We start from the raw sequence: 115,343 nt of genomic DNA, 5'->3' as shown, positions 1-115,343 counted from the left end.
TTCGAACGCGACGCGCTCCCGCTGCTCGACCAGCTCTACGGCGCGGCCCTGCGCATGACCCGCAATCCGGCCGATGCCGAGGATCTGGTGCAGGAGACCTTCGCCAAGGCGTACCAGGGTTTCCGCTCCTTCCGGGAGGGCACCAACCTGCGCGCCTGGCTGTACCGCATCCTCACCAACACCTACATCAACTCGTATCGGAAGAAGCAGCGCCAGCCCGCGCAGTATCCGACCGACGAGATCACCGACTGGCAGCTGGCCGCCACCGCCGAGCACACCTCGACGGGCCTGCGCTCGGCCGAGATGGAGGCGCTCGAGGCGCTGCCGGACGACGAGATCAAGCGGGCTTTACAGGAGCTTCCGGAGGAATTCCGGATGGCGGTCTACTACGCGGACGTAGAGGGCTTCCCCTACAAGGAAATCGCCGAGATCATGGGTACCCCGATCGGCACCGTGATGTCTCGCCTGCACCGCGGCCGCAAGCAGCTCAAGGGTCTGCTCGCCGACGTGGCGCGGGAACGGGGATTCAACCGATCGGGTAGCGCGCGTCAGGAGGTAACCCAGTGAGCGACGATATGGACCTGGACTGCTCGGCGGTACTCGCCGATGTGTGGCTGATCCTGGACGGTGAATGCGATCAGGCCACCCGCGACCGTCTCCAGCACCATATGGATCACTGCTCCCCGTGCATCGAACAGTACGGCCTGGAGGAGAAGCTCAAGCGCCTGCTCAACCGCAAGTGCGGCGGCGACAAGGCCCCCGACACCCTGCGCCAGCGCCTCACCATGGAGATCCGGACCACGTACACCCAGGTGGAGACGCGGCGGGTCGACTCGGGGGAGTGACTTCCTCCTCGAAAAGCTCGAGCGGCACGTTTTCCTATCGGAAAACTGTGCCGCTCAGTGCTTTTCGACGCTAGCCGACCACTTCAGGCGTTCGGCCGCTTGCCGTGGTTGGCGCCGTTCTTACGCCGGCTGCGCTTCTTACGTCCACGCTTACCCATCGGTAGTCTCCCTTCTGATTGAAGGCCATTCTTTCACGTGTGGTTGGCTGTACCTTCAGCGGTACTGCGGTATCGCGGGCCGACCGGAGACAAGGGGTGTCATGGCTGAGGAAGTCCTCGCGGAGATGGTGTCGACCGTCCAGGAGATCCTGGTCTCGGTCGGCGACAAGGTGAAGGTCAACGACCCGGTCATCATGCTCGAGTCCATGAAGATGGAGATCCCCGTGGTGGTGGAGTCCGACGGCACCGTCGCCTCCATCGATGTGACGGTCGGCCAGGTGCTGCAGAAAGGCGACCTCATCGCCACCATCTCCTGAGCGAACCCCTTCCCGGACAAACCCTTCCCGGGGCACGCGTGGGAACATACACCCGACGCGGGTGAAGGAGCGTGGGTGAATTGTCGACACTGAGCGAGCTGCTGGCCGAGCATACGGATCTGCCGGGTGCGGCCGTCGATCATCTCCAGCGGGTGGTGGGTGACTGGCAATTGCTGGCCGATCTGTCGTTCGCGGACCTGACGCTCTGGGTCGGCGCCGGGCCGGTCTCCGACGGCGCGGACGTGGTGTGCGTCGCCCAGTGCCGTCCGACCACCGCCCCCACCGTGCACCCGGAGGATCTGGTCGGCGGCCTGGCCGCCAAGGACGACCACCACCAGGTTTTCGACGCCCTGGCCAGCGGCGAGATCGTGCGCGTCGATGCCGACAGCGAGGCCACCGGCGTCTACCATCCGCATCCGGTGCACGCCGTCCGCGAGGCCATTCCGGTGCGGGTCGGCGACGATGTGATCGCCGTGCTCGGCCGCGACACCGACGTGCAGCGCCGCAAGATGCGCTCCAACCTCGAGGTGGCGTACATGTCGTGCGCCGACGACCTGTGCCAGATGGTCAACGACGGCACCTTCCCCACGCTCGAGGATCGCACCGGCTCGCACTCCAGCCCCCGTGCGGGCGACGGCTTCATCCGGCTCGACACCGAGGGCGCGGTCGTCTACGCCAGCCCGAACGCGCTCTCGGCCTATCACCGCATGGGTTTGCAGAACGATCTGGTCGGCCAGGATCTTGCGCTCACCACCCGCTCACTCATCACCGATCCGTTCGACGCGCAGGAGGTGGTGGGCGACATCCAGGCGGCACTGGCCGGAAAGGCCGGGCGCAGAATGGAAGTCGAGGCGCGCGGCGCGACCGTGCTGCTGCGCACCCTGGTGCTGCGCCCGCACGGGGAGCTCGCCGGGGCGGCGGTGCTGGTGCGCGATGTCACCGAGGTGAAGCGGCGCGATCGGGCGCTGCTGTCCAAGGACGCCACCATTCGCGAGATCCACCACCGGGTGAAGAACAATCTGCAGACGGTGGCGGCGCTGCTGCGACTACAGGCGCGCCGCACCGAGAACGAGGAGGCGCGGCTGGCGCTCACCGAATCGGTGCGGCGGGTCACCTCCATCGCGTCGGTGCACGAGATGCTGTCCATGTCGGTGGACGAAGAGGTCGATCTCGACGAGGTGGTGGACCGGCTGCTGCCGATCATGGCCGATGTGGCCACCGTGCACACCGCGCGGATCAAGGTGCGCCGCGCCGGATCGCTCGGCGTATTCTCCGCCGAACGGGCGACACCGCTGGTCATGGTGCTGACCGAGCTGGTGCAGAACGCCATCGAACATGCCTTCGACGCCGGGGAGGACGGTGTCGTCACGATTCGCTCCGAGCGTTCCGCCCGCTGGCTGGACGTGATCATCAGCGATGACGGCCGCGGTCTGCCGGACGGATTCAGCCTCGAGGGCTCCGACCGGTTGGGCCTGCAAATCGTCCGCACACTGGTCACCGCGGAACTCGGCGGCTCCATCGGCCTGCATCCGGGGAAGGATGTCGGCACCGACGCGGTACTGCGGGTCCCCCTCGGCCGCCGCTCCGCCCGGTGAAGTGGAGCGGCGGTGCCGGCACCCATAACAGTGCGTTCTGTATAAGCGAATTCGCATAATGGCTGACAGCCGAATTGCGATGGATACCGTGACAACCGATTTTGCCGCGATGCGGGTAACTCATCGGGAACGTCCGAAATAGATTCGGTAGGCGACCGCCTGTACGCGTGTGGGATGGTCGACGGCAATCAGTCGTGCGCCGAAGCCGCGGAACGGCGGACGAGCAGTCGCCGAGAGGCGAGAAAGCCCGGCACCTCGTAGGGGGTGCCGGGCCGAAATGCGTCCATGCCGTCGTGGGGGCTGCGGCGGTGACGCCGGTCGTCCGAAGTCAGACGACGGTGCGGGTGCGCGTACGCGCGTTGCGACGCTTCAGAGCGCGACGCTCGTCTTCGCTCATACCGCCCCAGACACCGGCATCCTGCCCGGACTTCAGAGCCCAGGAGAGGCAGTCGGCGGTAACGGGGCAGCGCGCGCAGACCAGCTTCGCATCGGCGATCTGCGCGAGCGCAGGACCACTGTTACCCACCGGGAAAAACAGCTCGGGGTCCTCGTCGCGACAGATGGCCTTGTGGCGCCAGTCCATTCCTCTGCTCCTTTGCTAGGGCATGCGCAGACGCTGCCCTTCGGGTTTGTGGTCCGTTCACTTGTGCGACTCGAATGTTTCCGCACGGTTGCTTGTGAATGCTTTCACGAACACCGTAGATGTCAAGAGATGTGTGGTGCACCGTGGGGAAGCTCACGCTGTAAGACCCCTACATCGAGGGTCTGCCTGATCATTTGTACTCGCTCGTTCGGGTTTTCGCAGCCCAACGGCGATGTTTCTCAGGTGTGTCGGGTCGACTACGGCTGCGGCGCGACGACTTCCAGTACATCGGGCACCGCTGTGAAATTCACCATGTTGCGTCGGCCGATGAAGTCACCATCGATTTGCAAACCGATCGGCTCGCTCGCCTCGACCCGCACCGAGGGGCTGTCGTCCACGCGAAACAATTTGTCCCCCTTGGGGTTTCCATTGGGGGCCAGCAACTGCCGAGCGATGCCGAGGGTCGGCAGCAGGCGCATGGTGCGCATGGCAAACACCCCGAGGCCGGTTTCGAAGGAGGTGCCCGGGTTGGTTCGCACCGGTGTGTTGTTCAGGTAGGTCCACGGGCTCGCATTGGTCACGAATGCGTAATGCACTTCCGTGACCGGTTCGTGACCTGGAATCTCCACGCGCACCATGGGATCGCGTCGCTTGGCCTTGAAGAACTGTTTGACCGTGGTTCGCAGATAGCGGCCCGGCGTAGCGGCATGTCCGTTGGCGCGCTTGGCGTCAATGGCCTCGCAGACATCGGCGTCGAGTCCGACACCGGCGCTGAAAATGAACCAGCGGTCGTCGGCGACGCCCAGACCGATACGCCGGTCCTTGTGCACGCTGAGCAGATCGATCAGCTGGTTGGTGGCACGCACCGGATCCGGATCGATCCCCAGGGCACGGGCGAAGACATTCGCGGAACCGCCCGGAATGATCCCCAGCCGCGGCAGCCGCTCGCGCTGGTTCGCGGCTCCCGGCAGCGGCAGGAACCCGTTGATCGTCTCGTTGACCGTGCCGTCGCCGCCGTGCACCACGATGAGATCCATCTCGATATCGGCGGCCCACTGCGCCAGCTCCGCCGCATGCCCCCGGCGTTCGGTGTGCACCACGGTCAGCTGGGTGCGGCTCTCCAGTGCGTGGGCGAGCAGATCGCGGGTCTCGGGGGTCGTGGAGGTGGCATTGGGGTTCACGATCAACAGCGTCCGCACGCTGAGGAGCCTACTGAGCGAACCGATGTGCGAACCGCCCGCATGCCTCGTACCGGGATGATCCCGGTCGTTAGGCTGGGCGGGTGGCTGAGCAGAACTCCGGTGCGGAGAACGCGGGCGCGACCGATGTCGTGCCGATGACGGTGCGGGTGGCGGGCGCGCTGGTGACCCTGGAGGGCGCATTGGGCCTGGTGGCCATGGTCGCGCTGGTGGTGGCGGGCATCGACGGCTCGGCGCAGAACTCCGGCAACAGCTACCTGACCGCGGCGTACGCCGCGATCGTCGGCGGCGCGGTGTTCGCGGCCGGTGTCGGCCTGCTGCGCGGCAAACGCTGGGGCCGCGCCATCGCCGTCCTCACCCAATTGCTGCTGCTCGGCGTCGCCTACTACATGTTCACCTCCGACCGCCCCGAACTCGGCGTCCCCTTGGCCCTGGTCACCGTCGCCGCCTTGGCGGCCCTGTTCGCCCCGGCCTCCACCCGCTGGATGGCGGCGGGCTACGACCTCTCGGAGTAGCGGCCGCTCCCGGACGGGCCGAAATGGCCTCTGATCGCCACGCAGACGGCTTTTGGTCGCTTGTCCAGTAGTTTGGGCTACTCCGAATAACCACGTGCTCGACGGACGTCGTTCTGCGATGCTCGCCCGATGTCCGACGCACGACGTGAACTGCTGCGCTGGCAGTTCGACCTGACCTGGGCGCTGTTCGACCACCACCGCGAGCTGCTGCGGCCCGACGACCATCGCTGGGAGCCCGCACCGCTGTGCTGGACGGTGCGGCGCGACGGCGCCGGACAGTGGATCCCGGACTGGGCCGACACCGAACCCGATCCGATCCCGGTGCCCACCATCGCCTGGCTCACCTGGCATATCGGCTGGTGGTGGTCGACAGCGCTGGATCATGCGCACGGGCGCACACCGCGCGAGCGGACCGAGATCACCTAGCCGGGGCCGGAAGCGGCGGTGGAGTGGCTGCGCGGATTGCGCACCGACTGGGCGGAACTGCTGGACCGCGCCGATGCGGCCGACCTGGACGCACCGGCGCGCTTCCCCTGGGGCGACGATCCGGAGAAGACGCTGGCGCACACCATCGCCTGGGTGAACGCCGAACTCATGAAGAACGCGGCGGAGATCGGACAGCTGCGGCTGCTGCGCGCGGCAGCCGGGGCTTAGCGCGGCCGCCGGGATCAGCGCCGCCGGGCCAGGCGCGGCCGCGGCTTGACGCGGCGTTCGGGCTCGGAGCAGCTGCCGGGCTCGGCACGGCCCGGGGTTTAACGCGGCCGCCGGGGATCAGCGCCGTCGGGGCCAGGCGCGGCCGGGGCTTGACGCGGCCGTCGGGCTCGGAGCAGCTGCCGTGGCTCAGCGCAGCCGCGCCAGCTTGGCCGCGAGATACCGTCGCTGCGGGGTGTTGTCGGTGAGCAGGATGGCCTCCTCGTAGGCCAGGCGGGCCGCGTCGGTGCGGCCGAGTTCGGCCAGGAAGTGGGCGCGGGCCGCGGGGAGGTACGGGTAGGCGGCCAATTGCGGTTCGGCGGTGAGGGGTTCGAGGGCCGTCAGTCCCGCCTGGGGGCCGTCGGCCATGCCCACCGCGACGGCGCGGTTGAGCGCCACGACGGGCGAGGGCCACCGTTGGATCAGAATGTCGTAGAGGCCGAGGATGTCGCGCCAGTCGGTGGCCGCGTAGCTGGGGGATTCGGCGTGCACGGCGGCGATGGCGGCCTCGAGTGCGTAGCGGCCGGGCGGTGTCGGATGCGGCTCGGCCCGGTGTTCCGCGTGGTCGGGTGAGGTGTCGCCGTCGGGCGAGCTCGACAGTGCCGCGCGAACCAGGGCCAGACCCTCGGCGATGCGGGTGCGGTCCCAGCGGGTGCGGTCCTGGTCGGCCAGCGGCACCATGGCGCCGGACTCGTCCACCCGGGTCTCCCGGCGGGCGTCGGTGAGCAGGATGAGCGCGAGCAGGCCCGCCACCTCGGCATTGCCGGGCAGCAGCAGGCGGAGCATGCGTGCCACGTCGGTCGCGCGTTCGGCGAGGTCGCGGCGGATCAGGGCGTCTCCGGACGGTGCGGTGTGGCCGGTGGTGAACAGCAGGTGCACGACGGCCAGCACGGCGTCGATGCGTTCGGGCAGTTCGGCGGGGGCGGGGACCCGGTACGGGATGCGCGCCGTCGCGATCTTCTTCTTGGCCCGGGTGATCCGGGCCGCCATGGTCGGCTCGCTGACCAGGAAGGCCCGCGCCACCTCCGCGGTGGTGAGCCCGCACACCAGCCGCAGCGTCAACGCAACCTGCGCCTCGATCGACAGCGCCGGATGGCAGCAGGTGCAGATGAGGCGCAGGCGGTCGTCGGGGATCTCCGCCGCGGCGAGGGCCGCCTCGGCCGGATCCTCGCCGGTCTCGTCGGACACCAGCAGCGGCAGCCGCCGCAGCAGCGTGGACCGGCGGCGCAGCAGGTCGAACGCCCGGTTCCGGGCGGCGGTGGTCAGCCAACCGCCCGGTCTCGCGGGTATCCCGTCGTCCGCCCACCGCGTGAGCGCCTGCGCGTAGGCGTCCTGCACACACTCCTCGGCCAGATCCAGATCCCGGGTGACCCGCACCGTCGCCGCCAGCACGAACGCCCACTCGCGCCGATGCGCCTCCGCCACCGCCGCCGCCACGTCCGTTTCGACACCCACCGGGCGACGCCCCCGCCCGGATTGCGCACCGCCACCGAGATTCGCGGTGCCGGGACGGTCACCCGTGTTCACTGTGCCGGGAAAGCCCTCCGCACCGGCGATGTCGTGGAAGTCGGCCGCGCCGGTGGTGTCGCGGGAGTTTCCGGTGCCGGTGGTGTCGCGGGAGTCTCCGGCACCGGTGGTGTCGCGGGCGTTACCGGCACCGGCGGTATCGCGGGAGTCACCCGCGCTCGCGGTGCCGGGGCGGTCACCCGTGTCCGCGCTCCCGCGACACTCCGCCGCGCGGCCGTCGGCACCGGGCGAACCGGGCGGGTGCCGGTCGCCCTCCGAGCCCGTGTCCGGTTGCCCGGTGTCGGCGGGGTCCACGGTCAGTAGTCGAGGACCGGGCGGACTTCCACACCGCAGTCGGGCTGTATGGGGATCTGCTTGGCGATCTCGATGGCGGCGTCCAGGTCGGCGGCTTCGAGCAGGTAGAAGCCGCCCAGGTTCTCCTTCGTTTCCACGAAGGGGCCGTCGGTGACCAGGAAGCCGCCGCTGCCGTCGGGCCGGATACTGGTGGCGGTGGTGTGCCAGGCCAGCGCCTCACCGCCCAACACGGCCTCGCTGTTGCGCTTCTCGAACTCATGGTGCTGTTGCAGCACCGGCTCCAGCATGCTGGGTTCGGGATTCTCCCAACGCGCGTCGTCGAAGATGAGTGCCATGTACTTCGGCATGGTGCCCCTCCTGTGTTGTGCGGTCCGCTGTTCGGACCATCCACCTCTTCGACGCGCGAGGGCAACCGAAATCGACGAGCCGGTGCGAATTTCTCAGGATTCGGCGGCCAAACCGGCCAGCGCGTCACCCTCGAGCCGGTAGCCGATCCACTCCTTCTGCCCGACCGCGCCGAGCGACTCGTAGAACTCGATGGACGGCGTATTCCAGGTCAGGACCGACCAGTCCACCCGCCCGTACCCCTGTTCCGCGGCCTCCCGCGCGAGCGCCACCAGCAGCGCCCGGCCGAGACCGCGCCCACGTGCCTGCGGCTTGACGTACAGATCCTCCAGGTAGATCCCGTGCACGCCCCGCCAGGTGGAGAAGTTCAGGAACCAGATGGCGCAGCCGACCACGCCCTCCGGGCCCTCGGCCACATGGGCGAACAGCGCGGCGGCGGGCCCGAACAGCGCGGTCCGCAACTGTTCCTCGGTGAGGTGGCACTCCTCGCGCGCCTGCTCGTATTCGGCCAGGTCGTACACCAGCTCCACCAGAGCGGGGATATCGGCGGGAGTGGCGCGGCGGATCATCGATGCCCTTTCACAGGTCGTCCAGGTGTGCGATCAGATTGTGCGCCCGCAGCGTACGCGCATCGTGATCGTGCCCCAGCACGCTCACCCCGGCGGTGGACATGAAGAACCGGCGGCCCTCCCGCACCTCGAGGTCCAGCCAGCGGGCGATGAGGGCGCGCGAGAAATGGCCGTGGCCGACCAGCACCACATCGTGGTCGCGCAGTTCCGGCCGTACCCGGTCCAGGACGCGGTCGGCGCGCGCGCTCACCCGTTCGGCCGTCTCGCCGCCGGGAACGGCACCGGTCCAGATGGTCCAGTCGGGGTCGTGTTCCCGGATCTCCGGCGTGGTGATGCCCTCGTAGTCGCCGTAATCCCATTCGGCCAGGTCGTCGTCGACGCGGTCGGCGGGGAATCCGGCCAGTTCGGCGGTGCGCACGGCCCGCTGCCGGGGGCTGCTGATCACCAGGGGATCGCGCAGCGCCAGCCCCTCCAGGGTCTTGGCGGCCGTCCGAGCCTGTGCCTCCCCGGCGGCGGTGAGCGGCAGGTCGGTGCGGCCGGTGTGCTTGCGGGCCCGTGACCATTCGGTCTCACCGTGCCGCAGCAGGACCAGGCGGTGTTCGTTGTCGGCCATGAAATCGATCATGCCTGACGACCGTTGGGCGCGGGGGACGGTGGCGCGTTACGGAGCGTCCCCGCCGAGGGCGTACAGCTGTCCGCCGCGACGCTCCAGAACGGTCGGACCGACCACCGCGACCGAGATCGGTTCGCCGTGGTAGTCGCTGCGCCGCACGGAAGTCAGCGAACTCGTCGCGCCGGTGTCGGGTGCGACGGCGGCGAGGCCGTCGGTGACCGGGACCAGCAGTCGGCCCGACATGAGTGCCGGTGTGCCGAGCACACTTTCCAGAATCCAGGTGGGCGTCAGGGTGGTGGAATTCAAGGCGATCAGGCTGTTGCCGGTGAACGCGTAGACGGTCGAGCCGATCCGGGTCGTGCGTGCCCCTTCGGTGAAATCCGCCGGGAGCGGGTAGTTGGCGACCGGGTTGCCGGAGATGTCGAACAGCGCCAATCGTGGTTCGCTGGAACCGCTTCGGGGCAAATAGAGCGCGACCCGGGTGTCGGAGACCGCCAGCACGCGAGCGTTCTCGTCCGCGCCGCCGGGCGCGGTGAGCACGTGCGAGCTGTGCACATCCGGCACCGTGGCGTCCTTGGGGGCTGGATTCAGTACGGTGAGCCGGTCGGCGTCCTCGCCCGGACAGCGTTCCAGCACCGCCAGATTCTTGGAACTCGAAGCGGCGGAAAGGAATCGGCATCCGCTACGAGGTTGGGTATTCGGGTTCACCGGGGCATCGACGTACCCGTACTCGAGGGTGCGCACCAGATCCGAGCGCCACATCTCCAACCGGCGCGGGCCGAGCGCCAGCACATAGGTGCCGTCCACCGTCAGCTCGACGCGATCGTCCATGTAGCTGGAGCGGGCGGTCTGCCGCGCACCGGTCTCCCCATAGAGCTGGGTGGTCTGGCTGCACCCGCGATCGTCGCGATAGGTGGCGACGACCATGCCGAACTGCGTCTCCACCCCGCACAGGGGCAGATCCCGGCGGTACATCCACACCTGTTCGCCGGTGCGGGGATCGCGGCCGGTCACGGTGCCGCCGTCTGCGGTCACCGCGACCCCGCCCACCGTCAGCGCGCGCTGCGCCGCCCCATCCGGGGCGTGCCAGAGTTCGCGGAGGCCGGAGGGAGGACGATCCGGGGTGGGCGGTGAGGTGAGAGTGCGGTCCGCGGTGACCGATTCGGTACTCCGCGCCTCGCTGGTCCACCACACCACGACCGCCGCGATCGCCACCAGAGCGGCGATCGCGGCGGCGATGACGATATCGGCGCGCGTCCGCCGCTCTGGTGCGAGCACGTCTGCGAGACTATCCGATCCGCCCGACTAGGCCGTCGCGGCGACGGCGGTGTCGGCCTCGGCCATTACGACCTCGCCCTCCTCCGCCTTCCGCCGACGCCGCCGCGGAGCGGGTGCGGCGCCATCCGCGATGGAAGCGCCGGACCCGGCCGCATCGGTCGCCGCCGACCCGTTGGACGCTGTCTCGGCCGTGGCGGCACCCGCATCGGCCGCGGTGGCATCCGCCTTGGCACGGCGGGTGCGGGTGCGCTTCGGTGCCGCGTCGGCTGTCGCGTCCGAGGTATCCGTGGCGGAGGCACCCGCGGCATCATCGGCGCTGCGGCCCGTTTCGGTTGCGGCGGAATCGGCCTCGGCCGCGGCCTTGGTTCGACGCGTGCGGGTGCGCTTCGGCGCAGCCGCGTCCGCGGCACCGGTCGCAGCGGTGCTCGCAGGATCCGATCCGCCCGCCGCATCAGAGCCGCCCTCGGCACCTCGGCTCGTTTCGGTTGCGGCGGAATCAGCCTCGGCCGCAGCCTTGGTCCGGCGAGCCCGCGTGCGCTTCGGTGCCGCCGTGCCGGTGGCGTCTTCTGCCGCCGTGCCCGCGTCGGCTGTCGCGGAGCCCGCGGGGGCGGCGGCCGCCACGCTCGCGTCGGCCGCGCCCGTGTCCGCGCCCGTGGTGGCGGAGCCGTCCTGAGCCGCCGCCGCGCTCGCGTCGGCCGCGGTCTTGCGGCGGGTGCGCTTGCGCGCCTCGGGCTCCGGCTCACCCTCCGCGCCGGTGCCGCTCGAGCTCGGTTCGGTTGCGGCCGTGCCGGTTTCGGTTGCCGCCTTGGTCCGCCGCGTGCGGGTCCGCTGCGGTGCCGCGGTATCGGCGTCACTCGCCGCCACGGCCCCGTCGGTCCCCGCGTCAGCGGGTTCCGTCGCCGCGCCCGCCTCGGTGGGTGCGCTCGTGCCCGTGGTGGTGGCGGCGTTCCGGGTCGGCGCGCCCGCCTCGGCCGTAGCCTTGCGCCGGGCGCGCTTCGGAGCCGGGTCATCGGCTGCCACGGGGGAGACCGCTGCCGTGCCCGCGTCGCCCGATGCGTCCGCGTCCGTTCCCGTGGCGGCCGCAGCCGCCGGGGTCGTGGCCGCGCCCGCTTCGGCCGTGGCCTTGCGGCGGGTGCGAGTGCGCTTCGGAGCGGCCGTCGCGGTGTCGTCCGCCGTCGAAACCGCTGTCGATTCCGTTGCGGCGGAACCGGCTTGGCGGTCGGAAGCCTCGGCGGTGCCAGCCGTCTCCGAGGTGGCACCGGTTTCGGTCGCCGCCGCCGGAGTGGCTGCCGCCGGAGTGGCTGCCGCCGTCGGCGCGTCCGCGCCGGCCGCCGCGGTCTCCGCCTTGGCACGGCGGGTGCGCTTGGGTGCCGTCGCCGTTGCGTCAGCACTCGGCGTGGCCGTGGCGCTCTCGGTCACGGAATCCGCTGCGGCCGAGCCATTCTCGGCGCCACGGGTGGTGGCGTCCGGGGCCGTGTCCGCGGCGTCGGCGACTGCTGCGCCGTTGGCCGCGCTCGATTCGGCCGCCGTGCTCTTGGCGCGGCGGGTGCGGGAGCGCTTGGGAGCGGCACCTGCCTCGGCGGCGGGTGTGGAGACATCCGTCGCGTCGGTGACCGCAGCGTTCGTCGCCGACGTGTCCCCGTTCGGGGCCGCGGTCTCGTCCACGGCGGAGTCGGCGTTCCCGGAGCCCGGTGCCGCCACGTCTCCGGCGTCGGGGCGGTGATCCGCAGTCCCTTCGGCGGTCACCGAAGCGGCGGCGTCGCCGCTGTCCGTGCCGGTGGCCCGGTCGGCACCGCCGCGACGACGGCGGCGACGGCGGCCGGGACGGTCCGCTCGCGTCTCGTCGGAACCGGTCGCGGACGGCCCGTTGTCGCTCGAAACCGCTTCGGCGGCATCGGTATTCGCCGCTTCGTCGGTGGTCCGCGCGGTACCCGCGGCCTCGTCGGAACCGCCGCGTCCCCGGCGTCGGCGACGGCGGCGGCCGGGCTTGTCGCCCTCGGCATCGCCGGTGCCGTCGGCGCTGGAGCCGGTGGTCGAGTCGGGGCCGGTGGTCGTGGTCGCCGCGTCGTCCACCGGCTGCCCGCCCCGGGTGCGGCGGCGGTTGCGCTTGCGCGGGGCGCGTGCCTCGCGCTCCACCACCACGGCGTCGTCGTCGCGTTCGGGCTTGCGCGTGCGGATCACACCGGTCACGCCCTCGGGAATGCCGAGTTCGGCGTACAGGTGCGGGGAGCGCGAATAGGTTTCCACCGGTTCGGGGATGCCCAGGCGCAGCGCGGAATCGATGCCGCTCCACCGGTTCAGCTCATCCCAGTCCACCAGCGTGACGGCGACGCCGTGGCGGCCCGCACGGCCGGTGCGGCCGATGCGGTGCACGTAGGTCTTCTCGTCCTCCGGGCACTGGTAGTTCACCACGTGGGTGACGTCGTCGATATCGATACCGCGCGCCGCCACATCGGTGGCGACCAGCACGTCGATCTTGCCCTCGCGGAACTTCTTCAGCGCCTTCTCACGCTGCACCTGGTTCAGGTCGCCGTGCACCGCGCCGACCGCGAAGCCGCGCTCGGCCAGATCGTCGGCCACCTTCTGCGCGGTGCGCTTGGTGCGGGCGAAGACCATGGTCGCGCCGCGGGTCTCGGCCTGCAGGATGCGCGAGACCAGTTCGCTCTTGTCCAGCGCGTGCGCGCGGTAGACGAACTGCGAGATGCGTTCGGTGATGGTGGTGGCATTGGCTTCCTCGGCCCGGATATGGGTGGGCCGATTCAGGAAGGTGCGGGCCAGGGTGATGATCGGTCCCGGCATGGTGGCCGAGAACAGCATGGTCTGCCGCTGCTGCGGCACCATGTTCAGAATCCGCTCGATGTCGGGCAGGAATCCCAGGTCGAGCATTTCGTCGGCTTCGTCCAGCACCAGCACGCCCACCTTGCCGAGCACCAGATGCTGCTGTTCGGCCAGGTCCTGGAGGCGGCCCGGGGTGCCGACGACCACGTCGACGCCCGCGCGCAGCGCCGCGATCTGCGATTCGTAGGGGCGGCCGCCGTAGATCGAAGTGACCTTCAGCGGGCCTTTCTGATTGCGCAGATATTTGCTGGCGTTCTCCAGATCCTGGGTGACCTGGATGCACAGTTCGCGCGTCGGGACGATGATCAGCGCGCGGGGCGTGCCGTCCAGGGGGGTGGTGCCGGAATCGGTGGTGGCGATGCGGTGCAGCAGCGGCACCCCGAATCCGAAGGTCTTGCCCATGCCGGTGCGGGCTTGGCCGATGAGATCCTCACCGGCCAATGCCAACGGCAGGGTGAGTTCCTGAATGGCGAATGTCCGCTGGATGCCCATCTCGTCGAGGGCGCGGACGATTTCGGAGCGTACGCCCAATTCCGCGAAAGTCGGAGCGGTGTGGGTGTCGTCCAGTTCTGCTGTCAGCAGGGTGTCGGCCACGCCGGGTTCCTGCTCTACGGTGATCTTGCTCAGGTTCGTGCCTTCCTCGTATATCGCGTCTCGCGCGCACGAGGGTGTGGGGCGGGCCCGGGCGGCCCGCGACGACCACTGATCCGTTCGCTGTCATCGGCCGCTGCGGGATACCCCAAGGCCGGTCGTTGGTGACCGATTGCTGGCATCTACCTGGCGCGGCGCTCGGGATGACGTGGATCCGGTGCGCGCACATTTTCCAGGACTCCGGCGACCCCTGCCCGTTGCGGGTTCACGCGTGTGGGCAAACCAGGTCGGGCGAAAATTTCCGTTGTCCGGGGAGATTGTAGCGTGATACGGTCGTCCACTCTTTTTCCGCCACCGCAATTGTGCGGTTCTATTGCCGTATCCGCATGGTTGCTGTCCGCTTCAACCGGTGCGCCCGTTCCGCGTATTCCCGGCGGCAGGTGCTGCGGCGCAGCATAATTCGATCTTCCAGCGTGGTGATTCCGGCCGTTCGGCAGTTGAGTTCATCACATAGGTGATACACGCTGTACCGGCATGTGCGAAGTTGTGCGGGTGAGTTTGGCAGACACCGTGACCCTCGCCGCGCGCAATGCGTGGGCCCTGACCTTCGGCGCGGGCATCGAAGCCCCCGAGCCCACCCCGTCGACGGTGCTCGACGATCGGCCGCACCGTCTGCTGCACCGCTACGACGGCGCCGCCCCCGACGCCCCTGCCGTCCTGCTGGTGCCGCCGCTGGCCGCGCCCGCCTTCTGCTTCGATCTGCGGCCGGATCAGAGCCTGGTGCGCTTCCTGCTCGATTCCGGCCGCGCGCCCTATCTGGTCGACTACGGCGAGATCGGATACGCCGACCGCGGCATGGGCTTCGAGACCTGGATCGACGACATCCTGCCCGAGGCGATCCGCCGGGTGTCGGCCGATCGGGACGGGCGGCCGGTGGATCTGGTGGGCTGGTCCATCGGCGGGGTGCTGGAACTGCTGACGGCCGCCGCGGATCCGACGCTGCCGATCCGGTCCGTCACCGCCGTCGGCGCGCCGCTGAGCTACGACCACATGATCGGCATGCCGCAGCTGCGCCGGCTCGTCGAGGTGACCGGCGACCGGGCCGCCGTGGCCGCGGTCCGGCTGGCCGGCGGCGTGCCCGCCCCGCTGACCCGCATCGCCTACCGCGTCACCGCCTGGGAGCGCGAGGTGAAGCGTCCGTGGTTCATCGTCCGCAATCTCACCGACACCGCCACCCTGGCGCGCATGGAGACCATCGACCGCTTCCAGAACGCCCTGCCCGGCTATCCGGCGCGCTTCTACAACCAGCTGTGGCGGCGCTTCATGATGGCCGATGACATCGGCAAGGGGGTGGTGCGGCTGGGTGAGCGCCGGATCGCGCTGGCCGATATCACCGTCCCGGTCCTGTTGGTCGGCGGACCAGACGACGCCATCACCGCGGCCGCCGCCGTGCGCCACGGCACCCAGACCCTGACCGGTTCGCCGGAGGTTCGCTACGAGACGGCCCGCGGCAGCCACCTCGGCATCCTGCTCGCCCGCGACACCACGTGGACCTACCTCGACAAGTTCCTCCGCGACCTGCCCTGACGCGCCGGAAGCTAGGGTGTAGAGCATGGGAGCTGACACGTCTGCCGCGCTGGGTGTTTCGGAGGTTTCGGGAAAGGTCGCCGCGGACGATCCGGGGGTGATCGACCTGTTCGCGGTGCTCGCCTACGGCGAGATCTCCGCGTTCTACCGTTTGGCCGAGGAGGCCAAGCTGTCGCCGACCCTGCGGGGCAAGGTGGCCGTCGCCAAGATGGCGGGCGCGGAGATGGACCACTTCAAAACCCTGGAGAAGGCGCTGGCCGAGCGCGGGGTGGACGTCTTCGACGCCATGGCCCCGTTCGTGCGCGCCCTGGACGCCTACCACGCCTCCACCGACCCCTCCACCTGGCTGGAGTCGATGGTCAAGTTCTACGTCGGTGACGGCATCGCCGCCGACTTCTACACCGAGATCGCCGATGCGCTCGCTCCCGGGGTCGCCGAGGTGGTCCGCGACGTCCTCGCGGAGACCAGCCATTCCGAGTTCGTGGTGGAGGAGGTCCGCACCGCGGTGGCCCGGAACCGGTCCGAGCGCGACCGGCTCACCCTCTGGGGCCGCCGCCTGCTCGGCGAGGCCATCACGCAGGCCCAATACGTGATGGCTCAGCGCGACGAGCTCACCGATCTCGTGCTCACCGCCACCGGCGACCTGAACGGCATCGCCACCCTCTTCGAGCGCATGCAGAACAGCCACACCGAGCGCATGACCGTACTCGGATTGGGCTGAGCGCGAACGGCGGTCAGCGCGGGCCGACCGGGGAGATCCGCTCCGCCCCCGGCCGCAGGCTGAACCGCCGCCGCCGGAAGTCCCACCAGCGGTAGATCGGCCATTGCGCGGTGTGCCCCAGCCATGCCGTGATGATCATGATCCGGTGCAGCGGGCGCACGATGAACCCGTGCTCCTCGATGGTGCGCAGGCCGAGTTGCTGATATCGCCACCAGCGCAGGGGACCGGTGCGTCGTCGGCGCGCGGAGGTCCGCGCCCGCAGCCGGGTCGGCTGGTCGATGCGTAGTCCCCGTTTCGACAGGCACAGCGCCAGATCCAGGTCGTCGACCACGTCCACGCGTACGCGGGTGTCGTCGCGGACCTCGAGCCAGGCGTCGCGTCGGATGGCCATATTCGGCCCGTACAGGTTTCCCACCTGTCCGCCGAGCACGCCGAGCCGCAGCAGCAGCCGCTGCCCCGACCACAGCAGGAATCCGATCGGCGAATCGTGATAGGTGCACAGTCCGGTGACGGCGGCGGTCTCGGGATGCTCGGCGAGGAAGTCGAGGATCGTGCGGGCCCAGTCCGGGGCCACGAGCGTATCCGCGTCGGTGCGTGCGATCACGTCGCCGCGGGCCTTGTCGAAGCCGCAGTTGCGCGCCGCCGCGATACCTCGGGTCGGCTCGTGCACGAGTGCGAGTTTCGGGTGGTGTTCGGCGATCCGGTGCACGATGTCGGTGGTGGCGTCGTCGCTGCCGTTGTCGACGACGATGATCTCGTCGATCTCCGCCTGGGGGAGCAGGCGTTCGAGCGTCCGGCCGATCGACGCGGCCTCGTTGAGGGCTGGAATGACCACCGACAGGGTCTGCCGGGGGGTGGGATGTGGCATCAGGGTGTCCGTTTCGCTATCCCAGGTGTCGACTCAGCGCTCGATCCTCGCAGGGTTCGAGCCGTCGCGCATCCCCAGGAATGGGAAATCCCACCCGTCGCGCACTCGGCGAATATCATTGCGTCGCATCGCCGTTGAGTGGTGCGCACCTGTGACCGAAGCGCTGAGAGCGGATTTCATGAACAACGCACCACCACCGACCGCGCGCACACCCGAGCTGGTGTCGATCATCATCCCGGTCCACAACGGGCTGCCCGATCTCGACGAACAGTTGAGCGGGCTGGCGGAGCAGGATTACCCCGGCCGGTTCGAGGTGCTGGTCAGCGACAACGGGTCCACCGACGGCCTGCGTGCGCACATCGCGAATCATCCGGTGCGCGAACGGCTGACGCTGCGCTATATCGACAGCTCCGCGAGACCGGGCGCGCCGTTCGCCCGCAACAACGCGGCGGCGGTCGCCGAGGGCGACTTCCTGGTGTTCATCGACCAGGACGACCGCGTCTACCCCCATTGGCTCGGCGCGCTGGTCCGGGCCGCCGCCGACTACGACGCGGTGGGCGGGTCGATCGAGGCGGACACGCTCAACGACCGCGGGTCCGCCACCTGGCGGCCCGTGCCCGCGCCCGCCGAGGGCTTCGCCACCCACTGGCTGCCGTTCGCGAACGGGAACAATACGGCCTACTGGCGCACGGCCTTCGAGAAGATCGGCGGTTACGACGAGAAACTGACCACCGGCGGCGACGACGTCGACATCTCGTGGCGGGTGCAGCAGGCCGGGCTTTCGTTCGGGCACGCTCCGGACGCGCTGATCGCCTACCGCCTGCGCGGGGAGGTGCGGGCCGCGTGGCGACAGTGCGTCGGCTACGGATACGGCTACGCCGAGGTGTGCGTCAAACACCGCCCCCTCGGCTGTCCGCGGATTCCGGTGCGCGCCGCCCTCACCTCGCTCGCGGTGGCGGTGCTGTGCAATCCGCTGAACCCGTTCACCCGCCGCCTGGTCCCGCCCGGGCTGTGGATCATGCACACCGCCGGTCTGGTCGGTCGGCTGCGCGCGAACCTGCGCTACCGGACCTATACCGGCTGAGCGGGACCGGCCGTGGTGGGCGCACACTGTTCGCTGACAGCGCAGGGCGGTCCCTGACGGACCCGTCGCGGCCTGCATTAGCCTGGTTCGGACAGCACAGGACACTACGTTCGGAGGTTGGCCGTGGAGGTCAAGATCGGTATTTCGGATAGCCCGCGTGAACTGGTGATCGCCAGCTCGCAGACCCCCGAAGAGGTCGAGGCGCTGGTGACCGGTGCGCTGCAGGGCGACGGCGGCGTGGTCGCGCTGGTCGACGAGAAGGGCCGCAAGTACCTGATCCAGGCCGCGAAGGTCGCCTACGTCGAGATCGGCACCTCCACCAGCGGCCGCGTCGGCTTCGCCGCGGTCTAGCAGCAATCATGACGATGCCCCGTCGAGAATCTCGACGGGGCAACTGATTTCGCGAGGGTCCGGGTGTACACCGGGAGTCGCGGTCGCCGTCGACCGTGGGCACGCGTGCACGACGGTCGACGGCTGTCCGGCTATCCGCCGAAGTCGCGCAGCGGCGGGGAAGCGTGCAGGGGGACGTGCTTCAGGCCGCCCCAGCACAGGGCGACGGTGGTGTCGACCGCTTCTTCCTTGGGAATGGGCCGGTCCGCCTCCAGCCAGTAGCGGGCGCTGAACTGGCTCGCGCCGACCAGGCCGACCGCCAGCACCCGGGCGCGGTAGGGGTCCAGCCCGGAATCGTGGGCGACCAGGTCGAAGACCGCGTCCACGCACGCCTCGGTGGCCTGTTCGACCCGTCGCTGCACCTGCGGTTCGCTGGTGAGGTCGGATTCGAAGACCAGCCGGAAACCCTGGGTCTCGTGGTCGACGAAGTCGAAGTACGCGTGCACGGCGGCCTTGACGCGCTGCTTGTTGTCGGTGGTGGAGCGCAGTGCCTGCCGCACGCTCGACACCAGGGCGTCCACATAGTTCTGCAGCACCGCCAGATACAGTTCCAGCTTGGATGAGAAGTGCTGGTACAGCACCGGTTTGCTGACGCCGGCGCACTGCGAGATCTCATCCATGCCCGCGGCGTGATAGCCGCGCATCACGAAGACCTCACTGGCGGCGGCGAGTAGCTGAGCGCGGCGGGCGTCACGGGGCAGGCGGGTTCCGCGCTTACTCGGCGCCATGGCCTCGGACGAACTGCGGCGCGCAGTCATCCGGTCCACGAGGTCTGTCATTATCCGATCTCCCAGTTGATTCCCGGACGTGGAGGATGTGCGCCGGGTATCCATCGAACGATACTCGCACGGGACACCGCGGGCGATCCTGGTTCCGATTTTTGGTGTGCTGGATGTTGTCGCGCGTCACAGTATGTAAGAACGACTACCGCTTTGTGAGATCTGCCGCAATCTTCGGGTGAGATATATCGCAGCGTCACAGTGGGCCGTGCGGCCCGTCCAGCCGGGTTGTGCCGCTGTGAGACGCTGGAGTGCGTGACCGACCATGGGGGCAGATATTCCGGCGGGCGCGATTCACGCCGCCCCGTGGGAGCTGCCACGCCGCGCGCTCTCGGCGGCTCGAAACGCAAAGGCAAACCGACCGGGCCGGTTTATGACCCGCTGGGGCTCTATTCCGGCGATGGCGGCGTCACCGCGCGCAGCGCCGACGACGAGGGGCCGCCGCTCCCGCATCCCTATCAGCCGCTGCGGGCCCGCTGGGATCCGACCGCACCGCCGGAGGACGCCCGCCATCGCTCCAGACCGCAGCGTGCGACCAAGAAACAGAGCGCGCTGGGCCGTTTCGTCTCCACCTACGGCTGGCGCGCCTACGCATTGCCGGTGTTGTTGTTGATCACGATTCTGGTGGTCTGGGACGCGGTGCGCGGCGGCGGGCAGAGTGCCGGGTCGGCGCCCGGTTTCGGGCGATTGAGCGAGCGGTCCGAGGAAACGGGTATTTACGGCGCACCACCCAAAGGCGACGGGAAATTCGCCGCCGACCTCCCCACCGGCGCATTGCCCGACGGCGGCCCCTACGCGGTGCGCGGCGCGGGCACCTGGCACGTGGTGCCGGGCACCACGCAACAGGTAGGCACCGGCACCGAACGGGTATTCGTCTACACCGTCGAAATCGAGGACGGAATGGACACCGCCGGAATCGGCGGCGACGAATCGGTGGCCGCCATGGTGGAGGCCACGCTCGCCAATCCCAAGAGCTGGACCCATGATCCGCGCTTCGGCTTCCGCCGTGTCGATTCCGGCGAACCGGATTTCCGCATATCCCTCACCTCCCGCGAAACCACTCGCACCGCGTGCGGATTCGAGATCCCCATCGATTCCTCCTGCTACAACTCCGATCTGGGCCGCGTGGTGCTGTCGGAGGTGCGCTGGGTGCGCGGGGCGCTGTCCTACGAGGGCGATATCGGCTCGTATCGGCAATACCTGGTCAATCACGAGGTCGGCCACGCCATCGGCTACCACGAGCATCAGCCGTGCGAGACCGACGGCGGCCTGGCCCCGGTGATGATGCAGCAGACCTTCGGCATCGAGAACAACGAGATCGCCGCACTAGATCCGCACGGGGTGGTGCCCATGGACGGCAAGAAGTGCCGCTTCAACCCCTGGCCGTATCCGCGCGGCTAGTGCCGCCTAGGCTGGGGAAGAACGCCCCGGTCCGCCGTGTTGCACTACGGTGTGCTGCCGTGTCGCGGCAGGCGTGATCGGTGAATTCGATTCGAGGAGTCCAGGACGTGTCATCCACCAAGTCCCTGCCGCCGCTCGTCGAGCCGGCCGCGGAGCTGACCCGGGACGAGGTCGCCCGCTACAGCCGCCACTTGATCATCCCGGATCTGGGCGTGGACGGGCAGAAACGCCTGAAGAACGCCAAGGTGCTGGTGATCGGTGCGGGTGGGCTCGGCTCCCCGGCCCTGCTGTATCTGGCCGCCGCGGGTGTGGGCACCCTCGGCATCGTGGAGTTCGACGAGGTCGACGCCTCGAACCTGCAACGGCAGATCATCCACGGCGAGTCCGATATCGGCCGGTCCAAGGCCGATTCGGCGCGCGAGTCCATTCTGGAGATCAACTCGGGCATCACGGTGAATCTGCACAAGATCCGCCTGGAACCCGAGAACGCGGTGGACCTGTTCGGCGAATACGACCTGATCGTGGACGGCACCGACAACTTCGCCACCCGCTACCTGGTCAACGATGCCGCCGTACTGGCCGGGAAGCCGTACGTGTGGGGTTCGATCTACCGCTTCGAGGGCCAGGTCTCGGTCTTCTGGGAGGACGCCCCGGACGGGCGCGGCATCAACTACCGCGATCTGTACCCCGAGGCCCCGCCGCCGGGCATGGTGCCCTCCTGCGCCGAGGGCGGCGTGCTCGGCGTGCTGTGCGCCTCCATCGGGTCGATCATGGTCACCGAGGCCATCAAGCTGCTGACCGGCATGGGTGACCCGCTGCTGGGCCGGCTCATGGTCTACGACGCACTGGACATGACCTACCGCACCATCAAGCTGCGCCGCGACCCGGACCGCCAGCCGATCACCGAGCTCATCGACTACGACGCCTTCTGCGGCGTGGTGTCGGAGGAGGGCCAGGCGGCGGCCATCGGTTCCACCGTCACCGCGCGCGAGCTCAAGGACATGCTGGACGCGGGCAAGCCCGTCGCCGTCGTCGACGTGCGCGAGCCGGTGGAATGGGACATCGTCCACATCGAGGGCGCGACCCTCATCCCCAAGGACCGCATCCTCTCCGGCGAGGCCCTCGCCGAACTCCCGCAGAACACCCCCATCACCCTGTACTGCAAGACCGGCATCCGCTCCGCCGAGGCCCTCGCCGCCCTGAAGAACGCGGGCTTCTCCGACGCCACCCACCTCCAGGGCGGCATCGTCGCCTGGGCCAACCAGGTCGACACCTCCCTGCCGGTGTACTGACCCCGCCCGCCCGGCCCGCCGATCCCGCACGCCCTGCGGCCGATCACCCGGGCCGGGCGCGCACGATCGCTCGGTGAGCGGGAGAGCCCTGAGGTCGATGGCGGATCTTCACACCGCTCGGGTGCGTAGAACGCCATCCCGCCGCCCCACACCCGCGACTCAGCGCTGAAGCAGACGCACCCGGGCAGCGTCATCGGCACGGTGCGCACCGGCGGCCGCCGGTTCCGGAAACCGGAGTACACCCGGGTGGTGCCGTCCGGCGTCCCGCCCTCGCGGTAGTAGCGAAACCGCGCGGTCAGCAGATTCGACCCGTACGCGGCGTACCAGACCAGGGTGTCACCGTCCGGGCCGAGGTCGTGGCCGTTCGTGGGCACCCTCCATCGTGCGGTCTGGAGCGGTTCGGCGCTATCGGGGCCGGTATCGGGCGCTGACCGCGCGCTGCCGGACATTGCGGTCACAGTGCGATTGCGTGCAGGTTCCGACCGGGCGGTGTGTCCGGTGTGGCTCCGTTTTTCGGTTCCGTTGCGCGGGTACGGTACGCGCGTGACCATGACTGCTGTGGAACCTCCCGAGCATGTTCGCGCCACCTTCGGGCTGCGCGAGGTGGTGCCGGTTCCGCTGGGGACCTGGGACGGCGGCTGGCGCTGCGCGGATGTGGTGCTCAGCCCGGTGACCGATCACGCCCGGGCGGCCTGGAGCGCGAAGGTGCGGGAGGGGCTGCGGGTGGACGGGTTGCGCCTGGCACGGCCGGTGCGCGCCACCGACGGCCGCTATGTCGTCTCCGGATGGCGCGCGGACACCTTCCTGGACGGGGTGCCCGAACCGCGCCACGACGAGGTGGTGTCGGTCTCGCTGCGACTACACCAGGCGACCGCGCAGTTGGAGCGTCCGCGTTTCCTGGCGCAGCCGCCGATCGCGCCCTGGGTGGACGTGGACGTCTTCGTGGCCGCCGACCGCGCCGCCTGGGAGGCGGTGCCGCTGCGCAGCCTGAAGATCGGCGGCATGCTGCCCGCCACCTCCCCGGACGGGGAGCGCAGCCTGGAGCTGATCGGCCAGCTGGCCACCCTCCGCAAGCCGGTGACCGCGGCCCCGCAGCTGGTGCACGGCGACCTGTTCGGCACCGTGCTGTTCTCCGGTTCGTTCGCTCCGGGGCTGACCGACATCACCCCCTACTGGCGGCCGCCGTCCTGGGCCGCCGCCGTGATCGTGGTGGACGCGCTGTCCTGGGGCGGTGCGGACGACGGTCTGCTGGAGCGGTGGTCGAGCCTGCCCGAATGGCCGCAGATGCTGGTCCGCGCGGTCATGTTCCGCCTCGCGGTGCACGCCCTGCACCCGCGCTCCACCCCGGAAGCCTTCCCGGGCCTGAACCACACCGCCGACATGATCCGACTGCTGCTCTGACCACAGGGCGTGCGCCTGGTCCCAGCATTCACCGATTATCTTGCGCCACCACGTGTTCGGCGTGAGCGCCCCGGCCCGTGTGGTGGTGGCGATACCGACGATCAGCGCCGCCGCGCAGCACACGGTGAGGGTCGGACCGCTGATGGTGGCGGGCCGCTCGAACGCCTCCGCCGAGCTGAGCGCCGAGGTCACGCCGCAACGCCCGCCCCGTCGAGGGTTCGACGGGACGGGCATTGCCGAATCACGGGGCGGGGCGGCCAACGAGGGGGAGGCGACGGCCGCCGCCGCGCCCGGATATGTGATACGGACGCACTTCGTATCACACGTCGGGGCTGGCGATCACACGCTCGCGTAGGCCAGGGAGGGAGCCTGCTGGACCGCGAACGAGGTGCGCAGGTAGTACCACCAGGTGACACCGGCCATCACCAGGAAGGCCGCCGCGTAACCCCAGAAGGCGGGCGCCATGCTGCCGAAGTTGGTATTCGCCAGGCGCAGCGCCTGCTGGAGCAGGAAGCCGCCGAACGCGCCCACCGCGCCGATCACGCCGATCGCGGCTCCGGCCTGTCGTTTGGCCGAAGCGGTCATCTCCTCGACGCTCATGCCGAGTTCCTCGGCGCGTTTCTTGGTCTCGGCGCTGAAGATCATCGGGATCATCCGGTAGGTGGAGCCGTTGCCGATGCCGGTCAGCACGAACAGCGCCAGGAAGGACAGCAGGTACAGCGGGAAGCTGTGCAGTTCCAGCGACGCCATGATGCAGGCGATGCCCACCGCCATGCTGACGAACACCCACAGGGTGATCTTGGCGCCGCCACCGATGCGGTCGGAGAGCCAGCCGCCGAACGGCCGCGTGAACGAGCCGACCAGTGCGCCCAGGAAGGCGAGGTTGCCCAGCGCGACCAGGAGGCCGACATCCTTCAGTTCGGGGAAGTTGGCCTTGATCAGGGTGGGGAAGGCGAACGAGAAGCCGATGAAGGAACCGAAGGTGCCGATGTAGAGGAACGCCATCACCCAGGTCTGCTTGTTGGTCATGGCCAGCTTGTAGGACTGCCCGTCCGGCTTGGCGGCGGTGATGCTGTCCATGTAGCGCAGCGCGGAGAACACGGCCAAGGCGATGAACGGCACCCAGAACAGTGCGGCCAGGGTGAGTCCGAGGCGGTATCCGGCCGGGTCCTTGGCCAGGATGGTGGTGCCGAGGGCGATGAGCAGCGGCAGCGCGAGCTGTGTCACGGCGACGCCGAGGTTGCCGCCCGCGGCGTTGATGCCGAGCGCGGTGCCCTTCTTGCCTTCGGGGAAGAAGAAGGAGATGTTCGCCATCGACGAGGAGAAGTTGCCGCCACCGAAACCGGCCAGCGCGGCCAGGATCAGGAAGACCGCCATGGGGGTGTCGGGCCGGTTGATGAAGAAGGCCAGGCCCAGGGTGGGGATCAGCAGCATGCCCGCGCTGAACGCGGTGAAGGCCCGCCCGCCGAACTTGGGAATCGCGAAGGTGTAGGGCACGCGCAGCGCCGCGCCGATCAGCACGGGCGCGGAGGTGAGCAGCAGGGCGTTGGATACGGCCTGCGGGTTCTTGTCACCGAGGCCCTGCATGAATGCGAAGCCCGCGTTACCCATATTGGTGACGACGATTGTCCAGATCACCCAGACGTTGAATCCGAGATGTTCGGACAACACCGAGAAGGTCAAATTCTTCCAGGCGGTCCGTTTTCCGCCGTTCTCCCAGAATTCCTCGTTGTCCGGCTCCCAGTGATCGAGCCAACGGCCTCGCTTCTGATACTGGAAAGTGTTCGTTTCCGGCGTTTCGGGCGCGGCTGTGGATGTCATGGACGCATTCCTCTCGAGATGTGACCAGCCCTCATCGGGAACTCCGGGTGCCGGTGAGAAAATCGGCCCGGAACGGTTCCTCGCGGTCGCATCCACCGTACGAATCACCCGTTACAACGACGTCGCTTTCGGTGACAACCGGAGTAATTCCGGCTCACTTCTCGCACATCGCGGTGGTGACCTGTCGGTTACCTGACGTCCGGATACTCCGCGAGCAGGGTCGACAGGAAGCAGTCCGCGGCGGCGGCGGCGCGTTCGGGATCGCCCGCGATCACGGCCTCCACCAGTTCGACGTGTTCGGCCTCGAAGGAGCCGCCGGATTTCGCTGTCCGGGAGCGGATTCCGGCTTCGATGACCGGGAGCAGGGAATCGTAGAACTCCAGGTATACGGCATTGTGGCTGGCCGCGACGATGGCGCGGTGCAGCTGTAGGTCGGCCTCGATGGCGACGGGATTGTCGTCGTCCCAGGAGAGTCGCCGTTCTTCCAGCAGCCGCCGCAGGTCGGCGATATCGGCCTCGTCGCGGCGTTTGGCGGCCAGGGCGGCCGCGGTGGTGTCCAGGGCGCGGCGCAGCTCGAGGATGTCGCGTTCCTGGGCGTCGGCGAAGTACTGGTTCAGCGTCGCGCCGAGGTTCGAGGTGGAGATGACATAGGTCCCGGAGCCTTGGCGGCGCTCCAGCATGCCCGCGTGCACGAGCGCCTGGACGGCCTCGCGCACGGTATTGCGGCCGGTTCCGGTGAGCTCGGTGAGCTCCGGTTCTGTGGGGATGCGGGAGCCGACGGGCCAACGGCCGGAACGGATTTCGGCACGAAGCTGCTCGGTCACCTGGGCGATGAGGCTCGTGCGCCGGACTGGTTGCACGCATGACAGCGTACCGTGCCTCACATTCGTTGCATCACATCATCGGGTCATCCTATGATTTCTCGGTGACTGCGACCCTGGATGAGACGACCCTCGTGGTCGGAGACCGACCGACAATCGACCGCATCGCCAAGCGCCACCTCACCGAGGGGCGCTTGCTCGTGCTGGCGGCGATCGTCATGTCGGCGCTCACGCTGCGCGTCGCCGTCACCGCCTTCACGCCGCTGGCCACCCAGATCGGGGAGGACATCGGCTACTCGACGGCGATCATCGGCGTGTTCGGCATGATCCCGACCGCCATGTTCGCCGTCGCCGGGCTGCTGACCCCCGTCCTGGTGCGCCGCTTCGGCCTGGAGAGCACCGCGCTCATCGCCATGCTCATGACCGGCGTCGGTTCGGCGATCCGCGCGCTGGTGCCGCAGACCTGGGAGCTGCTGGCCTTCTCCGCGCTGGCGCTGACCGGTATGGGCATCGGCAATGTGGTGATTCCGCCGCTGGTCAAGCGCTACTTCCCGGATCGGCTGGCGCTGCTGTCCTCGGTCTACATCGTCATGGTGCAGCTGGGCACGGTGATTCCGGCGCTGGTCGCGGTCCCGGTGGCCGAGGCGCACGGCTGGCGGATCTCGCTGGGCCTGTGGGCGCTGCTCGGATTCGCCGCCGCGCTGCCCTGGCTGGGAGTGCTGCGTGACCGGCGCGGTCACGCCAAGGCCGATGTCACCGCCCTGCCGACCACGGCGCAACCCGATGGCAAGGTGTGGCGCTCGCCGGTGGCCTGGGGGATGGCCTTCATGTTCGGCATGACCTCGCTGATCACCTATTCGGTGTTCACCTGGCTGCCGACGATCCTGCACGACGCCGGGGCGAGCCTGGCCTACGGCGGCAGCATGGTGGGCGTCTTCGCGCTCATCGGCCTGGTGGCGGCGCTGGGCGCGCCGCTGGTGGTGGGCCGGGTGGCGAATCCCTTCCCGGTCGCCGTCGTCTGCGCGCTGTGCTACTTCGTCGGTTTCGCCGGTCTGCTGATCGCGCCCATGACCGCGACGCTGGTGTGGGTGCTGCTGCTCGGCCTGGGGCCGTCGACCTTCCCGATGGCGCTGACCCTGATCAATATGCGCACCCGCACGTCCGCCGGTTCGGCCTCGCTGTCGGGGTTCACCCAGGGTGTCGGCTACACCGTGGCATGTGTCGGCCCGGTGGTCTTCGGCCTGCTGCATTCGGCGACCGGGGGCTGGAAGATTCCGTTCGCCATGCTGTCGGTCGCGGTGTTCGCCATGCTGGCCGGTGCGTGGCACGCCTGCAAGCCGCGCATGCTCGAAGACAGCTGGAATTGATTCACCGCTCGAGTTGCCGACTCGTGAGGTATCGGAGATGCTGGTGACGGCCATCTCACCTCACGGTCGGCCATTCGGGATTTCCGTGTTCTGTGACACGCGGAAACCGTTGTGTCACATGGGCGAAACATAGCGGTAGTTCTCACGGCCGAATCCGGAGAATCGTGAGCAACCGTTGATTCTCCGGTCATTTGGCGCAGCATTCGCGCAATACCGGTTTCCTACCTTGGGGCCTATCCAGATTTCAGGAGGCCCCTTGTTCCGCACGTTGACGCGCAATCACGACATCGAGCACTGGGATGCCGAGGACGTCGCCGCTTGGGAGGCGGGCGGCAAGGACATCGCCAAGCGCAATCTGATCTGGTCGGTCTTCGCCGAGCACATCGGGTTCTCGGTGTGGTCGATCTGGTCGGTCATGGTGCTGTTCATGCCGACCGAGCAGTTCGGCATCGACACCGCCGGCAAGTTCTTCCTCGGTGCGGTCCCCACGCTGGTGGGCGGCATCATGCGCATTCCGTACACCGTCGCCACCGCGAAGTTCGGCGGTCGCAACTGGACCATCTTCAGCGCGCTGGCGCTGCTGGTGCCGCTGCTGCTGACCCTGTACTTCGTCAACCAGCCCGGCACCTCGTACACCACGTTCCTGATCGTGGCGGCGTTCGCGGGCCTGGGCGGCGGCAACTTCTCGTCGTCGATGTCGAATATCAACGTCTTCTACCCGCAGCGGCTCAAGGGCTGGGCGCTGGGCATGAACGCGGGCGGCGGCAATATCGGCGTGCCGGTGATCCAGCTGATCGGCCTGGCGGTCATCGCGACCCTGGGCAACGCCTACGGCAGTGCCTCGGTGGTCTGCGTGGTGTACCTGATCGCGGTCGTGGTGGCGGCGCTGGGTGCGGCGCTCTACATGGACAACGTGAAGAACCAGAAGGCCGATATGTCCTTCATGATCACGGCGCTGCGGGTGCCGCAGTCGTGGGCCATCGCCTTCCTCTACATCGGCACCTTCGGCTCGTTCATCGGCTACAGCTTCGCCTTCGCGCAGGTATTGCAAATCAACTTCAAGGCGGGCGGGGCCACCCCGGCGCAGGCCGCGCTGCACGCGGCGTCCATCGCCTTCATCGGTCCGCTGCTGGGTTCGCTGGCCCGCCCCTACGGCGGCAAGTGGGCCGACCGCATCGGCGGCAGCCTGGTGACCCTGTACATGTTCGGCGCGATGACCGCGGCCACCGTGGTGGTGGCGAGCTCGAGCGCCCTCGGCGACGGCGCGGGCGGCCTGACCGGCGGCGTGCTCGGGGCCATGATCTTCGGCTTCGTGGCGCTGTTCATCATCTCGGGCCTGGCCAACGGCGCGGTCACCAAGATCATCCCGTCGGTGTTCGAGGCGAAGTCGCGCAGCCTGCCCGGTGACGCGAAGTCCCGCACGCAGTGGGCGCAGAACACCTCGGGCGCGCTCATCGGCTTCGTCGGCGCCATCGGCACGCTCGGCGGCGTCGGCATCAACCTGGCGCTGCGCTCCTCGTACGCCGCCACCGACTCCGCCACCACCGCGTTCTGGGCGTTCATGGTCTTCTACGTGGTGTGCGCGGCGGTCTGCTGGGCCGTATTCCTGCGCCGCCCGACCCCCGGCCGCGATGTGGTCGCCGAGGCCGAGGCGCTGGTATTGGCGGCCGAATCCGACTCCGCCACCACTTCGTCCACGTCCACGTCGGCGCGAGCCTGACCGGAACCCACCCACCGAAAGGACAGACTGTCATGACGCACACAGTCGAACGCAAGACCGCGGTGGTCGTCGGCCACGGCATGGTCGGACACCGCTTCGTGGAGGCGCTGCGCTCCCGCGACGAGGCCGGGACCTGGCAGGTCGTCGTGCTCAGCGAGGAAGCGCTGCCCGCCTACGACCGCGTCGGTCTGTCCTCCTACGTGGGCAGCTGGCAGGCGGGCGATCTCGCCCTGCCCGGCAATACCTACGACGGTGACGTGCTGGTCGATCTGCGCCTGGGGGTGCGCGCCGACAGCATCGACCGCGAGGCCCGCAAGGTGGTCACCTCCACCGGCGACGTGATCGCCTACGACGCACTGGTGCTCGCGACCGGCTCCTACGCCTTCGTGCCGCCGGTGCCGGGCCACGATCGCCCGGAGTGCTTCGTCTACCGCACCATCGAGGATCTGGACGGCATCCGCGCCGCGGCCGAGGCCGCCGGTCCGGGCGGGGTCGGCGTGGTGGTCGGCGGCGGTCTGCTCGGCCTGGAGGCGGCGAACGCGTTGCGGCTCATGGGCATGACCCCGCACGTGGTCGAGTTCGCCCCCCGGCTGATGCCGGTACAGGTGGACGAGGGCGGCGGCGCGATCCTGGAGCGCCTGGTCACCGACCTCGGCCTGCACGTGCACACCGGTGTCGGCACCGCGGGCATCGCGGCGGCGGAAGACGGTGCGGGCCTGCGGGTCACGCTGTCGGACGACTCCGTCATCGACGCCTCGCTGGTGGTGTTCTCCGCCGGTATCCGGCCGCGCGACCAGATCGCCCGCGACGCCGGGCTGGAGGTCGGCCCGCGCGGCGGTGTGATCACCGACCTGGGGCTGCGCACCTCCGACCCGCACATCTACGCCGTCGGCGAGGTCGCCGCCGTGGAGGGCGTCTGCTACGGCCTGGTCGCTCCCGGCTACACCACCGCCGAGATCGTGGCCGACCGCCTGCTCGGCGGCGCGGGCGAGTTCCCGGGCGCGGATCTGTCCACCAAGCTGAAGCTGCTCGGCGTGGACGTGGCCAGCTTCGGTGACGCCTTCGGCACCACCGAGGGCGCGCTGTCGGTGGTGCTGCACGACGCCGCCAAGGGCACCTACGCCAAACTCGTCGTCTCCGACGACGCCAAGACCCTGCTCGGCGGCATCCTGGTCGGTGACGCGTCGGCGTACGCGGCGCTGCGCCCGCTGGTCGGCAGCCCGCTGCCCGCCGATCCGGCATCGCTGATCTCCCCGGCCGGTGCTGAACTGGGCGCGGACGCGCTGCCCGACGACGCCCAGATCTGTTCCTGCAACAACGTCTCCAAGGGTTCGATCTGCGGCGCGATCGCCGAGGGCGCGTGCGACGTGCCCGCCATCAAGAGCTGCACCAATGCCGGAACCTCCTGCGGCGGTTGCGTTCCCATGCTCAAGAAGCTGCTGGAGCAGTCGGGCGTGGAAGTGTCGAAGTCGCTGTGCGAGCACTTCGCGCAGTCGCGCGCGGAACTGTTCCACATCGTGCAGTCCACGGGTATCCGCACGTTCTCGGAACTGATCGCCAAGCACGGCACCGGCACCGGCTGCGATATCTGCAAGCCGACCGTCGCCTCCATCCTGGCGTCCACCTCGAGCGATCACATCCTCGACGGCGAGCAGGCCGCGCTACAGGACACCAACGACCACTTCCTGGCCAACCTCCAGAAGAACGGCACCTACTCGGTGGTGCCGCGCATGCCCGGCGGTGAGGTGACCGCCGAGCAGCTCATCACCATCGGCGAGGTGGCCAAGGAGTTCGGCCTGTACGTCAAGGTCACCGGCGGTCAGCGCATCGACCTGTTCGGCGCGCGGGTGGAGCAGCTGCCGCTGATCTGGAAGCGCCTGGTCGACGCGGGCATGGAATCCGGTCACGCCTACGGCAAGTCGCTGCGCACCGTGAAGTCCTGTGTGGGCTCCACCTGGTGCCGCTACGGCCAGCAGGATTCGGTGGGCATGGCGGTGCTGCTGGAGAAGCGCTACCGCGGCCTGCGTTCCCCGCACAAGCTGAAGCTGGCCGTCTCCGGCTGTGCCCGCGAGTGCGCGGAGGCGCGCGGCAAGGATGTCGGCGTCATCGCCACCGAGAACGGCTGGAACCTCTACGTGGGCGGCAACGGCGGCCTCACGCCCAAGCACGCGGTGCTGCTGGCGGGCGACCTCGACGACGAGACCCTGATCAAGTACATCGACCGCTACCTCATGTTCTACATCCGCACCGCGGACCGGTTGCAGCGCACCGCGCCCTGGCAGGAGGCCCTGGAGGGCGGGATCGACTATCTCCAGCAGGTCATCTGCGAGGACAGTCTGGGCATCGCCGACGACCTGGAGGCCGCCATGGCCTCCCACGTCGCCGGATACCGCGACGAGTGGGCCGCGGTGCTCGACGACGAGGAGAAGCTGTCGCGCTTCGTATCCTTCGTCAACGCCCCGGACGAGGCCGATCCGACCATCTCCTTCGACGACAGCGGGGAGCGGAAGGTGCCCGTCCTGCTGGGTATGCCGGAGATCTCGTCGGAATCTCCATCCGCCACGTCGGGGAAATGACTGCTTAACCGCATGGAAACAGGACGCCGGTACCAATGGGTAAGGCGTTCGGAGGAGAGTTACCGATGACCGTTATCGACACACCCAGCTCAGCAGTCACCACCACCATTGCCGGTTGGACGCAGGCGTGCCGACTGGACTACCTCATCCCCGGCCGCGGTGTGGCGGTTCTGTTGAAGGGTGGCCGACAGGCGGCCCTGTTCCTACTGCCCGACGGCTCGCTGTACGCGGTGGGCAATATCGACCCCTTCGGCCGCGCGGCGGTCATGTCCCGCGGCATCGTCGGTGACCGCGGTGGTGTGCCGGTGGTGGCGTCGCCGCTGCTCAAGCAGGCATTCTCGCTCATCGACGGGCGCTGCCTGGACGATGGTTCGGTGGCGCTGCCGGTGTACGCGGTGCGGGTGGCCGACGGTGTGGTCGCGGTATCGAACGAGCCGCTGGACATTCCCGGTGGTACCGCATGACCGAGCTCGATTCAGCTGCCCCGCTCGCCGGGTTCACCATCGGCATCACCGCCGCGCGGCGGGCCGACGAACTCGCCACCCTGTTGCAGCGGCGGGGTGCGAATATCGTTACCGCACCGGCGATTCGGATCATCCCGCTGTCGGACGACACCGAACTGGAGCGGGTGACGCGCCAGCTGGTGGCGGAGCCGCCGCAGATCGCGGTGGCCACCACCGGTATCGGCTTCCGCGGCTGGATGGAGGCCGCCGAGGGCTGGGGCCTGGCCGAGGAACTGCGCGAGACGCTGTCCTCGACCCGGATGCTGGCGCGCGGACCCAAGGCCAAGGGCGCGATCCGCGCCGCGGAACTGCGGGAGGAGTGGTCGCCCGCATCGGAGTCCTCGGCCGAGGTGCTGGATCACCTGCTCGCACAGGGCGTCGAAGGCGTGCGCATCGCGGTGCAGCTGCACGGTGCGACCACCGAATGGGAGCCGGTGCCGGACTTCTGCGAGGTGCTGCGCATGGCCGGGGCCGATGTGGTGCCGGTGCCCGTCTACCGGTGGATCCCACCGGAGGACCGCACCCCCATGGACCGGCTCATCGAGGCCGTCGTCACCTCCGGCCTGGACTGCGTGACCTTCACCAGCGCGCCCGCCGTGGCGTCACTGCTCATGCGTGCCAAGGAGACCGGACTGCTCGAGGCGGTGCTGCACGCCCTGCGCGGGCGGGTGCTGGCCGCCTGCGTCGGACCGATCACCGCCGCGCCGCTGGAGGAGCTTGGCGTGCCCACCTCCATGCCCGGCCGCGCCCGTCTGGGCGCGCTGGCCCGGCACGTGGCCGAGGAACTTCCACGGCGCGCCAATCGAATTCAGGCCGGTGGGCACAATCTGAGCGTGCGCGGCGGCTGCGTGGTGGTGGACGGCCAGGTGCGCCAGCTCGCCCCCGCCCCCATGGCGCTCATGCGCGCGCTGGCCCGTCAGCCCGGACGCGTCGTCTCCCGCGAGGACCTGCTCGCCGCCCTGCCCGGCGGCGGTGAGGACACGCACGCCGTGGAGACCGCCATCGCCCGCCTGCGCGCGGGCCTGGGTACCCCGAAAGCCATTCAGACCGTGGTGAAACGCGGCTACCGCCTGGCCCTGGACCCCACCGAGAGCTACGACGATCCGCGCCCGGCCGCCCCCGCTCCCCGCCAGCCCTATCCGGGCCGAGGTGCGAATCCCGGTGCGCGCCCGGTCTTCCCGACTCGCCGCGGCCCGGGCACGGACCAGTCTCCCGCATCGGCCGGCTTCCGCCAGGCCCATTCCGTCGCCGCCCGCACGGAAATCGCTGCCGCCCCGGCCCGCCCGGCCAGCGCCCCGGACGCTGTCGGCGCACCGGCTTCGCCGCGCTCGGCCCGTTCCGCGGATACTCCGGCTCGTCCGGTGGACGCCCCGGCGGCCTCCGGTGCGACGCGTTCCGCGGATCGTCCGGCGGCACCCGGTGCCCGCCCGGCGGACATCTCGTCCGCGTCGGCGCGACCCGGCGTCCCCGACAGCTCGGCGGGTGCCGCACCGGCCCACAAGAATCCGCCGGTCACAGGTGCCGCCGTCCGGCCCGCCGACATCTCGGCCGCGACCGGATCGCCGCGACCGTCGCACCGTGCTCGTTCCGCGAGCATCGCACCCGGCCAAGGACTTCCGCCGGTGACGGGGTCGGGCTCGCCGGTTCGCCCCACGCGTCCCGCACCCAGCCTGGGGGCGTGGTGACCACCCCGGCCCTGGTGCTGGTGGCCCACGGCACCCGCAGCACCAAGGGCGTCCAGATGATCGCCTCCCTGGCGGAGGCCGTGGCGCGCGAACTCGGCGCGCCCCCCGAGACCGGTGCCGGTGCCGTTTTCGGGGCGGCACCGGCACCGCTGGCCGAAACAGCCGCCACCACAATGCGTTCCACCCGCACGACGCGGGTCACGGGGCCGGATCGGTCCGCTGCCGACGCGCCGCGGGTGCGCACGGCGTTCGTGGATGTGCTCGGGCCGTCCCCGGCCGAGGTGTTGCGGAATCTGGATTCGGTTCCCGCGGTGGTGGTTCCGGCGTTCCTGGCGTCGGGTTACCACGTGTACCAGGATGTGCCGCGAGAGGTGGCCGCGAGTGCGCACGACGCGGTCGCGGTCACCCACGCGATGGGGCCGGATCCGGCGCTGGCGGCGATCATGCGGATGCGGTTGCGCGCCGCGGGGTGGCGGCCGGGTGACGCGGTGGTCTTCGCGGCCGCCGGGTCGTCGGACGCCCGGGCCCGTCAGGATGTGCGCCGGGCCGCGGGATTGCTCGCGGAGCAGATCGGCAGCCCGGTGCGGCTGGCCTACATCGCCACGGGCGCGCCCCGGGTGCCGGAAGTGGTCGCGCAGGTCCGCGAGTCCGGCGCGCGCCGCGTCTTCATCGCCTCCTACCTGCTGGCCCACGGCCTGTTCCACCAGCGCCTGCACGAGTGCGGCGCGGACGGCGTGGCCGACCCGATCGGCGTCCACCCGGCCGTGGTCCGCCTCATCGCCGCCCGCTACCGCACCGCGGCCCGCACCCTCACCGCGGTGCGCGCGGCCTGACCCGATCCCGAACGCCGCGATTCCCGGTGGGAGCCACCGGGAATCGCGGGCGGGAGCGCCGACTAGTGCGCACCGTGCGGGCCGGGCGCGGCGCTGCCGCTGTACTCACCCAGGTCCGCGACCAGTTGGGTCAGCTGCGGATCGCTGTCGTAGCGGCGCTGGTGCAGGGCGGCGATCTTGGCTCCCATATCCGGGTCCGGGTCGTCGGTGATGTCGAAGCTGGCGAACCTGTCGACCAGTGGCAGGCCGACCTGGTCGGTAGTGCGGTGCGCAGGGTGGATCAGGTACTCCCAGTAGCCGTCCAGATCGTCGATGGCGAAGACCGCGCCCCATTCGTACTCGCCGCCGAAGTCGCGGCCGACGACGAAGGATCGCACCGAGGGGATGACGCGCCCCTGGTTGCGCAGGCTTTCCAAGGCTTCCTCGACGGCCTCGGGAGCGGCGTCGGCGCGAAGCGTGAAGCGGTTGCCGTGATAGATCATTTTCTCTTCCTTCTCTGTGCTGAAACCGCGGGTGCGGATTCGGATTACCTGGTACGGATCAGGGCCGGGGCGGCCAGCGCCGCGCCCGCGACCATGGCGAGCCCGGTCCAGCGGAACGCGCCGTCGATGCCGGTGACCGTGATGAGCGGCGCGACGACCAGCGGTGAGAGGAACTGGCCGAGGAATATCCCGGAGACCAGACCGCTCAGTACGCGACCGCGCCGGGCGGCGGGAGCCAGTTCGCTCAGCCGCAGATTCAGATTGGGCACGGCCACGCCGACGCCGAAACCGCCGATCAGCAGGCCGGCCACCACCGGGTGCACCGTCGCCGCGGTGCCGACCAGCAGCCAGCCGAGGCCGAGCAGCGCCACACTGGCCGCGGTGAGCACGCCCGTGGTCCAGCGTCGCCGCAGCGCGGGAAAGGCGAGCGCCCCGAGGACGCTGCTGAGCGTGGTCACGGCGATCACCGTGCCCACGACCGCCGGACCGGTGCCGAAGTCGGCCAGCAGGAACGGCAGCTGGGTCGGGGACATGTAGAACGCCAGCGTCACCCCGAAGGCGAGCAGATACAGTCCGGCGACCGGCCCGAGGATGCGCTGCCGGGTGCCGCCCGCTGTACCGGCGTCCGCACGGGATCCGCTGTGCCGCGGCGTCTTCCGCAATGCCACCAGTGCGAAGGGCACGATGACGGTGGATGCCGCGTAGATCCAGAACGGGGATTTCCAGTTCGAGGCCGCCAACAGGCCCGCGAGCGGCAGGAACACCACGCCGCCGATACTCGCGAAGGCCTGCTGCAGCCCGAGGAACGACGCCCGCCGCGGACCGTCGAACCAGTCGGTGATCGTGGCGCTGACCGCCGTCATGATGCTGCCGACGGCCACCCCCAGCAGGGCCCTGGTCGCCAGCAGCACGGCGAGGTCGTCGGTGAGGAATCCGCCGACGCCCGCGACCGCGTACAGCGTCAGGCCGCCGATCAGCAGTGGTTCGCGCCCGACCCGGTCGGCGACCGCCCCCGCCAGTGGCGCGCTGATGGCGATGGCCAGTGAGGTGATGGTGAGGGCGAGCCGCACCAGCACATCCGCCCCGGGCGTGTCCGCGAAGACCGCCCGCATGGCCGGCAGGCTCGGGGCGATGACGGCCGGCGCCATGATGGTCAGCATGGCGGCGGCCAGCAGGGTCGTGCGGGCGATCCGCGTCGGTGCGTCCGCGCCGCGCGCCGGGATCGTCTTCGGTGCCGCGGTCATGATGTGCCTCCCGGATCTGCCGTGTTCGGCGTGTCGATATCGAGAGTTCCAGTGGGGCGGCGGCGCTCGCGTCGGCGAAAATCGCCTATGTCCCTACAATCCGGTCATGGCGCTGGATATCGGACTGGTGGGGCGGCAGGAGTCGATCCGCTGTCTGGATGGCGTGATCGCGTCCGCTCGCGCGGGTTCGGGGGCCGCGCTGCTGCTGCGCGGCGACCCCGGTGTCGGCAAGAGCGCGCTGTTGGCCGCGGCCGAGCGCCGCGCGGGCGGCTTCCGAGTGCTGCGGTCGGCGGGGTCGGAGTTCGAGGCGGAACTGCCCTTCGCCGGGCTGCACCAGTTGTGTGCGCCGGAGCTCGATCGGCTGGCAGCGCTGCCCCCGGTGCCGCGCCGTGCCCTGGAGGCCGCGTTCGGTCTCGCCGACGTCATCCCCGACCTGTTCGCCATCGGCGTCGGTGTGCTGGAACTGCTCGGTGCGGCGGGCCGGGAGCGGCCGCTGCTGTGCGTTGTCGACGACGCGCATTGGCTCGACGATGCGTCGGCGCGGGTGCTGTCCTTCGTGGCGCGGCGCATCGGCTCCGAGTCGATTGCCGTCCTGCTGGCAGCCCGGATGTCCGGCCGGACAGCGGCTTTGGACACGTTGCCCGTTGTCGAGGTGCACGGGCTCGACGATGCCGACGCCCGCGCCCTACTGGCCGCCGGTGCGCCGGGGTCGTTGGACGACCGAGTGCGCGAGCGCATTCTGGCGGAGGCGCGCGGCAATCCGCTCGCCCTGCTGGAACTACCCCGAAATGGGGTTATGGCAGGTGGTTTCGCCGTCCCGGACGAGTATCCGGTCACCGCCGCCATCGAGCGTGGATTCCGCGCCCGGCTGCTGGCGCTGCCGGCTGCCCATCGGCTGCTGCTGACGATCGCCAGTGCCGATCCGACCGGTGATACCGGGTTGCTGTGGTCGGCCGTCGACAGCGCCGGTCTGGATCCGTCGGTCGCCGCGGACACCGGCGGACTCGCGGATTTCGATGTGCGCGTGCGCTTCTGCCATCCGCTGGCCCGGTCGGTGGTCTACCGGGCAGCCGATCCCGAGCAGCGGCGGGCCGCGCACGGGTGGTTGGCGGACGCCACGGACGAGATCACCGATCCGGATCGGCGGGCGTGGCACCGCGCCCTGGCGTGCGCCGGTCCCGATGACGAGGTCGCCGCCGAACTCGAGGTCGTGGCCGGGCGCGCCGAGACGCGCGGCGGGGTCGCGGCCGCCGCGGCCTTTCTGGCGCGGGCGGCGGCCCTGACCCGTGACCCGGATCGGCGGGTGGACCGCATTCTCACCGCGGTGCGGGCCCGGCTGGCGGCCGGTGCGGTGGCGGCGGCCGCCGATCTGCTGGCGACCGTGGACGAGGGGCGGCTCGATGTGGCGCGGCGGGCTCGCGTGGATCAGCTGCACGGCCGGCTCGCCTTCGCGCGCGATGCCGACGGTGCGGGACCGGCGTTCATGCTGCGTGCCGCGCACCGGCTGGCCGCCGCGGATCCGCGGCGCTCGCGCGCGTACTTCCTGGACGCGCTGGAAATGGCGCTCGAAGTCGGCCGGGCCACCGGTGTGATGGACATGGTGCTGGAGGCGGCCCGTGCCGCGCCGCCCGCGCCCCCGCCGTCGGGCGCATCGGACGCACTGCTCGACGCCATGCTGTCGTTGTCGGCCGGGGACCATCGCACCGCCACCGCACTGCTGCGGCCGATGCTGTCCGAGGGTGCTGCCGAGATGTGGACGGAGCGGCCCGCACTGGGCGTCATGCTGGCCGCCGAGCTGTGGGATATCGACGCGCATGCCCGGCTCACCGCCCAGCTGCTGCGGGTGGGCCGGGAATCCGGGTCGCTCCCGCTGCTGCGGCTCGGGCTCACCCAGGTGGCCACGGCCGCGGTGCACCGCGGCGATCTCGACGCGGCGGCCGCGGCGATCGCCGAGGAGGAGGCGGTCGCCGACGCCTTCGGTGCGGCGCCGCACCTCTATCCGCGACTGCATCTGGCCGCGTTGCGCGGCCGTCGCGCGGAGTTGGCGGCCCTCGCCGACGCGGTGCGGGCGGCGGCTCGGCAGCGCGGTGAGGAGCATCTGCTCGCCAATGTCCATTGGGCCACGGCGATATCGTGCAATGCCGTGGGGGAGTACGCGGCGGCGCTGGACGCCGCCCGGCGGGCGACCGCGCACCGGGCGCTCTTCGTCGCCGGTATCTCGCTGGCGGAGTTGGTGGAGGCCGCCGTGCGCTCGGGGGAACCTGCCGCCGCGCGGATCGCCAGCGCCGAGCTGACCGAGCGGGCCGCGGCGGCCGGTACCGCGTGGAGCCTGGGTGTGGCCGCTGCGGCGCGCGCCCTGGTCTCGGACGCGGAGGACGACTATCGCGAATCCCTCGTCCATCTGGACGCCGCGCCACTGCTGCCGAGTCGCGCGCGGGCGCGGCTGCGCTACGGCGAGTGGCTGCGCAGACAGGGCCGCCGCAAGGAAGCGCGCGAGCAGCTGCGTGCCGCCCACGAATCGCTGTCGGATATCGGGATGGCGGCCTTCGCCCGGCGGGCCGCGGCTGAACTGCGGGCCACCGGCGAATCGGTGCGCAGCCGCACCAAACCCACCTACGACCAGCTCACCATGCAGGAACTCCACATCGCGCGCCTGGTCGCGACCGGCGCGACCTCGAAAGAGGTGGCCGCACAGCTGTTCTTGAGCCCGCGTACCGTGGACGCCCATCTGCGCAACATCTTCCGCAAGCTCGGCGTGACCTCCCGCAGACAGCTGCGCACGCTTCCTGACCTGGTTCCGAACTCCGACACGTAGTCCGCCCGGACTCGGCTCGGCAATCCGGCGAACTCCCGGCGAATCCCTCGCATACCTGGCATCCTGGAGTGCGAACACCATGATCCGCACCGGGAGGGGACAGCCATGAAAAGGTTCACCGCCACCGCAGTGCTCCTCCTGGCCACCGCCGCCGTCTCGCTGACACCGGCCACCGCCGCCCAGCGGCCCAGCCCCTGGGTGCGGGATCAGATCGACTGGGCCAACTGTATGCAGTCAGGCCACACCGCCGCCGAATGCCGCGAGATCCTCGACGGCCCGGCCACCCGGCCCGCCCCGCGCTGAGTTCCGCCACCACAACCCGCGACCCGGCCTGCCCATCCCCGAGGCCGCTTGCGCCCCGACGAGTCGGTGGGAGTGCGTCCCGCGATGTGTCGGCAGGAGTGCGTCCCGCGATGGGGCGGCGAGAGCGCGTGTCCTGCGCGACGGGGTGCCGGAGCGGGTGTGGCCCCGAATTCCCGGAGCAGGCGTGCGGGCGTCGCCGATGTGCCGCCGTCCGGCGCACTCGCACCGCGGCCGCCGCGGATATCGCATCGGTCGCGCGCTGTCGAGGGCGACCGCCGCTGAGCGGACGTGTCCGTCCGCGCAGCGGGCTCGCACCGTGCCGGTGGCTGCGGTCGCGGCGAGGATGGCGTCATGGCCGAACATCCCGCCCGCCGTGCCGGTCTCGCCTCCCAGTCCGCCGTGCGCGGGCAGCGCCGGGACGAATGGCTCGCGCTGTTCGCACCCGATGCCCGGGTGGAGGATCCGATCGGGGTGTCGCCTTACGACCCGACGGGGGAGGGGCATCGCGGCCCCGACGCCATCGCGGCGTTCTGGGACAAGGCCATCGCGCGCAGCGCGATCGAGTTCCGCCACGCGGACTCCTTCGCGTGCGGGGACGAGGCGGCGTTCGTGACCACCATCCGCAGCACCCGCGACGACATGACCGTGGAAGTGGACGCGGTGGTCACCTACCGGGTCGACGCCAACGGCAAAATCCTTGCCCTGCGGGCATTCTGGGAGCTGGAGCGGGCGCGCACCGGCGCGCCGTAGCTCACAATCCCGGCGTGCGCAGCGCCGGGAACCAGATGTCGGTCAGCACCTCGGCCGCCTGCTCGGCGGTCACGTCGATGGTGCCCTGCATGGCCCAGCGGGTGAAGAACCGCTCCAACTGCGCCACCAGCAACTCGATGCGCAGCCGCGCCTCGTCCTGTTGTGCCTCGGGCCAGCGGGACAGATACGACGTCATCACGTTCGGCAGCGCCAGGATGCCCTCGCGGGCGATCTCCCGGAATTCCGGCTCCAGCGCGGTCGCCTCGTCCCAGGCGGGCAGCAGGTCCTTGTATTCCTGGAACCATTCGATCGCCCGCCGCATCCAGGCCGCGAACTCGGTGCGCGAGCCGCTGTCGAGCACATGGTCCAGATCCTCGTAGAAGTGCTGGACGCTGGGCAGCGTGCCCTGTTCGGCGATGGCGCGCAGCACATCGGGTTTGCCGGTGAAGTGCAGGTAGAAGGTGGCGCGGCTACAGCCTACGGTGGCGGCGATGTCGTCCACCCGGACCTGGGCGTAGCCCTGGGTGACGAACAGCTGGGTAGCCGCTTCGATCAGTCGGTTGCGGGTCAGTCGTTTCTGTTCGTCGCGCAGCGAGGTGCGCCGCGCGGGTGCGGGGGTCTGCTCGTCGGTCCGGGTCACGCCCCCATGATAGACGTTCGGTTACTCACTAGACGCACTGTCCAGTGAGTGTTAGCGTGTGTGGCACATCACGTCCGGCCCGACGGTGCGACCGCGCGGCCGAACAGGGAGAGTGAATTGGATACACGCGTATTGCCCCGGGTCTGCGTGATCGGCGCGGGCCCGTCCGGAATCACCGCCGCCAAACGGCTCGCCGAGTACGGCATCCCCTTCGACTGCTACGAAGCATCCGACGAGGTGGGCGGCAACTGGTACTTCAAGAACCCCAACGGCATGTCGGCGTGCTATCAGAGCCTGCACATCGACACCTCGAAGTTCCGGCTGGCATTCGAGGATTTCCCGGCCCCCGAGCACTGGCCGGACTTCCCGCACCATTCGCAGCTGCACCGGTATTTCAAGGACTATGTCGACCATTTCGGGCTGCGCGATCGAATCATCTTCAACACCAAAGTGATCGGCGCTCAGCGCGATGCGGACGGCCTGTGGACCGTCACCACCGACACCGGCCGCACCGAGGTCTACGACGCGGTGGTGGTCTGCAACGGTCACCACTGGGACCCCCGCATGCCCGACTACCCGGGCGAATTCGACGGCGTCCTCATGCATTCGCACGCCTACAACGACCCGTTCGACCCCGTCGACATGCGCGGCAAGCGCATCGTGGTGGTGGGCATGGGCAATTCCGGCCTGGACATCGCCACCGAACTCTCGCAGCGCTTCATCGCCTCGGAGTTCTACCTCTCCGCCCGCCGCGGCGTGTGGGTGCTGCCGAAATACGTGAACGGCAAGGTCGGCGACAAGGCGTCCATGCCCGCGTGGATGCCGCCCAAGCTCGTCCTCAAGCTCAAGCAGCGCTTCGTCGTCAAGAACCGCGGCCACATGGAGGATTACGGGCTGCCCAAACCGGACCACCTGCCGTTCGAGGCGCACCCCTCGGCCAGTGAGGAATTCCTGCACCGGGCGGGCTGCGGTGACATCACCTTCAAACCGGCCATCACCCGCCTGGACGGGCCGCGCGTGCATTTCGCCGACGGCAGTGTGGCCGAGGTGGATGTGATCGTCTGCGCCACCGGCTATCACATCTCCTTCCCGTTCTTCGACGATCCGGCGCTGAAACCCGACGCGCGCAACGTCTTCCCGCTGTTCCGGCAGATGATCGAGCCCAGCGTGGACAATCTCTTCTATCTGGGTCTCGCACAGCCGCTGCCGACCCTGGTGAATTTCGCCGAGCAGCAGTCCAAGCTGGTGGCCGCCTATCTCACCGGCAACTACCACCTGCCCTCGCAGGCCGAGATGCGTGCCGATATCGAGGCGGCCGAGGCGCGGCGCACCGGTCGCTACTACGACTCGCCACGCCACACGATTCAGATCGAATTCGAGCCGTACGTGCGCGATCTCATGAAGGAACTGGAGCGGGGGGCCAAGCGCGCCGCCGCCTCGGGCTACTCGCTGCCGGTTCCGGCGCGCGCCGCGAGCAGGGTCTAGGAGGCGGACATGGGCACTGTCGCCGGTTTCTGTACGGACGAATTCGAAGGTGTGCGAGCGGCTTTCACCGATCAGGTGGAATCCGGCGCGGAGTTGGGCGCGTCGCTGTGCGTCACGGCGGACGGTGAGCCGGTGGTGGACCTGTGGGGCGGCTGGGCCGATCCCGGGCGGTCCCGGCGCTGGGGTGCCGACACCCTGGTCAACACCTTCTCCATCACCAAGACCATGACCGCGCTGTGCGCCCTGCTGCTGGTCGATCGCGGTGAGCTGGACGTGGACCGGAAGGTGGCGCACTACTGGCCCGAGTTCGCGGCCGCGGGCAAGGCGGATATCGAAGTGCGCCATCTGCTCTCGCACACCTCCGGGGTGTCGGGCTGGGAAGCGCCCATCGAGCTCACCGACATCTACGACGTGGCGGCGGCACAGCAGCGGCTGGCCGCGCAGCCGCCGTGGTGGGAGCCGGGCACCGCCTCCGGCTATCACGCCCTCAACTACGGGCACCTGGTGGACGCGCTCATCCGCCGCATCGACGGCCGCACCCTGGGTCGCTTCTTCGCCGAGGAATTCGCCGGACCGCTGGGGGCCGACTTCCATATCGGCACCGCCCCGGAGCATTTCGACCGGATCGCCACCCTGGTGCCGCCGGACTGGATGCAGTTCGACCAGTCGCAGCTGCCCCACGACAGCGTGCTGTACAAGACGCTGTTCCAACCCCTGCTGGATTTCGACGCGGTCGCCACCCCGGGCTGGCGGCAGGCCGAGATCGGCGGTGTGGGCGGGCACGGCAATGCCCGCTCCATCGCCCGCGTGCAGTCCATCGTGAGCAATGGCGGTGTGCTCGGCGGCCGGAAGTTCTTGTCGCCCAGCACTATCGACCTCATCTTCCGGCAGCAGTCCGACGGCGTGGATCAGGCGATTCTGCTGCCGCTGCGCTTCGGCATCGGCTACGGTCTGCCGCAGCCGCAGACCGCGCCGTACGTTCCGGAGGGCCGGGTGTGTTGGTGGGGAGGTCTGGGCGGGGCCATGGTCGTCAACGACCTCGACCGCCGCATCACCGTCGCCTACGCCATGAACCGCATGGCTACCGGCCTGATCGGGTCGGAGCGCTGCGACGCCTATCTGAGTGCCGTGTACGCGGCCGTGAACGACAGTCGAGGACGTGACTCATGACGCATGCCGTCGATCTCCAGGCACTGGCCGCCCAGGTGGCCGCCAAGCTGACCGGTCCGGGCGGACCGTTCGAAATGACCGTCGAAGAGGTCCTGGGCGCGCCCGTCCCGCTGGTCGTGAACCGGGCCCGGTCGATGCTGGAACTGCTGGAAGCCTCCCGCGCACACGGTGATCGCGAGTACCTGGTCACCGCCGAACGCACCGTGACCTTCGCCGAGCACGCCGAGGCGGCCGGTGCCCTGGCCGCCGCCCTGGCACAGCGCTACGGCATCGGCAAGGGCGACCGCATCGGCATTCTCGCCGCCAACGACCCGGACTGGGTGCTCACCTTCTGGGCCGCCCAGTGCCTGGGCGCGATTCCGGTGGGCTACAACGCGTGGTGGGCACCGCGCGAGATCGCCTACGGGCTCGAGCACACCGAGCCGGTGGTGGTGATCGCCGACGCGCGGCGCGCCGAACTCCTGGCCGAGAGCGGAACCCGCATCCCGGTGCTCACCATGGAGGGTGATCTGCCCGCGCTGGTGGACGAATACCGCGGTGAGTTCCCGAGAACCGCCGCGGCCGAGGACGATCCCGCGGTCATCCTCTACACCAGCGGCACCACCGGCCGCCCCAAGGGCGTGGTGCACACGCACCGGAACCTGGTGGCCATCAGCAACTACCACCGATTCACCGACGGCATGCTGGACGGCTTCATGGGCCGCGACTACGACCCCGCGCCGCGGGGCCGTCGCTACCTCATGACCTCGCCGCTGTTCCACATCGCCTGTCTGCACAATCTGGCGGTGCCGCGCATCGTCACCGGTGACACCGTGGTCGTCTACCAGGGCGCGTACGACGTCGACCGGCTGTGCCGCCTGATCGAAGCCCAGCGCGTCACCCACTGGGCGGCGGTGCCCACCATGGCCAGCCGCATGCTGCGGCACGATCTCTCGCGCTACGACCTGTCCTCACTCACGGCCTTCTCACTCAACACGGCCCCCTCCTCACCGGCCCTCCAGGCGCGCCTGCGGGAGCGGCTGCCGGTGGCTCAGGTCGCGCTGACCACCAGCTACGGCTGCACCGAGAGCGGCACCGCCGCCACGGTCGCCAATCCCGTGGAGCTGGCCGCGCATCCGGAGACGGTGGGCCGCCCCATCGTGGGCGTCACGGTGGAGATCCGCGATCCCGACGGCAAGGTACTGCCCGATGGGGAGCCGGGCGAGGTCTGCGTGCGCAGCCCGTATGTCATGCTCGGCTACTGGAACGACGAGGCCGCCACCACCGCCGCCATCGACGGACAGCGCTGGCTGCGCACCGGCGATTTCGGCTTCCTCAGCGAGGGCAGGCTCCAGATGGCCGGTCGGCGTTCGGATCTCATTCTGCGCGGCGGGGAGAACGTCTATCCGACCGAGATCGAGAATGTCATCGACGAACATCCGGCGGTGCTGGAATCGGTGGTGCTCGGGCTGCCGAACGACGATCTGGGCGAGCAGGTCGCCGCCGTGGTGGTGGTCGCCGATCCGGTCGCCGTCACCGAGGACGAACTGCGCGAATTCGTGGCGCGGCGCCTCGCCTACTTCAAAGTTCCGGCGGTCTGGCGGATCACCTCGGATCCGCTGCCGCGCAATGTGACCGGCAAGGTGCTGCGTCGCGACGTGACTATGGGGTGAGTACCGTGTTCGACACCGTCATCAAGGGCGGACGCTGGTTCGACGGCACCGGCGCGCCCTCGGCCATCCGGCATCTGGGCATCCGGGACGGCCGGGTCGCGGCCGTCAGCGCCGAGCCGCTGGACGAATCCGGCTGCGACACCGTCATCGACGCCACCGGCAAATGGGTCATGCCCGGCATGATCGATATCCACACCCACTACGACGTGGAAGTGCTGCTCGATCCGTCCCTGTCGGAATCGGTGCGGCACGGGGTGACCACGATCCTGCTCGGCTCCTGTTCACTGTCCACCGTTCACGTGAACGGGTCGCAGGCCGGTGACCTGTTCGGCCGGGTGGAGGCCATTCCGCGGCGGCATGTGGTCGCCGCCGTCGACAGCGCCAAGACCTGGAACAGCGCGCACGGCTACCTGGCGGCGCTGGAATCGCTGCCGCTGGGGCCGAATCTGGCGGCCTTCATCGGTCATTCGGATATCCGGGTCGCGCTCATGGGACTGGATCGGGCCACCCGCCCGGACGTGCGGCCCACCGAGGTGGAGCTGCGCGCCATGGAACACCGGCTCACCGAGGCCCTGGACGCTGGTTTCGTCGGAATGTCCTCGCAGCAGCTGCTGTTCGACAAACTCGACGGCGAGGTCTGCCGTTCCCGCACCCTGCCCTCCACCTACGCGACCACCCGGGAACGGCGGCGGCTCAATGCGATTCTGCGTCGCCGCGGCCGGGCGCTACAGGGCGGCCCGGATGTGGCGCGGCCCCGGAGCCTGGTGGCCATGGCGGTGAGCAGCCTCGGCATCATCCGGCCCCGCCTCAAGGTCAGCCTGCTCTCGGCGGCCGATATCAAGGCCATTCCCGGTGTGGTGCACATCTTCCCGTGGATCGCCCGGGTGCTCAACGCGCTCGGCGGCGACTTCCGCTGGCAGCATCTGCCGGTGCCGTTCGAGGTGTACTCCGACGGCATCGATCTGCCGGTCTTCGAGGAGTTCGGTTCCGGTGCGGCGGCGCTGCACCTGGCCGATCAACTGGAGCGCCGGCAGGAGCTGTTCGGCCAGGAGGAGTACCGGCGCTGGTTCCGCGCGGACTACGAGAAGAAGTGGGGGCCGCGGGTGTGGCACCGCGACTTCTTCGACGCCGAGATCACCGAATGCCCGGACGACAGCGTGATCGGCAAGACCTTCGGGCAGGTGGGCGTCGAGCGCGGTGAGGTGCACCCGGTGGACGCCTTCCTGGATCTGCTGGTGGAGTACGGCTCCAAGGTGCGCTGGCGCACCACCATCTCCAACCACCGGCCCGAGGTGCTGAACCGGCTGGCCGCCGATCCCGGCGTGCAGCTCGGCTTCTCGGACGCGGGCGCACACCTGCGGAATATGGCCTTCTACAACTTCGGGCTGCGGCTGTTGCGGCGGGTGCGCGACCACGAGCGGGCCGGGCGGCCGTTCACGAGCGTCGAATACGCGGTGCACCGGGTGACCGGGGAACTCGCGGACTGGTACGACCTGGACGCCGGACATCTGCGGGTGGGCGACCGCGCCGATGTGCTCGTCCTCGATCCCGAACGGCTCGACGACCGGCTCGAGGAGTACGCCGAACACGCCGTGCCCGAGTACGACGGGCTGTCGCGCATGGTGAACCGCAATGACGACACCGTCACGGCCGTGCTGGTGAACGGACAGTACGTCTTCGGTGCGGGGCGGCGGTCACCGCTGCTCGGCGTCGAACGCACCGGCCGCTTCCTGCGCGCCGGACGACGAAAGGACAACGCGTGAGCACGGGTGGATTCGACGGGCGCACGGCGGTGGTGACCGGTGCGGCCTCCGGTATCGGCGCTGCCGTCGCGACCGCCCTGCTGGCCGCGGGCGCGCGGGTGGTCGGGCTGGATATCGACGAGGGCGGTATCCGGAAGCGGGCGGCCGAATTCGGCGACGCCTTCGTGCCCGTCGCCGCCGATGTGACGGTGGAGGAACAGGTCGAGGCCGGGATCGCCGAGGCGGCGGCGCGTTTCGGCGGCCTGGACATGGCCTTCAACGTGGCGGGCGGCTCGCGTATCGGCGCGATCACCGACATGTCGGTCCAGGACTGGGATTTCACCGTCGACCTGGTGCAGAAGAGCGTCTTCCTGTGCACCAAACACGAGGCCCGGCTCATGCGCGACACCGGGCGCGGCGGCAGCATCGTGAACATCTCGTCGCTGGACGGCCGCATCCCCATGCCCGCGGGCAGTGCCTACTCCACCGGCAAGGCGGGGGTGGTGATGTTCTCCAAGAGCGCCGCGTTGGAGCTGGCCCCGTACCGGATTCGCGTCAATACGGTGCTGCCCGGACTGGTGGACACGCCGCTGGTGGCACCGGTGCTCGCCTACGAACCCGCCGAACGGATGTTCCTGGAACGGATTCCGCTCGGGGCGGCGGCCACCCCGGAGCAGATCGCCGCACCGTGCCTGTTCCTGGCGAGTGACGACGCCTCCTACATCACCGGTACCGAACTGGTGGTGGACGGCGGCTGGGAGATCAGCAACTTCCCCAACCTGGCGAAACTGTCGTCGGCCTGAGCGGTTCCGTCGGCATCGGCCCCCGACCTGTCGGTGGTAGCGGCTACCGTCGACAGGTGGCCGAGACCGTCGCATCCGAGAGCGTAATCGATTCCCTGCGAAACGATTTCGACGCGCTGCTGGATGCCTGCTGGGCGGAGATCGAGGAGACGGCCGCGCCCGGGCTGCTCGCCGCCCTGCACGCCGACGTATTGCGCGAGCGTCGCGTCAACGCGCTCTACTACTGGGAGACGCTGCTCATGCGCGACCTGTGCCTGCTCAAGCTGCGGCGCGGAAACCGCCGGGAGCGTGGCGAACTCGCCGAGCTGGAGCACCGCGCGCAGGCCCTGCGCGTCGCCGCCCTGGCCCGCCTGCGGGAGGGGCGACGCACGCCGCGGCGCACGGGTCCCAAAGGCTACGAACAGGTCTGCGCCTGGGTGCTGTCGCTGCTGCTGCCGACCGAGTACGAGGCGGCGTTCGCGAATGCCATGAGCGCCTGCGGTCTCGATCCGCTGCGCACCCGGCTGCCGTCGCGCGATTGGTGGCGATGGGCCGTGACACACGGATGGCTGACCGAGACGCCGACACCGGAGGCGCGGCGGCTGCTGGCCCTGGAGGAGGCGGGATTCGCGGCCGTGGTGCGGCGGGCGCTGGGCGGCGCACGGGTGCCCGGCTCGGACCATCCGGCGGTGGCGGAGCGTTGGTACGCCACCTTCAAAGCGCTGGAACTCGTGCTGCGGGCGGAACTCGACGACGCGGTGGCGGCGGCACGCCCGCTGTCGGGTGCCGCGCTCGAGGCCGCGCTGCCGCGCGTGGTGGAGCGCTACGACCAATTGGCCGAACTGCGCGTGCAGCGGCGGGAGGCACTGCGCAGATATCTGGACTCGCGCGACACCATCGTCGAACTGGTCGACGCCGCAACCGATTCCGTGCGGAAATGGTGCGGTACGGCCGCCGCCGAAGAGGTCGGGCGGGTGCACCGGGCACTGTGGGAACGCGTCCGCCGGGTGGTGTGGGAGCATCGCGACAGCTGGGACCGGGCCGAATTCACGCTGTTCGGCACCGGCGGCGGTGAGCTGGCGGACCGGCTGCGGCTGGCCGTGCGGTCGACGGTGCCGCCGCGACCCGCGCCCGACGGGGAGCCGACCGCGCCGCGCCCGGTGGCCGGGATACCGTCCGGACCGCTCACCGTTGCCGCCGACGCCTCCGGATACGGGGAGGTGGGCGGGTACGGCTGGGCGGCCGAGGACGGGCGCAGCCGCAGCGGGCGGTGCGTGGACGGGCGGAGCTCGGTGGAATCGGAGATCATCGCGATCTGCGAAACCGCCGCCGCACCCGAGCTTTTCGAGCGGGAGCTGCACATCCTCTCCGATTGCGAGCAGGCCGTGACCGCGGTCAACACCGCGGTCCGACGCCGTGCCGCCGACGGGGTGCCCTTTCCGGTGTCGGATCGGGTGCTCGACCACGTCGACCGCGCCCTGGGCAGGCCGCTGCCCTTCCGGGCGCAGTGGACTCGCGGCCACGGCGGTCACCCGCTCAATGAGCAGGCACACCGGCTGGCCCGCGCCGCCCGCTGGTGAGCACACCGGCCGTTCACCGGGTGTTCGTTTTCCGGCAAGGTGGCAACGGCAATTCCTATGCATGGCGTACACGGCACGGTGGACGCCGACTCCGAACTGGTTCAACTGCCGGAGTTCGCCAATGACACAGATTCCTGTCGACCATGCCGCGCATGCGCGCGGCGATCTCCCTCACGATCAGAAAGCCGCACTCGAGGCCGCCGTCGTTCGCCTGCTGCGGGAGTTCGGCGACCACATCGACGAGCAGACCGTCGACCACCTCCTGTACTCCACCTATCGCCGGGTGGCGCGACAGGCCAAGGTGGAAACCTTCCTCCCCCTGTTGGCCGAGCGGTCCACCAGGGAACGGCTGCGAGTCATGACCGCCCCCGGCTGAACTTCCCGACCGCCAGCGGGGTTCGTCCGGGGCGCTATGGGCTACGACCACTCACAGTGCCGCGCGAATATCCGTGTGCACGAAGTCTTTTCCCTTGTATAGCAGCGGTTTGTCGGTGGCAACCGCTAGGGCGTAGGCGAAGCAGTCGCCGAAGTTCAATTGGGCCGGGTGCCCACTGCCCTTGCCGAAGTCACGATAGGCGTTGCGGGCGATGGCAGCCTGCTCGACGGATACCGGCTGGAGTTCGATCCGCAATCGCCGGACGAGCTGATCGGTGCGACGCGCGAAAACCGGATCCGCATGGCGATCCGCCTTGATGACGACTTCGAGATGGTTGACCACGGACATCATCGGTTCGGCCGCGACCAGGATCGCGTGGGTGAAGTCGGCGCACTCCGGCTCATCGAGCAAGATGGCGAGCAAGGCTGACGCATCTATGATCACGCGGGCATGCCTTGCTCGTCATACAGATCGTCCGTCGTGAGCACGGTGCGGCTCTCCGGTGTCAGCCGCGAATGCAGGTCGGTCAAGATGTCCTCGACCTCCTGCCATTGGATGGCGGCGGTGACCGCGGTGCTGGAATCGAGTTCCCGTAGCAGACGCCGCATGGCCTCCTCGACCACGCTGGTCTGCGACATCCCCGTGCGGCGCGCGGCCTCGCGCACGAGGGCGTGTACATGTTCGTTCTTGATATTGAGGCTCACCGCGTGTTCCTCTTTCCCACGTCTCGGACGCGTTTCTACCATTCTATACCGCTGAGGTAGAAGTATCCACGCCCGTGGTGACGGCTAGCGCGGCGGCAGGACCGGGGAGTCCCAGGCGCGGGCGTAGCGGCGCTTGTCCGAGGCGGTGTCCGGCTTGCTGCGGTAGACGACGTAGGGGCGGACGAAGTAGCCGATCGGGGCGCTGAACATGTGCACCAGGCGGGTGTAGGGCCAGACACCGATGAGGGCGAGCACGATCAGGCCGTGCGCCTGGAAGGTCCAGGGGGTGCCGACCATGAGCTCGGGCTGCGGGTGCAGCGTGAAAAGGCTGCGGAACCACGGGGATACGGTCTCACGGTAGTTGTAGGTGCCCCACAGCAGATTGCTGCCGACGGTGTTGAGCATGCCGGTGACGAGTGCACCCGCCAGCAGGACGTACATGAGCTTGTCGTTGCGGGTGGTGGCCTTGCGGACGGCGGGCACCGTGATCCGGCGGTAGAGCAGAATGCCGATGCCGACGATCACCGCGACGCCCGCCACCGTTCCCGCGGAGACGGCGACCACGTGGTACATGTGGTCGGAGATGCCGATGGCGGCGGTCCAGGACGCGGGAATCAGCACGCCCACCACATGTCCGCCGATGACGCCGAGCATGCCGAAGTGGAACAGCGGGCTGCCCAGCCGCAGCAGACGCGATTCGTAGATCTGCGAAGACCGTGTGGTCCAGCCGAATTGGTCGTTGCGGTAGCGCCACAGGTGTCCGAGCAGGAACGAGGTGAAGGCCACGTACGGCAGGGTCATCCAGAGGGTGGTGGTCATCGGCGGCCTTCCGATCCGGCGAACATGGTGGGGTCCATGGCGAAGGGATCCAGTCCGGCAGGAGCGGAGCCTGCGGAGCGACCGAGGCCCACAGCCTCCTCGGGCGGACCCTGGGCGGCGAGTTCGGCGATGCGGCGGCGGTCGGCGGTGGTCACCGGGGGCAGCGTGGCCGTCACGGCGGCGAGAACGGCCGCATAGGGAGAACCGTTGTCCGACAGTGACAGTCGCAGCAGTTCCAGGACCGGCACGTGTTCGCCGAGCAGTCGTTCACCGCCGACGGGGTCCACCGTGGCGGCGAATTCCAGCAGCACCGGGAGGTGGTCGGGCAGCTCCTCGTCGCCGAGTTCGACGCCCGCGTGCCGGTAGGCGTGCTTGAAACGCAGCAGCGCCATACCGCGCTTGCGGGTGTCGCCGTAGGCGTAGAAGGTGAGGTGCAGGCTGGCGCGGCGGCGCATGTCGAAGGTCTCGACATAGCGCTGGGCCAGTTCCAGCGGATCGGTATCGCGCAGGTGGGCGAGGAACTCGTCGAGCTGGGCACGCACCTCGGCGGGCAGCTCGGCGGCGGCGTCGCCGAACTCGCGCACGGTGCGCAGCATGTCCTCGGACGGGTAGTCCAGGAGCAGGGCCGCCAGCCGCCAGACCAGGCGGCGGTCGCGCTCCGACATCCGGACCACCGGCTCCGGCCGTCGCCGCAGGGTGAGCAGCTTCATCGGTGGGCTCCACTCGGCTCGGGTGCGGGGTCCGCATCGGTGTGCGCGCCATCGCCATCACGGCCATTGCCGTTGTTGCGGCCATTGTCGTTGCGGCCATTGCTGTTGCGGCCGTCGCCGTTGCGGCCATTGGCCGGGTGCCCGGTGCCGTCGGCGGCTCCACCGTTGCCGTCGGCAGCCCCGTCGCCGCCGTCGCGACTCGGCACCAGCCCGTCGGTCCGCTTGCCGTCCCAGTTGAGCAGGTTGATCCGGTTCGACTTCTCCTCCGGCGCTGCGCCATTGGTATCGCTGAGGCCATCGCTCAGGTGGAACTTGTCCGCCATGTAGTCGTAGGCCGTCATGCCCGGCCCGCCGTCGGTGTCCAGACTGCATCCGGTGGCCAGCGAATCCAGCTCGTGCGCCCGGGAGGTCGCGCCGCTGGGGATCACGTACCGGTGCTCGTATTTGGCGATGGCGAGCAGCCGGTACATGGCCTCGATCTCCTCGGGCTCCAGCCGCACCGCCTCCGGAATCGACAGATCCGGTTCCTGCCCGAGATTGATGGACCGCATGAACGACCGCATCCCGGCCAGCCGTTGCAGTGCCGCCCGCACCGGTCCGACCTCACCGGCGGTGAACAGCTCCGCCAGGTATTCCACCGGAATCCGCAGCGCGTCGATCGCCCCGAAGAGATTCGAGTGGTCCTCGCCGTCGTGCCCGGTCTCCGACAGCACGTCCACCACCGGTGACAGCGGCGGCACGTACCAGACCATGGGCATGGTCCGGTATTCCGGATGCAGCGGCAGCGCGATCTGATAGTCGACGATGAGCTTGTAGACCGGCGAATCCTGCGCCGCCTGAATCCATTCGGTGGAGATGCCCGCCCGCTCGGCCTCCGCGACCACCCGCGGATCGTGCGGGTTCAGGAAGACGCCCAGCTGCGCCGGGTACAGATCCTTGTCGTTCTCGACCGAGGCCGCCTCCAGCACCGCGTCGGCGTCGTAGAGCATGACGCCGATGTAGCGCAGCCGTCCCACGCAGGTCTCCGAGCACACGGTCGGGATGCCGACCTCCACGCGCGGATAGCAGAACGTGCATTTCTCGGCCTTGCCGGTCTTGTGGTTGAAGTAGATCTTCTTGTACGGGCAGCCGGTGACGCACTGCCGCCAGCCGCGGCACTTGTCCTGGTCCACCAGCACGATGCCGTCCTCGGCGCGCTTGTAGATGGCTCCGGAGGGGCACGAGGCCGCGCACGACGGGTTGAGGCAGTGCTCGCAGATGCGCGGCAGGTAGAACATGAAGGTCTGCTCGAATTCCAGCTTGACCTGGTCGGACAGCTTGGACAGCAATGGGTCCTTGCCGACCTGCTCCGGGCCGGAGCCGAGGTCGTCGTCCCAGTTCGCGCCCCAGGTGACCTTGGTGTCCTCGCCGGTGATCAGTGATTTGGGCCGCGCCACCGGAGTTGTATCGATTTGGGGTGAGGACAGCAGATTGTCGTAGTCATAGCTCCACGGATCGTAGTAATCGCTTACCGTGGGAAGGTCCGGGTTGGCGAAGATGTTCAGCAGCCTCTTCATTCGCGACCCGGACTTCAATGTGAGGCGGCCCCTGCGGTTGAGCGTCCAGCCGCCCTTCCACTTCTCCTGATCCTGGTACTGCCGCGGATACCCCTGTCCCGGACGGGTTTCCACATTGTTGAACCAGACGTACTCGGTGCCGCCGCGATTGGTCCACGCCTGCTTGCAGGTGACGCTGCACGTATGACAGCCGATGCACTTGTCCAGGTTCATGACCATGGCGAGCTGTGCCATGACGCGCATGTCAGTACTCCACTTCCTGATTACGCTTTCGAATGGTCGTTACTTCGTCGCGCTGATTTCCGGTGGGGCCGTGGTAGTTCAGGGCGAAGGACTGCTGCGCGTAGCCGCCGATGAGATGCGAGGGCTTGATCATGATGCGGGTCAGCGCGTTGTGGATGCCGCCGCGCTTGCCCTTGCCGACGAAGCCGTTCGACCCGGAGCCGTTCGAACCCGAGCCGTTCGAACCCGAGCCGTTCGACCCCGAGCCGTTCGACGCGGCCCCGTCGACGGTCGGCGTGCCCTCGATGCGCGGCACGTCCACCGCACGGTCCTGCGCGTGGTACATGAACACGGTGCCCTCGGGCATGCGGTGCGACACGATGGCGCGCGCCACCACGACGCCGTTGCGGTTGATCGCCTCGATCCAGTCGTTGTCCGCGACACCGATCTTGGCGGCGTCCTTGTCCGACATCCAGATCGACTGCCCGCCGCGCGAGAGCGTCAGCATGTGCAAGTTGTCCTGGTAGGCGGAGTGGATGGACCACTTGGAGTGCGGCGTCAGATAGCGCACGGTGACGCCGTTCTCGCTCACTTTGCCGACCCCGGGCTCGCTGAACAGCGCCGTCATGTCCAGCGGCGGCCGGAAGATCGGCAGCTGCTCACCGAGTTCGATCATCCAGTCGTGGTCGAGGTAGAAGTGCTGCCGCCCGGTCAGCGTGTGCCAGGGCTTGAGCCGCTCGGTATTGATGGTGAACGGCGAGTACCGCCGCCCGCCGGTCTCGGAGCCCGACCATTCCGGCGAGGTGATGACCGGCACCGGCCGGGCCTGGGTGTCGGCGAAGGAGATTCGTTTGCCCTCGTGTTCGGCGGCCAGATCGGCCAGTTGGGTGCCGGTGCGCTGTTCGAGCGCGTGGAACCCCGCCACGGCGAGCCGGCCGTTGGTGGTGCCGGACAGCGCGAGGATCGCCTCGGCGGCGTGGGTGTCCTTGGCCAGCGACGGGCGTCCCTGCGCCACACCGGAAACCACGGTGCCGTTGACGCCCTTCAGGTACTCCACCTCGGCGTCGGGGATGGTGGTGACACCCTTGACGGTGAGGCCCTGCGTTTCGACCAGCGGCCCGAGCGCGGCCATCTTCTCGCCGACGCTGGGGTAATCGCGTTCGACCACAACCAGTTTCGGCATGGTCTTACCCGGAATCGGCTCGCATTCCCCGGCCTTCCAGTCCAGGACGCGGCCACCGGCCTGGGCGAGCGCGTCGGCGCTGTCGTGCTGCAACGGCACCGCGACCAGATCCTTGCGCTTGCCCAGATGCTTCTCGGCCAGCCAGGAGAATCCGCGTGCGATGCGGTGGAAGGCGTCGAAGTCGGTCTTGGCCTCCCACGGCGGGGAGATGGCGGGGGAGAAGGCGTGCACGAACGGGTGCATATCCGTGGAGGACAGATCGTGCTTCTCGTACCAGGTGGCGGCGGGGAAGACGATATCGGAGAACAGGGTGGTGCTGGTCATGCGGAAGTCCAGCGACATGAGCAGATCCAGCTTGCCGGTGGCGGCCTGCTCCCGCCACACCAGTTCCCGCGGCCGCACCCCGGTGGTGTCGGTGGTCTGGAGGTTGGAGTCCGCGCCCAGCAGATGCTTGTGGAAGTACTCGTTGCCCTTGCCGGAGGAGCCGAGCAGATTGGCGCGCCACACGGTCAGCACGCGCGGGAAGTTCTCCGGCGCGTCCGGGTCCTCGCAGGCGAAGCGCAGGTCGCCGGAGGTGAGGCCGTCCACCACATACTCGGCCGGTGTCTTGCCCGCGGCCTCCGCCTCGTCCACCAGGTCGAGGGGATTGCGGTTGAGGGTCGGGTAGCTCGGCATCCAGCCCAGCCGGGTGGCGAGCGCGATATTGTCCGCGGCCGTGCGTCCGGCGAAGCGGCCCGCCCCCAGCGGCGAGGCGAACGACTCCGCCGTGAACGGGTCGTAGCGCCACTGGTCGTTGGACAGGTACCAGAACACGGTGCCCTGCATCTGGCGCGGCGGGCGCTGCCAGTCCAGGCCGAAAGCCAGGGTGGACCAACCGGTGACCGGTCGGCACTTCTCCTGACCGACGTAGTGCGCCCAGCCGCCGCCGTTCACGCCCTGGCAGCCGGTGAGCAGGGTCAGGGTGAAGAAGGCGCGGTAGATCTGATCCGAGTGGAACCAGTGGTTGGTGCCCGCGCCCATCAGGATCATGGAGCGGCCCTGGGACTTCTCGGCATTGTCGGCGAATTCGCGGCCGATGCGCTCGGCCTGCTTGGCCGGAACGCCGGTGATGGCCTCCTGCCAGGCGGGGGTGTACGGCTCGCTCGCATCGTCGTAGCCGGTCGGCCAGCTGCCGGGCAGGCCCGTGCGCGCCACGCCGTACTGGGCCAACAGCAGATCGAAGACGGTGGTCACCGTCTTGCCCGCGATGGTCGTGGTGGGCACGCCGCGGGTGATGACGCCCGCGGTGCCGTCGTCGAAGCGGGGAAGCTGCACGGCGGCAGCGGTGTTCCTTCCACCCCTCTGCCCCCCCGTTTCGGTGCGACCGTGCAGCGTCAGCAGGGGATCGATGTCCCCCAGGTCCAGATTCCACGTGCCCTTGCCCGCCTCGGTGAAGCGGTGGCCGAGCGAGCCGTTGGGTACCACCGGGTTTCCGTCGGCGTCCAACAGCACGGTCTGGAATTCCACGGCCTCCCCGGTGTGTCCGAGGTCGGCGGCGGTGAGGAACTTGCCGGGTACGCACACGCCGTCCTGGTCGTCCAGCGTGATCAGGTACGGCAGGTCGGTGTAGCGCTTGACGTAGTCCCGGAAGTACGGGGTGTCGCGCTCGACGAAGAACTCCTTCAGCACCACGTGGCCCATGGACATGGCCAGCGCCGCATCGGTTCCCGGGCGCGCGGGCACCCATTCGTCGGCGAACTTGGTGTTGTCGGCGTAGTCGGGGGAGACCACGACCACCTTCTGACCCCGGTAGCGCGCCTCGGTCATGTAGTGCGCGTCCGGGGTGCGGGTCACCGGCACATTGGAGCCCCACATGATCAGGTAGCCCGCGTCGAACCAGTCGGCCGACTCCGGTACGTCGGTCTGATCGCCGAAGACCTGCGGCGAAGCCACCGGGAGGTCGGCGTACCAGTCGTAGAACGACAGCATGGACCCGCCGATGAGCGAGATGAACCGCGCGCCCACCGCGTGGCTGACCATGGACATGGCGGGAATGGGGGAGAACCCGGCGACCCGGTCCGGCCCGTACTTCTTGATGGTGTGCACGTGTGCGGCCGCCGCGATCTCGGCGGCCTCCCACCATTCGGCGCGCACGAAACCGCCCTTGCCGCGGGCGTGCTTGTAGCGCTTCGCCTTGTCCGGGTCCTCGACGATGGACTCCCAGGCCAGCACCGGGTCCTTGAGTTCGGCCTTGGCGGCGCGGTAGAGCTCGAGCAGGACGCCGCGCACATACGGGTAGCGCACCCGCGCGGGTGAATAGGTGTACCAGGAGAAGGACGCGCCGCGGGGGCAGCCGCGCGGTTCGTACTCCGGCTTGTCCGCGCCGACGGACGGGTAGTCGGTCTGTTGCGATTCCCAGGTGATCACGCCGTCGGAGACGTAGATCTTCCACGAGCACGAGCCGGTGCAGTTCACGCCGTGCGTGGAGCGCACCACCTTGTCGTGCGCCCAGCGATCCCGATAGAACTCGTCGGCATCGCGCCCGCCCACCTTGTGGACCGTGCGCAGGTCCGTGGAAACCTCACCGCGGTTGAAATACTTTCCCAGTCGAAGCAGTGCATCGGCGGACGATCGATCGGTCCCCGGGTTTGCCATGACGCCCCCTTCGAGCTGTGGAAATTGGGCTGCTGCATCGACTGTAAAGACGTCATAGCGGGCGTCAAAACGATCCTCTCACAGTGCTCGAACCCGCGTTGTGAGTTGTGAGGTCGCCGCAACGTGGCGGTCACTGTGCGATAGCGGCCCGCCTCCCGTCGATGCCGTTCTACCTGCGTGTATCCATGATGACCGGCTGAAACGCCTCGCCCCGAGAGGGTTTCGGGGCGGTGTCGGTGATGCTTTGGAAACGTTCGGTTCTCGGCCGCTTAATATTTGTTAACACACTGATGGTGACGGGTGGCACGCGATTATCCGCCATTCCAGCTAACTTCGGGTGCCTTTCCGACCAGCGCGTTCCCGCCTCGGTTGCCTGGTTTGCCGCGCGATCGCTGGCATAATCCGCCGACCTCTCGACGGGTGCGCGATATCGTGGATTCCATGCTGCGATTCGAGGGGACGATCCGGTCCGCCGGAGGTGGCGGGGCGTATATCCCCATTCCCCCAGAGGTGGTCGCCGGGCTCGGCGGCGGCGGCCGCATCCCGGTGACCGCCACCTTCGACGGTCAGCCCTACCGAGGCTCGGTCGTGAATATGGGCGATGGTCCGTGTCTCGGTCTGCTGAAGTCCATCCGTACCGTGCTCGGCAAGCAGCCCGGTGGCACGGTCACGGTCACGGTCGCCCGCGATACCGACGAGCGTGCAGTGGAGGTTCCCCCTGATCTGGCCGCCGCGCTGGCGAGGGCGGCGCTGCGCGACGCCTTCGACAAGCGCGGCTACTCGAAGCGTCGTGCGTGGGTTCGGGGTGTCACGGCGGCCAAGCGTCCCGAGACCCGGGCGGATCGGATCGCGAAGATCGTCGACTCGTTGCGGGCGTGATGCCCGCCCGGATGGCGGACGGTCCCGGCGTGCCGTCAGTCGTCGGCGCTCGGACGCCATTCCGGGTGCGCCGCGGCGAGATGCCGGGCCAGGGCCGACTTGACGCGCGCCTGCCAGACCTCCGGCGGGCTGTCGGTGCGGTCTTCGTGCCGATGGGGGCAGCCGGGGACCGGGCAGGCGAAGGTGTAGGCGCGCTGCATCAGTCTGTCTTCGGTGTCGTAGACCCGGCCCGCGAGGAAGGGGAGGTCGGTCGGCTCGGTGCGCGCGTCGTCACCATCGACTGTGCCGCAGTGCTCGTCTCCCACGAGCACTACCCGACCACATCAGCCCCTCCGCCAACCACTCGCAAACCGGTTGGTATGCAATAGGTTTCTCGGCGCACACGGCCGCAAAGGCACGGGCCGCACCCCATTCCAGCGGTCGCGCCGCCCGCCGACCCGCCCCCACCGCAGTGGTCGAACTCACTGCGCCCGCGTTCCGGCCGCAAGCCACGTCGCCACGCGGTCGTCGCCGACCGGACCGACCGCACCCGAGGCGGACGGGCACCCGGGGCGGACGGCCATGCGGTTCGGTCTGGGGATCGTGCCGTCCGAGTCGAGGGGATCGCGCGCTCGGTATGGGGACGACGGCTCGGAACAGGGGGGAGGCGCGGAAAGCCCGCGTGATGTGGCGGATGGCGCGGCGGTGCGGTGGCGCAGCGGGGTGGCGGTGGCGTAGCGGGGGGCGGTGGCGCAGTGGGGTGTGCGGTGGCGCAGTGGGGTGGCGTGGGGGTGCGGCGACAATGGCGCAGCGGGGTCCGGTGGCGTGGGGGTGCGCCGGTGCAGGAAGCGTGCGGTGGCGCGGCGGTGCAGCGGGGCGCGGCGGTGCAGCGGGCTGCGGCGGTGTGGTGGGGGCGCGGCGGTGTGGTGGGGGCGCGGCGGTGTGGTGGGGGCGAGGCGGTGGTGGGGGCGAGGCGGTGCCGTGGGGCGCGGCGGCGCGGCGACTGGTCAGTTGGGAAGTGGCAGGAACTGCACCGGGTCGCCGTCGCGGGCGTCGGCGGGCACCACCACGAGGCCGTCTCGGTGCAGGAGCCCGGCCAGATGCGCGGTGCGGATGCTCGCGTCACCCACCCAGCCGCCTTCGGGTGCCGCGCGGGCGGGGACGATGCGCGTCACCGGGCCGGAGACCTCACCGGCATTGGCGAGCGGCCCCAGCAGGACGCGCTCATGCGTGGCGCCGGTCAGGCCGGACACCAGGGCGGGGGTCAGTGCCAGCAGGGTGGCGACGGCGGCGAACGGATTGCCGGGCAGGCCGAGAACCACTGCGCCGGAACGCAGTTGCGCCACCACCGTGGAACCGCCCGGTCGCAGCCGCAGCCTGCGCACCAGCACGCTCGCCCGCGCGCGGCCCAATGCCGCGCGCAGCTGATCGGCCGCGCCGCCACCGGTCGCGCCCACGATCACCAGCAGATCGCAGTCGGACGCCGCGGCCAGCACCTCGTCGAAGGCGTTGGCGGCGTCGCGCAGATGGACCCGGTCCTGGGTCCGCACGCCGTGCCAGGCCAGCAGATCGGGCAGGATCGGGCCGATCGAATCGCGGGTCTGTCCGGCGTGCAGCGGCCCTTCGCTGCGAATCTCGTCCCCGGTCATGACGATTCGCGCCCGCACCGGGCCGCGCACCAGTACCGAGCGCACCTCGGCGCTGGCCGCCGCCGAGATCAGCGCGGCGTTCACCGGTGTCCCAGCGGGCGCGATCTCGGCCCCCGGCTGCCAGTCCTCGCCGCGGCGGCGCACATCGTCGCGCAGCGGGGTGTCCGGCAGGCGATGCAGCACGCCGCCCTCGTCCACCCGCACGAATTCGTCGCGCACCACGGTGGTGGTGCCGTCGGGAACGTGTGCGCCCGTGGCGATCCGGACGGCCTCACCGGCCAGCAGTCCTACCGGCCGCTGTCCGCCCGCGAAGCCGATATCGCGGCGCACCTGCCACGGTCCGTCGCCGGAGACGGCGTAGCCGTCCATGGCCGAGACGTCGAAGCGCGGCAGGGCGTCCGCGGCCAGCAGCGGCTCGGCGAGCGCGGCGCCCCGCGCCGCACGCACGGTGACGCTGTGGGGAGTGAGCTGGGATACACTGTGGCGCAACACACTACGCGCCTCGTCCAGGCCCATCGGGGCGTTTGCCGCGGTGTGCTCGACCGCCTCCCGCGCATGGCGCACCTGGTCGGGGGTATCGCAGTCGGCGACCCCCGCCAGCGGCACCATGACGGTGTCCACCGGCACCACCGCCTTCATGGGCTGGTTCACCAACGACTCCAGCCGGCTCACCGCCGCGGTCAGCGCCTCGCGCCGCCACACCCCGACCAGATACTGCGGCCGCCCCGACTCGTCGGCCGCGAATACCGCGTCACTGCCGGATTCGAGTGCGTGCGTGAGGAGCTCGTCGACCGCGGGCGCGGTGAGGAAGGGCATGTCGGCCGCCAACACCACGATCAGCCCGGCGGGAAAGTCGCAGTCCGCCAATACGCCCAGGCCAGCGGCGATGGCGGCGACCGGTCCGGCCCCGGCCGGAATCTCTTGCGCCTGCAGGATTTCCGGCGGCAGCTCGGGTCGCTGCGGCCCCACCACCACCGTGCGCGCGCAGCCGGCGACCGCGCCGAGGGCGGCGTCGAGCATGGACTGCCCGCCGACCACGATGGCGGGTTTGTCCACCCCGCCCATCCGGGTGGCGCGCCCGCCGGCGAGCACGATCGCGTCGACGGTCGTCACGGGGCGCGGTCCGGAACGAGGCTGGTCATGGCTGCCGATGGTAGCGGGCGGGCGATGGCGGGCCCGAATTCGACGCGGATCGGCGGTTGCGGATTCTCGATTGCCCTATGTTCGCGGGCTACTGTTCGAGATGGACCCGCTGCCGGCGACACAGTAAAGAAACAGCCATGTTTTGGTCTTATGTACAACAAAATGTGGCACTATCCCGAAGCGGAACTGACGACGGGTGAGGCAATCACCGCAGTTCTTCGACGTTGTGGTTCGGGTGTCCGGCTGACTGCGCCGCCGGGTCCGCGCTGGCATCGAACGTGATTGCTGAGAGTTTGTGGAAGGGGATAGTCGTGGTTACGAGCGCGAAACCCAGGCGTGACTCGGAGAATGTGCGCCCGCCGTCGTTCGGCCTGCTGCTGCGTCGCCTGCGCGACGACCGAGGAGTATCCCGGGAACGCCTCGCCTTCAATGCCGGGGTCAGCGCCAGCTATATCAGCCACCTGGAAAAAGGTGACCGCGACCATCCCACCCGCGAGGTGGTCGACGCGCTGGTGCGCTATCTCGACCGCATCGACGCTCTCTCGCAGGTGGAGCGCCGACATCTGCTGGACCTGGCCGGTTTGGGCGCCGGGGAATTCCCGTCGGTCGACCGACTGCGCGCCGACGTCGGCCCGGATATGCGTCGCGCGCTGGAATTGCACGAACCCCATCTGGCGGCCTATATCGACACCCGCTGGAATGTGCTGGCCTGCAATGACAGCTACAATCGCGCATTCCCGGGATTGGCCGAGGACGTGAACATGCTGCGCTGGTTCTTCGCCAATCCGAACTCCCGGCGGGTCATGGTGGAATGGGAAGCCGAGGTGCGCACCACGGTGCGCTGGCTGCGCGGGCTCATCGGCAGCACCGGCGACACCGCCTGGTCCACCGAATTCCTCGCCGAACTCGGGCGCTACGACCTGTTCCGGGAGCTGTGGGACGAAGGGGTGGCGGCCTACGGGCGGGATCGGCCCATCATGCACGTCCGCGACGCCGAGACCGGGCACTGTCGCTCCCTCGCCGTGCAGCTGTTCAAGGTCTACAGCGCCAGCAACCCGGACCAGATCCAGATCTTCCTCGGACTGCCCACCTGGTGTCCGGAGCAGACGCATCTCGTCGACGTTCGGTCCTGAGCGCGGGCGCGGTGGCAGCCCGCCGCATCCGCGTTCCGGTGCGGGCGGGCATCAGATGGCTATGGCGGCAGGCGGCACGGCGGTTCGCGCACCGCGGTTCGGTGCGGTCCTCGGCGTGCGCATCGGATCGACGTCGTCCGCCACCCGGCGCATCAGCTGAATCAGCAGGGGCGCGATCGATTCCGGATGCGTCCACACCGCACCGTGGCCCGCGCCGGGGATCGTGACCGTGCCGTCGGCTCCCGGCAATTCCGCCGCCAGTGCCTCCGATTTCTGTGCGGTGCTGACGCCGTCGTGACTGCCGCGCAATACCAGCGCGGGCGCGGTGATCTCGGGCAGCCGATGCAGGAGTGAGCGGCGGTCCATCAGGCAGCGCGCCGCCGCGCCCACGGCCGCGCGATCGGAATCGCTCCAGCGCACCGTCCATTCCCGCCAAGCACGCGGGTCCTGGCCGCCGATGAGGAGCGGCGCCAATTCCGCGATGAGCGGCGCGAGTGGTTCGGTTCCACACCAGCGTTCGAAGAATACGCGGTACCAGGCCAATTCCGCCGGTGTGCACTCACCCGCCTCGGTATCCATCAGCGCCAGGCCCCGAACCCGGTGCGGTGCGGCGAGGGCCAGGCGCAACGCGGCGAAACCGCCTTGTCCCATGCCGCCGATCACGGCCCGGTCGATATCGAGTTCATCCAGGACCGCCAGGATATCGGCGGCCATATCCCAGTAGCTGAAGATTTCACCCTCGGGTGTCCGCGTGCGGCCGTGGCCGCGCGCGTCGATGGTGACGAGGTTTATCCCGGCCGCCGCCAGTGGTTTGCGGAGCGGTTCGAACACGGACCCGTCCAGGAAGAATCCGTGTGCGCCCACCAGGGTGGGCCCCGATACCTCTGACGTGCGGAAGTGGACGGTTGCCGAGCCCGTGTGAACATATGGCATGAGGAGACCGTAAGGTCTGAACGCGGTGCGCGACAGTGTTTGCCGAAAGGGTGCCGTTCTCCTTCGAGTGGCTACTCGCATCGGTACCACCACTGGTCAGTGTGAGTACTGCTAGGGGTTTGCTCAAACCCGGGCTGCGGGTGGACAAGTCGGTCATGTCGCTTTTAGATCAATCACATGCATTGAAGCCGCAACCAGAAGCGGTTCACCAGAATGCATTTCGATGATCCGGGCGGTCACGTCATGGTTTTGCGGGGCGGCCGTGTTTCGAAAGCGAGTTACCGATGTCGAGAATGATCAGGCTGGTACCGCATATCGCGGTCGCCGCTGCCCATCCACGCGGCCCCCGGGTGGCCGCCGGCATGGCCGCCGCGTCCCGCGCGGTGTGGTTGGCCGGGCGGGCGTGCGCCGAAACCGGCCTGCGCCGGGCCGATGTGCGGCTCACCGTTCCCGATCGCGAGGTGGACGCGGCGGTGCTGTTCGGCATGGCGACCATGGCGGGAATGACATTGCGGTTGCTCTCGACCACCGACAATCCGGCACAGGACTGGCGCCGGGTGCCCGGTCGCCGGGATTGGCGGCCGGGAACATTGGCGGCGCTCGTGGAATACCGGACCACCGCGGCGGAGACCGCGCCCGGAATTCCGGCCCTTCAGGTCGAAACCCATTGTCTACCTTGATTTCTATTCCTGCGTGAGTTGTTGCGAAAGGAACGTCATGTTCGAGTTCACCACCGCCGAGCGGCGCACCGATTTCCGAGTCGATCGCGGCGCGGGCCTGCGGGATGCGCTGGAGGGCCTGCTGCTACACAACGGCATCGGACTGGATGCCCGTATGCGCCATGCCATTTCCGCCGTCGTCCACCTCGCCGTGGACGCCCCGAACGGCCCGCCGGAGGACGCCGAGGAATTCCTCGGCCGCCTCGACGCCGCCTGGCTGCTGGCCGCCTGGGCCGACCACGACACCGAGATGTCGCTGCTGGGCACGCTCGCGGGCGGCGAGGTGCCCGCGCTGTCCTGGTGCGAGCTGATGTTCACCACCGCCCTCGCGCCCTGGTCGTCCAGCCCGGCCGCCGTGCACGCCCGCCGCATCTTCGCCGCCGGTGAGCCGTCCCGTCCGCTCAGCGCGGTCGGCGATTGCGCCATGGGCCGCTAGCCCCCGTCGAAACCACCGCTGTCGCTACGCATGCTTGGAGGCACACCATGAAGTTGATGTTCACCAAGTTCGACGCCGCGTTCGAGGCTCTCGCGGACAACGCCGAATTCGACGATACGGATTGGCGGGAGCGCGGACTGTGCACCCAGACCGATCCGGAGGCGTTCTATCCGGAGAAGGGCGGCTCCACCCGGGAGGCCAAGCGGATCTGCTCCGGCTGCGAAGTGCGCGTGCAGTGCCTGGAGTACGCCATGGCCAGGGACGAGCGCTTCGGCATCTGGGGCGGGCTCTCGGAGCGGGAGCGGCGGCGGCTGAAGAAGGGCGAGGCGGCCTGAGGTCGTGCGGCGTCCCTGAAATCGGCGGCGGCTACCTCGTCGGCGAGGTCGGCGGGGGCGTCCGGTGCTCGAGGTCGGCGGGGCGTCCGGTGCCGTGATCCGGCGGCCGCGGTTCGCTACTCGTTCCGGTAGCTGAGGTTCGGTGCTCGTTCCGGTGGCCGAGGCTCGGCGCCGGGGGCTCGCGCCGGTGACCCGCCACAGGTCAGTCGGCGGGCGCGCGTAGTAGGCAGAACTCGTTGGTCTCCGGATCGGCGAGAACCGCTATCTGGGCATCGGACTCGCTACCGCCGGAGCTGATCGGCGTCGCGCCCGCGGCGCGCAGCCGCGCGGCCTCCGCGGCCGGATCGTCGGTGGGAAAGGCGACCAGATCCAGGTGCAGGCGGCCGCGGTCGGGGCACACGGCCGGGGTGCGGAGGAACTCGAGCCAGGGTCCCTGCCCGGTCGCCGAGCGGATTCCGGCGTAGCGCGCGGTGTCGTGGGTGAGCGGCCATCCCGCCGCGGCCGACCAGAACTCGGCCAGCCGCAACGGATTTCGGGTGTCCACCACGATAGCGGCCACCGCGCCGGTGTCGACGTACTGCTCACGCGGCTCGAGGACGCAGAACTCGTTGCCCTCGGGATCGGCCAGCACCGTCCACGGCACCGCGCCCTGACCGACATCCAGCCGCCGCGCACCCAGTGACAGCGCCCGATCCACCTGCACCCGTTGATGATCCAGCGACCGGCTGGCCAGGTCCAAGTGGATGCGGTTCTTCGCCGCCCTGGGGTGCGAGGTGGCCAGGAAGGTCAGCGCCACCTCCAGCCCGTCCGGGTCGGGTGCGGCCACGTCCACCCCGGCGGGCCGGTCCAGCGTTATCTCCCAGCCGAGCAGTTCCGCCCAGAATCGAGCCGCCGACCGGGGCTCGGTCGCATCGAACACCACGCATGCCAGACGGGTGGACATGAATCCACGGTAACCGCCGCAGGGGGTGGCGCGTATCGGGTTTCGCCGGATGTGGTCGCCGAACGGCCGGATGTCGGCCCGAACGATCGGCTCGCCCGGTCGGATCGCTCGGCGTCCGGTTCCCGCCGGTCGCGGGGTCCGGAACCGGTGTCGCCGCGAGCGGGCCGCCGGCGGATCCGGGCCGCTGCGAGTTCTTCCGGCGGATCCGGGACGAGGGCATGCCCGCCTGCGGTCGGCACCGGCCACTGCTGTATCCGCGCGATCCGGAAACCGCGTGCCGTCGAACGGTGGCGGTGCGGATGTTCCGCGCGGACTTCCCGGACCGCTCCGACAGCGTGCAGGTTTTCTCGGTATCGCGACCGACCGTGATCAGTCGCCCGACGACCGATCGGCGGCGAGATCGAAACGGGCGCGACGCAGGTCCACGCGGTCGTCGAGGATCGGGCACCCCTCCGCGGCCAGGCGTCGCAGCTGCCGACCCGCCAGGTGCGGGGCGGGGCGGCCGTCGGCGCGCAACACCCGGTGCCAGGGCAGGTCGGCGGAGTCGGTGCGCATGATCCAGCCGACGGTGCGCGGGGTGGACAGGCCCGCCGCCGCGGCGATATCGCCGTAGGTGGCGACGCGGCCGGGCGGAATCAGGGCCACCAGTTCGCGGACTCGCTCGATCTCGGCATCGGTCGTCGCCATCGCCTGCACCCCCGGTCGTGTCGGAATTCGTTCGTGGCTGCCGCGTTCCGCGCCCGGCCGGTCACGTGGTCGCCAGCACGGCGCGGATGAGCGCCGCGGTCTCGGCGGGACGGGCCTGGGGCACCATATGGTCGCAGTCGAAGTCGTGCACGGTGAGCCGGTCGCCGAGCTGCTCGGTGAGCGCGGCGCGGAAGGCCGGCGGCACGAACGGCGGGCGCACCTTCGCGGCCTGCACCAGGACGGTCGGCAATCCCGCGGGCGGCAGCACGAAATCGCGGGCCAGCTGCCCCCAGTACGACAGGATGGCCGGAGCGAACACCCGCCAGCCGACCCGGCCGCCGCCGGTGGGCACCAGATGTTCGGCCAGCTCGGCGTCCAGCAGCCGCGGTTCCACCTCGGCCCAGGCGGTCTCCAATTTGTCGAACCGCGCGGCCTCGACACTCTCGTAGTCGGGGTGTTCGAGCGTGGAGCGGGCGATGTCGTGCAGCAGTACCGGATCGATGCCGATGGCCGGATCGAGCAGGACCAGCCCCCGCACCAGATCGGGGCGGGCGCGCGCCAGGTGGATCGCCACCGCCGCGCCGAACGAATGCCCGACCACCACCGCGGGTTTGCCGGTCTCGGTGGTCAGCACGGTGACGAGATCGGCGACGACCGTTTCGAAATCCCACGGCGGCAGCGAGGTGGATCGGCCGTGTCCCCGCAGATCCGGAGCCACCATCCGGACCTCCGGCAACTGCTCCTCGGCCAACGCCCGCCAGCGGCTCCCGTGCCCGGTCAGGCCGTGCAGCGCCAAGACGACCGGACCTGTCGAGGGCCCGAAACGATGTACCTGGAGATCGACCACCGCCCCATTCTGCCGGGTGGGTACGACAGACGGCGGGTCGGCGGAGTGTGCGAGAACACTCGGCGAAGACCGGGCAAACAACAGTGTCGGGGGCGTCTGTTGAAATAGCCGGCGTGATGCGATCGGATAGCCCGGTGCGATTGGTGCGCCGGGTGCAGACCGCGTCCCACTCCCCGGAGTGGGACGCCGACGTCCGGGAGCTGTTCGACTGGGTGGGGCCGGAGCCCGGATGGCGGCCGTGGCAGGTGCTCGGCGGTCCCGGGACGGGGAAGACCGCGCTGCTGGTGGATCTGGCGGCGGCCCGGATCGTCGCGGGGGAGAACCCGGAGTCGGTGCTGGTGCTCACCTACTCCAAGCGGGCGGCCACCGCGGTGCGCAACGCACTGACCCTTCGCATCGCCGCGCTGGCCCCGGAGCTGGGCGGGGTGCCGGGCGCGACCCGGGCGCCGCTGGTGCGGACCGTGCACTCCTACGCCTTCGGCATGCTGCGCACGCACGCGGCGACGCACGGCAATCCGCCGCCGCGCCTGCTCACCGGATCCGAGCAGGACATCGTGCTGCGCGAGCTGCTGCGCGGCGAACTCCAGGACGGCGCGACGTACTGGCCCGAACGGCTGCACCCCGCCCTGCCCACCAGCGGATTCGCCGAGCAGTTGCGGGATCTCATGTTGCGCGCCACCGAACGCGGACTCGGCCCCGAGGACCTGGTGGAACTGGGACGCGCCCAACAGCATCCCGAGTGGGTGGCCGCGGGCCGCTTCGCCGAACGCTACGAGCAGACCATGCTGCTGCGCTGGTCGGTCGGCATGGAGACGCCGGAAGCCAGCGCACCCGCCCTGGACGCCGCCGAACTCGTCGGCGCCGCGCTGGACGCCCTGGTGCTGGATCCGGAACTGCTCGCCGCCGAACGCGACCGCGTCCGGCACCTGCTGGTCGACGACGCCCAACACCTGGACCCGCAAGCGGCCCAACTGGTTCGCGCCATCGGCAGCGGCCCCGCCACCGCGGTGGTCGCCGCCGACCCGGACCAGTCCGTCTTCACCTTCCGCGGCGCGGACCCCCGCTTCGCCGCCGACCCCGGCGCACCCGAGGACCGCCGCATCATCCTGCGCGCCAACCACCGCAGCGCCCCCGCCATCCAGGAAGCCCTGGCCCGCATCACCGCCCGCCTCCCCGGCACCGGCGTCCACCGCACCCCACCGGTCACCCTGCGAGTCGTCGACACCACCCCGGCCGAACCCGACCCGGCCCGAGACTCCGCGCAGGCCACCCCACCGGCCAGCCCGGGGACCGACCGGGTCGCGGGGCGTGGTGCCGATCGAGCTGCGGGGCGTGGTGTCGACCGAGCTGCGGGGCCTGGTGTCGACCGAGCTGCGGGGCCTGGTGCCGACCGAGCCGTGGGACCTGGTGCCGACCGAGCCGTGGGACCTGGTGCCGACCGAGCTGCGGGACCTGGTGTCGACCGAGCCGTGGGGCCTGGTGTCGACCGAGCCGTGGGGCCTGGTGCCGATCGAGTCGTGGGGCCTGGTGTCGACCGAGCCGTGGGGCCTGGTGTCGACCGAGCCGTGGGGCCTGGTGTCGACCGAGCCGTGGGGCCTGGTGCCGGGCGATCTGCTGGGCTCGGTGCGGGGCGGGCCGCCGAGCCGAGTATCGACCGAGCCGCCGGGACGGGGCCGGTCGGGGCTGCCGGGTCGGCGGTCGCCCCCGGCTCCGAGGCGAACGCCCTGCCGGTCACCGGAATACCCGCGGATTCGGATGTCGGTGTGCGCGGCGACCGTGCCACCGCGTCGGACTCGGCGGCGCGTGCCCACCCGGATGCCGACCGCACCGCGGATACGGACGTCGGCCGCCGTGCCGGAGCCGGTGCGCGGCAGTCCGGCCAGAGCCTCGGCGAGAGTGCGGCCGTCGAGGGTGAGGTGCAGGTCCGCGTCCTCACCACGCCGGCCAAGGAGGCGGCCCTCATCGCCGACCAGCTGCGCCGCGCGCACCTCACCCACGGTGTCCCGTGGTCCCGGATGGCCGTGGTCGTCCGCTCCATTCCGCTGTCGCTGGCCCCCCTGCGCCGTGCGCTGCTGGCGGCGGGCGTGCCGGTGCGCCAACCCCCGCCGGAGGTCCCCCTCGCCCGCCGCCGCGGCGCGTCCTGGGCGCTGCTCACCCTGCGCGCCATCATGGCCGGCGACCCCAGCCGCCACCCCGGCCCCCGCCCCGACGCCTTCACCGCCGACGACGCCCTCGACCTGCTGGCTGGCCCGCTCGGCGGCGCCGACCAGATCAGCCTGCGCCGGCTCCGCCGCGGCATCCGCCGCTCGGTCCTGGAACTCGGCTACCCGAACCGCCGACCCGAGCCGGACACCGACGCCTCCGGGCACGCTGCCGCGTCGGGCGATGCGGCGTCGGGCGATGCGGCGTCGGGCGATGCGGCGTCGGGTGATATCGGGGCGCGTGGCCGTGTGACGGACGATACGAACCAGAGTGGGGCCGCGCCCGGTGAAGATGCCGGAGCGCGCCGTCGAACCGCCGGGGTGGATGCGTCGGGCGGCGGGGTCGTGGATACCCAGGACGCGCACGCGCGGCAGTCGCCAGGGTCCGCCACGGTGGCGAATGCCGGGCGAGCGGAGGACGGAGTCTCCCTACCAACGCCGAGCGGCGACACGGACGACACCGCGGTGCGCGATTCGGGGTCGGTGAGTTCCTCGACGAATGGGCAGGACCCGGTGGCGCGGCCGGATGAGATCGCGCCTTCGGCGGACGGTGCCGCGGGCGACGGTTCGCTACCCGACTCCGGCGCGCCGCCGCTGGACACCGGCGAGCGGGAGGCGGCGGAGCGGTTCGCCGATCTCGATCGGTCCTCGGCGGAGATACTGCGGGATCTCATTATCGGCGTGGGGGATCGGGCCGTGCTGGGGCGGCTCACCGAGGTGGAGTCGGCTCCGCTGCGGCGGGTATTGAAGGCCGTGGGGCGGGGTCGGGCGGCGCGGCGGCGCGGGGAGGGCCTGGAGGAGACGCTGTGGGCGGTGTGGACGGCGTCGAACCTGGAGCGGCGGTGGGTGGGGCAGTCCGAGCGCGGGGGAGCGGTCGGCATGCAGGCGGACCGGGATCTGGACGCGGTGGTCGGGCTGTTCGAGGCGGCCGGGGCGTATGTGGACCGGCTGCCGCACGCCACCGTCGAGGGATTCGTGGAATACCTGGAGCAGCAGGAGATTCCGCAGGACGGCGCACCGCACACCGATCCGGGCGAGGCCGTCACCATCGTCAGCGCGCACGGCGCGGCGGGACGCGAATGGGATACCGTCGTGGTCGCCGGTGTGCAGGAGGGCATCTGGCCCAATCTGCGCCCGCGCGGCACCCTGCTCGGCGTCGAGGAACTGGTGGATGTCATTGCCGGAGTGGGGGATACGGGAGAACGCGTGAGCCGTGCCGCGCCCCTGCTGGCCGAGGAGCGGCGGCTGCTGCTGGTGGCCTGCGGCCGGGCCCGCCGATCTCTGCTGGTGACCGCGGTCGAATCCGTCACCGGTGACCAGGATCTCACCCCGTCGCGCTTCCTCGCCGAACTCGACGCCGATACCGACTACGGTGAACCGGGCCGCATTCCCGCCCCGGTCGATCCGGGTCGCGCCCTCGCCATGCACGCCCTCATCGCCGAATTGCGCGGCGCCGTCTGCGATCCCGAAGCCGAACCGGATCGTGCCGACCGCGCCGCCCGCCAACTGGCCCGCCTCGCCGCCGCCGGCGTGCGCGGCGCGCACCCCGACGAGTGGTACGGCACCGCCGACATCAGCTCCGAGCATCCGCTGTGGGAGATCGAGGACGGCGCCATCGGCCTCTCCCCCTCCACCGTCGACCAGTTGAAGACCTGCCCGCTGCGCTGGGCACTGGAACGCCACGGCGGCCAGGACGGCGACAACGTGCACGCCCTCAAAGGCAATCTCGTGCACACCCTGGTCCAGGCCCTGGCCGGCCAGGTCGACGAGGCGCAGGTGAAGGCGGCGCTGGCCAAGGCGTGGAAGAAGGTGGACCCCAGCTCCCGGGAGGGCGAGAACTGGCATTCCCGGCAGGAACTGCGCCGCACCGAGACCATGGTCGACACCTTCCTGGCCTGGCTGCGCAATACCCGCGACGAACTCACCGCACTGGGCGTCGAGGTGCCGATCGACCTCACCCTGCCCGCGCGGGGTCCCGACGAACTGCCGGTGCGCATCAAGGGCCGCGTCGACCGCGTGGAACGAGATGCCCTGGGCCGCTTCGTGATCGTCGATGTCAAGACCGGCAAGACACCGATCTCCAAACAGGCGGCCGAGGACCACGCCCAGCTGGCGACCTACCAGGTCGCCGCCGCCGAGGGCGCGCTCGGCGACGGCGAACCCGGCGGCGCCCGCCTGGTCTACGTCGCCAAACCGTCCAGCAAGGAGGGTGCCACCCAGCGCGCGCAGCCACCCCTGGACGAGGCCGGAATCGACCGGTGGCGCGGCGTGATCCACGACGCGGCCGCCGCCACCCGCGGCCCCAGCTATCTCGCCATGCGCAATGACGGCTGCCGCCACTGCAAGGTCTCCGGCAGCTGCCCGGTGCAGGACACCGGTCGGCAGGTGACCGACGAGTGATCACGCCCCGGCAACTGGCCGACGCGCTGGGCCTGCCCCCGCCCACCGACGAGCAGGCCGCCGTCATCGCCGCCCCGCCCGGCCCGACCCTGGTCGTGGCGGGCGCGGGCGCGGGCAAGACCGAGACCATGGCCGCTCGCGTGGTGTGGATGGTCGCAGGCGGCCTGGTCGAACCCGAACAGGTGCTGGGACTCACCTTCACCCGAAAAGCCGCGCAGCAGTTGACCACCCGCATCCGCACCCGCCTGGCCCGGCTCGCCGGCGCCCCGCTGGTACGCGACATCGACCCCACCGGGCGGCTGCGCGCCCTGCTCACCGGCTCCGAACCGGAGATAAGCACCTATCACTCCTACGCCGGCCGGCTGCTCACCGAACACGGCCTGCTGCTGCCGGTGGAACCCAATGCCACGCTGCTCAGCGAGACCCAGCTCTGGCAGCTGGCCTATCGGCTCGTCTCGACCTGGGACGGCGACCTCGACATCGACCGCACTCCGGTTTCGGTCACCGAAGCCGTGCTGGCGCTGTCCGGGCAGCTGGCCGAGCACCTGGTGTCGCCGGACCAATTGCGTGACGCCCACCGGGAATTGGATCGCCTCATCCACACCCTGCCCGCGGGGCCTAAACAGCGCGGCGGACCCAAGAAGGCCCTGCTGGACCTGCTCGCCGTGCAGGAGGAGCGAATCTCGCTGCTGCCCTTGGTGGAACGGCTCGCCGAGGAGTTGCGCCGCCGCGGCGCACTGGATTTCGGTGCGCAGATGTCCCTGGCCGCCCGGCTGGCCGCCGAACACGCGGAGGTCTCGACCGCCGAACGCGAGCGCTTCCGCCTGGTGCTGCTCGACGAGTACCAGGACACCGGGCACTCCCAGCGCATCCTGCTGGCTTCCCTCTTCGGCGGCATCGGGCCGGATCGCGACACCGACGGCGATCCGGCCGACAGCGAACGACTCGCGGTGACCGCGGTGGGCGATCCCATGCAGTCGATCTACGGGTGGCGCGGCGCGTCGGCGGCCAACCTGCCCCGCTTCGCCACCGACTTCCCCTGCGCGCCGGGCATTCCCGCCCCGGTGCTGCCGCTGCTCACCAGTTGGCGCAATCCGCCCGAGGCGCTGGAACTGGCGAATCTGGTGGCCGATCCGCTGCGGCGGCGGGCGGCCGAGGGCGGCGGCGTCACCGTCGACGCCCTGCGGCCGCGGCCCGACGCCACCGACGGCGTGGTCGCCTTCGCCCTCACCGAGACGGTCGCGGGCGAACGGGACTGGGTGGCCGAGCGCATCGCCGCAGAATGGGAGGCCGCCGCCGATCTGGGGGAGCAGCCGCCCACCTCGGCGGTGCTGGTGCGCCGCAACGCCGATGCGGCCCCGCTCGCGGAGGCACTGCGGGAGCGGGGACTACCGGTGGAGATCGTCGGGCTGGGCGGGCTGCTGCACACCCCCGAGGTGGCCGATGTCGTGGCCACGCTGCGGTTGATCGCCGATCCGTCGGCGGGCAGCGCGGCCATCCGCGTACTCACCGGCGCGCGCTGGCGCATCGGCGTCGCGGATATCGCCGCCCTGTCCCGGCGCGCCCGCGAGCTGTCCATCCGACAGCCCGCCGGACAGCAGGACGCCATCACCGACACCGCGGCCCTGGACGACGCGCTGCGCGAGGTCGCGCCGGAGCCCGCCGAGCAGGCGGGCCTGGCCGACGCCATCGCCGACCCTGGTGCGGCGGAACAGTATTCGCCGCAGGGGTTCGCTCGGATCAACGCCCTGGGCGCGGAGCTCACCGCCCTGCGCGAGCGGAGCGGACAGCCGCTGCCGGAACTGGTCGCGGATGTGGAGCGCACCATCGGGGTGGGCGTGGAGACCCAGGCCCGGCGCGCCACCGCCGGTGCGGGCGCGGGTCGCGAGCACCTGGACGCCTTCGCCGAGGTGGTGTCCGGCTACGCCGCCGACCATCGTGCCTCGCTGACCGGGCTGCTCGCCTTCCTCGCCGCCGCCGAGGAGGTCGAGAACGGTTTGGAGCCCGGCGAAGTCGAGGTGGCCCGCGACCGGGTGCAGGTGCTCACGGTGCACGCCGCCAAGGGACTGGAATGGGAGGTGGTGGCGGTCCCGCACGTGGTGGACGGCACCTTTCCGTCGGGTACCGGCACCACCACCTGGATGGGCGCGCTCGCCGAACTCCCCACCGCGCTGCGCGGTGACCGTCGGCGCGACGACGCGGGCGACGGCGTCCCGGTGCTCGACCTCGCCGATATCTACGACCGCGCCGATCTGGAACGCGCCCTGGACGCCCACAAGAAGGCCCTGGCCGCTCGCCGCCTCGACGAGGAGCGCCGCCTCTTCTATGTCGCGCTCACCAGAACCGAACGCGCCCTGTTCGTTTCGGCGCACCACTGGGCCGAGACCGGGTCCAAGCCCAAGGGGCCCTCGGACTTCCTGCTCGACCTGGCCCGCGCCGCCGAACAACCCGGCTCGCTGGCCCGCGCCGTCCGCATCGACCGCTGGGACGATCCGCCGCCCCCCGACACCCCCAACCCCTTCACCGACAACCCGCCCACCGCCACCTGGCCCCGCGACCCCCTCGGCAAGCGCCGCGCCGATATCGAGCACGGTGCGGCGCTGGTCCGCGCGGCGCTGGCCGAGCTGCGCGAGGAGCAGCGGCGCGCGGCCCGGGGCATCCAAACCGAACTCGACCTCGGCTTCGACCTTCCCGCCACCCCAGCCGATTCCGCCACGCCGACGGCGGTCGAGTCACGCGGCGTGAGTTCGGAACACGGTGCGGCCGGTGCGTCGGAACGAGTGTCCGACGCCGCCGGTACCGGTGAGGGGCCAGCGTGTCGAGCGGCTGTTCCAGCCGAGCGCGGCACCCCGCTTTCGCGGGTGAGTGCCCGGGACGGTGCCGGTACAGCCGGGCGCACAGCCACCGCGGGAGCGAGCCAGGATACCAGTCCGCCGCACCAGCGTGCCGATTCGCTCGCCGACCTCGAAACCGGCGCGGGCGAAACAGATCCCGACGACGCCGACCCCGAGGGCTGGGCGGCCGACGTCGACGCGCTGCTCGCCGAGCACGCCGCCGCCGAGCGCGCCGCCCGGGATGTCGAACTGCCCGGACAGCTGCCCGCCACCGCCCTGGTCGACCTGCATGCCGACCCGGCGAAGCTGGCCGCCCGGCTGCGCCGCCCGCTGCCGTACCCGCCCAGCGCGTTCGCCCGGCGCGGCACCGCCTTCCACGCCTGGCTGCAACGCTGGTTCGGGGCGACGCGGCTGCTCGGCATCGACGAGCTCCCCGGCGCGGCCGACACCGGCGACACCGACGCCGACCTGGTGCGCCTGCAGGAGGCGTTCCTCGCCTCCCCGTGGGCCGACCGCAACCCCGTCGAGGTCGAGGTCTCGTTCGAAACGACGCTGGCGGGCACCGTCGTTCGCGGTCGCATGGACGCCGTCTTCCGGGAACCGGACGGCCGCTGGGTGGTGGTCGACTGGAAGACCGGCGCGGAACCGAAACCCGCCGAGGAAGCCGCCGTCGCCGTGCAGCTGGCCGTCTACCGGGTGGCCTGGGCCCGGCTGCTCGCCCAGCGCACCGGCGCCACCGAGACCGAGATGCTGGACCGGATCGGCGCGGCCTTCCACTACGTGCGCACCGGCCGCACCATCGCCCCCGAACATCTGCCCGGCCCAGGCGAATTGGCCGGACTCATCGGTGCCGCCGCACCGCTCGGCGAACCCGACACACCGGAGGGTCCGGACCGATCTCCGGACGCGCCCCGTCCGGACAGCACATCCCGACGGTCGGGCCGGTAGTCTGCCGTCCTGTGCCGCAGCTAGACGCTTTCGGATGGGCCGGTGGTTTCCATGTTCGGTGATTCCATGCCCGGCCCGGGCAGACTCACCGAGCGCCCCGACTTCGCCCTGGTGGGCGTCCTGCGCATCCCGGAGGCACAGACCAGCCCCTGGCGGCTGCTGTGGCGCCGGATCGGCATGGCCGTGCTGCTGCTGGCCATCGCCACCACCGTGGTCTACATCGGGCGTGACGGCTACAACGACAACGCCGACGGTGAGGTGTCCCTCATCGACGCGCTGTACTACTCGACGGTGTCGCTGTCCACCACCGGCTACGGCGATATCGCGCCCGTCACCGACAAGGCCCGGCTGGTCAATATCCTGGTCATCACCCCGCTGCGGGTCCTGTTCCTGATCGTCCTGGTCGGCACCACCCTGTCCGTGTTGACCGAGCGGTCCCGGCAGGCTTTCAAGATTCAGCGATGGAGGCACACCGTGCGCAATCACACCGTGGTCGTCGGCTACGGCACCAAGGGCCGCACCGCGGTCGACGCCATGCTCGGTGACGGCGTGCAGCCCGCCGAGATCGTCGTCGTGGACACCGACGCGGACATGTTGGAGCGCGCGGCGAACGCGGGCCTGGTGACGGTGCACGGATCGGCCACCCAGTCCGATGTGCTGCGGCTGGCCGGTGTGCAGAACGCGGCCTCGATCGTGATCGCCGCCAACCGCGACGACACCTCGGTCCTGGTCACCCTGACCGCCCGCGAACTCAACCCCAAGGCCAAGATCGTGGCCTCCATCCGCGAGGCCGAGAACACCCACCTGCTGCGCCAGTCCGGCGCGGACTCGGTGGTGGTGTCCTCGGAGACCGCGGGCCGCCTGCTCGGCATCGCCACCACCACCCCCAGCGTGGTCGACATGATCGAGGACCTGCTCACTCCCGAAGCCGGTTTCGCCATCGCCGAACGCGACGTGGAGCCCGAGGAGGTGGGCGGCTCGCCCCGTCATCTGCGCGACATCGTCCTCGGCGTGGTCCGCGAAGGCCAGCTCATCCGCGTCGGCGAACCCGAGGTGGACGCCCTCGAAACCGCCGACAAACTCCTCTACCTCCGCCGGGCTTGAGTTCGTATCGGTATCACGTTCGGGGTCCCGGTCCGGCCGCCACCGCTTCCGGTATCCACGAAGGCCGGTCGCCGTAGGCCTGCGGCGACCGGCCTGAGTATGAGGACGGCTCCACGATTGCCCTGCCGACACGCTCGGGCGCATTCTCGGTCGGTTGGTGCACGGGTATCCGGTCACTCTCCTGATTCGCGGCGCGTCCCGGTTCTGGACCGACCGGAGCGGAGGGAGGGAGGAACCGGGACTTTCAGCGCCGCGAATCCGCCCGGAGCGGAGCGGAGGGCAAAATAGGCACTGTGTCGGTTTTCGATCTCCATGCCGTGCCCGTGCTCTCGCGTTCCGCGCTCGATCGGGCGGAGCATCTCCGCGCCGATGAGCAGGCCCTGAAGGAAGGGTGGGAGCGGGCGAAGCTGGTGCGCATGAACCGGCGCGGCCAGGTTCGCGTCGAGGGCAATACGGTGGTGCTCGAGATGGCGGTATCGCTGTCGGCCGAGCCGTCGCCGCACGCGGTGTTCCTGGGCGTGGACGGCGACGTCCATCTGTGGGCGGTGCGCGACAACGACATCGAGGGTGAGCTGACCGATCTGCGCGCCGTGGGGACGACCCTGGAACTCGACGATTTCGGCGCGGGGCTGCTCTCCACCGCCATCGCCCTGCTGAACTGGCACGACAAGGCCCGCTACAGCGCGCACGACGGCACGCCGACGCGCGCCTCGAATGCCGGATGGTCGCGCACCAGCGATTCCGGCCACCAGGAGTTCCCCCGTATCGACCCGGCCGTCATCTGCCTCGTGCACGACGGCGGCGAGCGGGTGCTGCTGGGCCGCCAGCACACCTGGCCGGAGGGATTGTTCTCGCTGCTGGCCGGTTTCGTGGAGGCCGGGGAATCCCTGGAGCGCTGTGTGGAGCGCGAGATCAAGGAGGAGGTGGGGGTCGACGTGCGCGAGATCCGCTACCTGGGCTCGCAGCCGTGGCCGTTTCCGCGCTCGCTGATGCTGGGTTTCGCCGCGCAGGCCGATCCCGAACAGCCGCTGCATTTCTCCGACGGCGAGATCGCCGAGGCGCACTGGTTCACCCGCGCCGAGGTGCGCCGAGCGCTGGCGGCCGGTGCGTGGGGCAGCAGCAGCGGCGGCGGTGATACGCGGCTGCTGCTGCCGGGGTCGATTTCCATCGCGCGCACGATTGTCGAATCCTGGGCTGCCGCAGAATGATTCCCACTATCCGGAACTTATTGGACAAATTGGACTAATCCCCGTCAAGATCGCTGCAGCGGCTTTCACGTCGGAAGCCGTTTTCTGATGGGGAGATTTCTCGATGGGTTTTCTGAGTAAGGCCGCCATGAGCCTGGTTGTCTCGGCGGCCGCACTCACGTCCGTCGGCATGGGCACCGCTGCGGCGGAGCCCGGCCCGGACGGATACTGGGGTGCCATCGCCGTCGGCGCGTTCAGCGACTTCACGTCCTACGGTTCGGCCTGGAACTATCCGGACCGCGCGGCGGCGGAGCAGGCCGCGCTCGCCGAATGCGGATACCAGGGCTGTGAGGTGCTGGCCAGCTGGGCCAATGGCTGCGGCGCGGTCGCCATGAGCGAGGACAAGATGCGCTTCCACGGCGGGACCGGGGTGACCCGTCCCGAGGCCGAGCGCGCGGCGCTCGACAAGCTGGCGGCCGTCAAGCCGCCGCTGCCGTTCCCGTTCACCGGCAGTTCCAGCCCGGAACGCGGTGTGATCAAGGAATCGGTCTGCACCGACTGATCCGGTAGCGCGAAAGCCGCACATCCCGTTCGCGGGATGTGCGGCTTTTTTCGTTGGACCGCCCGCGTCGAACCCGGTGCGTGCCGGATCAGCCGATGGCCGCGAGGGCCTGCCGCACCGCGGCCAGGCTGGGATTGGTGGCGGTGGATCCGTCCCGGAATTTCACGGTCGGCACCACGTGATTGCCGTTGTTCACGCTGCCGACGAACTCGGCCGCCGCGGGATTCTCCTCGATATCGATCACCTCGTAGGTGATCCCCGCCTCGTCGAGCTGCTTGCTGAGTCGGCGGCAGTAGCCGCACCAGGTCGTCGAGTACATGGTCAGGTCCGTTGCAGTCACGGGTCGTGCAACGCGCCGGGTGCGGGAGGTGTTCCCGGAGATCCGCGGTGCGAGGGGGACGTGCGGTGTCGGAGGCGGCTGCCATGATGGAGCGCGTGCCGGCCACCACCACCCAGTCCAGCGATCGCCTGCTCGCCGACCTCGATCCGGAGCAGGCGGCGGCCGCCCGTGCCCCGCGCGGTCCGGTCTGTGTGCTAGCGGGGGCCGGTACCGGCAAGACTCGCACCATCACCCATCGCATCGCCCATCTGGTCGCGGCGGGCCACGTGCGCGCCGACCAGGTGCTGGCGGTGACCTTCACCGCGCGGGCCGCGGGGGAGCTGCGCGGGCGGCTGCGCACGCTCGGCCTCGGCGGTGACGCCACCCAGGTGCAGGCCCGGACCTTCCACGCCGCGGCGCTGCGGCAGCTGCGCTATTTCTGGCCGCAGGTCGTCGGCGATGTGCCGTGGAAGCTGATCGACCGCAAATTCCCCGTCGTGGCCCAGGCCGCCCAGCGCGGCGGCCTACCCGCCGACACCGACAGCGTGCGCGATCTGCTCGGCGAAATCGAATGGGCCAAGGGCACTCTCGTCGCCCCCGAGGACTACGCCGCCACGGCGGCCCGCCGCCACCGGGAGACACCGTACGACGCGGCCAAGGTCGCGGCCGTCTACGCGGCCTACGAACAGCTCAAGATCACCCCGGACGGCATGCTGCTGGACTTCGACGATCTGCTGCTGCACACCGCCGCCGCCATCGAGGACTTCCCGGCGGTGGCCGAGGAGTTCCGGGGCCGCTACCGCTGCTTCGTGGTGGACGAGTACCAGGACGTCACCCCGCTGCAACAGCGGGTGCTCGACGCCTGGCTCGGCGAGCGCGACGACCTCACCGTGGTCGGCGACGCCAACCAGACCATCTACTCCTTCACCGGGGCCAGCCCGACCTATCTGCTCGACTTCTCCCGCCGTTTCCCGGAGGCGACGGTGGTGCGGCTCGAGCGCGACTACCGCTCCACCCCGCAGGTGGTCTCGCTGGCCAATCGCGTCATCGGCGCGGCCCGCGGCCGCATCGCGGGCACCCGTCTGCAACTCGTCGGCCAGCGCCCCGACGGCCCGGAGCCGGGCTTCGCCGAATACGACGACGAGCCCGCCGAGGCGGCGGCCGTGGCCCGCGCCATCGCGAAGCTGCTCGGCAAGGGCGTGCCCGCCGCCGAGATCGCGGTGCTCTACCGCATCAATGCGCAGTCCGAGGTCTACGAGCAGGCGCTCACCGAGGCGGGCATCCCGTATCAGGTGCGCGGCGGCGAGGGCTTCTTCCTGCGGCCGGAGGTGCGTCAGGCCGTCAGCACCCTGCGCCAGACCGCCGGGCGCGACGATCTGCCCGATGCCCGCGGCGCGGATCTGGTCACCCTGGTGCGCGCCGCACTGGCCCGGCTCGGGCTCACCGCCGAGGAGCCCACCGGCGCGCAGGCCCGCGAACGCTGGTCCTCCCTGGTGGCCCTGGTGCAGCTCACCGAGGAACTGGCCGCCCACGACCCGGATCTGGACCTGCCCGGACTGCTCCGCGAACTCGCCGCCCGTTCGGAGGCCCGGCATCCGCCGACGGTCCAGGGCGTCACCCTGGCCTCCCTGCACGCCGCCAAGGGCCTGGAGTGGGACGCCGTCTTCCTGGTCGGTCTCGCCGACGGCACGCTGCCCATCGCGCATGTGCTCGGTCCGGACAACACCGTCGCCGACGAGGCGGCCCTCGAGGAGGAGCGGCGGCTGCTCTACGTGGGCGTCACACGGGCGCGGGAACATCTGCGGCTGTCGTGGGCGCTGGCCCGCACCGAGGGTGGCCGCAGGGTGCGCCGCCGCTCCCGCTTCCTCGCCGGTCTGGTCCCCGACGACTCCCCGGCCTCGCGTATCGCCCAGCACACCACCGACCGCCGCGGCCCCAAGCGCGTGCACCCGACCTGCCGGATCTGTGGCCGTCCGCTGCTCAACACCACCGCGACCATGCTCGGCCGCTGCTCCCGCTGTCCGGCCGATCTGGATCCCGCACTGCTGGAAGCGCTCCAGGAATGGCGCAAGGAGAAGGCCGACGAGCTGTCGCTGCCGCATTTCGTGGTTTTCAGCGATACGACCCTGACCGCCATCGCGGAACAGCGGCCGACCGACGACCGCGCGCTGGTCGCCATTCCGGGCATCGGTGCGAAGAAACTACAGGCGTACGGCGCGGAGGTGATCGCCATCGTGCGGTCGCGGCTGGGCGCCATCTCGTAATTCGCGCGGCGATGCCCCCAGCTTCGGGGGCTTGCCTCGCAAGAGGTGCGACAGGGCACAAAAACGCAGGTCAAAAATAAGTTGTGCACTGATGTATCACCCGCTTAGGGTGGTTGGCATGCACCGGGGGTCCACCCGCGTGCATGAACACTTTCGATCGCAACGAGTTCAGGAGGGAGGCAGACGATGACCACGAACGCAGTGTCGACGACTTTGTCGATGGCAGCTATCGCGCCGTCCGTCGTGTCGGCCTCCCGGGGGATCCTCGCGCAGGGGATTCGTCTGTCCAGCGTGAGCGGCAGTGGTATCGGCGTCTCCGAATTCCGCAAGGTTTTCGAAACCGGACGTTATGCGCCCTCGCACATCGTCATGCAGGACAAGCCCAAGGGTGACTGGCAGCCGACCGCTGATCAGCCGATCGCTGATTTCGCAGTCCTCGGCGCAGCCGCAGAGGCCGGACTCCGTCCGGTGCGTCTGCCGGCGGCAGCCCGCACCCGCAATGCCCACCCAGCGACCGTGATCAGGCGTCGACACCGAAGTCGACCCAGGTAGGGAACACTCCCTGACCTCCGGCCACGGATCGCCCCGAAGCGAAACCGTGGCCACAGATTCAACGGCCCTTCAGCCACAGGCACCGGTTTCGCGGAAGAACCGCAACGACCGCTGCACGAGCTGAAGGAGAAGACGTGTCCACCACGGTCATCCGTGAACGCGCGACATGCCGAAACGTGACCCCGACCACCCGCACCCGCCGGGCAGTCGCCCTCAACATCCCTTGCCGGGTCGGCAACCCCGACCTCTGGTTCGCGGAGAGCCCCGCTCAGCTGGAAGAGGCCAAGGCGCTGTGCGCGTCCTGCCCGATCCGTCAGGGCTGCCTGACCGCCGCCCTGGATCGCGGCGAGCCGTGGGGCGTGTGGGGCGGCGAGATCTTCGACCAGGGTGTCGTGATCGCCCGCAAGCGGCCCCGTGGCCGCCCTCGCAAGGTCGCGGTGGCGTGAACGGCTCCGGCCCGGAGGCGGCAGCTTCCGTAACCACGCGGGGCCGTCGTTCACGCCGAGTCGGATGGGGCGCGAGCCCCCTCCCGAACGGGGGAAAGGAAAACATACGACCCGCTCACTTCGCAGTGAGCGGGTCGTTTTTCGTCGCTGTCAGCTGGCCCGGCGGTTCTCGGCGTAACCCGGCACCCAGTCGTGCATGAGTTTCATGAACGGCACCTCGGCGTCGAGCTGGGCGCAGATGCCCACCGAGCCGCCCAGCACCCGGAAGATCATCACGTGCTCCGCCGGAAGCTGCAAGGCGCGAGCGGTTTTCATCTCCGCACTGGTGATGTCGGTGGCCTTGCCCGCCACCCGCTGCATCCAGCGCCGGGTGAAGTGGAAGGTCTCGGTCTGGATGGGATCGGTGAACGGCCGCAGATAGTCCTGAATCTCCTGATGGCTCAGGCGCTTTCCGGGAATCACCCAGCCGTGGGCGTGCAGCAGTTCGGTGAGTTCGTCGAAACGATCCTCCACCGCCAGTGCCACCATCTGTCCCAGAATCGGCGGAAAGCCCTGCGGCAGCGGCGCGCACGCGCCGTAGTCGATGACCGCGAGACGGCCGTCGGCGAGCATCATGAAATTGCCCGGATGCGGGTCGGCGTGCAGCAGCCCGGCGATCGCCGGTGCGGAGAAGTGGAATTCGCCCATCAGCCCGGCCACGCGATTGCGCAGTTCCAGGGTGCCCGCCGGATCCTCCTGTCCCTGCTTGATGATGGTCGAGACCGGGGTGGCGTCGTCCAGCCATTCGGTGACCACCACCTTGGGCGCGCTGGCCACCACCTTCGGCACCAGGAAGCGCGGATGCCCCTCGAAGGCCTTGGCGAACTGCCGCTGATTGCCCGCCTCGATGCGGTAGTCGAGTTCCTCCTCGGTGCGCTCGCTGATCTCGGCCAGAATCGGCTTCACGTCCGCGCCCGGAATGAGCGAACCGATCATGCCCGCCATGCGGTTGAGCGTCTTGAGATCCGCGCGCAGTGCCTCGTCCGCGCCCGGATACTGCACCTTCACCGCGACGACGCGGCCGTCGGACCATTCGGCCTTGTGCACCTGGCCGATGCTGGCCGAGGCGGTGGGCGCGTCGTCGAAATGCTTGAACCGCTGCCGCCAGCCCGTGCCGAGCTGCTGGTCCAGCTGTTTGTGCACGGCGGCCGCGGGCATGGGCGGTGCGGCGGCCTGCAACTTGGTGAGGGCCTCGCGGTAGTGCTCGCCGAACTCCTCCGGTACGGCGGCCTCCATGACGCTCAACGCCTGGCCGAACTTCATCGCTCCGCCCTTGAGCTCGCCGAGAACCGCGAACAGCTGTTCGGCCGCGCGCTGGTTCAGCTCGGCATTGATTTCCTTCTTGTCGCCCCCGGCGAGCTTGCGACCGAACCCTACGGCCGCCCGGCCCGCGATACCGAGTGGAATCTTGGCCAACTTGGCATTGCGGGAGGAGCGGCGGCTCACAATCTCAGACACGTCCCCATCATTGCCGACGTACCAGCCGATGTGCCATGGGAATTGGCTGATCTTCATTGACTCCATAGACAGTGTCCTCCATCACACTTCGGCCTGAACTGGGGTTTTCCGGCAATGGCAGGACGGGTGGGGCGGCCAGGCGCGGTGGTCGAGCCGTCGGGAATCCAGATTCAGCTCGAGGGTGGCGTTCAGCACGGTGGGCGGACGGTCGGGCTCGCCCGCCGCGACGGCCTCGACCTCGGCCAGCGCCAAGCCCGCGGTGGCGGCGATACCGGCGGCACTGGCCTGGCCGACCCGGCCCAGCAGCTGCGCCGCCAGATGCGGCCACTCCGGTTCGCGGTCGGCTCGATACCGGTCCGCGCACGACAGGCAACTGGTGACACCGGGCAGCACCAGCGGGCCGATGATGCCGCGACCGTCCCGAACGCAGACCCGCACATGCGGGATGCGCAGTCGCACCAGTCGTTCCACCAGATCCGGTGCGGGCACCAGGGTGTCGGCCAGCACCACCAGGTGCGGTCGCCATGCGGTGGGCGGTGACTGCCCACGGGAGTGACTGGGACGCATGCCCATCCGCCGCAGACCGAGCAGCAGGGCGTCGGACAGCGGGCCACGCCCGTGCAGATGCACCCCGCCCAGGAGCCGGATGCCTCCGACCCGCTCGGCACCGGCGCCGGCGAGCAGCCCGGCCGTCCGCATCTCCGCCAGCACCCCGCGCACGGTATCCGCCTCGATGCCGAGTTCGCGTGCGCGCCACAGAATGCGCGGATAGGTGCACAGTCCGTCCAGCAGTCGCAGGAAGGCCAGCACCCGCTGGGTGTCGACACCGGGGAGCCGCAGGATCAGCGCCTGACCCGGGTCCCACCCGACCTGAACCCCGCCGTCGCGCCGGACCAGCACCGGATAACGCGGGTGCAGCATCGGCCCCTGGACACGCATGTTCATGCCCCGAAGTATGCGCGCCCCGGCCCCCACGACGGTCGGTGAAAACACCTCCTGACCAGGTGCTCAAACGGCTATCCACAGGTCGGTAGCCCGCCCGGGACAGTGTGCACAACTCCGCCCGCCCCGGGGGTTTCACCCACTCGCACGCCGCATGGCGACGGCCGCCGCGCCCGACGCCCGATACCTCGCTCCGGCGGGCATACCTCACGCTGCCCGCCGCGCCGCTCGCCACCCTCCCCACCCGCCGCGCCGCTGCGCCGCCGCGCTGCCGCGCTGTTCGCCACCCGCCGTACGCTGCCGCGCTGTTCGCCGTACGCCGCCGCGTCGCTGTGCTGCCGCGTCTCTGTGCCGCTGCGTCGCTGTGCTGCCGCGTCGCTGTGCCGCTGCGTCGCTGCGTCGCTGTGCCGCTGTGCCGCTGTGCCGCTGTGCCGCTGTGCCGCTGCGCCGCCGCGCTGTTCGGCACCCGCCGTACCCCGCGCGTAGGTCCCTGTTCCACACGGCCGTCACTGTCGCCGTCCGCTGAAAAGCGAACGGCCGGAGCGCTGTTCGCTCCGGCCGTAGTCGCTGTTGTCAGGCGTCGTCGTTGTCAGGCGTCGTCGTCACCCTTGCGCATGTCGATATCCCCGGCGTCGCGGTCGTTCCCGCCGTCGCCCTGCTTCTCGTCGCGCTCTTGCTTCTCCCGGGCCTCGGTCTCGGCCAGCTGCGCCAGCGGATCGTCGAAGGTGGCGGTGCCGCCGCCGATCACCGAGTCGATGAATCCGGCGGGGGAGTCCAGGTCCGTGGAGTGCGGTAGCAGGTCCGGATGCGCCCAGACCCCGTCGCGCTTCTCGATGCCGGCATCGGTGGTCAACCGCCGCCACAGCGCGGCCGCCTCGCGCACTTTGCGCGGGCGCAGCTCCAGGCCGACCAGGGTCGCGAAGGTCTGCTCGGCCGGGCCGCCGGTGGCGCGGCGGCGGCGCAGCGTCTCCGCGAGCGCGCCCGCGCCCGGGAGCCGGTCGCCGACGGCATCGGTCACCACGACCTCGACCCAGCCCTCGATCAGCGCCAGCAGCGTCTCCAACCGCTCCAGCGCCGCCTTCTGCTCGGGCGTGGTCTGTGGTTCGAAGGTGCCCTGCGACAGCAGCTCCTCCAGCTTCGACGGATCCGCCAGCGACATCGGGTCGATGCTCTGCGCGGCCTGCTCGATGGCCGAGAAGTCCATGCGGATACCGCGGGCGTAATCCTCCACCGCGCCAAGCACCTGCTGGCGCAGCCACGGGACGTGCGCGAACAGTCGCTGATGGGCGACCTCGCGCGCGGCCAGGTAGACCAGGATCTCGCTCTCCGGCCGCTCCAGCCCCGCGCTGAATTCCGAGATGGCGGCGGGCAGCAGCGCGGCGGTGCCGTCCGGGCCGAGCGGCAGGCCGATATCGGTGGAGGTCAGCACCTCCTTGGCCAGCTGGCCCAGTGCCTGGCCCAGCTGCGAGCCGAAGGCCAGCCCGCCCATCTGGCTCAGCATGCCCATCATGGGTCCGGCGAACTGCTTGGCCTCCTCCGGCAGCGTGGAGGTCCACATGCCCGAGATCTGCTCGGCCACCGGATCGCACAGCCGTTTCCAGGTGGGCAGCGTCTCCTCGAGCCAGTCGTTGGCGGTCCACGCGACGGCCTTGGTCGCGCCCGCGGGCAGGGTGGTGGCGGCGTCCAGCCACAGCTCGGCCAGATGCGCGGCATCGGTGACGGCGCGGCGGGTGCCCTCGGTCACCGGACTGACGCCCGCGCCCAGCTGCTGGCGGGCCAGCCGCTTGGCGACGTCGTAGTTCACCGGACCCGACTGCGAGCCCGGCTGGCCCATCCCGCTGAACATCGCGCCCAGCTGGCTGAGCATCTGCCCGAGTTGGGACGGGTCGAAGCCACCCGCACCGCCCGGTCCGCCGATCATGAAGGCGAACGGATCGTTCGATCCGGAACCCGACTCGTCGCCCGGCTTCTTGCGCTCCGGATCGTCGTCGCGGTTCGAGAATCCGAACGGATAGTCACTCATACCCACTACGGTACTGGAGCCCGGCCGAAGGCAATCCGCGCAGCGGTGCGTCGCGATCGCATCCATCACCAGTACCCTTGGCCCGGTGAACCGTCGGATATTCACCCTGCTCGCCGCCCTGATCCCCCTGCTGATCCTGGGGGCCGTTGGCAGTGCCGTCAACGTCCCGTTCGTGGCGCTCGGCCCTGGCCCGACGTTCGACACGCTGGGGGAGGTCGGTGACAAACCCGTGGTCGAGGTGCGGGGAGTCCCGGTCGACGAGACCACCGGGCAGTTGAATATGACGACGGTCTCCGTTCGCGACGGGCTGAATGTTTTCGAGGCGTTCGGGCTGTGGCTGAGCGGTCAGCAGGGCCTGGTGCCGCGCGCGGAGGTGTACCCGCCCGGCATCTCCCGCGACGAGGTGGACAAGTCCAACAAGCTGGATTTCCAGCGGTCCGAGGACGATGCCGAGCTGGCGGCGCTGCACTATCTGGACATGCCGACGGTGGTGGCGGTGCGCGCGGTATCGGAGGACGGCCCCTCCCGGGACGTGCTGAAGGAGGGTGACGAGCTGATCAGCATGGACGGCAAGCCCCTCGCCGCGGTGCAGGACCTGCTGGACGCGGCGTCGTCCAGCAGGCCCGGGTCGACGGTGCCGATCGTGATCAAGCGCGACGGCACGGAGCAGACCGTCCAGGTCACCGTCGGCGCGCGGCCGGACGACGCCGAGAAGGGCTACCTGGGCGTCACCCCGACCGAGACGGCGGTGGGCCCGCTCGAGGTGGACTTCAACCTCTCCGAGGTGGGCGGCCCCTCCGCCGGGCTGGTCTTCAGCCTGGCGCTCATCGACAAGCTCACCCCGGGCGAACTCAACGGCGGCAAGTTCGTGGCGGGCACCGGCACCATCGACCCCGAGGGCAAGGTCGGCCCCATCGGCGGCATCCAGTACAAGATGATCGCCGCCCGCGAGGCCGGTGCCGAGACCTTCCTGGTCCCCGCCGCCAACTGCAATGAGGCCAAACAGCGCGCCCCCGACGGGCTGCGCCTGGTTCGTGTCGAAACCCTCAGCGGCGCAATCGAATCCCTGGACAGCATCAACGCGGGCAAGGACTTCCCCACCTGCGAGTAGGCGCGTCGCCTCCGGACGGTCGGCGGAGCACGGCGTCGCCCGCGGTACGAGCCCGATTGTTCGAATGCCCTGCGGCGCGCCTTCCGGTACCGGCGACGACACGGCGGTCCGGAGACGAGCCCGCGACGAGTCGACGGTGATGACCCTGCGACGTGGTGACGCGTACGCAGGTCGTTGATATCCCTCGGTGCGGCGGCGCGCTCGCGACGAGTCGGCCGTCAGTCCTCCGGCTCGTTCTCCAGGGTGTGCCGCAGCGCCTCGATGATGTTGGGGGCGAGGTTGGGCGTGGTGCGCAGGTCGAGGTCGCCGAACGGGTCCTCCTCGTCCTCGGTGGGACGCACGTGCAGCAGCGACAGCGAGGTGCCGTCGCGGAGCACACCGGCGAAGAGGCGGGCCTCGCGGCGGTCCGGATGGTTGTCGGCGGCGCGGCGGGCCGCGGCATCGGCGGCGTCACGGTCGGCGAGCAGCGGTGCGATGGCATCGTCGAGGGTCTGCTCGGCGGTGGGCGGCAGCACCAGGATCTCCTGCACCAGCACCACCCCCTGCACCGCGGGCGGCCAACTGGTGGTGGCCAGGAATTCGTCGAGCGCCATGGGATCCCCGGACACGTCCTCCGGCAGCGGCTCCTGCGCGATGGGGGTGAACGCGTTGCCGCCGTCGAGCTGATCCAGCAGCGCGGGCTCCGCCGCCACCAGATCCTCGGTGGGCACCAGGGCGAACAGCTGCGGCGGCCGATCCCAACCCTCCCCATCGACGAACTCGGCCACTTCGCGGACACACCGGTACAGGGCAGACGCTAACCATTGCTCGGGATTCACACGCCCAATCCTCGCACCGGGTACCTGTTGTCCGATTCCGGGGTCGCGTGCCCTCACCCCTTTACTCGCGTCTCGCGCTCCCCCCGCCGTCAGGCATCGACAGCGCGGTGATTTTCCTCCGGGACGCGTGTACGGCACGCGAACATCGGGTGTGCCCCATCGACTGCCGGGTGTTTTACGTAGAGTGGTGCGCGAAAGGTCTCGTGGGACCACCATCGATCACCGGACTCAGGAGCGTGGCACCGTGGGCATGCGCCCCCCGACAGGCTTACCTTCGCTGTCTCGACGCAGTCGAGTACTGCTGGTCGCAGCACTCGTTCTGGCCGCACTGCTGCTGGTGGGGCCGCGGCTCACCGACGCGTACACCAACTGGCTGTGGTTCGGCGAGGTGGGATTCCGCGACGTGTACCACCGCGTCCTGCTGACCCGGATTCTGTTGTTCCTGGTGGTCACCATCGCCGTCGCCGCCGTCATCTGGGTGGCGCTGCTGCTGGCGTACCGAACGCGTCCGGTCTTCGTGCCGGTCGCCGGGCCCGGCGACCCGATCGCCCGCTACCGCACCACGGTGATGAGCCGACTTCGCCTGTTCGGCATCGGCATTCCACTGGTGATCGGTCTGCTGTCCGGCCTGGTCGCGCAGTCGAGCTGGGTGACCGTGCAGCTGTTCATGCACGGCGGTTCCTTCGGCCAGAAGGATCCGCAGTTCAATCTGGACATCGGCTTCTACGCCTTCGACCTGCCGTTCTACCGCTGGGTCCTGAACTGGCTGTTCGTCGCCGTGCTGATCGCGTTCTTCGCGAACCTGGTGACCCACTACGTCTTCGGCGGCCTGCGATTGACCGGCCGGGAGGGCTCGCTGAGCACCGCGGCGCGCGTGCAGCTGGCGGTGCTGGCGGGAATCTTCGTGCTGCTCAAGGCGATCGCGTACTGGTTCGACCGCTACGCCCTGCTGTCCAGTCAGCGCAAGGAACCCACCTTCACCGGTGGTTCCTATACCGACATCAACGCGGTGCTGCCCGCGAAGCTCATCCTGCTGTCCATCGCGGTGATCTGCGCGGTGGCCTTCTTCGCCGGCATCGTGCTGAAGGATCTGCGGGTTCCGGCGATGGCGGCGGCGCTGCTGGTGCTGTCCTCGGTGCTGGTGGGCGCGGTGTGGCCGCTGCTGGTGGAGCAGTTCTCGGTGCGCCCGAACGCGGCCACCAAGGAGTCGGCCTACATCGAGCGCAATATCGAGGCGACCAGGCACGCATACGGAATCACCGACGACAAGGTCGAATACGTCGACTACAAGGGCGTCGCCCAGAACACCAACGGCAGCACCATGTCCGACGCCGACCGTGCGACCATCGCCAATATCCGCTTGCTCGACCCGAACCTGATGCAGGCCACCTTCATTCAGCGCAACCAGCAGCTGCAGAACTTCTACGGCTTCCCCGATCCGCTGGACGTGGACCGCTACGAAGTGAACGGTGAGATGCGCGACTTCATCGTCGCGGCCCGCGAGCTGCAGCCGCAGAACCTCTCCGGCAACCAGACGGACTGGATCAACAAGCACACCGTGTACACCCACGGCAACGGTTTCGTGGCCGCGCCCGCGAACCGCGTGAACGTGGCTCCGCCGCAGGAGTCCGAGCAGGCACAGCAGGCGGCGGGCGAATCGGGCGGCTACGGTTACCCGGTCTTCGACGTGGACGGCCTGTCGACGGTCAGCGACCTGTTCATTCCGAAGGAGCGGCAGGCGATTCCGGTCGATCAGCCGCGCATCTACTACGGCGAGCTGATCTCCAAGTCCGATGCCGACTACGCCATCGTCGGCGCGAACGGCCAGCCCGCCCGCGAATACGACAAGCCCGACTCGCAGTACACCTACGAGGGCGCGGGCGGAGTGCCGCTGGGCAACTGGGTCAACCGCCTGGCCTTCGCGGCCAAGTACGCCGAACGCAACATCCTGTTCTCCGGTGTGATCGGCCCGGATTCGAAGATCATCTTCAACCGCAATCCGCGGGACCGCGTGGAGCAGGTCGCACCGTGGCTGACCGCCGACAGCGACGCCTACCCGGCGGTGGTCGACGGTCGCATCGTGTGGATCGTCGACGCGTACACCACGCTCGACAACTACCCGTACGCGCAGCGCACCTCGCTGGACGGCGTGCTCGAGGACAGCATCGACCAGACCACCGGGCGGCTGCTGCCGCGCAAGGAGGTCAGCTACATCCGCAACTCGGTGAAGGCGACCATCGACGCCTACGACGGCACCGTCAAGCTGTACGAGGTCGACTCCACCGATCCGGTGCTGCAGGCGTGGCGCGGGGTGTTCCCGGACGCGGTGACGCCGGAGAGCGAGATCTCGCCGGAGCTGCGGGAGCACTTCCGCTACCCCGAGGATCTGTTCAAGGTGCAGCGGGAGCTGCTGTCGAAGTACCACGTGAACGATCCGCGCGAGTTCTTCACCAACAACGCCTTCTGGTCGGTGCCCAATGATCCGACGGTGGAGGGTGCGGCCGGCAACGCCCATCAGCCGCCGTACTACCAGCTGCTCGGTGATCAGGAGACAGGTCAACCGACCTTTACGCTGACCAGCGGCATGGTGGGCTTCCGCCGCCAGTTCCTGTCGGCGTACATGCAGGCGCACTCGGATCCGGAGAACTACGGCAAGATCACGGTGCTGCAACTGCCACCGGGTTCGGAGACCCCCGGCCCCGGACAGACGCAGACGTCGATGACCACCGCCGACGAGGTCTCCCGTGACCGCAACCTGCTCACGGGCGGCAACGTCAACAAGATCCGGTACGGCAATCTGCTGACCCTGCCGGTCGGCGACGGCGGCATCCTCTACGTCGAGCCGTGGTACCTGGAACGCAATGCCGGAGCCGGCGCCCCGACCTTCCCGCAGTTGGTGAAGGTGCTGGCCAGCTACCGCGACAAGGTGGGCTACGGCTCCACGGTGCAGGAGGCCCTGGACAAGGTGTTGCCCGGTACCGGCAGCGCCGCCACCAACCAGCCCGGCCAACAGGGCACCGCCCCGCCGCCCGACCAGGGCACGACCCCGCCGCCGGATCAGGGCAGCACGCCACCGCCCGCTGGCAGGGACGCCGCGGTCGCGCAGATCGACACCGCCCTGAGGTCCGTGCAGGACGCCCAGAGGTCGGGTGATCTGGGTGAGCTGGGCCGCGCCCTGGAACGCCTGCAACAGGCCGTGGACGCGTACGAGAACTCGGGCCGATAGGCACTATTCGCCGCTGACCGAGCAAGGTCGCTGACCGAGAAGGGCGCTGTCGTCGATGGACGACAGCGCCCTTCCTCGTGCGTGGGAGCCTCGTGCATGGGAGGCGATGATGCCGGAGCCCGAGGGTTTGGCGGCTGACCGCAGGGGCTGCGCGGCTGACCCTGGGGACTCGGGCGGCTGACCGCGGGGACTTGGGTGGCTGACTGTGGGGACTTGGGCGGCTGATCGTGGGGACTTGGGTGGCTGATCGTGAGGGCTGGGCGGCTGACTGCGGGGGCTGGGTGGTTGCGTGGGGGCTCGGCGGCCGCCCCCCAGGGAGTCGGCCGGCCGCCCGTGCGGCACCGTGGTTCGGACGGTGTCGAAGGCTCGCCCGAGTCTCGCCCCCACAGAGCCCGGTCGGGAGCCTTCCCGGGCACACACAGAGCCCGGTCGGGAACCTTCCCGGGCAGCGGGGCTACTCGGGACGGCAGAAGGTGCTGGGAACAGCAGAAGGCGCTGCCATCGCCACGGTATGGCAGCGCCTTCGCGAGTCCGCTGAAGCGGGAGGAGGTCCGCTTCCGGGACGGCTGTGCGCCGGGAGCGGCGACTTTATCCGCCGATGGACTCGATGAGCCCGGCGTTGTCGGTGAGGATCTGGTGGTACTGACCCTCGACGCCGAACTGGCGGGCCAGCTCGCCGCCGGCGGCCTTGGCCTGCTCGATGAGGACCTGAGTGTCGTCGACGGGAGCGGGGGCCGGAGCGGGTGCGGCCGGTTCCGGGGCGGGCTCCGGCTCGGGAGTGCCCGCGCGCAGGTACTGGCCGCACACGGGCCAGGCGCCGACGCCCTGAGTCTGGAGCACGTTCTCGGCCACGCGGATCTGCTCCGCCTTGCTGGCCTGGTGGGCGTAGCCGGTGCCGCCGTTGGCGACCCAGGTGCTGTGCGAGAACTGCAGGCCACCGTAGTAGCCGTTACCGGTATTGATTCCCCAGTTGCCGCCGCTTTCGCACTGGGCAACACCGTCCCAGTCGTGGGTCGGCGCGGCCGACGCGGAGGCGGAAAGACCGAACGGGACGGCAACAAGGGCGCTGGTGACGGCCGCGAGGCCCAGAGCGCGAGTGTTGATCTTCCGGTTCTGTTTCATGGTGGTGTCCCTCCCTGCGCCCACCGACTCCGCCGGATCGCTCCGTCGTGTCCCTGTCCCCAGGAGGTCGGGGTGCCCGTACCGCGGGACAGGGTCTCCGGCGTGCGGCGGTTCGGGTCGGCTGCCCATCACGGTTTGATCCGGGCCGGACACGACCATAACGAGTAAATCTCGACAGATCACGTCTTGATAACTCTTGAATTGCATGATGCGAATAACGCGAAAAACGGCGTTGATGCAGGCTAGCTATGCCGCATTCGCAAATCCCAAACGGTCTGTTATCTACTCGTGATGTGTTCTATATCACTCCGAAATTGTGACATGCTTCACGTTTCCGGCGGTGTCGCGCCTGGGAACCACGCGCGGGCGTGCGAAAGATCGTGCGAAAGATATAGCCCCTATCGCTCACCCCCTCCCGCGAAGCCCCTCGCGGCACCTCCTCAACCCCCCGGATTCGCACACCCCAGCCCCGTCTGTGATCATCTTCGGAACCCAGAAAATCCACCCTGACCAGCCGATTTGCATCCCTCCAGCAACCGTGTGTAATGTTGTGTTCACCGACGCGGGGTGGAGCAGCTCGGTAGCTCGCTGGGCTCATAACCCAGAGGTCGCAGGTTCAAATCCTGTCCCCGCTACTAAGGGAAGCGGCCCGGAACCAGTAGGTTCCGGGCCGTTTTCTTCCGCTTCGGCATCATTAGCCAAACTCAGTTTCAGGTATGCGCTGCCATCGCAGGGTTTAGCGGCGTCCCGGCATGTAGCTGGCGGCACGGGCGGCGTCCTGGGCGCGCCCGGCCATGACCACCGGCAGAGGGACTCGACCGGATCGAACGCCTCGGCACCCTACAACGCCGCGCCCCATCATGGTTCCCAGCTATCACATTCGATATGCGACGGCCGACGCCGGAAGAAGGTGAACTACCCAGCCAATGCGTGGAAATTGCGTTTCCTCCGACCGTGGAACCCCCGACTGTTGTCGTTGGCGACGGGTTCGACGTCTACCCGACCCCGATGGGTTTGCCGAAGAACGACGCGAACGCTTCTCCGAAGGTTCGCAGTGACAGGGCGGTTCCCTCCGGGTCCAGTGCCAGCCATCCGGCGTCGGTGGTCGAGCAACCCGGTTGTGCGGGGATGCCGTTGAGGCGGTCGCGCAGCCACAGCATGGCGGGGCCGCCGCCGGACAGTTCGGTGGTGATGTGTTCGGAGAGATGCTCGCGGGTGTATCGGACGGTGGCCGACGGGTCCTGGCAGTAGGTGTCGACGAGGGTGTTGACCGGGCCGACGGGGATGAGTTCGTCGGGGTTTCCCTGCCAGATGTACATCGGCATGTCCGGCACGGATTTGCCCATACGCGTGATGTCCAGGACCTCGCGGACCACCGGATGGTCGATGGGGTCGCCGGCGGTGCGCAGCAGGCCCTTCACGTTGAGGAACGGTGCCAGGGCGGTGTTCCACTGGACGCACAGGCCGCCCTTGACGGTGGCGAGCGCTGTGCCGAGCGGGTCCAGGTCGCGGTTGAGAAGTGCTGCTAGTTCCGGGTATTCGCGGCTGAGTCCGATGACCGCCGCCAGGATCATGCCGGACCAGATTCCGTTGTTGCCGTTCTCCAGGACGTAGCGCAGGTCTGCGGGTACGCCGCCTTCGGCCGCCCCGACGATATTCAGTTCCGGTGCGTAGGTCCTTTTCAGCTCGGCCGCGTGGCCGGTCGCGATCGCGCCGCCGGAGTATCCGTACATGCCGACGCGGGTGTCGGCCGGCAGCCGCATCGGTTCGAACGCCAGTGCCGCCCGGATTCCGTCCAGCGTGATTCGCCCTGCGAGCGGTCCGGCCGCGTAGGCCTCGTTCGGGCCCTGGTGATCGGGGATCACCACGCCCCAGCCCTGCTGGAGCGCGCCCTGCGCGACGATGAACTCCAAGGGAGCGACGACCTGCCCCAGCGCCGTCGCGGCCGACCACTGCTGCACCGCGTAGGAGGGAGCGCAGTAGGCGCCCAGGGAATCGGCTGCGATCTGCATCGACATCAGTTTGTCGGGTGCCGACCCCCGTGGTTTCAGGACGGTCGCGACCGCAGGCGTCGCTTCGCCGCGACTGTTGTTCGAGCGGTACGAGACCTGCCAGGCGTCCACGTTGAGCGGGATCAGTCCGAAATTGGCGACGTTCACCTGTCGAGCCGCGATGATCTCACCCTCGGCCGCTGCCGCCACACGGTCGGGGGCGGGACGGTAGAAGCCCGGATCCAGTTCGGGCGGCAGGGGGACAGCCGCGGCGGGTGCGACCGCGACGGGCGCCGGATCCGCAGTGGCGATTGTGCCCGCGTTGGCAGTGAGCAGTGCGATCACCGCCGCACCCACCGCGAGTAGTCGCCGCCGTCCTGCCGCTGTCTGTGTAGTCATCATCGACCCCTCGTACCGGATGTGAGACTATTTGGTCTCACTTGAGGGAACTATGGCATGACCGTGACCTGGATCGCAAACGGACTCTCGGATTCCCGCGCGCGGTTCGCGCGCGGCACGTCCCGGCGCGTCGGTGGGTGGATACGGAATCGGCTCGTCCGGCGACACGGTTGTCGCCGGTGGCGTAGGCCTCGATCCGGCCGTGCTGATCGTATTTCGGGTCGGTGACCGAGACCTGGAGATCAGCGATACGCGAGTCCCCGCAAGGTGTCTCGCGTAGGCGGTGCCGCATGATGAATGGGCTAAGCTTCGTGAGAGGTCCTTTGAGGGTGGGACTAACGGACCTGCGTGGGCGGAAGGCATGGGGGACTGTGAGAGTGCGAAGGTTTCTGCTTCCTGTTGCGGCAGTCATCGGGGTTTATGGCTGCTCGTTGATCAATCAGCCGACGTATTTCAAAACTGAACCGTCGGAATACAATTCGGTCGAGCTGTGTGACCGTTACCGCCAGTTCCTCCGCAGTACGCTGGCCATGAGCGACGCGGAGATCGACAGCCCGGTTCTAGGCGAGGAGGACGGCACCGTCGGCTGGTCGGTCATATGTCAGAGCGAGGGTGGGGATGGATTGATCGGCGCTCTGCAAGTGCACCTACCACGTCTTGTGCACACGGATATACCCGATGAACCGCCATCCGGTTATCGGCCTGTTGCGGGTTTCGAAGACAAAGCTTGGACAGGAGCCCCACTGCCATATTGGACCGAGGTCGAAGTCCGGGATCGGAACTGGAAAGCTCAGATGAGGTTCGTCAAGGACAGTCCCGAGCAGGAGTTGCTCGGGCCCGCTGACATCCAGAGCGTGGCCGAATTCCTGGTGCAGGTGGCCGAAGACTTGCGAGGACGCTGACGTATTGGAGAACGGCCGCTGCCCGTCTACACCATCGGACCGACGATGCTGTTCGTGGCCGTCATGCTGCCCCTGGTCGGCTTGTGGGCAGCGTGCGTTCTTCTCCATGACGAGATCGAGCTGGGCACGATCGGGTCGCCTCGGAGCTGAATATTGCCGACACGCTGGAGGATTGGTGTTTCAGTGCTGGCCGGCCGTGGACCTCCGCATGCTGGTGTCGAAGATGTCGTTGGCGATCGCGAGCCCCAGGGGTAGTCCGCCGGTGCCGAGGGGGTCTCGGGGCGAAGTCGAATTCCCAGTGGACGCCCAGCCGGATTCGGCTGCGGCCGTTCTCGACGATCATCTGGTGGAGGCCGACGGGGATGGTGCGGACGTGGCATGGCCGGACGGCGACCTCGCCTGCGGTCGGTCCCAGCGACGGGTCGTGCTCGCGGATGGCGACCACGGGTCGCCACAGGTCGTGGCGGTACTTCTCCTCCCATCCGACCGGCGTATGGGCCGTAGTCGTCGGCTGTGCGGTGACGCGGGCTGCCTCAGTGGGCGGGCGTCAGGAGCAGGGCCAGCATCTCGCGGAAGGTGGCCATGCGTTCCGGGCCGAGTCGCTTCTCCCAGTCCTGCTCCAGGGCTCGCATGCTGCTTCCCAATACTCGGGTCGCCGCGCGACCGCGGGGGGTGAGGCAGACCAGCTTGGCGCGGCCGTCGCCGGGGTCGTCGATGCGGGTGACGTAGCCGGCGCGTTCGAGCGTTCCGATGACCTGCGCCGCGGCTTGGCGGGAGACCCCGAGCCGGGTCGCCAGATCCGATGCACGCAATCCGCCGCCCAGTAGCAGCGGAAACAGCTGCAGTGCGTGACGCGGGAGCAGGTCGGCCATGCCGTGCGCGATGAAGTCATCGGTCAGCTTCGCGCTGTTCGACTGAGCAAGAAGGTAGACCAAGGCTGGCGGAGTGGGGTGTGCTTCAACGGCCGGATTCTTAGTCATTCCCCGTATTCTGCCACTTGAAAATTGACAAGGGCCTTGCTTAATATTGGCGCACCCCGATGGAGCCGCTACCGCGGAACGACATCCCCCGACTCCTGCGCAAGGGATACTCGATGATTCGCTCGAAGAAGCCTCTCCGTGCCGTGCCCGCGATGGCCGCCCTCGTCCTTGCCGCGACACCGGTAGCCGGTGCCGCGCCGGGCACCGAGGCGCAGCCGCGCTCCGGCGAACTGTGTTCGTCGGTCTACATGCTCGTGGCTCGTGGCTCCAATGAAGATCCAGGACCAGGGGCGATGGTGCGTTTGGTGAATCGCATCAAGGAAGCGACCGAACGGCCGATCGAAGATGTCGCCGTGGACTACCCGGCAACCGCCGAATCGATTCCCGACTATGCGGACAGCACCGCACAGGGCGCCGCGGAGGTGCGCAGGTTACTCACCGAGGCCGTGGCCGCATGCCCCGATCGTGAGATCGTGATGCTGGGCTACTCGCAAGGCGCGCACATCACCGGAGACGCCCTCGCGGGCGGTGGCGGTGGAAGGCTGGGGCCGGAGACGGCGCCGGTGCCGAGCGAGGTGAGCGACAACGTGGTAGCGGTGGTGCACATGGGTGACCCGCGTTTCATGGTCGGCGAGCCCTTCGATGTCGGCACGGCGCACCGGGACGGTCGCTTCCCGCGCGGCGAGAACCAGCGGTTGACAGCGTTTGCCGCCACGATTCGCTCGTATTGCGATGCCGGCGACGTCTTCTGCGATTCGGGCAAGATCTGGCCGGTGCACTACGTCTACCTCCCGAAGTACGGCGACGAGGCAGCCCGGTTCGTCGTCGACGCCATCGGAGGATGAGATGTCGGCGTTCTCGAAGGCGGTCGGGTGCTTGATCGTAGGGTGTGCGACGACATTGCCGATGGCGGCGGGACCTGCGCCCGTCACGGCCTCCCCGGTTGTGGATGCCAGCACGAATCTGGCGTGTGGGTGGAGCCCGCGTATCGGGGCGGGCACGCTGAACTTCGCCTACCCGGACGCCTTCGCCAACTACTGGGTGACGTTCGTGCCCGCCATCCCCGGCACCACGCTGACCATCCGAGGCAGCTTTCCGCATGCTCGATATATGTCGTTCACCGCCTACACCAGGCTCGGGCACGTCTCGGGTGCGCTGAACGATCAGCTCATCACCGCCGATCCGGGTGGCTCCAACCCATTCCTCGACGGAGGCGACCGGGATGCGGGCGGCCGTGAGTACACCATCCGTGTCGTAGTGGGGGAAAGGCCGCCGCAACCGGAACCCAACACCCTCTACACCGGCGACTCGACAGGACTCGTCCCGGTCGTCTACCGGGTCTACCGCCCCGACGCGGAATTGGATGCCACCGGCGGCGCGGGATTGCCCCGACTCACGGTGGACTCGGCGAGCGGGTCGAGGCTCGATCTGTCCGAATGCGGCGCGACCGATGCGGCCTTCGACCCACACGTGACGTACCCACCCGGTCGACTGAGGTATCCCTCGCTGGTGCAGGTGCCGAAGGCGCCGGATTGGCGGTCGGTGGCCGGTGGGGGTTATTTTCCCAATCCGGACAACAAGTATCTTGCCACCCTCCTCGATCCGGGCCGGATCGCCGTTGTCCGGGGCAGAATGCCGACTTTCGCGCCTACGTATCAGGGCCGAGCGACGATGCAGTCCGGAGAAGTGCGGTACTGGTCGCTGTGCACGAATAATCCGATATCGACGGCTGTCACGGCGTGCGTGGTCGACGACGAGTTGGACGTCGACGCCGCAGGGTTCTATACCGTTGTCGTGTCTTCCTCGTCCGATCGACCGGTCGGCTGCGGCATCGGATGGTTGCCCACCGATGGTGGATCGGACTTGCTGATCATGCGAAATCTGCTGCCGGACAGCGACTTCGTACATTCGGTTCAGGCGGCCGACCCGGCTGATCCACGAGCGACGATGGGACCTTACTACCCGGAGGTTCGTTACGAGTCGCGGGACGAAATCGATTCGTGGGGCTGCCCGTCGGAATGAATCGCAGGGGTTTGTGCCGCATCACCATTGGCGCGACAGCGCCGGTCGGGTCGGATCCTACCGAAAGCCCTCCCTCGCCGCCGATCTCCCGACTGGAGAACGCGGTCTCTCGCGTTTCGAGCCCTGCCCGTCACCTACCGACCTCACCTACCGTGGAAGGCGCACAGACTGTCAGAGGGCATCGGAGCCGAATATGGTTGTCAACCTGGAGGATTGGCCGTGGCCGGAGCGCACCTTCATGGCGCGGTTGAGCCCGCAGTCGCGAAAAGCTCTGCTCACGTTGGGCACCCAGGTCTACTACGAACCAGGCCGGGCGGTGATGCAGCAGGGGGCGTTGGGCACCACGACCTACCTGCTGCGGTCGCAGGACACCCGCCTGACCGCCTGCGCCAAGATCACCACGGCCGATGACAAACTGCTCGGGATCCGGGTCAGCGGTGACGTCGTCGGATATCTGGGTGCACTGGATCCCACCGCGCGTCGTTCCTCGACCGACACCACCTGCACCGCGACGATCGTGCACCACATTCCCGGTGAGGTGTTCGAGAACTTCCTGAACCACCACGCCGACGCGTGGCAGGCCCTGTGCCGCACCATCGCCGACCGGCTCGCCTGGTCCGAGGCGCGACGGCTGGACTTCGGCGATCGCCCGGTCAATCTCCGATTGGCCCGGCTGCTGGTGGAATTCGCCGAGGCTTACGGCCGGTACACGACGAGAGCGGGTGCTGGTCGGCCGGAAATCGAGATCACCATCCGGCTGTCCTACGAGGAGGTGGGCGACCTCATCGGCGCCGGTGTCGACGCGGTCGGCCTGGCCATGCGCGACCTGCGGACCGCGCAATTCGCCCAGTTGCGCAACCGCCGCCTGGTCGTCCAAGACCTGGAGGGTCTACGGAAATATGCCGAACTGGCCTGAAAAATGCGGCCGGAACCGCCGCGAAAACGGTGATCACCGGAAAAATCCGGCGTCCACCCGGCGGCCCGCTGCCACCCTCGGCCCAGAGACAACTCATCAGCCCAGGGAGGTCGCCAATGTCGGCATCGCATCATCGGCCCGAACCGATCACAGCTGATCTGCTGTACTTCACCCTGATCCAGGCACACAGCCCCTACGCCGCCGCCCTGATGGCGGCCGCCGCTGGATCCGCACGAACGTAACCGACGCTGTGCGATTCGCCAGCGATGGGAATGTCGGTTACGCCGCCAGGGAGGTGCCCGGCGCGTGTCGCGGACCGAGCGCACAGCGACGCGAACCTGCGAATGCTACTTGCCGGGCGTGATCGACCCGCCCGCGTCGTGGGAGTTCCCACGAGCGGTCCGGTGCAGGTTGTGATCCGCGATCGGCTGGCCTACCGTACGAGCCCTATCGACCGACGGCAGCGCTGGTCTTCCCTGGCTGGGCGTCGTCAGCGCGGGAGTTCGGAGGTGACGGTCGTGCGCGAAGCGTCGAGTGGTGGCATCCTGCTCGGCCCGGGTGGGCCGGCGCGGGCGGCGGCCATCGTGGCCGGCCGGCTGAGTTCGACCTTCTCCCAGGCGTGTACGAGCGTTGGGGGGCGGATGCGCGAGGCCGTTGGCGGGTTGGCCGGTAGCGGTGGTGCGGTGCCGAGGCTGCGCGGAGCGGATCACGGAATCGCCCGGGTATTGCGGGCTCCCATCGATGACGTCGGCCCCGATAAGGATATGAAGAAGGATATCGGGGGAGTGATCGGCGGGGTCGGTGTGACGGCGATGATCGCCGGGGTCGCATTGAGCGGTCGGAGCGACGACGAGCCGGGCGGCGGCGGTGGGCAGTCGGGAGATGATGTCTCCGGCGATGCTCGGGACGACAGCGCCGACGCGGAGACCTCGAAGCGTGAGGAGCCGTTGCGGACAGGGCTTCCCGCGTATTACGAACGGCTGCTGAACAGAGTGGAGGGATATCCGTCCACCAAGGAACGCATCCGTGAGTTCTGTAGCAATGGCTGGCGGATCAGGTTCACCGAGCCCGACACTCTGCCGAAGGCCGGGAACACCGGTGACCACCGGAAGACCTATCTGGATTGGGATCATGTGGACGACCGTGGCCGACACACGATGTGGTTGTCCACCGAACTCATGAACCAGAAACCCGAGGACCTGCTGCAAACCATTGCCGAAGCCATCCCATGATGAGCGCCGATCGATGGGGTGCCCTACGGGGCCAAGTTCTCACTGCTCGCAATATCCGCGGCGGTCCGTTCATCGATTCCGTTACGGGAACCCATCGAACGCAATGACGAGGTGACCGCGTGAACCCACTGCGGACCGCGCTGGCGGGCATTATCCACGACAACCCCCGCCACCGCGACCACGCTGTCGAGTATCTCGGCGACCTCCTGCGCGGCACCTTCCTCGACGAAGCCGACGCCGTAACAGCTGTCAGTCACCTCGTCACACTTCTCACCACCGAGACCGACCCCACCGTGCAGGAAGCCGCGCTCAACGCCATCGGCGAGGCATTCGACCATCACCGCCTCGGTCTGAGGTTGTTCCAGCCCTTACTCGCCCTGCTGGACGCAATGCCGACGACCCTGCTCGATCACGCCCTCATGATCCTCGCAGCCACCCACGACCCGGGCGCCCGCCCGACAATCGAAACCTTCCTCGACCACCCCAACGTCGCCGTACGCGCCTCTGCCGCCGAAGCCCTCATCGAACTCCCCGGACGCACCGTCCCGTAGACCGCCGTCCACGACAATGGGCATCGTTCGGCTGAGGGCAGAGGCGACCGCGATGCCGATACCCGATCCGGCGGCGATATGCGTCTCGCATTTCCGATGTTTCGGCTGCTCGCGGCTTCCCAGCGCTGGGGTGTCCGGTGGAATTGCCGACAGCATCACGGCCTGCCGCCCGGTGCGCAAGCTCGCTAGGGGGAGTTCCTCGCCGGCGTACGGGTGAGGTGCGGTCCTGCTGCTGGCGTTCGAAACGTCCGAAGCTGGCGAAAGTTCATGTGAGCGGTGAAAGATTCCGCCGACGAGCGGTAGCGAATATTGTGCACAGCGGACAAGGCGAGGTGTATCGAATGGCGTGCTCGCACAATATTCTCCGGGAGTTGTGCCGCCAGGAAGCACCATGACCCTGGTGTCCGTACTCTGAGCGTATTCGGCGCCCCGAATTCCGGCTGGCATGTGGCCGGTCTTTTTCGAATCCTCCAGCGGACTGATTCGAGGTGCCGATGTGCGAAAGGAATCGAGAGGTTGAGCACGATGGCTGGTTCGGGGCATGCGATTGTCATCGGGGGAAGTATTGCCGGAATGTGCGCTGCGCAGGCTCTGCGCGATCGGTTCGACCGGGTCACGATTCTTGAACAGGACAGCCTGCCGCGGAATGGACAGGGTCGTCGCGGAACGCCGCAGGCTTGGCACAATCATTTCCTGCTCGACGTGGGTCGGGAGGCAATGGAGACGTTGTTTCCCGGTTTCACCGATCTTCTGCTGGCCCACGGTGGCGCACGACTGGATCCGGGATACGATGCCGCGACCTGCTTCGTGACCGGGTGGATGCCGCGGGCGCGTACGACGATGTCGACACTGTTCGCATCCCGGGGGACTCTCGAAGCGACCATCCGGCAACTGCTGCTGCGCGAGCCGGGAGTTGCTGTCCGAGAGGGTGTTAGAGCCGTCGGATTACTGTCCGAACGCTCGGGGTCGGTGTCGGGTGTGACCGGCGTGTGCTACATCGAGTCGGCCACCGGCACCCGTGGTGAACTCCGGGCCGACGTCGTGGTCGACGCGTCCGGACGTGGCAGCCAGGGCACCAAGTGGATGCGGCAACTGGGCCTCGAGGTCGACGAGTTGACGCTCGACGCGAAGGTCAGCTATTCCTCGCGCTGGTATCGGCTGCCGGACGAACCGATCTCCTGGTGGAAATGGATGCTGGTGCTTCCGGAATCCGACCCACGGGTCGCGGAATCGCACCGGTACCTGTGCGTCATCTTCCCGATCGAAGGCAACCGCATCATCGCGATGATGGCGGCGTGGGGGCTGCCGACACCTTCGGACACGGAGTCGTTCGAACGGTTGGCCCGGCAGACCAGAACGAAGGAATTCGGCCGGGTTCTCGACGCCGCGCAGCCGCTGACCGGCGTCCACAACATCCGGTCGACCCGGAATATCTGGCGTCGATTCGATCGGTTGCCAGCCCCGCCGAGGGGTTTCGTCACGGTGGGTGATGCGGTGGGGGCGTTCAACCCGATCTACGGCCAGGGGATGTCTGCCGCGGCGGTCTCGGGCCTGATCCTGCGACGAGTCGCTCAGCGTATCGACCCGGCCGCAACAGCGTTCCCGGCTGTTTTCTACGCGGAGCAGGCCCGCTTTCTGAAGCGTCCGTGGACGTTGGCTATTACGCGCGACCGCGGCTACGAACATGCCCGTGGTAGCGAAGCGATCATCGACGGACCACACAAGACGCTGTTGCGTCGGATCAACTGGCCGGCATTCCAGTTCTTCGCGGAGGCGGTGTGGCAGGACAGCGTCGTCGACGCCCATTTCAACCGGCTCATCAACGTGCGGGAGTCCCTGCCTCGATTCCTCACCAATCCACGGGTTGTCGGTGGCCTCGGTCTCTACGGCGCGAAGAAGCTGCTGCGGGTGACGCGCGTACCGCCAACGGTTCCCGCCGAGCTACCACCACCCGAGACCGACTACTCGTTGTCGCGTGGCATGGCCGTGCACGAGTCGGGAGTTCTCCGGTGACCGCGCACACGATCACCGTCCCGCCCGAACGGGATGTCGACGAGCTGCTCGACCAGGCCCGAATGGCCGTCGGCCCGGCTCTTCGCATAGCGATCGACCGACTGCCGGAGGCCGTCAGAGATGTAGCCGCTTACCATTTCGGCTGGTCGGAGATGAATGGTGACGGTGGGTCAGGCGGGGAACGCGGCTGGGGCAAAGGGATTCGCGCGGCCTTGGTGTTGGCGTGTGCCCGGGCGGTCGGGGGGACGGCCGCCGCGGCGGTACCCGCGGCGACCGCGGTCGAGCTGGTGCACAACGCATCGTTGATCCAGGACGACCTCATCGACGAAGACGCGGTGCGGCGGCACCGGCCCGCGGTCTGGGCGGCCTACGACGCCCCCACCGCAATGCTTGTCGGTGATGCGCTGTTGGCGGCGTCGGTGCGGACACTGTTGGATGGACCGGCCCGGCACATCGCTGATGCGACCACGGCATTTCTCGACGCCATCCAACGGCTTATTGCGGGCGAGATGGCAGACAGCTCATTCGAGTCGAGTAGCGATGTGTCGCTGGAGCAGTGCACGGCGATGATCGCGGACAAGACCGGGGCGCTGATCGAAGCCGCGTGTGCGCTCGGCGCCCGATACGGTGGCGCGTCTCCCGAACATATCAGCGCCATGGGGCTTTTCGGCCGCCACCTCGGGATAGCGTTCCAGGTGGTCGACGATTGCCTCGGGATCTGGGGTACCTCCGACATCACCGGAAAACCGGTCCTGTCGGATCTGCGGCGTCGGAAGAAGAGCCTGCCGGTGGTGTACGCGTTGACCGCGGGCACACCGGAGTCGGCCGAGTTGGCCGAACTGCACCGGCTTGACCATCCGCTGTCCGATGCGCTCGTCGAGCGGGCCGCCGAACTGGTCGCGCTGACCGGCGCGCGGCGCTGGGCGAACGAGTACGGCCGTCGGCAGATCGACCGCGCTCTGGGGCATCTGGCCGAGGCCAAGCCAACCGCCGACGGCAGCGCACAGCTCACGGCTCTGGCCGACCTCGTGCGTGACCGCGAAGCATGACCCACCCGAGAGGATGTTATGAGTGGCTCCCCGCCTGCTGGTATCGACGTGGCGAGGGCCATGGAATCGGTGCCGCGAGAGTTAACCGTATATTGTCCGATTCTCTTGCCGGGCAACCCATTCGATGTGGACAGTATCGAACGGCAAGCGGTCGAATGGTGTGCGGAACACGGCCTGGGGCGGCCGGGCAGGGCAGCGGCGACGATGGACGCCGCGGTCGGCATCACATCCGCGTTGCCGTCCGCGTCGGAGAGCATGGTGGTCGCCTCGACCAGATACTTCTACTGGGGTGCGCTGCTGGATGATTTCTGGGACACGCTCTCCGGCGACCTACCGCGGCTGGCGGCGCATGCCGGTGAGCTTCAGCGCGCCCTGTTCGCGGCTCCCACCGCACCACTGCCACGAAATGACCTGTGGGCGGCCGGTCTGCGCGATCTGCGTGCGCAATTCGCAGCGGTGCTGGGCACTTCATGCTTCGCGGCGCTCCAGCACGAGAACGCCGTCTGGCTGAACGGCCAGTTGTGGTATGCCGCCGCCCGTCGGCGGGAGTCCCCGCCCGAGGTCGGGGAGTACCTGCGCATGCGGTGGGTCAATTCCGGTGTCGGCACGTTGATTCCGTTCACCGCGGCCGCAGCCGGTTGTCGTGGGCTCGACGCGTGGCAGCTCGGCGACCCGGTGGTCCGGGCTTTCGCCGAGGCCGTGATGTTCACGTGCGCGTTGCTCAACGACCTGTTCAGCATTGCCAAAGAGCTTGTCACCGGCACCGCCGCTACCAATCTGTATTCCGTCCTCGCACAGGCCGAGGGTCTCGATACCGCGGCGTGCCTGGTCAAGGGCTGGCAGCTCTACGAACGGCTCGTCGCCTTGGTGGTGCGCCTGCAACGGCAACTGCTGGCCGATCCTCGCCCGGATGTCGCGCTGCTCGCCGGTGATCTGCCGAACTGGATACCGGCCGCGATCGCATGGGCCAGCACCACGTCGCGCTACGTCCGGGTCGATCATGAAGGTCAACACACCCGGTTCACCCCGCCCGCGCTGGTCGTCTCGGAAACGCCGACCATCTGGGATCCCGAGAACCTCACGCCACCACCGTATCCGGAGATCGCATGGTGGTGGTCGACGATCGGGCCATGACTCGGGTGCCGCCTCACCCCCGCAGATGCTCCGACAGCAGGCGGCTGACCAAGGCCGGGTGTTCCTCCTGTACCCAGTGTGAGGAGCCGGGCACGTAGTCGATCCGGAACGGTCCGGAAAAGCGGCCGGGCAGGTCGCGCGCCAGCCCGTTGCCGAGCGCGATGTCGTTCTCGGCCCAGACGACCAGGGTGGGCGCGGCAACGGAGTCGATGCGATGCAAGGCAGGGAAGTCGCGGAACGCCGCCCGGTAGTAATTGACCATGGCCGTCGCGGAGCCGGGGGCGAGGATATTGCGCCGGTACTCGGCGAGGTCGGCCTCGGTGAAGGTGCCCGCACGTACGGCCATATCCCGGAACATCGCGTCGATCAGGGGGATGCCGTCTCGCCGCCGCATGGTCAGTTCGGGCAACCGTGGCAGTTGGAAGAAGAACATGTACCAGCTGCGCAGCAGCTGGCGGGGGTCGCTCCGCAGCGCCTTGGCGAACAGCACCGGATGGGGATAGTTGAGCAGTCCGAGCCGGTCGACCATATCCGGAAACCGGATCGCGAATGCCCACGCCACGATGCCGCCCCAATCATGGCCGACGATATGTGCTTTCCGCTCTCCGAGCGCGTGGATCAGCGCTCGGACGTCCGAGGTGAGCGCCGCGATGCGGTAGTCCGCGACGGCCGACGGCCGGTCGGTCCCGCCATAGCCGCGCATGTCGACGGCCACCACGCGGAAGTGTCGTGCCAACGCCGGAATCTGGTGCCGCCAGCAGTACCAGGACTGCGGAAACCCGTGGAGCAGCACGACCAGCGGCCCCGATCCGGCCTCGACCAGGTGGAACCGAATTCCGTTGGCCCGGACGTAGCGGTGCCGCCAGTCCGCTGCCGGTGCGTCCTGTGTTGCGTAGCGGTCGTTGTCGGCGGACATATTCGGACTCCTGTCGTGTCCCGGCTCGGGGTGCACGTGGTGGTCGGTCGCGAGACCGCCGTGCGACGACGCTACCGGTTGTGATGCGAACCGGTCCGGCTCGGACTTCCCACCGATGGGACCGAGCGAAGATCCCCATGGAGGTGTTGCCACCATTCGTCCCGTATCGGACGGTGAAGATGTCGCCCGCCCTCGAACCACCGACCCGATTCCGTACCGCCGCCAGAACGGTGGCGATTACGCCGCAGCCCGGGATCTGGGCATCGGAGCTTGCCGACAGCGGCGAGCTGTTGACAGGTCTGGTCCCGGCGGACTTGAAAGCCTCGAACAGCGGCACGAAGCCGTGGGTTCCAGAGCTGGATATGGCCGCCGCTCGGGATCGAGGGTGTGCGTTCCCAGGGGTGGGGATGTTCGACAATGGGTTGGTCGGAAAGGAAGTCAGGTGTGGCCGGGATCGGTCGCGTGAGTCACGCGCTGCCCCAGGCTATGCGGTCGACACAGTCCTCCACCGGGACGGATCAGGAACTGCCGATGACTCGAGACCGTGACGGGATCCCCGGGGGAACCCGCGACGTTCTCTCGCGGGGCGAGGGTCCGACGGACGCCACCGGTTGGGAGCCGGTCGTCACCTGTGACGCGTCGGCGTATCGCGCGGCCGCGGAAGAGTTGTCGCGCTCGGGGGAAGTATCGCTCGGCTTCGGAGGGTTCGGTCACGGTGCATCGCACGCCGGGGATAGCGTCTGGCGGCCGTCGTTCGCCCTGAACTGTTCGACCCAGGGCGGGTGAGCACATGGGTTTCTGGGACGGGGTCGGCGACTTCCTCGGTGAGTACGGTGACGACATTCTGGTCGGAGCCGCTGGCGTAGGCGGGTTCCTCATCGGCGGTCCGGCCGGTGCCGCGCTGCTGGGTGGTGCTACCGCCGGGTTCGTTTCCGCCGCGCAAGGCAACAGTCTCGGTGAGGCGCTCGGGGACGCTGCGCTGGGTGGAACATTAGGTCTGATCGGCGGCGGGATCGGTTCGCTAGGTCTAAGGGGGGCGTTCTCGATGGCGGGGGGCCGTGCCCTGGCCAGGAGTGCCGCGTTTGCCGGAAGGGGGGCGGTCGGTAACGGCTTCCGCGGAGCGATACCTGGGGCGGTGAGGGGTTCCTATAGGGGCATGGATGTCAATGCCTTCAGATTCGCCACAGGTGGACTCGGTTCTGGGCTCGGCGCGTGGGGAGGATTCAACACCAGGGACACCTACGGCAACCTTCAGGCCGGAGGTGACGCCGGGCCGGTCCCCACGATCGACTACACGTCGAAGCTCATCGAAAGTGGTCGGCTCACCGTGGACAGCGCCTACACCGCCAACGTGTACGGCCCGGATCGCTCCAGTCCGAGCTGGCCGGACGGACTGGAGTTGCTGTCCACCGGTGGTGAGAAGAACTACGAGGACTTCACTGAAAGCGTTTACACCAGTTGGGAAATGTTCGGCCGAGGTGATACGGAGGATGCTCCCGCTCGAGCCCGCGTCGAGCAGACTTCCGGTGAGGACAGTGCCGCGATCATCAGCTACGTGTCGAGTGCCCAGGAACTGAAGACGAAGTACGACGACCTCTTGGCCGCGGACGCGACGCTCGGTCTGACCGAGGAGGAGCAGTCGGTCCTGCTCGAGGAGGTGGCCCGGATCTCGACGACCTCGCGGACTCAACTCGAATCCGCGGTCGCCGGGTTGCGGGACTTCGCCACCGCCAATCCGATGAATGTCGAGCAGTTGTCGTTGTTGGTGTCGCAGGGGGCGATCGAGCGGGTGATCGGTCCGATGGAGGAGGACGAGTTCGTCGCGCAGTTGATCGACACCCACCTCGCCGCGATCACCGGAATCATGGACGCCGCCACCGGAGAACTCCAGGCGCTCGCGGCCGAAGTCGAAATGCTCACCGCCGACGATCCCGGGACCGACGAGGACAATGACGGGAACAAGGACGACGGTGACAAGGAACCGGGCGACCCCAACAACAACCCCTACCCCTACCCGTATCCGTACCCGAATCAGAACCCGTACCAGAACCAGAACCTCGGCGGCACGACGGGCAGCACCTTCCGGCCGACCGATTTCGGCCTGAACGGGACACCGTCGGGTGCCGGTGACACCGGTCGAATCGGCGGTTCGGACGATCCGAGCGCAATCCCGGAGGGTATCGGCGGCGACGATCGCATCCCCTCGAACGCTCCGCCGACAGGATCGACCTCGCCGACCACATCGAGTCCGGCACCGACGCAGATCCCGACTCCGACATCGACCGCCGCGGCACCGTCGACCGGGACGGGATTGGATCCGCTGTTGCTGTCGAGTCTGCTGAACCAGAATCAGCGCAACGACCCGACCGAGGGCGACGAACGCGAGTCGCGTGACGCCGATCCCGGTCCGGAACCTCCGGGGGTCGTGCAGTCCGGCCCGGCCGCGCCGCCGCAACCGGCGTCCACCACGAGCCAACAGCAACCGGCTACCACGACGGCGAACACCCCGGCAACGAACACCTCTGCGACGAACACCTCGGCCACGACGCCACGCACGCAGGTCTCCAGCAGTCAGCCGATGCTTCGGCCGACCACGGACAAACCGTCGGTGTACACCTTCCCCGACGGGCGCACCCAAGAGGTGTCGTCGGTGGTCTACGCCGCGTTGGACGCCGCGTTCGACAATGCCGCGACCACCGACGCGCGGGCGGCCTACGAGCGTGCCGCCGTCACGCTGAACGAGCAGCAACTCGGTGCTCCGGTGGACCCGTATCAACTGATCACCGGCGATATCGCGACATGGGATCAGCGAACCGCGCTCGTTGTCGCATTCGATACGGAGAGCAGTGGGACCCTGGAGGTGATCGTGGCCGGTGAGTTGCTCTCGTTCTCCGCTGAAATGCGCGATAACCAAGGCGATTTCGGGCCGTTCGCGGGCTTCTTCCACCCGTCTGGAATCGATATCGCCGCTTCATCGGATCGGTCGACGGGAACGGCGCCGGAGGCCGATGCCTCGGCCGTCGCTTCGGTTCCGGCATAGGAGGCTCCATGAGCTGGGGAACGGTAGTCGACATCGGCGTCTCCACGGTCAGCGCCGCCTTCGGGCCGGGCTGGGCCGTGGCGGGTGGCGCGGCCGGCGGATTTCTCGGCAGTTGGATCGACGGGGGGAGCTACTCCGACAATCTCACGGCTGCCGCGGTAGGTGCTGGGGCAGGTCTGGTCGGTGGAGCACTCGGCTCGGGCGCAGCATGGGGAACTCGTGCGCGAATCGGCAGACACGTGACGAAGGCGGACGACGCTCTCGGCGTCGCGCGGAACAGGGTCAGCCCACTGCAGAACAATGCAGCCGCAAGAGAGGCTGATTTGAATAGTGCCAATTCTGCCTATTCGGATCTCTTTGCGCCAAGGGAACCGAATATACTCTCTCGCGGTTGGAATCGATTGTCGGGTCGGCAACCCAATCCGGCCGCCGTGCGCAGGCGTGGTGTAACCGACGATATGATCAAGAAGAAGCACGATGAGATAGAGAATGCGAAGACAAAGCTTGAATCGGCTAAAGCCGACGTCACGGCGGCTGAGGCCGACGTAAAGAAGGCGGAGGAACTGGTCGACAAACTGAAGGCGAGGCAAGGGTGGTTCGCAAGCAAAGACGCAGATAAATGGTACAAACGGGGTAGGCCGGGAACCAAGGCATGGGGGAGTCGGGGGCTACAGGCACTGGGAGGCTTCGGCTTCGCTGGCCTTCGGCATCTGTCGGCTCCGGGAGCGGATGGTGGCTCCGGCGACGGGAGTGCCAACCCGGAGACCGACCGCGTTGCGGCGCAGGGGATCTGGGTCGGTGGTCACGTAACATCCATGGGAGAGGGACAGTTCAAGCCGGGGCCGGGCAGCGGTCCACCGGGGCAACCGGTGGGGTTTCTGTTTCAGCCGGAGGGCATTGCCGCCGATTTGCAGAGTTGGTACGGGGCTCCGGGCGGTCTGGACGGTAGCGGTTCACTGGCCGACGGTCTGAGCGACAACTGGCAGTTGTTCGGCGACACAAGCAATTTCGAGACAGATAAGGCGACCGTGCCGCCGTTGCCGACGGTGCCCATGCAGATCGGCGCTCAAACGCCCGCCGCCTATCAGGAGGCGGCCAGCAGGCTGGTGCAGACGGCGGGGCGGTTCGACGCCATCCAGGAGGAGGTGGCGAAATCGATCGTCGAGACCGCCGAGAACACCGAACTCGGCCGGGAGCAGATCTCCGCCCTGATTCGCGGCATCAATCTGAAGGCTCAGACATCGGACGGCACCGATGCGAGTTTCGTCGATCTGCTCGGGCAGGCGTTCGCCGAGAATCTGTCCACCATGGAGGAGCGTTCCGGCACGAGTTCCGAGATCGCGAAAGTGGTCGCGGATATGGAAGCGCGGATGAACGAGCAGCAGGAGGAGGATCGGAAGGCGCTCGAGGATGCCATGAAGAAGTGGCAGGACCTGCCACAGAATCCGGGCAATCCCTACAACCCCGGAGTGCCTCCCGGGCAACCGCAACCGAACGATCCGAGTTCCCCGCTGCCGAATCTGCCCACGCCGAATATCCCGTCCCCCTCGGATCCTTCGAGCCCCTCCGATCCCGGCCGCATTCCCGGTACTCCGGGTAGTCCGTCCAACCCAGGCACGCCCGATCCCGTCACCCCCGATCCGGGCAGGCCGAACGACCCCGCCAAGCCGTCGGTCCCCACACCGGTGACGCCACCGACCGGTGGCGGTATGGGGTCGGGTCTGGCCGGCATGGGGTCGAGCCTGATGAGTTCACTGTTGCCGCTGCTGATGGCGCAGAATGGATTCGGCCAGCGCGGGCCGTTGGGCAACGAGAACGATCCGCGTCGCCTCGATCGGGAGCGATTGTCACCGATGCAACCGCCGCAAGTGCAGCCGCCCCAGGTGCAGCCGACGACACCACCGGGACAGCAGAGCCCCCAGGGCACGGGCACGCCCCCGGGCCAGCCCACACCGCACACCGGACCGACGCCGGGTGCGACCGCCCCGCAGGATTCCGGAACACCACCGCGGCCCACCCGTTCGGATGGCAAGGTGCTCTACGACTTCAAGGACGGCCGTACCCAGTACGTGTACCCCAAGGTCTACGACGCGCTGGAGGCCGCGTTCGCCGACACCACGGGCACCGACGCCCGGGCCGCCTACGGCATGGAGTCCGGGAAGTCGGGGGAACCGAAGGACAAGTATCCGGGCAGCCGGGTCGATCCGAACCAGTTGATCACCGGCGATATCGCGATGTGGGAGGACGGCCGGACGGCGCTGTTGGTGGTGTTCGGCGACGAGAACGGCGGACCGTCCGGAGACGGCACGCTGGAGGTGATCGTCGACGGTGTGCTGCAACCGTTCGGACCCGAGATGAGTGACTCCGAGGGTGATTTCGGGGCGTTCGCCGGATTCTTCCACCCGCCGGGCATCGAGGAGGGCGGGTCCGATTCGACGGCGGTGGGTGCCGTCCCGGCGAGCGACCCGACGGTGCAGCCGGTGCCCGCGATGCCGATTTCGGCGGTCGGCTGACGTCGGGTTCCCAGTGCTGGGCAGACCCATAGAATATCTCTATGGTGCAACCGACACCGTGGGGATCGAAGGCGGTTCAGCACTCCCCGGAACAACCGTCGGGCCGGCGAATCAGCGGAGCCGCACTGGCGCGGGCCGGCCATCCGGTACTTCGCGTGCTGCGTGCCGCGTTGGCGGGTAAATGGGGTTATGTGCTCGCGGTGGTCGGCAGCATTATCACCTTCCTGTTGCTGTTCCAGCCGTGGATCACCGCATCGGGTCCCGGCGGAAAGGTGCGCGCGAACGCCTTCGGTCGGATCGATGCCTCCACCAATTATCTGACGGCATGGTCGCAGCTCAAATCTCCCACCGCGAACGTCACCGGAATGTGGGCGTTGTTCGCCAGCGCCGCCCTCATTATCTCGGTCGCCACGGTGCTGATCCATCTGCGTCTTCGATCCGACCTGATGGATCGCCTTGCGACGATCGCCACCGCCGCCGCCGCGGTGTTCGTGCTGGCGACGCTGATCTACCTCAACAGCAAGGGGGCCGACATGAAGGCCATGACGACCCGCAGGTGGGACCTGGGCGGCCAGGTCGGTTCCCTGATGGCCTGGGCCTTCGGGAACGGGCAGCTCATCCTGCCCGGCATACGCGAAGTCGGGTACTCGTCGGCGAGTCTCACGCCCGCCGCGATATTCGCCAGCATCACCTCGATCGGCTCGGCCCTGGCGTGCATCAGCCAGCGTATTCTCGGTCGCAAACCGAATAGTTACCGGTCGCCGGAAGGTGATTCCGAAAAAAGTTAGCAGGCCGGTATCCCGATTATTCGGGCTACTGGCGAGTAGAATTCGGATGCGTTGTGACCGGGGTCGCAAACTGCTTGTTAGGCCAGTCACAAGCGTCGTTACCTCCTTGTTAACGGGCGCGAGCAGGGCTAACGTAATTCAATGTCAGTGGCCGATGGCGCCCATTGCAACACAAACTATTCGAAACTCGAGTCGGTGTTCATGATGGTGTCGCAATCGTGACAATTGCGGAATATCTCATCGGCGCGGGTATTGCAGAGCCTGGAGAAATGTCCACTCAAACGCCTTGGCAAGTACAGGAAGCCCGTCCGTACGAGGGTGACGACGAGTTCGTTCGAGCGGTGACGGTGCGCCGCTTCGATCTCCGATCCGGCTGGGGCTATCTCTGTACCGCGGTGGCGAGTCTGATCGCCCTGCTCCTGCTGTTCCAGCCCTGGCTGTCGGCGACGGGACCCAACGGCACCGTCACCATCGACGCCTTCGGGAATGTCATCGACTGGCCGATCGCCTACGGGCGTCCGGACGAGAACATCGGCGGCGCATGGGCTTTCCTGGCCGCCGCCGCGTTGATCGCGACCGTGGCCGCGGTCCTGCTGCGCCTGTGGATCCCGGTGCGAACGCTGTCGCGCCTGGTGCTCGCCTCGGCCTCGGTATCGGCGCTGCTCGTCGTGGCCGACCGGTACTACCTCGACAGCAAGGCGTCCGAACTCCGCTCGCTCACCGAACGCAGCGATGCCCTCGACGGCAGCCTCGGTGACCTGCTCGACACGCTCCTCACCGGCGATCGGAACCCGGTGGCCGATCCGGCCGCGCCGAACTCCGCCGGTTCGGGCTTCGAACTCGCGGCCACGCTGAGCTGCGGCACCGCGGCGGCCGCCGTGTTCATCGCGTTCCTGACGGTGCTGTGGCATCCGGGCCGATCGGTCGCCACGGTCCGGTCGGCCGAAGCGCCGGAGCGATTCGACTACGGCGAGCCCGGCGGGTCCGGAAACGGGGCGTCGGGAAATCGTAAGTCCGGCAACCGCATCGAGGCACCGATGATCAACTCGGCGAGCATGGACCCGTCCGAGTACCGGACACCGCGCACGAAGACCAGAGCGCCGGGCCGCACATCCGAAACCTCGGTTCCGGCGAGGACGAAGACACTGGTGTCGGCATTCGTGTGAACCGCGGTCGAACCGCCGTTGACGCCCCGGACCCGCAACAGCGCGCCGTCGGCCGCGACCACCGTGCCCAGCGTGCTGCCGCGACCCGTCGGAACCGGTGTCGCGTCCGGTCCGCCGGATCCATCGCTGGCCCAGCAGCCCACGGCGACGATCAGCAGGGCCACGACGATCCCGACGATCGAAACCCCGGCACGCCAAGCCGTTCCCTGCGGGCGTCCGGGCGTCGACGGCGCATCCGGACCCGGCCGCGCGGTCTCCGGCGTCCCCATCGTCCCGCTCTCGTCCCGTCCCTCGCGCAGGCGCGACCACGGGGTCGGGCTGGGATGACTCATGGGAATCGACGGTAGCCCGCGGCGGCCGCGCACCTGTCACCATCGACGGGAGCACCGGTTCGCGCGCGGACCGGCGCGGCGGCGGCCACTTCCGCGATGCCACCGGCCCGGTCGTGATCGGCGTTCCCACGGTTGGGGATGTTCGACAATGGGGACGTTCGGATGAGGAAGCCAGGGAGTGGCTCGACGGATCAGGAACTGCTGATGGCACGAGACCGTGACGGTGTTCTCCGAGAGGCTCGCGACATCCTCTCGCAGAGCGAGGATCTGGAGCGCAAGGCCGGCCTGGCCGTGCAGTTGCACGATGCCGACCTGGCCTATCACGAGGCCGCCGAACGGTTGTCCGCCGCCTACGACGCCGCCTTGGACGGTGGCTGGTCACCCGCGCAGCTGGGCGAGCTGGGACTGTCACGTCCGCGTCACCCCGAGGCCATCGGGAAGCGTCCGACGCGGATAGCGAGGCGGCGATAGGCGGAGGAGGACGCCGTGGTGCTCAATGTCGACC

Annotated in this window: 96 protein-coding genes, 1 tRNA gene and 3 pseudogenes (2 of these 100 cut by a window edge); 63 read left to right on the top strand and 37 right to left on the bottom strand. The window is 69.1% G+C overall.

Features of this window, described 5'->3' with window-relative positions:
• Both QMO76_RS05865 and rsrA read left to right on the top strand, forming a co-directional pair.
• Positions 1 to 567: the 3' portion of a sigma-70 family RNA polymerase sigma factor gene (locus tag QMO76_RS05865; protein ID WP_372341910.1), read on the top strand. Its footprint begins 132 nt before the window's first position; 567 of the gene's 699 nt are visible here — the last part of the coding sequence; its start codon lies beyond the left edge, outside the window; the stop codon is at positions 565 to 567.
• Positions 568 to 575: 8 nt separating this feature from the next.
• Entirely contained in the window at positions 576 to 845 is a 270-nt protein-coding gene (rsrA, locus tag QMO76_RS05860; RefSeq protein ID WP_306360190.1) for a mycothiol system anti-sigma-R factor, read from the top strand.
• An 83-nt stretch (positions 846 to 928) separates the two neighbouring features.
• Here the strand turns inward: rsrA and QMO76_RS35295 are convergent, their stop codons facing one another.
• Positions 929 to 1,003 carry a 50S ribosomal protein bL37 gene (locus tag QMO76_RS35295; protein WP_115061593.1) on the bottom strand — a complete coding sequence of 25 codons (75 nt, stop codon included), beginning with the start codon at positions 1,001 to 1,003 and terminating at the stop codon, positions 929 to 931.
• Positions 1,004 to 1,104: 101 nt separating this feature from the next.
• Between QMO76_RS35295 and QMO76_RS05855 the strand changes: the two genes are divergently transcribed.
• Both QMO76_RS05855 and QMO76_RS05850 read left to right on the top strand, forming a co-directional pair.
• Complete coding sequence (locus QMO76_RS05855) at positions 1,105 to 1,320, top strand: biotin/lipoyl-binding carrier protein (protein ID WP_306360136.1); 216 nt, start codon at positions 1,105 to 1,107, stop codon at positions 1,318 to 1,320.
• A gap of 80 nt (positions 1,321 to 1,400) precedes the next feature.
• Positions 1,401 to 2,915 (top strand): sensor histidine kinase, encoded by a 1,515-nt coding sequence (locus tag QMO76_RS05850; RefSeq protein ID WP_306360135.1) that lies wholly within the window; start codon positions 1,401 to 1,403, stop codon positions 2,913 to 2,915.
• A 328-nt stretch (positions 2,916 to 3,243) separates the two neighbouring features.
• Here QMO76_RS05850 and QMO76_RS05845 read toward each other — a convergent pair whose 3' ends face one another.
• Both QMO76_RS05845 and QMO76_RS05840 read right to left on the bottom strand, forming a co-directional pair.
• The gene (locus tag QMO76_RS05845) at positions 3,244 to 3,498 is read right to left on the bottom strand and encodes a WhiB family transcriptional regulator (RefSeq protein ID WP_011211115.1); all 255 of its coding nucleotides are present in this window, start codon (positions 3,496 to 3,498) and stop codon (positions 3,244 to 3,246) included.
• A gap of 257 nt (positions 3,499 to 3,755) precedes the next feature.
• Complete coding sequence (locus tag QMO76_RS05840) at positions 3,756 to 4,697, bottom strand: diacylglycerol kinase family protein (RefSeq protein ID WP_306360134.1); 942 nt, start codon at positions 4,695 to 4,697, stop codon at positions 3,756 to 3,758.
• Between the two features lie 83 nt (positions 4,698 to 4,780).
• Here QMO76_RS05840 and QMO76_RS05835 point away from each other — a divergent pair, with 83 nt between their 5' ends.
• The 3 genes and pseudogenes from QMO76_RS05835 to QMO76_RS05825 all read left to right on the top strand — a co-directional run.
• Positions 4,781 to 5,212 carry a hypothetical protein gene (locus QMO76_RS05835; protein ID WP_306360133.1) on the top strand — a complete coding sequence of 144 codons (432 nt, stop codon included), beginning with the start codon at positions 4,781 to 4,783 and terminating at the stop codon, positions 5,210 to 5,212.
• Positions 5,213 to 5,341: 129 nt separating this feature from the next.
• Positions 5,342 to 5,638 (top strand): DinB family protein, encoded by a 297-nt coding sequence (locus QMO76_RS05830; protein ID WP_306360132.1) that lies wholly within the window; start codon positions 5,342 to 5,344, stop codon positions 5,636 to 5,638.
• A 15-nt stretch (positions 5,639 to 5,653) separates the two neighbouring features.
• Positions 5,654 to 5,866 (top strand): annotated as a pseudogene (locus QMO76_RS05825) (DinB family protein); the annotation flags it as partial.
• Positions 5,867 to 6,052: 186 nt separating this feature from the next.
• On the opposite strand, the gene QMO76_RS05820 reads toward QMO76_RS05825, so the two are convergent.
• From QMO76_RS05820 to QMO76_RS05795, 6 genes and pseudogenes are all read right to left on the bottom strand, one after another.
• On the bottom strand, positions 6,053 to 7,339 hold the full coding sequence (locus tag QMO76_RS05820; protein ID WP_372341909.1) for an RNA polymerase sigma factor: 1,287 nt from the start codon (positions 7,337 to 7,339) through the stop codon (positions 6,053 to 6,055).
• Positions 7,340 to 7,725: 386 nt separating this feature from the next.
• A complete protein-coding gene (locus QMO76_RS05815; RefSeq protein ID WP_306360130.1) occupies positions 7,726 to 8,070 on the bottom strand; it encodes a YciI family protein in 345 nt (114 codons plus the stop codon).
• 93 nt (positions 8,071 to 8,163) lie between these two features.
• Positions 8,164 to 8,637, bottom strand: a complete 474-nt coding sequence (locus QMO76_RS05810; RefSeq protein ID WP_306360129.1) for a GNAT family N-acetyltransferase — start codon at positions 8,635 to 8,637, stop codon at positions 8,164 to 8,166.
• Positions 8,638 to 8,647: 10 nt separating this feature from the next.
• On the bottom strand, positions 8,648 to 9,250 hold the full coding sequence (locus QMO76_RS05805) for an acid phosphatase (protein WP_306360128.1): 603 nt from the start codon (positions 9,248 to 9,250) through the stop codon (positions 8,648 to 8,650).
• A gap of 48 nt (positions 9,251 to 9,298) precedes the next feature.
• Positions 9,299 to 10,528 carry a PQQ-binding-like beta-propeller repeat protein gene (locus QMO76_RS05800; RefSeq protein ID WP_306360127.1) on the bottom strand — a complete coding sequence of 410 codons (1,230 nt, stop codon included), beginning with the start codon at positions 10,526 to 10,528 and terminating at the stop codon, positions 9,299 to 9,301.
• 1,920 nt (positions 10,529 to 12,448) lie between these two features.
• Positions 12,449 to 14,014: pseudogene (locus QMO76_RS05795) on the bottom strand (DEAD/DEAH box helicase); the annotation flags it as partial.
• A gap of 495 nt (positions 14,015 to 14,509) precedes the next feature.
• On the opposite strand from QMO76_RS05795, the gene QMO76_RS05790 reads away from it, so the two are divergent.
• Positions 14,510 to 15,544: an alpha/beta fold hydrolase gene (locus tag QMO76_RS05790; protein ID WP_306360126.1), complete on the top strand. Its 1,035-nt coding sequence runs from the start codon at positions 14,510 to 14,512 to the stop codon at positions 15,542 to 15,544.
• Positions 15,545 to 15,569: 25 nt separating this feature from the next.
• Positions 15,570 to 16,265 carry a ferritin-like fold-containing protein gene (locus tag QMO76_RS05785; protein ID WP_306360125.1) on the top strand — a complete coding sequence of 232 codons (696 nt, stop codon included), beginning with the start codon at positions 15,570 to 15,572 and terminating at the stop codon, positions 16,263 to 16,265.
• 13 nt (positions 16,266 to 16,278) lie between these two features.
• On the opposite strand, the gene QMO76_RS05780 is transcribed toward QMO76_RS05785, so the two are convergent.
• Positions 16,279 to 17,133 carry a glycosyltransferase family A protein gene (locus QMO76_RS05780; RefSeq protein ID WP_306360124.1) on the bottom strand — a complete coding sequence of 285 codons (855 nt, stop codon included), beginning with the start codon at positions 17,131 to 17,133 and terminating at the stop codon, positions 16,279 to 16,281.
• Between the two features lie 151 nt (positions 17,134 to 17,284).
• Here QMO76_RS05780 and QMO76_RS05775 point away from each other — a divergent pair, with 151 nt between their 5' ends.
• Both QMO76_RS05775 and QMO76_RS05770 read left to right on the top strand, forming a co-directional pair.
• Positions 17,285 to 18,217 carry a glycosyltransferase family 2 protein gene (locus QMO76_RS05775; protein WP_306360123.1) on the top strand — a complete coding sequence of 311 codons (933 nt, stop codon included), beginning with the start codon at positions 17,285 to 17,287 and terminating at the stop codon, positions 18,215 to 18,217.
• A gap of 123 nt (positions 18,218 to 18,340) precedes the next feature.
• On the top strand, positions 18,341 to 18,568 hold the full coding sequence (locus QMO76_RS05770) for a DUF3107 domain-containing protein (RefSeq protein WP_029931622.1): 228 nt from the start codon (positions 18,341 to 18,343) through the stop codon (positions 18,566 to 18,568).
• Between the two features lie 131 nt (positions 18,569 to 18,699).
• Here QMO76_RS05770 and QMO76_RS05765 read toward each other — a convergent pair whose 3' ends face one another.
• Positions 18,700 to 19,386, bottom strand: coding sequence for a TetR/AcrR family transcriptional regulator (locus QMO76_RS05765; protein WP_306360122.1), 687 nt, complete (start codon positions 19,384 to 19,386; stop codon positions 18,700 to 18,702).
• Between the two features lie 246 nt (positions 19,387 to 19,632).
• Between QMO76_RS05765 and QMO76_RS05760 the strand changes: the two genes are divergently transcribed.
• From QMO76_RS05760 to QMO76_RS05745, 4 genes are all read left to right on the top strand, one after another.
• Complete coding sequence (locus tag QMO76_RS05760) at positions 19,633 to 20,787, top strand: DUF3152 domain-containing protein (RefSeq protein ID WP_372341908.1); 1,155 nt, start codon at positions 19,633 to 19,635, stop codon at positions 20,785 to 20,787.
• Positions 20,788 to 20,894: 107 nt separating this feature from the next.
• A complete protein-coding gene (gene moeZ, locus QMO76_RS05755) occupies positions 20,895 to 22,079 on the top strand; it encodes an adenylyltransferase/sulfurtransferase MoeZ (protein ID WP_306360121.1) in 1,185 nt (394 codons plus the stop codon).
• Positions 22,080 to 22,628: 549 nt separating this feature from the next.
• Positions 22,629 to 23,480, top strand: coding sequence for a TIGR02569 family protein (locus QMO76_RS05750; RefSeq protein ID WP_282782501.1), 852 nt, complete (start codon positions 22,629 to 22,631; stop codon positions 23,478 to 23,480).
• Between the two features lie 61 nt (positions 23,481 to 23,541).
• Positions 23,542 to 23,835 carry a hypothetical protein gene (locus tag QMO76_RS05745; protein ID WP_306360120.1) on the top strand — a complete coding sequence of 98 codons (294 nt, stop codon included), beginning with the start codon at positions 23,542 to 23,544 and terminating at the stop codon, positions 23,833 to 23,835.
• Here QMO76_RS05745 and QMO76_RS05740 read toward each other — a convergent pair.
• A complete protein-coding gene (locus QMO76_RS05740) occupies positions 23,820 to 25,301 on the bottom strand; it encodes an MFS transporter (protein ID WP_306360119.1) in 1,482 nt (493 codons plus the stop codon). The two genes, QMO76_RS05745 and QMO76_RS05740, sit on opposite strands and share 16 nt — an antisense overlap.
• A 188-nt stretch (positions 25,302 to 25,489) precedes the next feature.
• Positions 25,490 to 26,161, bottom strand: a complete 672-nt coding sequence (locus QMO76_RS05735; RefSeq protein ID WP_306360118.1) for a FadR/GntR family transcriptional regulator — start codon at positions 26,159 to 26,161, stop codon at positions 25,490 to 25,492.
• A 65-nt stretch (positions 26,162 to 26,226) separates the two neighbouring features.
• Between QMO76_RS05735 and QMO76_RS05730 the strand changes: the two genes are divergently transcribed.
• From QMO76_RS05730 to QMO76_RS05705, 6 genes and pseudogenes are all read left to right on the top strand, one after another.
• Positions 26,227 to 27,489, top strand: a complete 1,263-nt coding sequence (locus tag QMO76_RS05730) for a CynX/NimT family MFS transporter (protein ID WP_372341901.1) — start codon at positions 26,227 to 26,229, stop codon at positions 27,487 to 27,489.
• Between the two features lie 256 nt (positions 27,490 to 27,745).
• Positions 27,746 to 29,209 (top strand): NarK/NasA family nitrate transporter, encoded by a 1,464-nt coding sequence (locus tag QMO76_RS05725; protein WP_306360117.1) that lies wholly within the window; start codon positions 27,746 to 27,748, stop codon positions 29,207 to 29,209.
• Between the two features lie 32 nt (positions 29,210 to 29,241).
• Positions 29,242 to 31,785: a nitrite reductase large subunit NirB gene (nirB, locus tag QMO76_RS05720; protein ID WP_306360116.1), complete on the top strand. Its 2,544-nt coding sequence runs from the start codon at positions 29,242 to 29,244 to the stop codon at positions 31,783 to 31,785.
• Between the two features lie 65 nt (positions 31,786 to 31,850).
• Positions 31,851 to 32,249, top strand: coding sequence for a nitrite reductase small subunit NirD (nirD, locus tag QMO76_RS05715; protein WP_306360115.1), 399 nt, complete (start codon positions 31,851 to 31,853; stop codon positions 32,247 to 32,249).
• Positions 32,246 to 33,388, top strand: a pseudogene (locus tag QMO76_RS05710) (uroporphyrinogen-III synthase); the annotation flags it as partial. The gene nirD and the pseudogene QMO76_RS05710, both read left to right, overlap by 4 nt.
• Before the next feature lie 581 nt (positions 33,389 to 33,969).
• Positions 33,970 to 34,806, top strand: coding sequence for a sirohydrochlorin chelatase (locus tag QMO76_RS05705; protein ID WP_306360187.1), 837 nt, complete (start codon positions 33,970 to 33,972; stop codon positions 34,804 to 34,806).
• 62 nt (positions 34,807 to 34,868) lie between these two features.
• On the opposite strand, the gene QMO76_RS05700 is transcribed toward QMO76_RS05705, so the two are convergent.
• Together QMO76_RS05700 and QMO76_RS05695 are read right to left on the bottom strand one after the other, a co-directional pair.
• The gene (locus QMO76_RS05700) at positions 34,869 to 35,288 is read right to left on the bottom strand and encodes a Dabb family protein (RefSeq protein WP_306360114.1); all 420 of its coding nucleotides are present in this window, start codon (positions 35,286 to 35,288) and stop codon (positions 34,869 to 34,871) included.
• 44 nt (positions 35,289 to 35,332) lie between these two features.
• Positions 35,333 to 36,532 (bottom strand): MFS transporter, encoded by a 1,200-nt coding sequence (locus QMO76_RS05695; RefSeq protein ID WP_306360113.1) that lies wholly within the window; start codon positions 36,530 to 36,532, stop codon positions 35,333 to 35,335.
• 106 nt (positions 36,533 to 36,638) lie between these two features.
• Here QMO76_RS05695 and QMO76_RS05690 point away from each other — a divergent pair, with 106 nt between their 5' ends.
• From QMO76_RS05690 to QMO76_RS05680, 3 genes are all read left to right on the top strand, one after another.
• Positions 36,639 to 39,347: a LuxR family transcriptional regulator gene (locus QMO76_RS05690; protein WP_306360112.1), complete on the top strand. Its 2,709-nt coding sequence runs from the start codon at positions 36,639 to 36,641 to the stop codon at positions 39,345 to 39,347.
• A 105-nt stretch (positions 39,348 to 39,452) separates the two neighbouring features.
• Positions 39,453 to 39,650 carry a hypothetical protein gene (locus QMO76_RS05685; RefSeq protein WP_306360111.1) on the top strand — a complete coding sequence of 66 codons (198 nt, stop codon included), beginning with the start codon at positions 39,453 to 39,455 and terminating at the stop codon, positions 39,648 to 39,650.
• Positions 39,651 to 40,001: 351 nt separating this feature from the next.
• Positions 40,002 to 40,400, top strand: coding sequence for a nuclear transport factor 2 family protein (locus QMO76_RS05680; protein ID WP_306360110.1), 399 nt, complete (start codon positions 40,002 to 40,004; stop codon positions 40,398 to 40,400).
• Position 40,401: 1 nt separating this feature from the next.
• On the opposite strand, the gene QMO76_RS05675 is transcribed toward QMO76_RS05680, so the two are convergent.
• Positions 40,402 to 41,040, bottom strand: a complete 639-nt coding sequence (locus QMO76_RS05675) for a TetR/AcrR family transcriptional regulator (RefSeq protein ID WP_306360109.1) — start codon at positions 41,038 to 41,040, stop codon at positions 40,402 to 40,404.
• Positions 41,041 to 41,157: 117 nt separating this feature from the next.
• Between QMO76_RS05675 and QMO76_RS05670 the strand changes: the two genes are divergently transcribed.
• The 7 genes from QMO76_RS05670 to QMO76_RS05640 all read left to right on the top strand — a co-directional run bounded on the left by QMO76_RS05670 (position 41,158) and on the right by QMO76_RS05640 (position 49,827).
• Entirely contained in the window at positions 41,158 to 42,525 is a 1,368-nt protein-coding gene (locus tag QMO76_RS05670; protein WP_306360108.1) for an NAD(P)/FAD-dependent oxidoreductase, read from the top strand.
• A 9-nt stretch (positions 42,526 to 42,534) separates the two neighbouring features.
• The gene (locus QMO76_RS05665) at positions 42,535 to 43,695 is read left to right on the top strand and encodes a serine hydrolase domain-containing protein (RefSeq protein ID WP_306360107.1); all 1,161 of its coding nucleotides are present in this window, start codon (positions 42,535 to 42,537) and stop codon (positions 43,693 to 43,695) included.
• Positions 43,692 to 45,347: a class I adenylate-forming enzyme family protein gene (locus QMO76_RS05660; protein WP_306360106.1), complete on the top strand. Its 1,656-nt coding sequence runs from the start codon at positions 43,692 to 43,694 to the stop codon at positions 45,345 to 45,347. The genes QMO76_RS05665 and QMO76_RS05660 overlap by 4 nt, the downstream gene beginning before the upstream one ends.
• A 5-nt stretch (positions 45,348 to 45,352) precedes the next feature.
• Positions 45,353 to 47,110, top strand: a complete 1,758-nt coding sequence (locus QMO76_RS05655; protein ID WP_306360186.1) for an amidohydrolase family protein — start codon at positions 45,353 to 45,355, stop codon at positions 47,108 to 47,110.
• Positions 47,107 to 47,892 (top strand): SDR family NAD(P)-dependent oxidoreductase, encoded by a 786-nt coding sequence (locus QMO76_RS05650; protein WP_306360105.1) that lies wholly within the window; start codon positions 47,107 to 47,109, stop codon positions 47,890 to 47,892. The genes QMO76_RS05655 and QMO76_RS05650 overlap by 4 nt, the downstream gene beginning before the upstream one ends.
• Positions 47,893 to 47,948: 56 nt before the next feature.
• Positions 47,949 to 49,451, top strand: a complete 1,503-nt coding sequence (locus tag QMO76_RS05645; RefSeq protein WP_306360104.1) for an RNase H family protein — start codon at positions 47,949 to 47,951, stop codon at positions 49,449 to 49,451.
• 121 nt (positions 49,452 to 49,572) lie between these two features.
• Positions 49,573 to 49,827 carry a three-helix bundle dimerization domain-containing protein gene (locus QMO76_RS05640; protein ID WP_306360103.1) on the top strand — a complete coding sequence of 85 codons (255 nt, stop codon included), beginning with the start codon at positions 49,573 to 49,575 and terminating at the stop codon, positions 49,825 to 49,827.
• A 51-nt stretch (positions 49,828 to 49,878) separates the two neighbouring features.
• On the opposite strand, the gene QMO76_RS05635 is transcribed toward QMO76_RS05640, so the two are convergent.
• From QMO76_RS05635 to QMO76_RS05610, 6 genes are all read right to left on the bottom strand, one after another.
• Positions 49,879 to 50,271 (bottom strand): type II toxin-antitoxin system VapC family toxin, encoded by a 393-nt coding sequence (locus QMO76_RS05635; RefSeq protein ID WP_306360102.1) that lies wholly within the window; start codon positions 50,269 to 50,271, stop codon positions 49,879 to 49,881.
• Positions 50,268 to 50,531: a type II toxin-antitoxin system VapB family antitoxin gene (locus QMO76_RS05630; protein ID WP_306360101.1), complete on the bottom strand. Its 264-nt coding sequence runs from the start codon at positions 50,529 to 50,531 to the stop codon at positions 50,268 to 50,270. The genes QMO76_RS05635 and QMO76_RS05630 overlap by 4 nt, the downstream gene beginning before the upstream one ends.
• Before the next feature lie 84 nt (positions 50,532 to 50,615).
• Positions 50,616 to 51,350, bottom strand: coding sequence for a respiratory nitrate reductase subunit gamma (gene narI, locus QMO76_RS05625; protein ID WP_306360100.1), 735 nt, complete (start codon positions 51,348 to 51,350; stop codon positions 50,616 to 50,618).
• Positions 51,347 to 52,060 (bottom strand): nitrate reductase molybdenum cofactor assembly chaperone, encoded by a 714-nt coding sequence (gene narJ / locus QMO76_RS05620; protein ID WP_306360099.1) that lies wholly within the window; start codon positions 52,058 to 52,060, stop codon positions 51,347 to 51,349. Before narJ ends, narI begins: the two co-directional genes overlap by 4 nt.
• On the bottom strand, positions 52,057 to 53,850 hold the full coding sequence (gene narH, locus QMO76_RS05615; protein WP_372341907.1) for a nitrate reductase subunit beta: 1,794 nt from the start codon (positions 53,848 to 53,850) through the stop codon (positions 52,057 to 52,059). Before narH ends, narJ begins: the two co-directional genes overlap by 4 nt.
• Before the next feature lie 10 nt (positions 53,851 to 53,860).
• On the bottom strand, positions 53,861 to 57,655 hold the full coding sequence (locus QMO76_RS05610; RefSeq protein WP_306360097.1) for a nitrate reductase subunit alpha: 3,795 nt from the start codon (positions 57,653 to 57,655) through the stop codon (positions 53,861 to 53,863).
• Positions 57,656 to 58,096: 441 nt separating this feature from the next.
• On the opposite strand from QMO76_RS05610, the gene QMO76_RS05605 reads away from it, so the two are divergent.
• Positions 58,097 to 58,534 carry a YdeI/OmpD-associated family protein gene (locus QMO76_RS05605; protein ID WP_306360096.1) on the top strand — a complete coding sequence of 146 codons (438 nt, stop codon included), beginning with the start codon at positions 58,097 to 58,099 and terminating at the stop codon, positions 58,532 to 58,534.
• Positions 58,535 to 58,569: 35 nt separating this feature from the next.
• On the opposite strand, the gene QMO76_RS05600 is transcribed toward QMO76_RS05605, so the two are convergent.
• Together QMO76_RS05600 and QMO76_RS05595 are read right to left on the bottom strand one after the other, a co-directional pair.
• Positions 58,570 to 58,839: a hypothetical protein gene (locus QMO76_RS05600; RefSeq protein ID WP_306360095.1), complete on the bottom strand. Its 270-nt coding sequence runs from the start codon at positions 58,837 to 58,839 to the stop codon at positions 58,570 to 58,572.
• A gap of 681 nt (positions 58,840 to 59,520) precedes the next feature.
• A complete protein-coding gene (locus tag QMO76_RS05595) occupies positions 59,521 to 61,275 on the bottom strand; it encodes an NTP transferase domain-containing protein (RefSeq protein WP_306360094.1) in 1,755 nt (584 codons plus the stop codon).
• A 341-nt stretch (positions 61,276 to 61,616) separates the two neighbouring features.
• Here QMO76_RS05595 and QMO76_RS05590 point away from each other — a divergent pair, with 341 nt between their 5' ends.
• A complete protein-coding gene (locus tag QMO76_RS05590; protein ID WP_306360093.1) occupies positions 61,617 to 62,438 on the top strand; it encodes a helix-turn-helix transcriptional regulator in 822 nt (273 codons plus the stop codon).
• A 51-nt stretch (positions 62,439 to 62,489) separates the two neighbouring features.
• On the opposite strand, the gene QMO76_RS05585 is transcribed toward QMO76_RS05590, so the two are convergent.
• Positions 62,490 to 63,371 carry an alpha/beta fold hydrolase gene (locus QMO76_RS05585; RefSeq protein WP_306360092.1) on the bottom strand — a complete coding sequence of 294 codons (882 nt, stop codon included), beginning with the start codon at positions 63,369 to 63,371 and terminating at the stop codon, positions 62,490 to 62,492.
• A gap of 293 nt (positions 63,372 to 63,664) precedes the next feature.
• Here QMO76_RS05585 and QMO76_RS05580 point away from each other — a divergent pair, with 293 nt between their 5' ends.
• From QMO76_RS05580 to QMO76_RS05570, 3 genes are read left to right on the top strand one after another with little or no spacing between them, the layout of a single operon-like run.
• The gene (locus tag QMO76_RS05580) at positions 63,665 to 64,051 is read left to right on the top strand and encodes a hypothetical protein (protein ID WP_306360091.1); all 387 of its coding nucleotides are present in this window, start codon (positions 63,665 to 63,667) and stop codon (positions 64,049 to 64,051) included.
• A 37-nt stretch (positions 64,052 to 64,088) separates the two neighbouring features.
• Positions 64,089 to 64,526: a hypothetical protein gene (locus QMO76_RS05575; RefSeq protein WP_306360090.1), complete on the top strand. Its 438-nt coding sequence runs from the start codon at positions 64,089 to 64,091 to the stop codon at positions 64,524 to 64,526.
• The gene (locus QMO76_RS05570; protein ID WP_306360089.1) at positions 64,508 to 64,861 is read left to right on the top strand and encodes a WhiB family transcriptional regulator; all 354 of its coding nucleotides are present in this window, start codon (positions 64,508 to 64,510) and stop codon (positions 64,859 to 64,861) included. The genes QMO76_RS05575 and QMO76_RS05570 overlap by 19 nt, the downstream gene beginning before the upstream one ends.
• A gap of 202 nt (positions 64,862 to 65,063) precedes the next feature.
• On the opposite strand, the gene QMO76_RS05565 is transcribed toward QMO76_RS05570, so the two are convergent.
• The 3 genes from QMO76_RS05565 to QMO76_RS05555 form a co-directional block, all read right to left on the bottom strand.
• Positions 65,064 to 65,804 (bottom strand): VOC family protein, encoded by a 741-nt coding sequence (locus QMO76_RS05565; protein ID WP_306360088.1) that lies wholly within the window; start codon positions 65,802 to 65,804, stop codon positions 65,064 to 65,066.
• Positions 65,805 to 66,173: 369 nt separating this feature from the next.
• Positions 66,174 to 66,491 carry an MGMT family protein gene (locus tag QMO76_RS05560; protein WP_306360087.1) on the bottom strand — a complete coding sequence of 106 codons (318 nt, stop codon included), beginning with the start codon at positions 66,489 to 66,491 and terminating at the stop codon, positions 66,174 to 66,176.
• A 61-nt stretch (positions 66,492 to 66,552) separates the two neighbouring features.
• Positions 66,553 to 67,338, bottom strand: a complete 786-nt coding sequence (locus tag QMO76_RS05555; protein ID WP_306360086.1) for an alpha/beta fold hydrolase — start codon at positions 67,336 to 67,338, stop codon at positions 66,553 to 66,555.
• A 116-nt stretch (positions 67,339 to 67,454) separates the two neighbouring features.
• Here QMO76_RS05555 and QMO76_RS05550 point away from each other — a divergent pair, with 116 nt between their 5' ends.
• The 5 genes from QMO76_RS05550 (at position 67,455) to QMO76_RS05530 (ending at position 78,574) form a co-directional block, all read left to right on the top strand.
• Complete coding sequence (locus QMO76_RS05550; RefSeq protein ID WP_306360185.1) at positions 67,455 to 71,939, top strand: PD-(D/E)XK nuclease family protein; 4,485 nt, start codon at positions 67,455 to 67,457, stop codon at positions 71,937 to 71,939.
• On the top strand, positions 71,939 to 75,721 hold the full coding sequence (locus QMO76_RS05545; RefSeq protein WP_306360184.1) for an ATP-dependent helicase: 3,783 nt from the start codon (positions 71,939 to 71,941) through the stop codon (positions 75,719 to 75,721). Before QMO76_RS05550 ends, QMO76_RS05545 begins: the two co-directional genes overlap by 1 nt.
• 51 nt (positions 75,722 to 75,772) lie before the next feature.
• Positions 75,773 to 76,825 carry a TrkA family potassium uptake protein gene (locus QMO76_RS05540; protein ID WP_306360183.1) on the top strand — a complete coding sequence of 351 codons (1,053 nt, stop codon included), beginning with the start codon at positions 75,773 to 75,775 and terminating at the stop codon, positions 76,823 to 76,825.
• A 293-nt stretch (positions 76,826 to 77,118) separates the two neighbouring features.
• A complete protein-coding gene (nudC, locus tag QMO76_RS05535) occupies positions 77,119 to 78,033 on the top strand; it encodes an NAD(+) diphosphatase (protein ID WP_306360085.1) in 915 nt (304 codons plus the stop codon).
• A 103-nt stretch (positions 78,034 to 78,136) separates the two neighbouring features.
• Entirely contained in the window at positions 78,137 to 78,574 is a 438-nt protein-coding gene (locus tag QMO76_RS05530) for a DUF4189 domain-containing protein (protein WP_306360084.1), read from the top strand.
• An 88-nt stretch (positions 78,575 to 78,662) separates the two neighbouring features.
• Here the strand turns inward: QMO76_RS05530 and QMO76_RS05525 are convergent, their stop codons facing one another.
• The gene (locus tag QMO76_RS05525) at positions 78,663 to 78,893 is read right to left on the bottom strand and encodes a mycoredoxin (protein WP_306360181.1); all 231 of its coding nucleotides are present in this window, start codon (positions 78,891 to 78,893) and stop codon (positions 78,663 to 78,665) included.
• A gap of 104 nt (positions 78,894 to 78,997) precedes the next feature.
• Here QMO76_RS05525 and QMO76_RS05520 point away from each other — a divergent pair, with 104 nt between their 5' ends.
• From QMO76_RS05520 to QMO76_RS05510, 3 genes are all read left to right on the top strand, one after another.
• Positions 78,998 to 81,157, top strand: a complete 2,160-nt coding sequence (locus tag QMO76_RS05520) for an ATP-dependent DNA helicase UvrD2 (RefSeq protein ID WP_306360083.1) — start codon at positions 78,998 to 79,000, stop codon at positions 81,155 to 81,157.
• 186 nt (positions 81,158 to 81,343) lie between these two features.
• Positions 81,344 to 81,709, top strand: a complete 366-nt coding sequence (locus QMO76_RS05515; RefSeq protein ID WP_306360082.1) for a hypothetical protein — start codon at positions 81,344 to 81,346, stop codon at positions 81,707 to 81,709.
• Positions 81,710 to 81,843: 134 nt separating this feature from the next.
• Positions 81,844 to 82,155, top strand: coding sequence for a WhiB family transcriptional regulator (locus QMO76_RS05510; RefSeq protein WP_372341900.1), 312 nt, complete (start codon positions 81,844 to 81,846; stop codon positions 82,153 to 82,155).
• Positions 82,156 to 82,305: 150 nt separating this feature from the next.
• On the opposite strand, the gene QMO76_RS05505 is transcribed toward QMO76_RS05510, so the two are convergent.
• The 3 genes from QMO76_RS05505 to QMO76_RS05495 all read right to left on the bottom strand — a co-directional run bounded on the left by QMO76_RS05505 (position 82,306) and on the right by QMO76_RS05495 (position 86,617).
• On the bottom strand, positions 82,306 to 83,709 hold the full coding sequence (locus QMO76_RS05505; RefSeq protein ID WP_306360081.1) for an AarF/ABC1/UbiB kinase family protein: 1,404 nt from the start codon (positions 83,707 to 83,709) through the stop codon (positions 82,306 to 82,308).
• 24 nt (positions 83,710 to 83,733) lie between these two features.
• Positions 83,734 to 84,597: a hypothetical protein gene (locus QMO76_RS05500; protein ID WP_306360080.1), complete on the bottom strand. Its 864-nt coding sequence runs from the start codon at positions 84,595 to 84,597 to the stop codon at positions 83,734 to 83,736.
• Between the two features lie 586 nt (positions 84,598 to 85,183).
• The gene (locus QMO76_RS05495) at positions 85,184 to 86,617 is read right to left on the bottom strand and encodes a zinc-dependent metalloprotease (protein WP_306360079.1); all 1,434 of its coding nucleotides are present in this window, start codon (positions 86,615 to 86,617) and stop codon (positions 85,184 to 85,186) included.
• A gap of 85 nt (positions 86,618 to 86,702) precedes the next feature.
• On the opposite strand from QMO76_RS05495, the gene QMO76_RS05490 reads away from it, so the two are divergent.
• Positions 86,703 to 87,728, top strand: a complete 1,026-nt coding sequence (locus tag QMO76_RS05490; RefSeq protein WP_306360078.1) for a PDZ domain-containing protein — start codon at positions 86,703 to 86,705, stop codon at positions 87,726 to 87,728.
• A gap of 218 nt (positions 87,729 to 87,946) precedes the next feature.
• Here QMO76_RS05490 and QMO76_RS05485 read toward each other — a convergent pair whose 3' ends face one another.
• Entirely contained in the window at positions 87,947 to 88,546 is a 600-nt protein-coding gene (locus tag QMO76_RS05485; RefSeq protein WP_306360077.1) for a PPA1309 family protein, read from the bottom strand.
• Between the two features lie 244 nt (positions 88,547 to 88,790).
• Between QMO76_RS05485 and QMO76_RS05480 the strand changes: the two genes are divergently transcribed.
• Positions 88,791 to 91,772 carry a UPF0182 family protein gene (locus QMO76_RS05480; protein WP_306360076.1) on the top strand — a complete coding sequence of 994 codons (2,982 nt, stop codon included), beginning with the start codon at positions 88,791 to 88,793 and terminating at the stop codon, positions 91,770 to 91,772.
• Positions 91,773 to 92,360: 588 nt separating this feature from the next.
• Here the strand turns inward: QMO76_RS05480 and QMO76_RS05475 are convergent.
• A complete protein-coding gene (locus QMO76_RS05475) occupies positions 92,361 to 92,894 on the bottom strand; it encodes a transglycosylase family protein (RefSeq protein ID WP_306360075.1) in 534 nt (177 codons plus the stop codon).
• 561 nt (positions 92,895 to 93,455) lie between these two features.
• Between QMO76_RS05475 and QMO76_RS05470 the strand changes: the two genes are divergently transcribed.
• A tRNA-Met gene (locus tag QMO76_RS05470) sits at positions 93,456 to 93,529 on the top strand.
• A 360-nt stretch (positions 93,530 to 93,889) separates the two neighbouring features.
• Here QMO76_RS05470 and QMO76_RS05465 read toward each other — a convergent pair.
• Entirely contained in the window at positions 93,890 to 95,284 is a 1,395-nt protein-coding gene (locus tag QMO76_RS05465) for a lipase family protein (RefSeq protein WP_306360074.1), read from the bottom strand.
• 431 nt (positions 95,285 to 95,715) lie between these two features.
• Here QMO76_RS05465 and QMO76_RS05460 point away from each other — a divergent pair, with 431 nt between their 5' ends.
• Positions 95,716 to 96,186 carry a hypothetical protein gene (locus QMO76_RS05460; protein WP_306360073.1) on the top strand — a complete coding sequence of 157 codons (471 nt, stop codon included), beginning with the start codon at positions 95,716 to 95,718 and terminating at the stop codon, positions 96,184 to 96,186.
• A gap of 533 nt (positions 96,187 to 96,719) precedes the next feature.
• Here the strand turns inward: QMO76_RS05460 and QMO76_RS05455 are convergent.
• Positions 96,720 to 97,166 carry a MarR family winged helix-turn-helix transcriptional regulator gene (locus QMO76_RS05455; protein WP_306360072.1) on the bottom strand — a complete coding sequence of 149 codons (447 nt, stop codon included), beginning with the start codon at positions 97,164 to 97,166 and terminating at the stop codon, positions 96,720 to 96,722.
• Positions 97,167 to 97,279: 113 nt separating this feature from the next.
• Here QMO76_RS05455 and QMO76_RS05450 point away from each other — a divergent pair, with 113 nt between their 5' ends.
• From QMO76_RS05450 to QMO76_RS05410, 9 genes are all read left to right on the top strand, one after another.
• Positions 97,280 to 98,011, top strand: coding sequence for a cutinase family protein (locus QMO76_RS05450; protein ID WP_306360071.1), 732 nt, complete (start codon positions 97,280 to 97,282; stop codon positions 98,009 to 98,011).
• The gene (locus tag QMO76_RS05445) at positions 97,899 to 99,188 is read left to right on the top strand and encodes a hypothetical protein (protein WP_306360070.1); all 1,290 of its coding nucleotides are present in this window, start codon (positions 97,899 to 97,901) and stop codon (positions 99,186 to 99,188) included. Before QMO76_RS05450 ends, QMO76_RS05445 begins: the two co-directional genes overlap by 113 nt.
• Before the next feature lie 193 nt (positions 99,189 to 99,381).
• Positions 99,382 to 100,104 (top strand): Crp/Fnr family transcriptional regulator, encoded by a 723-nt coding sequence (locus QMO76_RS05440; protein ID WP_306360069.1) that lies wholly within the window; start codon positions 99,382 to 99,384, stop codon positions 100,102 to 100,104.
• A gap of 116 nt (positions 100,105 to 100,220) precedes the next feature.
• Positions 100,221 to 100,346 (top strand): hypothetical protein, encoded by a 126-nt coding sequence (locus QMO76_RS05435; protein ID WP_306360068.1) that lies wholly within the window; start codon positions 100,221 to 100,223, stop codon positions 100,344 to 100,346.
• A gap of 276 nt (positions 100,347 to 100,622) precedes the next feature.
• Entirely contained in the window at positions 100,623 to 101,336 is a 714-nt protein-coding gene (locus QMO76_RS05430) for a hypothetical protein (protein ID WP_306360067.1), read from the top strand.
• A gap of 119 nt (positions 101,337 to 101,455) precedes the next feature.
• Positions 101,456 to 101,887, top strand: a complete 432-nt coding sequence (locus tag QMO76_RS05425) for a HEAT repeat domain-containing protein (RefSeq protein ID WP_306360066.1) — start codon at positions 101,456 to 101,458, stop codon at positions 101,885 to 101,887.
• Positions 101,888 to 102,412: 525 nt separating this feature from the next.
• Positions 102,413 to 103,900, top strand: a complete 1,488-nt coding sequence (locus QMO76_RS05420) for an NAD(P)/FAD-dependent oxidoreductase (protein WP_306360065.1) — start codon at positions 102,413 to 102,415, stop codon at positions 103,898 to 103,900.
• Entirely contained in the window at positions 103,897 to 104,949 is a 1,053-nt protein-coding gene (locus tag QMO76_RS05415) for a polyprenyl synthetase family protein (protein WP_306360064.1), read from the top strand. The genes QMO76_RS05420 and QMO76_RS05415 overlap by 4 nt, the downstream gene beginning before the upstream one ends.
• A 60-nt stretch (positions 104,950 to 105,009) precedes the next feature.
• A complete protein-coding gene (locus tag QMO76_RS05410) occupies positions 105,010 to 106,083 on the top strand; it encodes a hypothetical protein (RefSeq protein ID WP_306360063.1) in 1,074 nt (357 codons plus the stop codon).
• Positions 106,084 to 106,096: 13 nt separating this feature from the next.
• On the opposite strand, the gene QMO76_RS05405 is transcribed toward QMO76_RS05410, so the two are convergent.
• Entirely contained in the window at positions 106,097 to 106,999 is a 903-nt protein-coding gene (locus tag QMO76_RS05405) for an alpha/beta fold hydrolase (RefSeq protein ID WP_306360062.1), read from the bottom strand.
• A 790-nt stretch (positions 107,000 to 107,789) separates the two neighbouring features.
• Here QMO76_RS05405 and QMO76_RS05400 point away from each other — a divergent pair.
• The 6 genes from QMO76_RS05400 to QMO76_RS05375 all read left to right on the top strand — a co-directional run.
• Positions 107,790 to 110,039, top strand: coding sequence for a hypothetical protein (locus QMO76_RS05400; protein WP_306360061.1), 2,250 nt, complete (start codon positions 107,790 to 107,792; stop codon positions 110,037 to 110,039).
• A gap of 8 nt (positions 110,040 to 110,047) precedes the next feature.
• Positions 110,048 to 112,552: a hypothetical protein gene (locus QMO76_RS05395; protein ID WP_306360059.1), complete on the top strand. Its 2,505-nt coding sequence runs from the start codon at positions 110,048 to 110,050 to the stop codon at positions 112,550 to 112,552.
• Positions 112,553 to 112,593: 41 nt separating this feature from the next.
• A complete protein-coding gene (locus QMO76_RS05390) occupies positions 112,594 to 113,340 on the top strand; it encodes a hypothetical protein (protein ID WP_306360058.1) in 747 nt (248 codons plus the stop codon).
• Positions 113,341 to 113,609: 269 nt separating this feature from the next.
• Positions 113,610 to 114,506, top strand: a complete 897-nt coding sequence (locus QMO76_RS05385; RefSeq protein WP_306360057.1) for a hypothetical protein — start codon at positions 113,610 to 113,612, stop codon at positions 114,504 to 114,506.
• 536 nt (positions 114,507 to 115,042) lie between these two features.
• The gene (locus QMO76_RS05380) at positions 115,043 to 115,309 is read left to right on the top strand and encodes a hypothetical protein (RefSeq protein ID WP_306360056.1); all 267 of its coding nucleotides are present in this window, start codon (positions 115,043 to 115,045) and stop codon (positions 115,307 to 115,309) included.
• A 15-nt stretch (positions 115,310 to 115,324) separates the two neighbouring features.
• Positions 115,325 to 115,343 carry the 5' end (the start) of a PE family protein gene (locus tag QMO76_RS05375; protein WP_306360054.1) on the top strand. Its footprint extends 1,439 nt past the window's final position, so the window shows 19 of its 1,458 coding nt (coding positions 1–19); its start codon is at positions 115,325 to 115,327; its stop codon lies off the right edge, out of view.

This window comes from Nocardia sp. CC227C, assembly GCF_030767025.1.
Taxonomy (GTDB): Bacteria; Actinomycetota; Actinomycetes; order Mycobacteriales; family Mycobacteriaceae; genus Nocardia.
Note: the sequence above shows the minus strand (reverse complement) of the source record. Positions and strands in the feature narration are given on the sequence as shown.

Coding starts and splice junctions, on each gene's coding strand:
- rsrA (WP_306360190.1), top strand. CDS start 576: ATGGACCTGGACTGCTCGGCGGTACTCGCCGATGTGTGGCTGATCCTG.
- QMO76_RS05855 (WP_306360136.1), top strand. CDS start 1,105: ATGGCTGAGGAAGTCCTCGCGGAGATGGTGTCGACCGTCCAGGAGATC.
- QMO76_RS05845 (WP_011211115.1), bottom strand. CDS start 3,498: ATGGACTGGCGCCACAAGGCCATCTGTCGCGACGAGGACCCCGAGCTG.
- QMO76_RS05830 (WP_306360132.1), top strand. CDS start 5,342: ATGTCCGACGCACGACGTGAACTGCTGCGCTGGCAGTTCGACCTGACC.
- QMO76_RS05815 (WP_306360130.1), bottom strand. CDS start 8,070: ATGCCGAAGTACATGGCACTCATCTTCGACGACGCGCGTTGGGAGAAT.
- QMO76_RS05810 (WP_306360129.1), bottom strand. CDS start 8,637: ATGATCCGCCGCGCCACTCCCGCCGATATCCCCGCTCTGGTGGAGCTG.
- QMO76_RS05805 (WP_306360128.1), bottom strand. CDS start 9,250: ATGGCCGACAACGAACACCGCCTGGTCCTGCTGCGGCACGGTGAGACC.
- QMO76_RS05785 (WP_306360125.1), top strand. CDS start 15,570: ATGGGAGCTGACACGTCTGCCGCGCTGGGTGTTTCGGAGGTTTCGGGA.
- QMO76_RS05780 (WP_306360124.1), bottom strand. CDS start 17,133: ATGCCACATCCCACCCCCCGGCAGACCCTGTCGGTGGTCATTCCAGCC.
- QMO76_RS05765 (WP_306360122.1), bottom strand. CDS start 19,386: ATGACAGACCTCGTGGACCGGATGACTGCGCGCCGCAGTTCGTCCGAG.
- QMO76_RS05750 (WP_282782501.1), top strand. CDS start 22,629: ATGACTGCTGTGGAACCTCCCGAGCATGTTCGCGCCACCTTCGGGCTG.
- QMO76_RS05740 (WP_306360119.1), bottom strand. CDS start 25,301: ATGACATCCACAGCCGCGCCCGAAACGCCGGAAACGAACACTTTCCAG.
- nirB (WP_306360116.1), top strand. CDS start 29,242: ATGACGCACACAGTCGAACGCAAGACCGCGGTGGTCGTCGGCCACGGC.
- nirD (WP_306360115.1), top strand. CDS start 31,851: ATGACCGTTATCGACACACCCAGCTCAGCAGTCACCACCACCATTGCC.
- QMO76_RS05700 (WP_306360114.1), bottom strand. CDS start 35,288: ATGATCTATCACGGCAACCGCTTCACGCTTCGCGCCGACGCCGCTCCC.
- QMO76_RS05695 (WP_306360113.1), bottom strand. CDS start 36,532: ATGACCGCGGCACCGAAGACGATCCCGGCGCGCGGCGCGGACGCACCG.
- QMO76_RS05690 (WP_306360112.1), top strand. CDS start 36,639: ATGGCGCTGGATATCGGACTGGTGGGGCGGCAGGAGTCGATCCGCTGT.
- QMO76_RS05685 (WP_306360111.1), top strand. CDS start 39,453: ATGAAAAGGTTCACCGCCACCGCAGTGCTCCTCCTGGCCACCGCCGCC.
- QMO76_RS05680 (WP_306360110.1), top strand. CDS start 40,002: ATGGCCGAACATCCCGCCCGCCGTGCCGGTCTCGCCTCCCAGTCCGCC.
- QMO76_RS05665 (WP_306360107.1), top strand. CDS start 42,535: ATGGGCACTGTCGCCGGTTTCTGTACGGACGAATTCGAAGGTGTGCGA.
- QMO76_RS05660 (WP_306360106.1), top strand. CDS start 43,692: ATGACGCATGCCGTCGATCTCCAGGCACTGGCCGCCCAGGTGGCCGCC.
- QMO76_RS05640 (WP_306360103.1), top strand. CDS start 49,573: ATGACACAGATTCCTGTCGACCATGCCGCGCATGCGCGCGGCGATCTC.
- narI (WP_306360100.1), bottom strand. CDS start 51,350: ATGACCACCACCCTCTGGATGACCCTGCCGTACGTGGCCTTCACCTCG.
- narJ (WP_306360099.1), bottom strand. CDS start 52,060: ATGAAGCTGCTCACCCTGCGGCGACGGCCGGAGCCGGTGGTCCGGATG.
- narH (WP_372341907.1), bottom strand. CDS start 53,850: ATGGCACAGCTCGCCATGGTCATGAACCTGGACAAGTGCATCGGCTGT.
- QMO76_RS05610 (WP_306360097.1), bottom strand. CDS start 57,655: ATGGCAAACCCGGGGACCGATCGATCGTCCGCCGATGCACTGCTTCGA.
- QMO76_RS05605 (WP_306360096.1), top strand. CDS start 58,097: ATGCTGCGATTCGAGGGGACGATCCGGTCCGCCGGAGGTGGCGGGGCG.
- QMO76_RS05585 (WP_306360092.1), bottom strand. CDS start 63,371: ATGCCATATGTTCACACGGGCTCGGCAACCGTCCACTTCCGCACGTCA.
- QMO76_RS05580 (WP_306360091.1), top strand. CDS start 63,665: ATGATCAGGCTGGTACCGCATATCGCGGTCGCCGCTGCCCATCCACGC.
- QMO76_RS05575 (WP_306360090.1), top strand. CDS start 64,089: ATGTTCGAGTTCACCACCGCCGAGCGGCGCACCGATTTCCGAGTCGAT.
- QMO76_RS05565 (WP_306360088.1), bottom strand. CDS start 65,804: ATGTCCACCCGTCTGGCATGCGTGGTGTTCGATGCGACCGAGCCCCGG.
- QMO76_RS05560 (WP_306360087.1), bottom strand. CDS start 66,491: ATGGCGACGACCGATGCCGAGATCGAGCGAGTCCGCGAACTGGTGGCC.
- QMO76_RS05550 (WP_306360185.1), top strand. CDS start 67,455: ATGCGATCGGATAGCCCGGTGCGATTGGTGCGCCGGGTGCAGACCGCG.
- QMO76_RS05540 (WP_306360183.1), top strand. CDS start 75,773: ATGTTCGGTGATTCCATGCCCGGCCCGGGCAGACTCACCGAGCGCCCC.
- QMO76_RS05530 (WP_306360084.1), top strand. CDS start 78,137: ATGGGTTTTCTGAGTAAGGCCGCCATGAGCCTGGTTGTCTCGGCGGCC.
- QMO76_RS05525 (WP_306360181.1), bottom strand. CDS start 78,893: ATGTACTCGACGACCTGGTGCGGCTACTGCCGCCGACTCAGCAAGCAG.
- QMO76_RS05520 (WP_306360083.1), top strand. CDS start 78,998: ATGATGGAGCGCGTGCCGGCCACCACCACCCAGTCCAGCGATCGCCTG.
- QMO76_RS05515 (WP_306360082.1), top strand. CDS start 81,344: ATGACCACGAACGCAGTGTCGACGACTTTGTCGATGGCAGCTATCGCG.
- QMO76_RS05505 (WP_306360081.1), bottom strand. CDS start 83,709: ATGAAGATCAGCCAATTCCCATGGCACATCGGCTGGTACGTCGGCAAT.
- QMO76_RS05500 (WP_306360080.1), bottom strand. CDS start 84,597: ATGAACATGCGTGTCCAGGGGCCGATGCTGCACCCGCGTTATCCGGTG.
- QMO76_RS05495 (WP_306360079.1), bottom strand. CDS start 86,617: ATGAGTGACTATCCGTTCGGATTCTCGAACCGCGACGACGATCCGGAG.
- QMO76_RS05475 (WP_306360075.1), bottom strand. CDS start 92,894: ATGAAACAGAACCGGAAGATCAACACTCGCGCTCTGGGCCTCGCGGCC.
- QMO76_RS05465 (WP_306360074.1), bottom strand. CDS start 95,284: ATGACTACACAGACAGCGGCAGGACGGCGGCGACTACTCGCGGTGGGT.
- QMO76_RS05455 (WP_306360072.1), bottom strand. CDS start 97,166: ATGACTAAGAATCCGGCCGTTGAAGCACACCCCACTCCGCCAGCCTTG.
- QMO76_RS05450 (WP_306360071.1), top strand. CDS start 97,280: ATGATTCGCTCGAAGAAGCCTCTCCGTGCCGTGCCCGCGATGGCCGCC.
- QMO76_RS05445 (WP_306360070.1), top strand. CDS start 97,899: ATGCCGGCGACGTCTTCTGCGATTCGGGCAAGATCTGGCCGGTGCACT.
- QMO76_RS05440 (WP_306360069.1), top strand. CDS start 99,382: ATGGTTGTCAACCTGGAGGATTGGCCGTGGCCGGAGCGCACCTTCATG.
- QMO76_RS05435 (WP_306360068.1), top strand. CDS start 100,221: ATGTCGGCATCGCATCATCGGCCCGAACCGATCACAGCTGATCTGCTG.
- QMO76_RS05420 (WP_306360065.1), top strand. CDS start 102,413: ATGGCTGGTTCGGGGCATGCGATTGTCATCGGGGGAAGTATTGCCGGA.
- QMO76_RS05410 (WP_306360063.1), top strand. CDS start 105,010: ATGGAATCGGTGCCGCGAGAGTTAACCGTATATTGTCCGATTCTCTTG.
- QMO76_RS05405 (WP_306360062.1), bottom strand. CDS start 106,999: ATGTCCGCCGACAACGACCGCTACGCAACACAGGACGCACCGGCAGCG.
- QMO76_RS05400 (WP_306360061.1), top strand. CDS start 107,790: ATGGGTTTCTGGGACGGGGTCGGCGACTTCCTCGGTGAGTACGGTGAC.
- QMO76_RS05395 (WP_306360059.1), top strand. CDS start 110,048: ATGAGCTGGGGAACGGTAGTCGACATCGGCGTCTCCACGGTCAGCGCC.
- QMO76_RS05390 (WP_306360058.1), top strand. CDS start 112,594: ATGGTGCAACCGACACCGTGGGGATCGAAGGCGGTTCAGCACTCCCCG.
- QMO76_RS05385 (WP_306360057.1), top strand. CDS start 113,610: ATGTCCACTCAAACGCCTTGGCAAGTACAGGAAGCCCGTCCGTACGAG.
- QMO76_RS05380 (WP_306360056.1), top strand. CDS start 115,043: ATGGCACGAGACCGTGACGGTGTTCTCCGAGAGGCTCGCGACATCCTC.